The sequence below is a fragment of the Streptomyces sp. NPDC060232 genome (genome assembly GCF_042726555.1).
GTDB lineage: Bacteria > Actinomycetota > Actinomycetes > Streptomycetales > Streptomycetaceae > Streptomyces.
Window position 1 is genome coordinate 87,123 of the sequence record NZ_JBHXAG010000007.1, and the last position, 115,343, is coordinate 202,465.

At 72.3% G+C, this 115,343-nt stretch carries 93 protein-coding genes, 3 tRNA genes and 2 pseudogenes (1 of these 98 only partly in view); 46 read left to right on the plus strand and 52 right to left on the minus strand.

Annotated elements, in window-relative coordinates; genetic code table 11:
* Positions 1-127 precede the first annotated feature (127 nt).
* The 15 genes from ACFWFZ_RS12915 to ACFWFZ_RS12985 form a co-directional block, all read right to left on the minus strand.
* Positions 128-3,928 carry a ribonuclease E/G gene (locus tag ACFWFZ_RS12915; RefSeq protein ID WP_387120876.1) on the minus strand — a complete coding sequence of 1,267 codons (3,801 nt, stop codon included), beginning with the start codon at positions 3,926-3,928 and terminating at the stop codon, positions 128-130.
* Between the two features lie 235 nt (positions 3,929-4,163).
* Positions 4,164-4,943, minus strand: a complete 780-nt coding sequence (locus ACFWFZ_RS12920) for a TIGR03936 family radical SAM-associated protein (protein WP_387120879.1) — start codon at positions 4,941-4,943, stop codon at positions 4,164-4,166.
* A 110-nt stretch (positions 4,944-5,053) separates the two neighbouring features.
* Positions 5,054-6,139, minus strand: coding sequence for a hypothetical protein (locus ACFWFZ_RS12925; protein ID WP_387120882.1), 1,086 nt, complete (start codon positions 6,137-6,139; stop codon positions 5,054-5,056).
* 83 nt (positions 6,140-6,222) lie between these two features.
* On the minus strand, positions 6,223-8,148 hold the full coding sequence (locus tag ACFWFZ_RS12930; RefSeq protein ID WP_387120885.1) for a TIGR03960 family B12-binding radical SAM protein: 1,926 nt from the start codon (positions 8,146-8,148) through the stop codon (positions 6,223-6,225).
* A gap of 72 nt (positions 8,149-8,220) precedes the next feature.
* Positions 8,221-9,741, minus strand: coding sequence for a CHAD domain-containing protein (locus ACFWFZ_RS12935; RefSeq protein ID WP_387120889.1), 1,521 nt, complete (start codon positions 9,739-9,741; stop codon positions 8,221-8,223).
* Between the two features lie 49 nt (positions 9,742-9,790).
* The gene (gene rodA / locus ACFWFZ_RS12940) at positions 9,791-10,990 is read right to left on the minus strand and encodes a rod shape-determining protein RodA (protein WP_387120892.1); all 1,200 of its coding nucleotides are present in this window, start codon (positions 10,988-10,990) and stop codon (positions 9,791-9,793) included.
* Between the two features lie 16 nt (positions 10,991-11,006).
* Complete coding sequence (gene mrdA / locus ACFWFZ_RS12945) at positions 11,007-13,178, minus strand: penicillin-binding protein 2 (protein WP_387120896.1); 2,172 nt, start codon at positions 13,176-13,178, stop codon at positions 11,007-11,009.
* A 13-nt stretch (positions 13,179-13,191) separates the two neighbouring features.
* Positions 13,192-13,899: a rod shape-determining protein MreD gene (gene mreD / locus ACFWFZ_RS12950; protein WP_387120899.1), complete on the minus strand. Its 708-nt coding sequence runs from the start codon at positions 13,897-13,899 to the stop codon at positions 13,192-13,194.
* 13 nt (positions 13,900-13,912) lie between these two features.
* The gene (gene mreC / locus ACFWFZ_RS12955; RefSeq protein WP_387120902.1) at positions 13,913-14,860 is read right to left on the minus strand and encodes a rod shape-determining protein MreC; all 948 of its coding nucleotides are present in this window, start codon (positions 14,858-14,860) and stop codon (positions 13,913-13,915) included.
* Between the two features lie 132 nt (positions 14,861-14,992).
* Positions 14,993-16,012, minus strand: coding sequence for a rod shape-determining protein (locus ACFWFZ_RS12960; protein ID WP_030008578.1), 1,020 nt, complete (start codon positions 16,010-16,012; stop codon positions 14,993-14,995).
* Between the two features lie 295 nt (positions 16,013-16,307).
* Positions 16,308-16,718, minus strand: a complete 411-nt coding sequence (gene ndk / locus ACFWFZ_RS12965; protein WP_030027161.1) for a nucleoside-diphosphate kinase — start codon at positions 16,716-16,718, stop codon at positions 16,308-16,310.
* Between the two features lie 140 nt (positions 16,719-16,858).
* Positions 16,859-17,227, minus strand: a complete 369-nt coding sequence (locus ACFWFZ_RS12970) for a DUF4233 domain-containing protein (RefSeq protein ID WP_387120905.1) — start codon at positions 17,225-17,227, stop codon at positions 16,859-16,861.
* A 2-nt stretch (positions 17,228-17,229) separates the two neighbouring features.
* On the minus strand, positions 17,230-18,768 hold the full coding sequence (locus ACFWFZ_RS12975; RefSeq protein ID WP_387120908.1) for a bifunctional folylpolyglutamate synthase/dihydrofolate synthase: 1,539 nt from the start codon (positions 18,766-18,768) through the stop codon (positions 17,230-17,232).
* Between the two features lie 519 nt (positions 18,769-19,287).
* Positions 19,288-20,436, minus strand: coding sequence for a sensor histidine kinase (locus ACFWFZ_RS12980; protein ID WP_387120911.1), 1,149 nt, complete (start codon positions 20,434-20,436; stop codon positions 19,288-19,290).
* Positions 20,437-20,686: 250 nt separating this feature from the next.
* Complete coding sequence (locus ACFWFZ_RS12985) at positions 20,687-23,308, minus strand: valine--tRNA ligase (protein ID WP_387120914.1); 2,622 nt, start codon at positions 23,306-23,308, stop codon at positions 20,687-20,689.
* A 127-nt stretch (positions 23,309-23,435) separates the two neighbouring features.
* Between ACFWFZ_RS12985 and ACFWFZ_RS12990 the strand changes: the two genes are divergently transcribed.
* Positions 23,436-24,356 carry a hypothetical protein gene (locus tag ACFWFZ_RS12990; protein WP_387120917.1) on the plus strand — a complete coding sequence of 307 codons (921 nt, stop codon included), beginning with the start codon at positions 23,436-23,438 and terminating at the stop codon, positions 24,354-24,356.
* Between the two features lie 52 nt (positions 24,357-24,408).
* Here ACFWFZ_RS12990 and ACFWFZ_RS12995 read toward each other — a convergent pair whose 3' ends face one another.
* From ACFWFZ_RS12995 to ACFWFZ_RS13020, 6 genes are all read right to left on the minus strand, one after another.
* Positions 24,409-24,684, minus strand: coding sequence for a hypothetical protein (locus tag ACFWFZ_RS12995; protein WP_387120920.1), 276 nt, complete (start codon positions 24,682-24,684; stop codon positions 24,409-24,411).
* A 170-nt stretch (positions 24,685-24,854) separates the two neighbouring features.
* A complete protein-coding gene (gene clpX / locus ACFWFZ_RS13000; RefSeq protein ID WP_384538810.1) occupies positions 24,855-26,141 on the minus strand; it encodes an ATP-dependent Clp protease ATP-binding subunit ClpX in 1,287 nt (428 codons plus the stop codon).
* A gap of 153 nt (positions 26,142-26,294) precedes the next feature.
* A complete protein-coding gene (locus tag ACFWFZ_RS13005) occupies positions 26,295-26,972 on the minus strand; it encodes an ATP-dependent Clp protease proteolytic subunit (RefSeq protein WP_030760910.1) in 678 nt (225 codons plus the stop codon).
* Positions 26,973-27,027: 55 nt separating this feature from the next.
* Complete coding sequence (locus ACFWFZ_RS13010) at positions 27,028-27,645, minus strand: ATP-dependent Clp protease proteolytic subunit (RefSeq protein WP_030649990.1); 618 nt, start codon at positions 27,643-27,645, stop codon at positions 27,028-27,030.
* A 354-nt stretch (positions 27,646-27,999) separates the two neighbouring features.
* Positions 28,000-29,394 carry a trigger factor gene (tig, locus tag ACFWFZ_RS13015; RefSeq protein WP_387120925.1) on the minus strand — a complete coding sequence of 465 codons (1,395 nt, stop codon included), beginning with the start codon at positions 29,392-29,394 and terminating at the stop codon, positions 28,000-28,002.
* A gap of 162 nt (positions 29,395-29,556) precedes the next feature.
* Positions 29,557-29,633: transfer RNA gene (locus tag ACFWFZ_RS13020), tRNA-Pro, on the minus strand.
* A gap of 168 nt (positions 29,634-29,801) precedes the next feature.
* Here ACFWFZ_RS13020 and ACFWFZ_RS13025 point away from each other — a divergent pair.
* The 3 genes from ACFWFZ_RS13025 (at position 29,802) to ACFWFZ_RS13035 (ending at position 30,520) form a co-directional block, all read left to right on the plus strand.
* Positions 29,802-29,872, plus strand: a tRNA-Gly gene (locus ACFWFZ_RS13025).
* A gap of 130 nt (positions 29,873-30,002) precedes the next feature.
* Positions 30,003-30,398, plus strand: coding sequence for a DUF6578 domain-containing protein (locus ACFWFZ_RS13030; protein ID WP_387120928.1), 396 nt, complete (start codon positions 30,003-30,005; stop codon positions 30,396-30,398).
* Positions 30,395-30,520: a hypothetical protein gene (locus tag ACFWFZ_RS13035; RefSeq protein WP_387120931.1), complete on the plus strand. Its 126-nt coding sequence runs from the start codon at positions 30,395-30,397 to the stop codon at positions 30,518-30,520. The genes ACFWFZ_RS13030 and ACFWFZ_RS13035 overlap by 4 nt, the downstream gene beginning before the upstream one ends.
* Positions 30,521-30,874: 354 nt before the next feature.
* Here the strand turns inward: ACFWFZ_RS13035 and ACFWFZ_RS13040 are convergent, their stop codons facing one another.
* The 3 genes from ACFWFZ_RS13040 to ACFWFZ_RS13050 all read right to left on the minus strand — a co-directional run bounded on the left by ACFWFZ_RS13040 (position 30,875) and on the right by ACFWFZ_RS13050 (position 33,065).
* Positions 30,875-31,069 (minus strand): membrane protein, encoded by a 195-nt coding sequence (locus ACFWFZ_RS13040; RefSeq protein WP_030008564.1) that lies wholly within the window; start codon positions 31,067-31,069, stop codon positions 30,875-30,877.
* Between the two features lie 155 nt (positions 31,070-31,224).
* Positions 31,225-31,680 (minus strand): HD domain-containing protein, encoded by a 456-nt coding sequence (locus ACFWFZ_RS13045; RefSeq protein WP_387120934.1) that lies wholly within the window; start codon positions 31,678-31,680, stop codon positions 31,225-31,227.
* A complete protein-coding gene (locus ACFWFZ_RS13050; protein ID WP_387120937.1) occupies positions 31,677-33,065 on the minus strand; it encodes a pyridoxal phosphate-dependent decarboxylase family protein in 1,389 nt (462 codons plus the stop codon). The genes ACFWFZ_RS13045 and ACFWFZ_RS13050 overlap by 4 nt, the downstream gene beginning before the upstream one ends.
* Positions 33,066-33,257: 192 nt before the next feature.
* Between ACFWFZ_RS13050 and ACFWFZ_RS13055 the strand changes: the two genes are divergently transcribed.
* Positions 33,258-33,941, plus strand: a complete 684-nt coding sequence (locus ACFWFZ_RS13055) for a DUF4232 domain-containing protein (protein ID WP_387120940.1) — start codon at positions 33,258-33,260, stop codon at positions 33,939-33,941.
* Positions 33,938-34,534 (plus strand): annotated as a pseudogene (locus tag ACFWFZ_RS13060) (AAA family ATPase); the annotation flags it as partial. The gene ACFWFZ_RS13055 and the pseudogene ACFWFZ_RS13060, both read left to right, overlap by 4 nt.
* Before the next feature lie 275 nt (positions 34,535-34,809).
* Here the strand turns inward: ACFWFZ_RS13060 and ACFWFZ_RS13065 are convergent.
* The 3 genes from ACFWFZ_RS13065 to ACFWFZ_RS13075 all read right to left on the minus strand — a co-directional run bounded on the left by ACFWFZ_RS13065 (position 34,810) and on the right by ACFWFZ_RS13075 (position 37,589).
* Entirely contained in the window at positions 34,810-35,952 is a 1,143-nt protein-coding gene (locus tag ACFWFZ_RS13065; protein WP_387120943.1) for a PP2C family protein-serine/threonine phosphatase, read from the minus strand.
* A gap of 276 nt (positions 35,953-36,228) precedes the next feature.
* Positions 36,229-37,035, minus strand: coding sequence for an Fpg/Nei family DNA glycosylase (locus ACFWFZ_RS13070; protein ID WP_387121325.1), 807 nt, complete (start codon positions 37,033-37,035; stop codon positions 36,229-36,231).
* 68 nt (positions 37,036-37,103) lie between these two features.
* Positions 37,104-37,589: a ribose-5-phosphate isomerase gene (locus ACFWFZ_RS13075; protein ID WP_356810053.1), complete on the minus strand. Its 486-nt coding sequence runs from the start codon at positions 37,587-37,589 to the stop codon at positions 37,104-37,106.
* A gap of 218 nt (positions 37,590-37,807) precedes the next feature.
* Between ACFWFZ_RS13075 and ACFWFZ_RS13080 the strand changes: the two genes are divergently transcribed.
* Positions 37,808-39,244, plus strand: coding sequence for an amino acid permease (locus ACFWFZ_RS13080; RefSeq protein WP_387120946.1), 1,437 nt, complete (start codon positions 37,808-37,810; stop codon positions 39,242-39,244).
* A gap of 85 nt (positions 39,245-39,329) precedes the next feature.
* Here the strand turns inward: ACFWFZ_RS13080 and ACFWFZ_RS13085 are convergent, their stop codons facing one another.
* Positions 39,330-39,914 (minus strand): biotin transporter BioY, encoded by a 585-nt coding sequence (locus ACFWFZ_RS13085; RefSeq protein ID WP_030650093.1) that lies wholly within the window; start codon positions 39,912-39,914, stop codon positions 39,330-39,332.
* Between the two features lie 284 nt (positions 39,915-40,198).
* Here ACFWFZ_RS13085 and ACFWFZ_RS13090 point away from each other — a divergent pair, with 284 nt between their 5' ends.
* The 3 genes from ACFWFZ_RS13090 to ACFWFZ_RS13100 all read left to right on the plus strand — a co-directional run bounded on the left by ACFWFZ_RS13090 (position 40,199) and on the right by ACFWFZ_RS13100 (position 44,084).
* A complete protein-coding gene (locus tag ACFWFZ_RS13090) occupies positions 40,199-41,599 on the plus strand; it encodes an amino acid permease (RefSeq protein WP_387120949.1) in 1,401 nt (466 codons plus the stop codon).
* Positions 41,600-41,861: 262 nt separating this feature from the next.
* Entirely contained in the window at positions 41,862-43,268 is a 1,407-nt protein-coding gene (locus ACFWFZ_RS13095; RefSeq protein ID WP_387120952.1) for an amino acid permease, read from the plus strand.
* 159 nt (positions 43,269-43,427) lie between these two features.
* Positions 43,428-44,084, plus strand: coding sequence for a superoxide dismutase (locus ACFWFZ_RS13100; protein ID WP_387120955.1), 657 nt, complete (start codon positions 43,428-43,430; stop codon positions 44,082-44,084).
* Positions 44,085-44,221: 137 nt separating this feature from the next.
* Here ACFWFZ_RS13100 and ACFWFZ_RS13105 read toward each other — a convergent pair whose 3' ends face one another.
* Positions 44,222-44,872 carry a DsbA family protein gene (locus ACFWFZ_RS13105; protein WP_387120958.1) on the minus strand — a complete coding sequence of 217 codons (651 nt, stop codon included), beginning with the start codon at positions 44,870-44,872 and terminating at the stop codon, positions 44,222-44,224.
* Positions 44,873-45,010: 138 nt separating this feature from the next.
* On the opposite strand from ACFWFZ_RS13105, the gene pepN (ACFWFZ_RS13110) reads away from it, so the two are divergent.
* Positions 45,011-47,566 (plus strand): aminopeptidase N, encoded by a 2,556-nt coding sequence (gene pepN, locus ACFWFZ_RS13110; RefSeq protein WP_387120961.1) that lies wholly within the window; start codon positions 45,011-45,013, stop codon positions 47,564-47,566.
* Positions 47,567-47,771: 205 nt separating this feature from the next.
* Positions 47,772-48,734 (plus strand): hypothetical protein, encoded by a 963-nt coding sequence (locus ACFWFZ_RS13115; protein ID WP_387120964.1) that lies wholly within the window; start codon positions 47,772-47,774, stop codon positions 48,732-48,734.
* Here the strand turns inward: ACFWFZ_RS13115 and ACFWFZ_RS13120 are convergent.
* On the minus strand, positions 48,710-49,597 hold the full coding sequence (locus ACFWFZ_RS13120) for a pyridoxamine 5'-phosphate oxidase family protein (RefSeq protein ID WP_387120967.1): 888 nt from the start codon (positions 49,595-49,597) through the stop codon (positions 48,710-48,712). The genes ACFWFZ_RS13115 and ACFWFZ_RS13120 overlap by 25 nt on opposite strands.
* Positions 49,597-50,055 carry a VOC family protein gene (locus tag ACFWFZ_RS13125; RefSeq protein WP_387120969.1) on the minus strand — a complete coding sequence of 153 codons (459 nt, stop codon included), beginning with the start codon at positions 50,053-50,055 and terminating at the stop codon, positions 49,597-49,599. The genes ACFWFZ_RS13120 and ACFWFZ_RS13125 overlap by 1 nt, the downstream gene beginning before the upstream one ends.
* 122 nt (positions 50,056-50,177) lie before the next feature.
* Between ACFWFZ_RS13125 and ACFWFZ_RS13130 the strand changes: the two genes are divergently transcribed.
* From ACFWFZ_RS13130 to ACFWFZ_RS13140, 3 genes are all read left to right on the plus strand, one after another.
* Positions 50,178-50,738, plus strand: coding sequence for a CGNR zinc finger domain-containing protein (locus tag ACFWFZ_RS13130; protein ID WP_387120972.1), 561 nt, complete (start codon positions 50,178-50,180; stop codon positions 50,736-50,738).
* Positions 50,739-51,011: 273 nt separating this feature from the next.
* Positions 51,012-54,335 carry a S8 family serine peptidase gene (locus ACFWFZ_RS13135; RefSeq protein WP_387120975.1) on the plus strand — a complete coding sequence of 1,108 codons (3,324 nt, stop codon included), beginning with the start codon at positions 51,012-51,014 and terminating at the stop codon, positions 54,333-54,335.
* A 313-nt stretch (positions 54,336-54,648) separates the two neighbouring features.
* Complete coding sequence (locus ACFWFZ_RS13140) at positions 54,649-55,677, plus strand: aspartate-semialdehyde dehydrogenase (RefSeq protein ID WP_387120978.1); 1,029 nt, start codon at positions 54,649-54,651, stop codon at positions 55,675-55,677.
* A gap of 58 nt (positions 55,678-55,735) precedes the next feature.
* On the opposite strand, the gene ACFWFZ_RS13145 is transcribed toward ACFWFZ_RS13140, so the two are convergent.
* Positions 55,736-56,236, minus strand: a complete 501-nt coding sequence (locus ACFWFZ_RS13145; RefSeq protein ID WP_387120981.1) for a DUF1203 domain-containing protein — start codon at positions 56,234-56,236, stop codon at positions 55,736-55,738.
* 139 nt (positions 56,237-56,375) lie between these two features.
* On the opposite strand from ACFWFZ_RS13145, the gene pepN (ACFWFZ_RS13150) reads away from it, so the two are divergent.
* Positions 56,376-58,967, plus strand: a complete 2,592-nt coding sequence (pepN, locus tag ACFWFZ_RS13150) for an aminopeptidase N (RefSeq protein WP_387120984.1) — start codon at positions 56,376-56,378, stop codon at positions 58,965-58,967.
* Positions 58,968-59,208: 241 nt separating this feature from the next.
* Here the strand turns inward: pepN (ACFWFZ_RS13150) and ACFWFZ_RS13155 are convergent, their stop codons facing one another.
* Genes ACFWFZ_RS13155 through ACFWFZ_RS13170 form a run of 4 tightly spaced genes read right to left on the minus strand, consistent with a single transcriptional unit; the run spans position 59,209 to position 63,375 of the window.
* Complete coding sequence (locus ACFWFZ_RS13155; protein ID WP_387120987.1) at positions 59,209-60,108, minus strand: LysR family transcriptional regulator; 900 nt, start codon at positions 60,106-60,108, stop codon at positions 59,209-59,211.
* Positions 60,109-60,118: 10 nt separating this feature from the next.
* Positions 60,119-61,048 (minus strand): DMT family transporter, encoded by a 930-nt coding sequence (locus tag ACFWFZ_RS13160; protein WP_387120990.1) that lies wholly within the window; start codon positions 61,046-61,048, stop codon positions 60,119-60,121.
* Positions 61,049-61,088: 40 nt separating this feature from the next.
* Positions 61,089-62,021, minus strand: a complete 933-nt coding sequence (locus ACFWFZ_RS13165; protein ID WP_387120993.1) for an EamA family transporter — start codon at positions 62,019-62,021, stop codon at positions 61,089-61,091.
* Between the two features lie 55 nt (positions 62,022-62,076).
* Complete coding sequence (locus ACFWFZ_RS13170; protein ID WP_387120995.1) at positions 62,077-63,375, minus strand: MFS transporter; 1,299 nt, start codon at positions 63,373-63,375, stop codon at positions 62,077-62,079.
* Between the two features lie 107 nt (positions 63,376-63,482).
* Here ACFWFZ_RS13170 and ACFWFZ_RS13175 point away from each other — a divergent pair, with 107 nt between their 5' ends.
* On the plus strand, positions 63,483-63,974 hold the full coding sequence (locus ACFWFZ_RS13175) for a MarR family winged helix-turn-helix transcriptional regulator (protein ID WP_387120998.1): 492 nt from the start codon (positions 63,483-63,485) through the stop codon (positions 63,972-63,974).
* 110 nt (positions 63,975-64,084) lie between these two features.
* Here the strand turns inward: ACFWFZ_RS13175 and ACFWFZ_RS13180 are convergent, their stop codons facing one another.
* Together ACFWFZ_RS13180 and ACFWFZ_RS13185 are read right to left on the minus strand one after the other, a co-directional pair.
* Positions 64,085-64,327, minus strand: coding sequence for a hypothetical protein (locus tag ACFWFZ_RS13180; protein WP_387121001.1), 243 nt, complete (start codon positions 64,325-64,327; stop codon positions 64,085-64,087).
* Positions 64,328-64,347: 20 nt separating this feature from the next.
* Positions 64,348-66,342, minus strand: a complete 1,995-nt coding sequence (locus tag ACFWFZ_RS13185) for a 4-alpha-glucanotransferase (RefSeq protein WP_387121004.1) — start codon at positions 66,340-66,342, stop codon at positions 64,348-64,350.
* A 230-nt stretch (positions 66,343-66,572) separates the two neighbouring features.
* Between ACFWFZ_RS13185 and ACFWFZ_RS13190 the strand changes: the two genes are divergently transcribed.
* Positions 66,573-69,596, plus strand: coding sequence for a beta-N-acetylglucosaminidase domain-containing protein (locus ACFWFZ_RS13190; RefSeq protein WP_387121007.1), 3,024 nt, complete (start codon positions 66,573-66,575; stop codon positions 69,594-69,596).
* Between the two features lie 149 nt (positions 69,597-69,745).
* Here the strand turns inward: ACFWFZ_RS13190 and ACFWFZ_RS13195 are convergent, their stop codons facing one another.
* On the minus strand, positions 69,746-70,288 hold the full coding sequence (locus tag ACFWFZ_RS13195; protein WP_387121009.1) for an HNH endonuclease: 543 nt from the start codon (positions 70,286-70,288) through the stop codon (positions 69,746-69,748).
* Positions 70,289-70,570: 282 nt separating this feature from the next.
* Between ACFWFZ_RS13195 and ACFWFZ_RS13200 the strand changes: the two genes are divergently transcribed.
* The 12 genes and pseudogenes from ACFWFZ_RS13200 to ACFWFZ_RS13255 all read left to right on the plus strand — a co-directional run bounded on the left by ACFWFZ_RS13200 (position 70,571) and on the right by ACFWFZ_RS13255 (position 86,870).
* On the plus strand, positions 70,571-71,653 hold the full coding sequence (locus ACFWFZ_RS13200; protein ID WP_387121012.1) for a mechanosensitive ion channel family protein: 1,083 nt from the start codon (positions 70,571-70,573) through the stop codon (positions 71,651-71,653).
* 134 nt (positions 71,654-71,787) lie between these two features.
* Positions 71,788-73,026 (plus strand): ROK family transcriptional regulator, encoded by a 1,239-nt coding sequence (locus tag ACFWFZ_RS13205; protein WP_387121015.1) that lies wholly within the window; start codon positions 71,788-71,790, stop codon positions 73,024-73,026.
* Between the two features lie 2 nt (positions 73,027-73,028).
* Positions 73,029-73,217 (plus strand): annotated as a pseudogene (locus tag ACFWFZ_RS13210) (carbohydrate ABC transporter permease); the annotation flags it as partial.
* A gap of 13 nt (positions 73,218-73,230) precedes the next feature.
* Complete coding sequence (locus ACFWFZ_RS13215) at positions 73,231-74,505, plus strand: 6-phospho-beta-glucosidase (RefSeq protein ID WP_387121018.1); 1,275 nt, start codon at positions 73,231-73,233, stop codon at positions 74,503-74,505.
* A complete protein-coding gene (locus ACFWFZ_RS13220) occupies positions 74,496-75,488 on the plus strand; it encodes an N-acetylglucosamine kinase (protein ID WP_387121021.1) in 993 nt (330 codons plus the stop codon). Before ACFWFZ_RS13215 ends, ACFWFZ_RS13220 begins: the two co-directional genes overlap by 10 nt.
* 207 nt (positions 75,489-75,695) lie before the next feature.
* Complete coding sequence (locus tag ACFWFZ_RS13225) at positions 75,696-77,105, plus strand: hypothetical protein (RefSeq protein WP_387121024.1); 1,410 nt, start codon at positions 75,696-75,698, stop codon at positions 77,103-77,105.
* A gap of 143 nt (positions 77,106-77,248) precedes the next feature.
* Positions 77,249-78,199, plus strand: coding sequence for a glutamate ABC transporter substrate-binding protein (locus ACFWFZ_RS13230; RefSeq protein ID WP_387121329.1), 951 nt, complete (start codon positions 77,249-77,251; stop codon positions 78,197-78,199).
* 122 nt (positions 78,200-78,321) lie between these two features.
* The gene (locus ACFWFZ_RS13235; protein WP_387121332.1) at positions 78,322-79,596 is read left to right on the plus strand and encodes a hypothetical protein; all 1,275 of its coding nucleotides are present in this window, start codon (positions 78,322-78,324) and stop codon (positions 79,594-79,596) included.
* Positions 79,593-82,814, plus strand: coding sequence for a tetratricopeptide repeat protein (locus ACFWFZ_RS13240; RefSeq protein ID WP_387121027.1), 3,222 nt, complete (start codon positions 79,593-79,595; stop codon positions 82,812-82,814). Before ACFWFZ_RS13235 ends, ACFWFZ_RS13240 begins: the two co-directional genes overlap by 4 nt.
* Positions 82,815-82,817: 3 nt before the next feature.
* Positions 82,818-84,449 (plus strand): protein phosphatase 2C domain-containing protein, encoded by a 1,632-nt coding sequence (locus ACFWFZ_RS13245; protein WP_387121030.1) that lies wholly within the window; start codon positions 82,818-82,820, stop codon positions 84,447-84,449.
* 33 nt (positions 84,450-84,482) lie between these two features.
* Positions 84,483-85,808: a VWA domain-containing protein gene (locus tag ACFWFZ_RS13250; RefSeq protein WP_387121032.1), complete on the plus strand. Its 1,326-nt coding sequence runs from the start codon at positions 84,483-84,485 to the stop codon at positions 85,806-85,808.
* Positions 85,809-85,853: 45 nt separating this feature from the next.
* Positions 85,854-86,870, plus strand: coding sequence for an FHA domain-containing protein (locus ACFWFZ_RS13255; protein WP_387121034.1), 1,017 nt, complete (start codon positions 85,854-85,856; stop codon positions 86,868-86,870).
* Here the strand turns inward: ACFWFZ_RS13255 and ACFWFZ_RS13260 are convergent, their stop codons facing one another.
* Positions 86,871-87,887, minus strand: coding sequence for a methyltransferase domain-containing protein (locus ACFWFZ_RS13260; protein WP_387121037.1), 1,017 nt, complete (start codon positions 87,885-87,887; stop codon positions 86,871-86,873).
* A gap of 81 nt (positions 87,888-87,968) precedes the next feature.
* On the opposite strand from ACFWFZ_RS13260, the gene ACFWFZ_RS13265 reads away from it, so the two are divergent.
* A complete protein-coding gene (locus ACFWFZ_RS13265; RefSeq protein WP_387121040.1) occupies positions 87,969-88,373 on the plus strand; it encodes a globin in 405 nt (134 codons plus the stop codon).
* 65 nt (positions 88,374-88,438) lie between these two features.
* Here ACFWFZ_RS13265 and ACFWFZ_RS13270 read toward each other — a convergent pair whose 3' ends face one another.
* From ACFWFZ_RS13270 to ACFWFZ_RS13290, 5 genes are all read right to left on the minus strand, one after another.
* On the minus strand, positions 88,439-89,149 hold the full coding sequence (locus ACFWFZ_RS13270; protein WP_387121043.1) for a hypothetical protein: 711 nt from the start codon (positions 89,147-89,149) through the stop codon (positions 88,439-88,441).
* Positions 89,146-89,595 (minus strand): thioesterase family protein, encoded by a 450-nt coding sequence (locus ACFWFZ_RS13275; RefSeq protein WP_030840593.1) that lies wholly within the window; start codon positions 89,593-89,595, stop codon positions 89,146-89,148. Before ACFWFZ_RS13275 ends, ACFWFZ_RS13270 begins: the two co-directional genes overlap by 4 nt.
* A 17-nt stretch (positions 89,596-89,612) precedes the next feature.
* The gene (ettA, locus tag ACFWFZ_RS13280; RefSeq protein WP_075970303.1) at positions 89,613-91,277 is read right to left on the minus strand and encodes an energy-dependent translational throttle protein EttA; all 1,665 of its coding nucleotides are present in this window, start codon (positions 91,275-91,277) and stop codon (positions 89,613-89,615) included.
* A gap of 230 nt (positions 91,278-91,507) precedes the next feature.
* Complete coding sequence (locus ACFWFZ_RS13285) at positions 91,508-92,173, minus strand: HAD family hydrolase (RefSeq protein WP_387121048.1); 666 nt, start codon at positions 92,171-92,173, stop codon at positions 91,508-91,510.
* Positions 92,174-92,207: 34 nt separating this feature from the next.
* Positions 92,208-93,074: a GntR family transcriptional regulator gene (locus ACFWFZ_RS13290; RefSeq protein ID WP_387121051.1), complete on the minus strand. Its 867-nt coding sequence runs from the start codon at positions 93,072-93,074 to the stop codon at positions 92,208-92,210.
* 499 nt (positions 93,075-93,573) lie between these two features.
* Here ACFWFZ_RS13290 and ACFWFZ_RS13295 point away from each other — a divergent pair, with 499 nt between their 5' ends.
* The 13 genes from ACFWFZ_RS13295 to ACFWFZ_RS13355 all read left to right on the plus strand — a co-directional run bounded on the left by ACFWFZ_RS13295 (position 93,574) and on the right by ACFWFZ_RS13355 (position 104,832).
* The gene (locus ACFWFZ_RS13295) at positions 93,574-93,837 is read left to right on the plus strand and encodes a DUF6284 family protein (protein WP_387121054.1); all 264 of its coding nucleotides are present in this window, start codon (positions 93,574-93,576) and stop codon (positions 93,835-93,837) included.
* The gene (locus tag ACFWFZ_RS13300; RefSeq protein WP_387121057.1) at positions 93,837-94,109 is read left to right on the plus strand and encodes a DUF6303 family protein; all 273 of its coding nucleotides are present in this window, start codon (positions 93,837-93,839) and stop codon (positions 94,107-94,109) included. The genes ACFWFZ_RS13295 and ACFWFZ_RS13300 overlap by 1 nt, the downstream gene beginning before the upstream one ends.
* Positions 94,106-95,119 (plus strand): DUF2637 domain-containing protein, encoded by a 1,014-nt coding sequence (locus ACFWFZ_RS13305; protein ID WP_387121060.1) that lies wholly within the window; start codon positions 94,106-94,108, stop codon positions 95,117-95,119. Before ACFWFZ_RS13300 ends, ACFWFZ_RS13305 begins: the two co-directional genes overlap by 4 nt.
* Positions 95,116-95,349, plus strand: a complete 234-nt coding sequence (locus ACFWFZ_RS13310; RefSeq protein ID WP_387121063.1) for a hypothetical protein — start codon at positions 95,116-95,118, stop codon at positions 95,347-95,349. Before ACFWFZ_RS13305 ends, ACFWFZ_RS13310 begins: the two co-directional genes overlap by 4 nt.
* Positions 95,349-95,687, plus strand: a complete 339-nt coding sequence (locus ACFWFZ_RS13315) for an RRQRL motif-containing zinc-binding protein (RefSeq protein ID WP_387121066.1) — start codon at positions 95,349-95,351, stop codon at positions 95,685-95,687. Before ACFWFZ_RS13310 ends, ACFWFZ_RS13315 begins: the two co-directional genes overlap by 1 nt.
* 74 nt (positions 95,688-95,761) lie before the next feature.
* On the plus strand, positions 95,762-97,372 hold the full coding sequence (locus ACFWFZ_RS13320; RefSeq protein WP_387121069.1) for a hypothetical protein: 1,611 nt from the start codon (positions 95,762-95,764) through the stop codon (positions 97,370-97,372).
* Complete coding sequence (locus ACFWFZ_RS13325; protein ID WP_387121072.1) at positions 97,372-99,480, plus strand: hypothetical protein; 2,109 nt, start codon at positions 97,372-97,374, stop codon at positions 99,478-99,480. The genes ACFWFZ_RS13320 and ACFWFZ_RS13325 overlap by 1 nt, the downstream gene beginning before the upstream one ends.
* Before the next feature lie 220 nt (positions 99,481-99,700).
* Positions 99,701-100,198 carry a hypothetical protein gene (locus ACFWFZ_RS13330; protein WP_387121074.1) on the plus strand — a complete coding sequence of 166 codons (498 nt, stop codon included), beginning with the start codon at positions 99,701-99,703 and terminating at the stop codon, positions 100,196-100,198.
* Positions 100,199-100,209: 11 nt separating this feature from the next.
* Positions 100,210-100,380, plus strand: coding sequence for a hypothetical protein (locus tag ACFWFZ_RS13335; RefSeq protein WP_387121077.1), 171 nt, complete (start codon positions 100,210-100,212; stop codon positions 100,378-100,380).
* A gap of 82 nt (positions 100,381-100,462) precedes the next feature.
* Entirely contained in the window at positions 100,463-101,317 is an 855-nt protein-coding gene (locus tag ACFWFZ_RS13340; RefSeq protein WP_387121080.1) for a bifunctional DNA primase/polymerase, read from the plus strand.
* Positions 101,314-102,795, plus strand: a complete 1,482-nt coding sequence (locus ACFWFZ_RS13345) for an ATP-binding protein (RefSeq protein WP_387121083.1) — start codon at positions 101,314-101,316, stop codon at positions 102,793-102,795. The genes ACFWFZ_RS13340 and ACFWFZ_RS13345 overlap by 4 nt, the downstream gene beginning before the upstream one ends.
* Before the next feature lie 484 nt (positions 102,796-103,279).
* Positions 103,280-103,516, plus strand: coding sequence for an AlpA family transcriptional regulator (locus ACFWFZ_RS13350; RefSeq protein ID WP_030760740.1), 237 nt, complete (start codon positions 103,280-103,282; stop codon positions 103,514-103,516).
* Between the two features lie 68 nt (positions 103,517-103,584).
* Complete coding sequence (locus tag ACFWFZ_RS13355) at positions 103,585-104,832, plus strand: tyrosine-type recombinase/integrase (protein ID WP_387121087.1); 1,248 nt, start codon at positions 103,585-103,587, stop codon at positions 104,830-104,832.
* A 207-nt stretch (positions 104,833-105,039) separates the two neighbouring features.
* Here the strand turns inward: ACFWFZ_RS13355 and ACFWFZ_RS13360 are convergent, their stop codons facing one another.
* The 7 genes from ACFWFZ_RS13360 to ACFWFZ_RS13390 all read right to left on the minus strand — a co-directional run bounded on the left by ACFWFZ_RS13360 (position 105,040) and on the right by ACFWFZ_RS13390 (position 113,868).
* Positions 105,040-105,915, minus strand: a complete 876-nt coding sequence (locus ACFWFZ_RS13360; RefSeq protein ID WP_387121090.1) for a hypothetical protein — start codon at positions 105,913-105,915, stop codon at positions 105,040-105,042.
* 48 nt (positions 105,916-105,963) lie between these two features.
* Positions 105,964-106,617, minus strand: coding sequence for a hypothetical protein (locus ACFWFZ_RS13365; protein WP_387121093.1), 654 nt, complete (start codon positions 106,615-106,617; stop codon positions 105,964-105,966).
* Between the two features lie 295 nt (positions 106,618-106,912).
* Complete coding sequence (locus tag ACFWFZ_RS13370) at positions 106,913-108,385, minus strand: bifunctional phosphatase PAP2/diacylglycerol kinase family protein (protein ID WP_387121096.1); 1,473 nt, start codon at positions 108,383-108,385, stop codon at positions 106,913-106,915.
* 145 nt (positions 108,386-108,530) lie between these two features.
* Positions 108,531-109,817: a thioester domain-containing protein gene (locus ACFWFZ_RS13375; protein WP_387121098.1), complete on the minus strand. Its 1,287-nt coding sequence runs from the start codon at positions 109,815-109,817 to the stop codon at positions 108,531-108,533.
* 68 nt (positions 109,818-109,885) lie between these two features.
* The gene (locus ACFWFZ_RS13380) at positions 109,886-110,293 is read right to left on the minus strand and encodes a single-stranded DNA-binding protein (RefSeq protein ID WP_387121101.1); all 408 of its coding nucleotides are present in this window, start codon (positions 110,291-110,293) and stop codon (positions 109,886-109,888) included.
* Between the two features lie 100 nt (positions 110,294-110,393).
* On the minus strand, positions 110,394-112,238 hold the full coding sequence (locus ACFWFZ_RS13385; protein WP_387121104.1) for a GTPase: 1,845 nt from the start codon (positions 112,236-112,238) through the stop codon (positions 110,394-110,396).
* 4 nt (positions 112,239-112,242) lie between these two features.
* A complete protein-coding gene (locus ACFWFZ_RS13390; protein ID WP_387121335.1) occupies positions 112,243-113,868 on the minus strand; it encodes a dynamin family protein in 1,626 nt (541 codons plus the stop codon).
* 332 nt (positions 113,869-114,200) lie between these two features.
* Here ACFWFZ_RS13390 and ACFWFZ_RS13395 point away from each other — a divergent pair.
* Positions 114,201-114,273: transfer RNA gene (locus tag ACFWFZ_RS13395), tRNA-Arg, on the plus strand.
* Positions 114,274-115,241: 968 nt separating this feature from the next.
* Positions 115,242-115,343, plus strand: partial view of a phosphoribosyltransferase family protein gene (locus tag ACFWFZ_RS13400; protein WP_387121107.1) — the start only. It continues 1,182 nt past the right edge of the window; the window shows 102 of its 1,284 coding nt (coding positions 1-102); it begins with the start codon at positions 115,242-115,244; the stop codon falls past the right edge of the window.

A 115,343-nucleotide genomic window follows, 5' to 3' on the forward strand; every position in this document is an offset into this window, starting at 1 on the left:
CGCGGTTAAGGTTTTCGTACAGCCCCCGCCGAGGGTCTGGGTTCGGGGGCGGGTGCGGGTGGGACAACCGGGGCCCCGCCGGGCCGGGGGCCCCGCCGCGCGGCGGGGCCCACGGCCACGTGACGGATCAGGCTTCGGTCGGAGCCGAGACGGACGGGGCGGCCTGCTGCTCCGCCGCCGCGGTCTTCTTCGTCGCCCGCTTCGTCGCGGTCTTCTTGGTCGTGGCCGCCTTCTTGGCCACGGTCTTCTTGGCGGCCGCCGCCTTCTTGGCCGGGGCCTTCTTCGCCGCGGTCGCCTTCTTGACCGGAGCCTTCCTGGCGGCCTTCTTGACCGGAGCGGCCTCCGGCTCCTCCGCCGGGGCGGCCTCCTCGGCCGGAGCGGCAGGCTCGGTCACCGGGGCCTCGACGACCACCACGGCGGCCTCCGCCGCGCCTGCCGGGGAACCGGCGGGTGCGGTGGCCTTACGGGTGGCCCGGCGGCGCGGCCGCGCCGGCGCGGCCTGCGCAAGGGGAGCCTCCTCGGCCGCGGCGGCCGGCTCGGGCTCGACGACGGGCTCCGGCTCCGGGACGACGACCGGCTCGGGGGCCGGGGCCGGGGCCGGCTCCGCTGCCACGACCGGCTCCGGGGCCGACTCGGCAGCGGCCGCCGGCGCGGTGGCCTTACGGGTCGCACGGCGACGGGTACGACCCCTCGGCGCGGCCTCCTCGACCGGGGCGACCGGGGTGGCCTCGACCGACTCCGCGGCCTCCACGGCCTCGGCGACGACCTCGGCGACCGGCTCCAGCACGGTGTCGGCCGGCTCGGTCACAGGCTCGGCGACTACCTCGGCCACGGGGGCCGGGGCCTGCACCGGAGCGGCCTCACGCCGCGGGGCACCCGCCGGAGCGGTCGCCTTGCGCGTGGCACGGCGTCGGCTGCGGCGCCCGCTCAGACCCGCCGCGGCCTCCGCCTCGGCCGCGGAGCCGTAGAGCTCCTCGCCCGCGGCGAACTCCGGCTCGGGCAGCGCCTTCGGCGCCGCGACCTCGGCCGCGACCTCGGCCTCGGTTTCGAAGGCCTCGGCCTCCGGGCTCTCGACGGTCTCGACGGTCTCGACCTCGTGGTCGTGCTGGTCGAACTCGGTGCGGCCGCCACGGCGCTTCGAGCGCTTGCCGTTGCCACCGCCGCCGATCGCGGCCGGCGTCTCCATGTGCACGATGACACCGCGGCCGTTGCAGTGGACGCAGGTCTCGGAGAAGGACTCCAGCAGACCCTGGCCGACCCGCTTGCGGGTCATCTGGACCAGGCCCAGCGAGGTCACCTCGGCGACCTGGTGCTTCGTACGGTCACGGCCCAGACACTCCAGCATGCGCCGCAGGACCAGGTCGCGGTTGGACTCCAGGACCATGTCGATGAAGTCGACGACGACGATGCCGCCGAGGTCGCGCAGCCGCAGCTGGCGCACGATCTCCTCGGCCGCCTCCAGGTTGTTCCTGGTGACGGTCTCCTCAAGGTTGCCGCCCTGACCGGTGAACTTGCCGGTGTTGACGTCGATGACGATCATGGCCTCGGTCTTGTCGATCACAAGCGAGCCGCCCGAGGGCAGCCACACCTTGCGGTCGAGCGCCTTGGCGAGCTGCTCGTCGATCCGGTACGTCGCGAAGACGTCGACCTCGGAGGTCCAGCGCTGGAGCCGGTCGGCCAGGTCCGGGGCCACGTGCGAGACGTAGCCGTGGATGGTCTCCCAGGCGCCGTCGCCGCTGACGATGACCTTCGAGAAGTCCTCGTTGAAGATGTCGCGCACGACGCGGACCGTCATGTCCGGCTCGCCGTACAGCAGGGACGGCGAAGAGGTCGTGATCTGCTTCGACTTCTTCTGGATGTCCTCCCACTGGGCCTGCAGACGCTCGACGTCGCGCCGCAGCTCGTCCTCGCTCGCACCCTCGGCGGCGGTGCGCACGATGACGCCCGCGTCCTCGGGGACGATCTTCTTGAGGATGGTCTTCAGACGCGCGCGCTCGGTGTCGGGCAGCTTGCGGCTGATACCGGTCATCGAGCCCTCGGGCACGTAGACCAGGTAGCGGCCGGGCAGCGAGACCTGGCTGGTCAGGCGGGCGCCCTTGTGGCCGATCGGGTCCTTGGTGACCTGCACCAGGACCGACTGGCCCGACTTGAGGGCGGACTCGATACGGCGCGGCCCGTTGGCCATGCCGAGCGCCTCGAAGTTGACCTCACCGGCATACAGGACGGCGTTGCGGCCCTTGCCGATGTCGATGAACGCGGCCTCCATCGACGGCAGCACGTTCTGGACCTTGCCCAGGTAGACGTTGCCGACGTACGAGGTGGCCTCTTCCTTGTTGACGTAGTGCTCGACGAGCACGTTGTCCTCAAGGACGCCGATCTGGGTGCGCTCGCCGGACTGGCGGACGACCATCACACGCTCGACGGCCTCACGGCGGGCCAGGAACTCCGCCTCGGTGATGATCGGGACGCGGCGGCGGCCCTGCTCGCGGCCCTCGCGGCGGCGCTGCTTCTTCGCCTCCAGGCGGGTCGAGCCCTTGATGGACTGGACCTCGTCGGACGGCTCGGCCTTCTCGCGCGCCGGGCGCGGCTCGCGGACCTTGACGACGGTGCGCACACCGTCCTCCTCACCCGCTTCGGAGACCTCGGCACCGGTGTCGCCGCTACGGCGACGGCGACGGCGGCGACGGCGGCTGGAGGTGGAGCCGAGGGCCTCTTCGCTCTCCTCGTCCTCTTCCTCCTCCGACTCCTGCTCGGCGGCGGCCTCGGGCTCGGTCTCCTCCTCGGCGGACTCGTCGAGGTCGGCGGCCTCCCCGCGACGGCGGCGACGGCCACCGCGGCGGCGGCGGCGCGAGGGGCGCTCGCCCGACTCGTCGCCCTCTTCGAAGTCGGCGGCCTCGGCGGTCTCGTCCTCGAACTCGGCGGCCTCGGCCTCCGGCTCCTCCTCGGCGAGCACCTCGGGCAGCGAGACCGGCGCGGTCTCGGGGGCGCCACGGCCACGGCGACGGCGGCGGCCGGCGGGCTGCGCGGGCTCGACCGGGGCGGCGGCCTCGGTCTCCTCTTCCTCCTCGACCTCCTCGGCCTCGCTCGCGGCGGCGGCCGCGGCGGCCATGGCGGCGGTCTCGGGAGTCTGGAACATCGGCTCGGTGAAGACCGGCGCCTGGAAGACGGCCACGGCGGGACGCACCGCGCGGCGGGCACGCGCCGGAGCGGCGGGCGCCTCGGCGGCCTCGGGCTCGGCGGCGGGCTGCTGCGCGGCGGCGGGAGCGGTCGTGGAACGGGTGGCGCGGCGGCGGCCGCGCTTCGGGGCGTCCACCGCGTCGGCGACGGTCACGGCGCGGGCGGCGGCCTTGGGGGCCTCCTCCGCGGCGGCGGGCTCGGCGACGGTCTCGGCGGCCGGGGTCTCGGCGGCCGGAGCGGCCACGGCGCGGGTGGCACGGCGACGGGCACGCGGAGCCGGAGCAGCCGCAGCCTCCTCGACCACCGCAGCGGCGGCGGCCTCGGCAACAGCCGGAGCCTCCACAAGCGGAACCTCGGCAGCCTCAGCGGCCGGAGCAGCCACGGCACGCGTCGCACGACGACGGGCACGCGGAGCCGGAGCAGCCGCAGCCTCCTCGACCACCGCAGCGGCGGCGGCCTCGGCGGCCCGGGCCTCGGCGGCGGGCTCGACGACGGCCTCGGCGGCCTGGGTCTTCGGAGCGGCCACGGCGCGGGTCGCGCGGCGGCGGGGACGGGCGGGGGCGGCGGCCGGAGCGGCCTCCTCGACGGGGGCGGGCTCCGCCGCCGGGGTCACCTCGGCGGCAGGGGTGCCGCCGGGCGGACCGGCCGGCCGTGAGGCGGCGCGGCGACGCCTGCGCGGAGGCAGGTTGTCGCTGGGGCTGCCGCTGTCGGCGCCGGCGGGGGTGGTGGTGTCGTTTTCGTTGTTGAGCATTGCGGGCGGTTCTCCCGTCACGCTCCCGGGCGCCGCGGCTGACTTCCGGTCCGGCACGACTCCGCGCGTTGACGCGGAGTCGGCCTCCGGGGCGCGTTCGCCACACGGGAGCTGTAGTCCATGGCCGCCGGTTCCGTACGTGTTTGTCCGTACGGCCTGGCGGAAGTCTTCAGGTCTGTACGCGGCCCGACCCAGGTGGCTCCCGAGTGCCAGGGCTGCGCGACGACGACGATCCCTACGCGGCGGGACCTTCCGGCGCCTTCGCGTCGGCGGTCACGGCGACCGTGGGTGGGGCGGCCGTGTCTGCCTCGCGGTCGGGCGCGAGCGGGTCGGTCACCGTGCCGGACTCCTCGTCGAAGAGCCCCTGCGCCAGCCTGGTCACCGCAGAGGGGACCGGCGGCGCCAGGTCGGCCACAGCTCGGAGACCGGACAGGACGTCGTCGGGTCGCACGGCAGGTGTCAAATGCCGAACAACCAGCCGCAGTATCGCACAAGCATTGTCCAGCGGCCTATCAGCCGGCGCGGGAAGCGCTTCGAGGCTGACGACCGCGCCGCGGGTGTCGAAGGTGCGCATGCCGTTCTTGGTCTTGCGCTGCACCTCGACGGTCTCGGTGGCGAGGAACACCTCCACCGCCCGCTCGGCCTCGGCGAGCTCCACACCGTCCAGGCGCAGCTCCCACACGGAGGCGGTCAGCCGGTCCGCGAGGCCGGAGGTGCGGGCCTCGACGGCGTCGATGATGTCGAGCCCGGCGGGCATCGAATCGTCGAGCAGCTTGCGGAGGGTCTCGGGGTCGCGGGACGCCGCGAGACCGATCTCCAGGTACTCGGCCTCGCTGCCGGTCCCGGTCGGGGCGGCGTTCGCGTAGCTGACGCGCGGGTGCGGGGTGAAGCCCGCCGAGTAGGCCATCGGCACCTCGGCGCGGCGCAGGGCCCGCTCGAAGGCGCGCTGGAAGTCTCGGTGGCTGGTGAACCGGAGGCGGCCGCGCTTGGTGTAGCGCAGTCGGATGCGCTGCACCACCGGTGCGGGAGGCGGGCCTTCGGGCTGTCGCTTGCCCAGTGGTTCTTCTCCTTGTGCGGGGCTCCGCGGCTCGCGCTTCGCCCTGAGGTCTGTCGACCCGCTCCGGCTCACCCCTGCCGTCGGGGCCGGGAGATCTCGTCTGCGGGTGCCGCGTCGGCGGCTGTCGTACTACCCAGAGTACGCGCCCGTGACCTCGCCGGTTCCACGGGAGGAGTACCGAAGAGCGCACGGCGCACGGTGGCCCGTGCCTCGCGGACGGCTGCGCGGCCGGTCCGCCAGACCTCGCGCACGGCGTGTCCGACGGGGGTGAGGACATGCCGGTAGACCCGGGAGGCGGGCCACCCGACCAGCACCCAGCCGACCCACTTGAGCCCGCGCCACAGGGCGGCGGCGATCCGCCCGGCCACGTGCCAGGCCCAGAGCAGTACCTGCCCGAGCGGGGTGAGGACGTACCGGTACAGGGCGGCGGCCAGCCACGCCACGCCGAGCCCGACGGGACGCAGCAGGTACCGGTACACGGCGGCCACGAGCCGTACGAGGCCCAGCCCGACCGGACGCAGCAGGTACCGGTACACGGCGACCGCCAGCCATACGAGCCCGTGCCCGACGGGGGTGAGGACGTACCGGTAGGCCGCCGCGGCCAGCCACGCGATCCCGCGGCCGACGGGCGCGAGCACGTACCGCCACAGCGCGACCCACGGCCACACGAACAGCGCCATGCCGAGTGCCCACCCGATCCAGGCCACGCCCTTGGCGAGGGGCGCGAGCAGGTAGCGCATGCCGCCCCGGCCGATCCAGGCCAGCGCCTCCCCGAGCGGACGCAGCACGTAGGTGCCCAGGATCCGCCCGGCCGGCGCGAGCAGGTGGTCGTACGGGCCGCGGCACAGCCACGCCAGTCCCTGGCCGACCGGGGTGAGCACGTACCGCCAGAGCCCGGCCCACGGCCAGACGAAGACCAGCTTGAGCAGGGTGGTCAGCAGCCACCCCAGCGCACGGAGCAGCGGCTGGAGGACATGGACGTACAGCGGCCCGAGGACATGCCGGTGCAGGGCGCGGCCCGCGGCGACCAGCAGTTCCCAGACCACCCGTACGGGCAGTACGACGAGTACGGCGACGATCTTCACGGGAATCCGGATGACGCCCACCAGGCACCCGTCACCGCTGTCCGCGGGAGGCCGTTTGTCCAAGTCCATGCAGGGGAGGACACGGCGGAGGCCCCCACCCGTTGCGGGCGGGGGCCTCTCGTGACCCAAGGGTTACGCGACCGGTCGGCCGGCTACTTCACGACCGACAGCGGCAGGAGCTTCTTGCCGGTCGGGCCGATCTGGATCTCGGTCTGCATCTGCGGGCAGACGCCGCAGTCGAAGCACGGGGTCCAGCGGCAGTCGTCGACCTCGGTCTCGTCGAGGGCGTCCTGCCAGTCCTCCCAGAGCCAGTCCTTGTCGAGGCCGGAGTCCAGGTGGTCCCAGGGCAGGACCTCCTCGTAGGTGCGCTCGCGCGTGGTGTACCAGGCCACGTCGACGCCGTAGGCGGGCAGTGTCTTCTCCGCGGCCTCCATCCAGCGGTCGTAGCTGAAGTGCTCGCGCCAGCCGTCGAAGCGGCCGCCCGACTCGTACACGGCGCGGATGACGTCGCCGATGCGGCGGTCGCCGCGGGAGAGGAGGCCTTCGACGATGCCCGGCTTGCCGTCGTGGTAGCGGAAGCCGATGGAGCGGCCGTACTTCTTGTCACCGCGGATCTTGTCGCGGAGCTTGCCCAGGCGGGCGTCTGTCTCCTCGGCCGACAGCTGCGGCGCCCACTGGAACGGGGTGTGCGGCTTGGGCACGAACCCGCCGATCGACACCGTGCAGCGGATGTCGTTCTGACCGGAGACCTCGCGCCCCTTGGCGATGACGTTGACCGCCATGTCGCCGATCTGGAGCACGTCCTCGTCGGTCTCGGTGGGCAGGCCGCACATGAAGTACAGCTTCACCTGGCGCCAGCCGTTGCCGTAGGCGGTGGCGACGGTGCGGATCAGGTCCTCCTCCGAGACCATCTTGTTGATGACCTTGCGCATGCGCTCGGAGCCGCCCTCGGGGGCGAAGGTCAGGCCGGAGCGGCGACCGTTGCGGGTCAACTCGTTGGCCAGGTCCACGTTGAAGGCGTCCACGCGGGTCGACGGGAGGGACAGGCCCACCTTGTCGTCCGAGTAGCGGTCGGCGAGGCCCTTGGCGATGTCGGCGATCTCCGTGTGGTCCGCCGAGGAGAGGGAGAGCAGACCGACCTCTTCGAAGCCCGTGGCCTTGAGGCCCTTCTCCACCATCTCGCCGATGCCGGTGATGCTTCGCTCCCGCACGGGGCGCGTGATCATGCCGGCCTGGCAGAAACGGCAGCCGCGGGTGCACCCGCGGAAGATCTCCACGGACATGCGCTCGTGGACGGTCTCGGCGAGCGGGACCAGGGGCTGCTTGGGGTACGGCCACTCGTCGAGGTCCATGACGGTGTGCTTGGACACGCGCCACGGCACGCCGGAGCGGTTGGGGACGACGCGGCCGATGCGGCCGTCCGGGAGGTACTCGACGTCGTAGAAGCCCGGGACGTAGACGTTGCCCGTCTTGGCGAGGCGCAGCAGGACCTCTTCGCGCCCGCCCGGCCTGCCCTCGGCCTTCCACGTGCGGATGATCTCGGTCATGTCGAGGACGGCCTGCTCGCCGTCGCCGATGACCGCGCAGTCGATGAACTCCGCGATCGGCTCCGGGTTGAAGGCCGCGTGGCCGCCCGCGAGGACGATCGGGTGGTCGACGGTGCGGTTCCTGGCCTCCAGCGGGATGCCGGCGAGGTCCAGTGCCGTGAGCATGTTGGTGTAGCCCAGCTCCGTAGAGAAGGACAGGCCGAACACGTCGAAGGCGGAGACCGGGCGGTGGCTGTCCACGGTGAACTGCGGCACCTTGTGCTCGCGCATCAGTTCTTCGAGGTCGGGCCACACGCTGTAGGTGCGCTCGGCGAGGACGCCCTCGCGCTCGTTGAGCACCTCGTACAGGATCATGACGCCCTGGTTGGGCAGCCCGACTTCGTATGCGTCCGGGTACATGAGGGCCCAGCGGACGTCGCAGCTCTCCCACGGCTTGACCGTGGAGTTGAGTTCACCGCCGACGTACTGGATGGGCTTCTGCACGTGCGGAAGCAGGGCCTCAAGCTGAGGGAAGACCGACTCGGTCATCACGCGACTTTCGTGAAGCGGGCAGGGGGCAGCTATCTAGCGTACCCCGATGGCTCAGCCGCCCCCACCGCATGATCACTTCAGGGCCGTCCGCAGGGTGGGGGCCGAGGCCTTCGCCCAGACGGCGGGGAGCTCCCGCTCGCCGCGCTCGGCCAGGATCTCCTCGCGGCCGTAGAGCACGCCCCAGGTGAAGGCCGGCTCTCCCGCGTCCGTCGCCTGGGCGGCGAGGGCGCGCAGGGCTTCGCGTGCCACCACGCTGTCCTGGTGGTCGCCGAGCAGGTTCTGGACCTTCTTCATGGCCTTGGCCAGGTGTTTCGCCGGCTTGCCGAGCTCGGCCACGGCCGACTCCGCCGCGTACCGGGCACGCTTGGCCGCCTTGCGGGCCTCGTGCAGGGCCAGGTCCCGCTCCTTGCCGGCGTCGAGCGCGAGTGCGCCGTCGATCCGGGTGGCGAGGCGCGCGTAGTCGCGCAGCACCGCCTTGGTGAGGACCTTGTCCGGGGAGCCGGCGGCGCCGTCGAGCAGCGGGGGCGCGTCCAGCAGGGCGTCGAGGGAGTTCAGCAGGGTGATGTAGCGGTCGCTGTCGAGTGCGTCCAGGGCCCGGCGGCGTGATGCAGAGCGCCGGCTGGTGTTCCAGGTCCGCAGGCGGTCGCGGACCGGGCCGGTGATGAGGGTGCGGGGCAGTTCGGCGAGGTGGGCCTGGAGCCGCTCCGCCAGGACTTCCTGGTCGCGGTCGACGCCGAGTTCGGCGGCCAGCCAGCGCAGCTCCTCGCCGACGGGGTCGGTGGCCTCGCGGTCGAGGACCTTGCGGTAGGTCTTGAAGGCGCTGCGCAGGCGGCGGGTGGCGACGCGCATCTGGTGGACGGAGTCGGGCAGGTCGCGTCGTACGGCCGGGTCCTGGGCGACCATGGCGTCGCGCTGCTTGGTCAGGTACGCGACGACGTGCGCGCCGGCGGTGCCTTCGGGTCCTGCGCCGCGGGGCCGGGCCGGGGGCTCGGCGTCGGTCTCGGCGAGGGCCCGGGCGAGTTTCGAGGGGGCGTCGCTGACCCGGAGGCCGGCCTTGCGGAAGGCCTTCTCGACGGCGTCGAGGAGGTCGGGGTCGACGCCGTCGGCGAGTTCCACCTCGACCTCGGTCCAGCCGGCGGTGGCGTCGCCGCGCTCGGCCACGACCTCGTCGGTGCTCAGTTCCGCGAGGAGTGCCCCGTCGGCGTCGAGGAGGTGGCTGACGTGGCGCGAGGAGACCAGTCGGACGTGGGGTGCGAGTGCGGCGTCGCGGACGCGGGAACGGACGAGGGCGGTGAGGGCGGGCGGGACCGTGTCGCTGAGCGCGGCGCCGACCTCGTCGCGCACTCCCGGGGATACGGGCAGTTTGAGGTGCCAGCCCTCGTCCGCGCCGCCCGTTCTGCGCCGCAGGGTGAGACCGTCGGCGGCGAGCCGCTGGTCGGGGGTGTCGTAGTAGACGGCGTCGAGGTCGACGGTGCCCTGGTCGGTGACGGCCGCGATGGCGGCCGTCCCCGTCAGGTCCGGCACCCCGCGCCGGGCAGATTTGGCCTTGGAGAACTCGAATTTCCGCTCGATCTCGCGCTTTGTGTCCGCCATGTACCGAACCTAGTCCTGAAGGGAGCACGTGTGCAGGATGAGGGGGACATCAGGCTGACAATGGCCGCTGGACCTTGATCGACTGGAGTAGTCCGACCGCTATCCACACGGCGAACATCGACGAGCCTCCGTAGGACACGAACGGCAGTGGCAGGCCGGCCACCGGCATGATGCCGAGGGTCATCCCGATGTTCTCGAAGGACTGGAAGCCGAACCAGGCGATGATGCCGGCGCACACGATCGTCCCGTAGAGCTCGGTGGTCTCCCGGGCGATCACGCAGGCCCGCCAGAGGATGACGCCGAGCAGCAGCAGGATCAGGCCCGCGCCGAGGAAGCCGAGCTCCTCGCCGGCCACGGTGAAGACGAAGTCCGTCTGCTGCTCGGGCACGAACTGGCCGGTGGTCTGCGAACCCTTGAACAGGCCGGAGCCGGTCAGGCCGCCGGAGCCGATGGCGATGCGGGCCTGGTTGGTGTTGTAGCCGACGCCGGCGGGGTCGAGCTCGGGGTTGGCGAAGGCCGCGAAGCGGTTGATCTGGTATTCGTCGAGGACGCCGAGCTGCCATATCAGGACGGCGCCGGCCACGCCGGATCCGAGCAGGCCGAACACCCAGCGGTTGGAGGCTCCGGAGCCGAGCAGCACGCCGAGCACGATGACGACCATGACCATGACGGACCCGAGGTCGGGCATCAGCATGACGATGCCCATCGGGGCGGCGGCCAGGCAGAGCGCCTTGACGACCGTGCGGTGGTCCGGATGGGCGAGGTCGCCCGCGTCCACCCGGGTGGCGAGCAGCATGGCCATGACCAGGATGATCGTGATCTTCACGAACTCGGACGGCTGGAGGGAGAATCCGCCGCCGATCACGATCCACGCGTGGGCGCCGTTGATGGTGGCGCCGAGCGGGGTCAGGACGGCGAGGATCAGCACGAGTGAGAGCCCGTAGAGGACCGGAACGGCTCCGCGCAGGGTGCGGTGGCCGAGCCAGACGGTGCCGATCATCAGTACCAGGCCGATGCCGGTGTTCAGGGCGTGCCGGGCGAGGAAGTAGTACGGGTCGCCCTGGTTCAGGGTGGTCCTGTTGCGGGTCGCCGACCAGACGAGCAGGGCGCCGAGGAAGGACAGGGCGAGGGAGGAGAGCAGGATCGGCCAGTCGAGCCGGCGCAGCACGGAGTCCCGGGCGGTGAGCTTGGCCATGGGGCCGCGCTCGGGCGCGTAGCGGGAGACGGAGAACTTGTTGGCGGTTGGCATGTCGGTATAGGGGTCCTCAGTCGTGCCGTGTCGGGGGTGGCCCGGCGAGTGCCGGCGGTTCCAGGTCCTCCGCAGACGGCGGAACGTACGGCCGGATCTCGGGGGATTCGATGGAGCCGTCGGGGTTGATCCTGGGCAGTTTCGTCTCCGGGGCCGGGAGCAGGGCCCCCTTCGGGTTCGGCTTCCCGTCCATGGTCAGACCGTAGATGGCGTTGTAGAGGTTGCGCACAGCGGGGCCGGAGGCGCCGGAGCCGGTGCCGCCCTGGGAGATCGTCATGACGATCGTGAAGTCCTTGGTGTAGGTCGCAAGCCATGAGGTGGTCTGCTTGCCGTAGACCTGGGCGGTACCGGTCTTCGCGTGCATCGGGATCTTGTCCTGGGGCCAGCCGCCGAAGCGCCAGGCTGCGGTGCCGCCGGGTTCGACGACCGTGCGCAGGCCCCTGTCGAGGTCGGCGACGGTCTGGGCGGTGATGGGGAGCCTGCCGTGGGACTGGGGCTTGAGCATCTCGACGTGCTTGCCGTCGGGGCTGATGACGGCCTTGCCGACGGTGGGGTTGTAGAGGGTGCCGCCGTTGCTGATGGCGGAGTAGGCGGTGGCCATCTGGATGGGGGTGACGAGGACGTCGCCCTGGCCGATGGCGAAGTTGATGCTGTCGTAGGCCTTGAGCTGGTTGCCTTCGAGGCAGCTCTCGTAGGCGATCTGTTCGACGTAGGTGCCGCCGCGCTTGCCCTGCTTGCACCAGGAGTTCTTGTTGGCGGCCCAGAAGCTCTGCTTCCACTGGCGGTCGGGGATGCGGCCCTTGACCTCGTTGGGCAGGTCGATGCCGGTCTCCGAGCCGAGTCCGAACTCGCGGGCGGTCCGGTAGAACCAGTCGTGGGCGTCCTTCTTCGGGCTGAGGCCGCCGTCGCGCTGCCATTCCTTGTGGCCGAGGGCGTAGAAGACGGTGTTGCAGGAGAACTTCAGGGCCTCGCCCAGGGTGATGGGGCCGTGTCCCTTGGACTCGAAGTTCGCGAAGCTCCGGCCGCCGAGGCTGTAGGAGCTGCTGCAGTTGTACTTGTCGTTGAACTTGTAGCCGGCCCGGACGGCGGCGCTCGCGGAGACCACCTTGAAGATGGAGCCTGCGGGGGCCATGCCCTGGATGGCCCGGTTGAGCAGGGGGTAGTTGGAGTTCTTGCTGGTGAGCTTGGCGTAGTCCGCGCCGGAGATGCCGCCGACCCAGGCGTTGGGGTCGTAGTCGGGCTGCGAGGCCATCGCGACGATGCGGCCGGTCTTGGCCTCCATGACGACGACGGCGCCCGAGTCGGCCTCGTACTTGCGGCCGGTGATGTTGTCGGTCTCGTTGCGGACGACTTTCATCGCCTGCTGGAGCTCGTACTCGGCGACGGCCTGGACGCGGGCGTCGATGCTGGTGACGAGGGTGGAGCCGGCGATTCCGGGGTCGGACCTGGTCTGGCCCATGACCCGGCCGAGGTTGTCGACCTCGTAGGAGGTGACCTGGGCCTTGCCGCGCAGCTGCCGGTCGTAGGTGCGTTCGAGGCCGGAGCGGCCGACCTGGTCGGAGCGCAGGTGCGGGGAGTCGGTGTCCTTGGCCTTCTGGATCTCGTCGTCGGTGACGGGTGAGAGGTAGCCGAGCACCTGTGAGGTGCGGGCCCCGCCGGGGGCCGGGTAGCGGCGGACGGCGGTGGGCTCCGCGGTGATGCCGGGGAACTCCTCCGGGCGTTCGCGCAGCTGGAGTGCCTGTTGGGTGGTGGCTTCGAGGGTGACGGGGATCGGCTGGTACGGGGAGCCGTTCCAGCAGGGTTTGGGGGTCTGGGAGTCGCAGAGCCGGACCTTGTCCATGACCTGCTTGGGGGTCATGTCCAGGACGTCTGCGAGGCGGGTCATGACACCTTTGCCCTTGTCCTTCATCTTCATCAGCGCGGTGCGGCTGGCGGAGACGACCAGGCGGGTCTCGTTGTCGGCGAGGGGGACGCCGCGGGCGTCGAGGATGGAGCCGCGCACGGCGGGCTGGACGACCCGCTGGACGTGGTTGCTCTTCGCCTCGTGGTAGTACTCCGCGCCGTTGCGGATCTGGAGGAACCAGAGCCGGCCGCCGAGGGTGATGAGCATCGAGAAGACGAGGACCTGCATGATGACGAGCCTGATCTGCACCCGGGAGGTGCGGCCGGTCTCCGGGACGTTGGTCACGTCTGCTCCTCCCTCACAGCTTCTTGACGCTCTTCACACCCTTGGCCGGCTTGACGCCCTTTATGCGGACGGCCTTGTTGGCGCGGACCCGCGCGGTCTTCAGGCGCAGGCCGCCGCGCTGGCTGCCGATACGCAGGCCGGTGCCGCCGGTCAGCCAGCCGGCGGAGACGTCGGCGGCCTTGTTGGCGGGGCCGCCGCCGGCCTCGACTGCCATCGGGTCGTTCTCGGCCTTCCGGGCGAGCGCCATGATCCACGGCACGGTGAACGGCGCGAGCAGCAGGTCGTAGAGGGTGGCGGTGAACACCAGCCCGGTCAGACCCACGTGGCGGGCGGCGGTGTCGCCGACCAGGGCGCCCACGCTCGCGTAGAGCAGGGTGGAGCCGATCGCGGCGGCGACGACGGTGAGCATCGGGCCCCAGGCGGAGCGGAACCGCCCGCCGTCGGGGCGGACCAGTCCGGCGACGTAGCCGATGACGCACAGGACGAGCGCGTACCGCCCGGCCGCGTGGTCGGCGGGCGGTGCCAGGTCGGCGAGGAGCCCGGCGCCGAAGCCGATGAGCGCCCCGCTGACGTGCCCGTACACGAGTGCGAGGGAGACGACGGTGAGGAGGAGCAGGTCGGGTACGGCGCCGGGCAGTTGGAGCCGGCCCAGGACGGTGACCTGGATGACGAGGGCGACCACGACGAGCGTGGCCGAGAGCAGGATCCGGTTGAAGCGCATGCGGGGTCGGCTCCTAGTCGTCGGCCGGCTGGGCCGCCAGGCTGGCGGTCCCGGACGGAGTGACCGTGACGGTGACCGTCGGGGTGGGCTTGGGGGCCTCGGGCTTGGGTGGCAGGACGGCGTCGCGCGGGTCCTCGCGCGGCGGCATCACGACGACGCCCACGATGTCGAGTCGTGAGAAGCCCACGAACGGACGCACCCAAACGGTGCGGGTCAGGTCGCCGCGGGAGGGGTCGACCTTGACGACCTCGCCGATCGGGACGCCGGGCACGAAGGGCTTGTTGCCGCGCGAGCCGAAGGTGACGAGCCGGTCGCCGGGGCTGACCTTGGCCTTGCCGTTGAGCATCTGGACGGACAGGGCGCGGTCGCCCTGGCCGGTGGCGAAGCCGAGTTCGCCGGTCTTCTCCAGGCGCGTGCCGACGGTGAAGTCGGGGTCGTTGGCGAGGACGACGGTGGAGGTGTCGGGGCCGACGGTGGTGACCCGGCCGACGAGTCCGTCGCCGTTGAGGACGGTCATGTCGCGCTCGATGCCGTCCTTGCTGCCGGCGTCGATGGTGACGGTCCAGGAGAAGCCCTGGGCCGCTCCTATGGCGATGACCTCGGCGCCCTTGATGCCGTACTGTCCGGCGCCGGCCCGCTTGAGCATCTCGTCGAGCTCGTGGATGCGGCTGCGCGTCAGGTCCTCGCTGCCCAGCTTGGCCTTGAGGGCCGCGTTCTCGCGTTCCAGCGTGGCGATGCGGTTGTGTCGCTCCCCGGAGTCCCGTACGGCCCCTATGGCGTTGGCGACCGGATCGACCGCGGTCGCCACACCCTCCTCGACCGGCCCGAAGACCGCTGCGGCGGCCTGCCGGGCACCGTCGACCGGTGACTCCTCGCCGGCCCTGATGTCCACCGTGATCAACGCGAACGCGATGGCGATCAGAAGCACCAGGAGCAGCCGGCTTTCTCGTGTGTCCCTCACGTGCGGCGGCCGTGCCTTCCTCGTCGGAATTCTCTTTTGCCTGTATATCAACGATCCGCCGCACGGGCCCGGTAGCACCCGTACGGCGGATCCTTGTGCTCCGCTTACCCCCTCCGGCAGGGAGGGGTGTGGTCAGCGACGGGGCTGGGCGTCCAGGACCTGCTGGAGTGCCTCGAACTCCTCGACGCACTTGCCGGAGCCGAGCGCGACGGAGTCGAGGGGGTCCTCGGCGATGTGGATCGGCATGCCGGTCTCACGGCGCAGCCGCTCGTCGAGGCCGCGGAGCAGGGCGCCGCCGCCGGTGAGGACGATGCCTCGGTCCATGATGTCGCCCGAGAGCTCCGGCGGGCACTTGTCGAGCGTCGTCTTGACCGCGTCGACGATGGAGTTGACCGGCTCCTCGATGGCCTTGCGGACCTCGGCGGCCGAGATGACGACCGTCTTGGGCAGGCCCGAGACCAGGTCCCGGCCGCGGATCTCGGTGTGCTCGTCCTTGTCGAGGTCGTACGCCGAGCCGATGGTGATCTTGATCTGCTCGGCCGTCCGCTCACCGAGGAGGAGCGAGTACTCCTTCTTGATGTGCTGGATGATCGCGTTGTCGAGCTCGTCGCCGGCCACCCGGATGGACTGTGCCGTGACGATTCCGCCGAGGGAGATGACGGCGACCTCAGTGGTGCCGCCGCCGATGTCCACGACCATGTTGCCGGTGGCCTCGTGGACGGGCAGGCCCGAGCCGATGGCGGCGGCCATGGGCTCTTCGATGATGTGCACCTGGCGGGCGCCGGCCTGCGTGGACGCCTCGATGACCGCGCGGCGCTCCACTCCCGTGATGCCGGAGGGAACGCAGACCACGACGCGCGGGCGAGCCAGGTAGCGACGCTTGTGGATCTTGAGGATGAAGTACCGGAGCATACGCTCGGTGATCTCGAAGTCGGCGATCACGCCGTCCTTGAGGGGCCTCACGGCGACGATGTTGCCGGGCGTGCGCCCGATCATCTTCTTCGCCTCGGAGCCGACCGCCAGGATGCCACCGGTGTTCGTGTTGATGGCGACCACGGACGGCTCGTTCAGGACGATCCCCCGGCCCCTCACGTACACCAGCGTGTTGGCGGTCCCGAGGTCGATCGCCATGTCACGGCCGATGAACGACATGTTGTTCCCCTTGTTCCCCATGAGGAGCGTCTGGCCTTCCAGTTGAAAGCGGCTGCTGTCAGGTCGGCGAGGTGGGTGTGTGGGTGGAGGCCCCATCGTAGTGCCGGGGTACGGACACCGCGCGACGGGACTCCGGCAATCCCGCCGGAACGGATACCCGCCCCCTCAGTGGTGACGACGTGTCCTGCCCAGGCGTTCCCGCTCGGGCACGGAATTACCTGGGGGCGACCGAAATTACTTCGGTCGCCCCAGGTCATGAGCGCTATTCGGCTGATGTCTCGTCAGGAGGGAGTGATCAGAGCGCGGGGAAGAAGAGCTTCAGCTCCCGCTCGGCCGACTCCTCGGAGTCCGAGGCGTGGATCAGATTTTCCCGGGTGACGGTGCCGAAGTCGCCCCGGATGGAGCCGGGCGCCGCGGCGATCGGGTCGGTGGGTCCGGCCAGCTGGCGGACGCCCTCGATCACGCGTTCCCCTTCGACGACCAGGGCCACGACCGGGCCGCTGGACATGAAGCCCATCAGCGGCTCGTAGAACGGCTTGCCCTTGTGCTCGCCGTAGTGCGCCTCCAGGGTCTCCTGGTCGAGCGTGCGCAGCTCCAGGGCGGGGATGGTCCAGCCGGCCTTCCGCTCGATGCGGCCGATGATCTCGCCGACCAGGCCACGACGGACGGCGTCGGGCTTGAGCAGGACGAGGGTGCGCTGGGTCATGGTGCGGCTCCTTGCGGCATACGGGTGCGGTGGGACGAATCTACAGGGCCGTCCGGGGCGGTCCGGCCGTCCGGGGGCGGGATCGCCGGGACCGGGGGCCGGGACCGGGGTGGCCCGGGCCGGGATGGCCAGAGGATCCGTCAGGCGGGGTCGGACGCCGCGGGCGCCGCCGACGCCTCCTGCGCGGCCGCCCAGCGCTCCTTGATCGAGTCGATCCTCCGGCCGTAGTGGACGGAGCACCACCACAGGCCCGCGAAGACCGCGCCGAGGAAGAACATCGTCGGGACGACGAACCCGCTCGCGACGAGCCCGATCTGCAGGGCCCAGCCCAGCTGGACCGCCCCGGGCCGCGACAGCATGCCGCACAGCAGCACCGACAGCAGCATCGCGACCCCGCACACCGTCCAGACCGCGGCCTGGGTCAGGTCCGGGTCCTTCATGGCGACCAGTCCCGCGAAGCCGATCACGAAGAACTCGCCGATCAGCGTGCTCGCACACAGCGTGCGCATCCTCAGCCCCTCTTCAGCAGCAGGCGGGCCTCGCCCACCGTGATCACGGAACCGGTCACCAGGACCCCGGCCCCTCCGTACTCGGCCTCTTCCTCGGCCAGGGTGATCGCCGCCTCCAGGGCGTCGTCCAGCCGCGGCTCCACCTGCACCCGGTCCACGCCGAAGACCTCGACGGCGACGGCCGCCAGCTCGTCCGCGTCCATCGACCGGTGGCTGGAGTTCTGCGTGACCACGACCTCCGCGAAGATCGGCTCGAAGGCCTCCAGCACCCCGCGTACGTCCTTGTCCCCGCTCGCGGCGACGACGCCGACGAGCCGGCTGAAGCCGAACGCCTCGGTGACCGCCTCCGCGGTGACCGCCGCGCCCGCCGGGTTGTGCGCCGCGTCCAGGATCACCGTCGGGCTGCGCCGCACGACCTCCATGCGGCCCGGCGAGGTCACCGACGCGAAGGCCTTCCGCACGGTGTCCACGTCCAGCACCCGGGCGTGCGGCCCGCCGACCCCGAAGAAGGCCTCGACCGCGGCGAGCGCCACCGCCGCGTTGTGCGCCATGTGGGCGCCGTACAGCGGCAGGAAGATGCCGTCGTACTCGCCGCCCACTCCGCGCAGCGTCAGCTGCTGCCCGCCGACCGCGACCTCGCGCGAGACGACGCCGAACTCCATGCCCTCGCGGGCCACCGTCGCGTCCACCTCGACGGCCTTCTTCAGCAGCACCTGTGCCGCGTCCACCGGCTGCTGCGCCAGGATCACGGTCGCGTCCTGCTTGATGATGCCGCCCTTCTCCGCGGCGATCTCACCGGGCGTGGAGCCGAGCCGGTCGGTGTGGTCCAGGCTGATCGGGGTGACCACGGCGACCGAGCCGTCGATCACGTTGGTCGCGTCCCAGCTGCCGCCCATGCCGACCTCGACCACGGCCACGTCCACCGGGGCGTCCGCGAAGGCCGCGTAGGCCATCCCGGTGAGCACCTCGAAGAAGGACAGCCGGAACTCCTCGGAGGCGTCGACCATCTCCACGTACGGCTTCACGTCGTGGTAGGTCTCCACGAACCGCTCGGCGGCGATCGGCGCCCCGTCGAGGCTGATCCGCTCGGTGATCGACTGCACGTGCGGGCTCGTGTAGCGGCCGGTGCGCAGCTCGAAGGCGTTCAGCAGGGCCTCGATCATGCGGGCCGTGCTGGTCTTGCCGTTGGTCCCGGTGACGTGGATGGAGGGGTACGCGCGCTGCGGCTCGCCCAGTACGTCCATCAGTGCCGCGATCCGCGACACCGAGGGCTCCAGCTTGGTCTCGCCCCAGCGGGTGGAGAGCTCCTGCTCCACCTCCAGCAGTGCCTTGGCGACCTCCGGGTCGGCGGGCCGGGCGGGCACCGGGTCCCCCTGGGGCGGCCCGGCCTGGGCGCGCAGGGTGCGGCTGCCGGCCTCGATCACCGCCAGGTCGGGGTCGCGGTCGGACTCTTCCGCCACGATCTGGTCGAACTCGTCGAAGGCACCGGCGAGGTCTTCGTCGTCGTGGCGGTCGTGGCTCTCGGGCTGCTGGTCACTCACAGGGCCAGTCTACGGACGGCCACCGGGAGGACTTCCGGCCCGGGCGATTCGTGACCTTCGGCGCCGGAAGCGACCCGATCGCTATTCAGGCTTTGCGAGCAGCAGACAGGGGAGCAAATGCCGCAGGCCAGCACCAACAGGACAGCTCCCAGCCGCGACACAGGGATCGATCAGGGACCGCCGGCCCTCGTCTGCGCGCGGGGGCACGGGATCGTCCTCGTTGAGCCGTCCGTGGCCGCCGTCACGGCGGGCACCACCGCAGGGAGCACGGGCTGCTCATCGCCGAGCGCACCGCCGAGCACGCCAAGCAGGCGACCGGCTCGGCCTGGCCGGTGCCGGACCCGCCGGAGCCGGAGTCTCCTGAAGATTTTGCTCCGGCTGCCCGATTCGCGCCGGATTGCCGGCAAACGCCAATCGGGTTGAACCGGTGCATGCCAGACGCCGCAACGCCGCGGGGGAACTCCAGACAGGACCTAGGGTCTGTATCGAGTTGCCCCGCGGGGCAACTCGATACAGACCCTAGCCGCGCGGGAGGGTGGCGACGACCTCGTACGCCGCGTCCGTGCGGGTCGCCGTCAGGGTGCCGCCGAGACTGCGGACGCGCTCGGACATGCTCGCCGTGCCCGAGCCCGCCGAGACGGGGGCCCGGCCCGGCGTCCGGGCCGGCAGGGCGTTGCTGACGGCGATCCGCAGCCGCGGGCCGTCCACCGCGATCGACACGTCGATGGTCTCCCCGTGCGCGTGCTTGGCGGCGTTGGTCAGGCACTCCTGCACCACCCGGTAGACCGCCGCCTGCCTCAGCGGCGACAGCCCGTGCACGCCCTCGTCCATGGACAGCCGCACGGGCGAGCCGGCCCGTCCGCTCTCCTGCGCCAGCGCCGCCAGCCCGTCCACTCCCGGGGTCGAGGCCCGTTCGCCCCGCTGCACGATGATCTCGTTGAGCACCAGGTGGGCCCGGCGCGCGGTGTCGGCCAGCTCTTCGAAGTCCTTGGCGTGCGCCGTCTCGCGCGCCCGTACCGACAGCACCTCGGAGCGCACCGTCAGCAGGGTCAGCTCCCGTCCGACGAAGTCGTGCACGTCGCGGGCGACGGAGGTGCGTTCCTGCTGGACCGCCTGGAACACGGCGGACTCGGCCCGCCGGGCGGCGAGCTCCCGCACCAGGTCGTGCCGGTAGGCGGCGATCCCGACCGCCGAGGCGAGCGCGCCGATGGGCACGACGATGCCGAGGAAGCCGCTGAGTCTCTGCCCCGCGGGCTCGGGCCAGCCCGGCACCCAGAACATGACCAGCGCGAAGGCGAGGTACCCGAGCGTCGCCAGGATCCCCGCCAGGCGTCCGCGGAAGCGGCCGACCGAGTAGAGCGCGAACTGGATCAAGGTCAGCTCGTGCAGCCACCCGATGAAGAGCAGCGCGGTCAGGTACGAGAGCCAGGGCAGCCGGCGGCGCACCAGTAGCGTCGCGCAGCCCAGGGCCAGTGCCGCGGCCGCGGCGGCTCCGCTCAGCGAGTTGTCGGCGGCGGCCAGACCCGGCAGGTCGAGGGCCATCAGCCCGAGGCAGCCCAGCGCGGTGAGCACGTCGACCGCCCGCGGTGAACCGGCCCACGTGTCGGCCAGCCGACGGCCGGCGGCCACGCATCGGTGGAACACCGGGGCGACGGGCTCGACATGCATGCCCTCCATCATCCGTGGTCGGCGCCGCGGATGAGATCCAGCCGCCCGGGGAACGCAGTGATGTAGGGCACTTCGGACAGCCCGGAGGGCCCTGCGTCCCTGTCGGCCGGTGCGGAAACTCCCGCACCGGACAGGGGCATTCGCCTGGGCCTGCATCGCGGCGGGCTTCGCCCGCACGGTGTGGCCGACCGCAGACGAAGGCCCCCGCGCCGGCGGACCGGGGCGGGGGCCTTCAGCGTCGTACGAGGGACTACGCGGCGGGCAGCGTCTCCAGCTGGGCCTGGATCCGGGCGATGTCCGCGTCGGCCTTGGCCAGCCGGCCCTTGATCTTGTCCACGACGTTGTCGGGGGCCTTGGCCAGGAAGGCCTCGTTCCCCAGCTTCGCCTCGGCCTGCGCCTTCTCCTTCTCGGCCGCACCGAGGTCCTTGGTCAGGCGCTTGCGCTCGGCCTCGACGTCGATGGTGCCGGACAGGTCGAGCGCGACAGTGGCGCCGGCGACCGGGAGGGTCGCGGTGGCGCTGAAGGAGTCGCCCTCGGGCTGGAGCCGCAGCACCTGGCGGATGGCGGCCTCGTGGGCGGCCAGCGCGGTGCCGGTCAGGTCCAGGCGGGCCGGGACCTTCTGCTTGTCGTCGAGGCCCTGCTCCTTGCGGAAGCGGCGGACCTCCTTGGTCAGCGTCTGGATGCTGCCGATCTCCGCCTCGGCGGCGTCGTCGCGGAAGCCGCTGTCCTTCGGCCAGTCGGCGATGACCAGCGACTCGCGCCCGGTGAGGGTGGTCCACAGGGTCTCGGTGACGAACGGGACCACAGGGTGCAGCAGGCGCAGCATGACGTCGAGGACCTCGCCGAGGACCCGGGCAGAGACCTTGGCCTGCTCGCCGCCGGCGAAGAAGGTCGTCTTCGACAGCTCGACGTACCAGTCGAAGACCTCGTCCCACGCGAAGTGGTAGAGCGCCTCGCTGAGCTTCGAGAACTGGAAGTCCTCGTAGTAGGCGTCGACCTGCGCGATCGTCTTGTTCAGGCGGGAGAGGATCCAGCGGTCGGTGGCGGACAGCTGCTCGGCCGGCGGCAGCTCGCCCTCGATCGTGGCGCCGTTCATCAGGGCGAAGCGCGTGGCGTTCCAGATCTTGTTGGCGAACTTGCTGGACGCCTGGACCCAGTCCTCGCCGATCGGGACGTCGGTGCCGGGGTTGGCGCCCTTGGCCAGGGTGAAGCGGACGGCGTCGGAGCCGTACTTGTCCATCCAGTCCAGCGGGTCGACGACGTTGCCGAAGGACTTCGACATCTTCTTGCCGCGCTCGTCGCGGACCAGGCCGGTGAGCGCGATCGTCTTGAACGGGACCTCGCCGTCCATGGCGTACAGGCCGAACATCATCATCCGGGCGACCCAGAAGAAGATGATGTCGTGGCCGGTGACCAGGACGTCGGTGGAGTAGAACTTCTCCAGGTCCGGGGTCTTCTCCGGCCAGCCGAGCGTGGAGAACGGCCACAGGCCGGAGGAGAACCAGGTGTCGAGGACGTCGGTGTCCTGCGTCCAGCCCTCGCCGGTCGGCGCCTCGTCGTCGGGGCCGAGGCAGACGACCTCGCCGTCCGGGCCGTACCAGACCGGGATGCGGTGGCCCCACCACAGCTGGCGCGAGATGCACCAGTCGTTGAGGTTGTCGACCCAGTCGAAGTAGCGCTTCTCCATCTCGACCGGGTGGATCGCGACGCGGCCGTCGCGGACCGCGTCACCGGCGGCCTTGGCGAGGGTCTCGACCTTGACCCACCACTGCAGCGACAGGCGCGGCTCGACGGTGGTGCTGCAGCGCGAGCAGTGACCGACGGAGTGCAGGTACGGGCGCTTCTCCGCGACGATGCGGCCCTGCTGGCGCAGTGCGCCGACGACCGCGGAACGGGCCTCGTAGCGGTCCAGGCCGAGGAAGGGGCCGTGGACGGTGATGACACCGTGCTCGTCCATGATCGTCAGGTTGGGCAGGTTGTGGCGCTGCCCGATGGCGAAGTCGTTCGGGTCGTGCGCCGGGGTCACCTTGACGCAGCCGGTGCCGAACTCCGGGTCGACGTGGGTGTCCGCGACGACGGGGATCGAGCGGTCGGTCAGCGGGAGCTTGACGAGCTTGCCGACCAGGTGCTTGTAGCGCTCGTCGTCGGGGTGGACGGCGACGGCGGTGTCGCCGAGCATCGTCTCGGCGCGGGTGGTGGCGACGACGAGGGTGTCCTCGCCCTCCCCGTACCGGATGGAGACGAGCTCGCCCGCGTCCTCCTGGTACTCCACCTCGATGTCGGAGATGGCCGTCAGGCAGCGGGGGCACCAGTTGATGATGCGCTCGGCGCGGTAGATCAGGCCGTCGTCGAAGAGCTTCTTGAAGATGGTCTGGACGGCCTTGGACAGGCCCTCGTCCATGGTGAAGCGCTCGCGGGACCAGTCGACGCCGTCGCCGAGCCGGCGCATCTGGCCGAGGATCTTGCCGCCGTACTCTTCCTTCCACTGCCAGACGCGCTCGACGAACGCCTCACGGCCCAGGTCGTGGCGGGATTTACCCTCCTCGGCGAGCTGCTGCTCGACCTTGTTCTGGGTGGCGATGCCGGCGTGGTCCATGCCGGGCAGCCACAGCGACTCGTAGCCCTGCATGCGCTTGCGGCGGGTCAGGGCGTCCATGAGCGTGTGCTGGAAGGCGTGGCCCAGGTGGAGGGAACCGGTGACGTTCGGCGGCGGGATGACGATGGTGTACGGGGGCTTCTCACTCGCGGGATCGGCCGTGAAGTACCCACGCTCTACCCAGCGCTCGTAGAGCTTCCCCTCTACGTCGGCCGGCGTGTAGGCGGTCGGCAGTTCGGAGTCGGGGCTGCTGGGTGTCTGCGTGTTCTCGGTCACGGGGCCCAGTTTAGGGCCGTAACAGTCCAGTCATGAAACCGGTTGTGGAGGGGCCCGGCGCCCTGGCGGGCTTCGGCTTGGGACAGGATGTGAGGAACGCATAAGCAACCTCAGAGGGGGACGCGGGATGAGCTACAACCAGCCGGGACCTTACGGACAGCAGCCTCAGCAGCCCGGACCGTACGGACAACAGCCTCCGCCGCCGGGCCCGTACGGCCAGCCCGCGCAGCCGGGCCCGTACGGCCAGCCCGCGTCCCCGCAGCCGGGCTACGGCTACCCGCAGCAGCCGGGCGTCCCGCCGCAGGGCTACCCCCAGCAGCCGCCGACCCCGGCCTACGGCTACCCCCAGCAGGCCCCGTACGGCGGCCAGCCCCCGAAGAAGTCCAAGGCGGGCGTGATCATCGGCGTGGTCGTGGCCGTGGCGGTCATCGTGGGCGGCGGCTGGTACCTCCTGGGCGGCGGCAGCGCCGTCTCGGACGACACCAAGGGCTACAAGCTGGCCGCCCCGGACGCGGTCGATGACTTCAAGAAGGACGCGAAGTACAAGGAGGACGACTTCACCGACGAGGACAAGAAGGAAGCCGAGGCGGCGGGCATCAAGAACCCGACCCAGGTGGGCATGGACTACCTGGCCGGCGACCCGAAGAACCCGCTGACGGCGAAGGGCCTCAAGTTCTCCGGCCTCTACGGCGAGATCGCCGACCCGGAGAAGTCGGTGGACGGCTACTTCGCCAAGGCCAGGATGGACGCCGCCAAGGACGGCAAGTCCGACGTGCAGCTGATCGGCAGCCCGAAGACGATGTCCCCGCCCAACTTCAAGGGCGCCGTCATGAAGTGCCAGGACATCAAGTTCACGTCGAAGGACACGTCCACCAAGGGGCCCAAGGAGGCCACGCTGCCCTTCTGCGTCTGGGGCGACTACAGCACCATCGCCATGGTCAGCGCCTCCGACGTGGCGTCGATCCTGGCGAACAAGCCGGGTTACACCCAGGAGCAGGCCGCGGAGCTCGCCGCGAAGCTCTACAACACCGCCCGCGTCAAGGCGTGACCCGGGGCAGCGGTCGGCGCAGGGCAGAATCCGTGCGCCGACCTGGCCGCTCTCAGGCGAGCTGGTAGCACGCCGTGGAAGCGTCGTTGACCTTCACTCCGAGGTTCACCAGACTCACATAGCAGCCATGCCGGTTCATCCCCGACATGTCCCATGCAGCGGCGTGATCGCATGCGGCCTGCACCTGCGTACCCACGTTGTATCCCAGATTCCGCAGGTAGACCTGGCAGTCAGCCGAAGAGGCCGATGCCGGTGAAGCTGCAACAACGGGCAAGGTGGCAGCAACGAATACCGCTGCGAGAGCGCCGAGCGTACGCTTCTTCTTCATTCTTTATCCCTCCGCAGAAACTTCCCCCTGCGAAGGGGATCAAGAAAACCACAACCGCTCCAGGCCTCATCGAACCTTTGGCCGATTGTCGCGCGCATGAGTCCTGAATGCGGAGAAGGGGCGCCCCCGGTGGGGGCGCCCCTTTCGCGTACCGGTCTACTGCCCTGCGGCTAGGCCGACTTCTCGTGCGGGCCCTGGTCCTTCGGGACGATCCGCGGGACCAGTGTCGGGTTGACGTTGGAGCGGACCACGTCGGCGGTGATGACGACCCGGGCCACGTCCTTGCGGGACGGGACCTCGTACATCACCGACATCAGGACCTCTTCCATGATGGCGCGCAGGCCGCGCGCGCCCGTCTGGCGGAGGATCGCCTGGTCCGCGATGGCCTCCAGCGCGCCGCGCTCGAAGTCCAGCTCCACACCGTCGAGTTCGAACAGCCGCTGGTACTGCTTGACCAGCGCGTTGCGCGGCTCGATGAGGATCTGGAGCAGGGCCTCACGGTCCAGGTTGTGCACGGAGGTCAGGACGGGAAGACGGCCGATGAACTCGGGGATCATCCCGAACTTCACCAGGTCCTCCGGCATGACCTCCTGGAACTGGTCGCTGGCCTCGATCTCGCGCTTCGAGCGGATCGTCGCCCCGAAGCCGATGCCCTTGGCGCCCGCGCGCGACTCGATGATCTTCTCCAGGCCGGCGAAGGCGCCGCCCACGATGAAGAGCACGTTCGTCGTGTCGATCTGGATGAACTCCTGGTGCGGGTGCTTGCGGCCGCCCTGCGGCGGCACGGACGCCGTCGTCCCTTCCAGGATCTTCAGGAGGGCCTGCTGCACGCCCTCGCCGCTCACGTCGCGCGTGATCGACGGGTTTTCGCTCTTGCGGGCGACCTTGTCGATCTCGTCGATGTAGATGATCCCGGTCTCGGCCTTCTTGACGTCGTAGTCGGCGGCCTGGATCAGCTTCAGCAGGATGTTCTCGACGTCCTCGCCGACATACCCGGCCTCCGTCAGCGCCGTCGCGTCGGCGATGGCGAACGGGACGTTCAGCATGCGGGCCAGCGTCTGCGCGAGGAGCGTCTTGCCGGAGCCCGTGGGGCCCAGCAGCAGGATGTTGGACTTCGCGAGCTCGATCGCGTCCTCGCGGCCCTGCGCGCCGCCGTTCTCGCCGGCCTGGACGCGCTTGTAGTGGTTGTAGACCGCTACCGAGAGCGCCTTCTTCGCCGGCTCCTGGCCGACGACGTAGCTCTCCAGGAACTCGTAGATCTCACGGGGCTTGGGGAGTTCCTCCCACCGGACCTCGGAGGTCTCCGCGAGCTCCTCTTCGATGATCTCGTTGCAGAGGTCGATGCACTCGTCGCAGATGTACACACCGGGTCCTGCGATGAGCTTCTTCACCTGCTTCTGGCTCTTTCCGCAGAACGAGCACTTGAGCAGATCGCCGCCGTCACCGATGCGTGCCACGAGGTGCTTCCCCTTCGCCTGGGAGACGCCTGGTTCAGCGCTCCTGGTGCCTCATATCCGACGGTACCTTGCCGGGGGCCCCGTGCGGGGCCCCCTTGACGTGGTTCACATCGCCGAATCCGGTGGTGTGCCCGCGCCAACTGGCGGCAAGGGTCAGAGCTTGGTGCTCTTGCGGGTGGAGATGATCTGGTCGATCAGGCCGTACGCGAGGGCGTCCTCGGCCGTGAGGATCTTGTCGCGCTCGATGTCGTCGCGGATCTTCTCGATCGGCGTCGTCGAGTGCTTGGCCAGCATGGTCTCCAGCTGGTCGCGCATGCGCAGGATCTCGTTGGCCGCGATCTCCAGGTCCGAGAGCTGCTCACGGCCGGTGCCGCCGGAGGGCTGGTGGATCAGCACGCGGGCGTTCGGAAGGGCCATGCGCTTGCCGGGGGTGCCGGCGGCGAGCAGGACGGCGGCGGCGGAGGCTGCCTGGCCCATGCAGACCGTCTGGATGTCCGGCTTCACGAACTGCATCGTGTCGTAGATCGCCGTCAGCGCGGTGAAGGAGCCGCCGGGGCTGTTGATGTAGATCGAGATGTCGCGGTCCGGGTCCATGGACTCCAGGCACAGCAGCTGCGCCATGACGTCGTTGGCCGAGGCGTCGTCGATCTGCACGCCGAGGAAGATCACGCGCTCCTCGAAGAGCTTCGCGTACGGGTCGTACTCGCGCACGCCCTGCGAGGTGCGCTCGACGAAGCGCGGGATGACGTAGCGGTTGTCCACCTGCGGGCCGGAGTAGAGGCCGCTCGCGGAGCTCGCGGAGAAGTTGTTCTGCATCTGGGTGTTCACCATCCTGGTGGCGTTCTGCGGGCTGTCGGCTGCGGGGTACTGACGGTGGCTGCCGGGATCAGGCCCCGGTGCCGCCGCCACCCGGAACGTTGGACGCGGCCGAGATGATCTCGTCGATGAGGCCGTACTCCTTGGCCTCCTCGGAGGTGAACCAGCGGTCGCGGTCACCGTCGCGGATGATCGCCTCGACGGTCTGGCCCGAGTGGAACGCGGTGATCTCGGCCATCCGCTGCTTGGTGCGCAGCAGGTACTGGGCCTGGATCTTGATGTCCGACGCGGTGCCGCCGATACCGGCGGAGCCCTGGTGCATCAGGATGTCGGTGTTCGGCAGGGCGAAGCGCTTGCCCTTGGCGCCACCGGTGAGCAGGAACTGCCCCATCGAGGCCGCCATGCCCATACCGATGGTCACGACGTCGTTGGGGATGTACTGCATGGTGTCGTAGACGGCCATGCCGGCCGTCACCGAGCCACCGGGGCTGTTGATGTAGAGGTAGATGTCCTTCTCCGGCTCGGCGGCCAGGAGCAGGAGCTGCGCGGTGATCTTGTTAGCGATGTCGTCGTCGACCTGCTGGCCGAGGAAGATGATTCGCTCGCCGAGCAGCCGGTTGTAGACATGGTCGCCGAGGCCGCCACCGATGGACGGCTCACCCGCGGCGTAAGGCTTCAGATTCGTCACGTATCCACCTGCTCGTCTCCGACGGCCATGTGCCGTCTCAGCGTCTCGTTCTGGGGCACGGTCCAGCCGGAGCGGACGGGTCCGCCGGCGCCCGGGTACTCACGTGCCCTCGTATTCATGGACCCTAACGCGCAGGTCGGACAACGCCATCCCGCTTCCCGAACTGTTCGCTCGGAGCGCAAGGTCCTCAGGCCTTGCGGGGACCGCGCCGCGGCCATGCGGAAGGGCCCGGACGCGGCTGCGTCCGGGCCCTTCGGGGCACTGCTCGGCGGGCTCGGCCAGGGGTGTCACCCGGGCTCGGCCAGAGGTGTCACCCGGCCTGGCCCGGGGTGTTACCCGGTCTCGCCCGAGGTGTTACTTGGCCTCGTCGGCCTTGACCTCGTCGTCGCCGTCGACGGCGGCCTCGACGGTCTCGGCGGCCGTCTCGACCTCGTCCTCGTCGTCGGAGAGGTCGACGACCTCACCGTTGGTGTCGACGACCTTGGCGGCCTCGACGACGACCGCGAGGGCCTTGCCGCGCGCGACCTCGCCGACCAGCATCGGGACCTGGCCACCCTCGACGACCGCCTGGGCGAACTGGTCGGGGGACATGCCGGAGGACTGGGCACGGCGCATGAGGTGCTCGGTGAGCTCCTCCTGGTTGACGCCCAGCTTCTCCTTGTTGACCAGGGCGTCCAGGACGAACTGGGTCTTGATGCCCTTGATCGCCTGTTCCTTGGTCTCGGCGTCGAACTCCTCGACCGTCTTGCCCTGGAACTCCAGGTACTTCGCCAGGTCCAGGCCCATCTGGCCGAGCTGGTGGTGCTCCAGGTTGTGCTTGCGGGTGTTGACCTCGTCCTCGAGCAGCTTCTCGGGGATCGGCACCTCGACGAGCTCCAGCAGCTTCTCCAGGACGCGCTCCTGGGCCTGCGTGGCCTGGTCGTACTGCTTCATGTTCTCGAGGCGCTTGCGGCTGTCCGCCTTGAGCTCCTCAAGGGTGTCGAACTCGCTGGCCATCTGGGCGAACTCGTCGTCCAGCTCCGGGAGCTCCTTGGCGGAGACCTTGGTGACCTTGACGGAGACCTCGGCGTCCTTGCCCTCGGCGGAGCCGCCCTTCAGCTGCGAGGTGAAGGTGGCCTCGCCGCCGGCCTCCAGGCCCGTGACGGCCTCGTCGATGCCTTCGAGCAGCTCGCCCGAGCCGATGGTGTAGGAGACGTCGGAGGCGACGCCGTCGGGCAGCACCTCGCCGTCGACCTTGGCCTCCAGGTCGATGGTGACGACGTCACCCTCGGCGGCGGCGCGCTCGACGTCCTTGGTGGACGCGAAGCGGCCCCGCAGCTGCTCGACCGACTTCTCGACGTCCTCGTCGGAGACCTCGATGGCGTCGACCTCGACCTCGATGCCGGAGTAGTCCGGGATCTCGATCTCGGGGCGCACGTCGACCTCGGCGGTGAAGGCCAGCAGCTCGCCGTCCTTCAGCTCGGTGATGTCGACCTCGGGCTGGCCCAGCGGGTTCAGGTCGGCCTCGTTGACGGCCTCGGTGTAGAACTTCGGGAGGGCGTCGTTGACGGCCTCCTCCAGCACCGCACCGCGGCCGAAGCGCTGGTCGATGACGCGGGCCGGGATCTTGCCCTTGCGGAAGCCCTTCACCGTGACCTGCTGGTTGATCTTCTTGTACGCCGCGTCGAGGCTGTCCTTGAGCTCCTCGAAGGGCACCTCAACAGTGAGCCGAACCCGCGTCGGGTTCAGGGTCTCAACGGCGCTCTTCACGGTTCGGTCTCCTTGTGGCTGACTGCTGGGGGATCTGCCGTCTCGCTGGAATCAGCGGCCCGGCGGACTTCGGCCCGGTACATCAGACACACGGGCACGCAGCTTGCATAGTAGCCGCAAGCGGCAATCAGCCCACAACGCGATCTTGCGGTGGGCCGCCAGTGGTCGGGGTGGCCGGATTCGAACCGACGACCTTCCGCTCCCAAAGCGGACGCGCTACCAAGCTGCGCCACACCCCGTCGGTGCGACACGTAGGGTACATGCCCGGAGACCCTCTGATGCGCGGTGTTTCCCGAGCCGTTTCGGACAGAGGGCGGCGCGGGCACGGAATGTGGTGTGCGCGCGGCCGGAACGACCCGCTAGGATGCTGTCCGTGCCACGGTCCCCGGACCTGCGGCGCACGCAACGCGGGCGTAGCTCAATGGTAGAGCCCTAGTCTTCCAAACTAGCTACGCGGGTTCGATTCCCGTCGCCCGCTCTGAGTACTGAAGGGCCAGGTCAGAGGACGTTTCCTCCGCCTGGCCCTTGGTCGTTCCCGGGGCCTGCGGATGTGGGGGCGCTGCGAAAAGGCCTGGTGGGCGGGGGTTGGGGTTGCGGACAATGGCGGTATGACGCTGACGGTTTGGGTCGACGACTGGCAGATGCAGTGCTGCGGGGAGGACTTCGCGCCGGGGGACGTCGTGTCGTGGCAGTTGCTCAGGGCCGACCCGGAGGACTACGCCGACATCGTCGGCCGCGGCCGTGCGGCCGACATCGACTTCTGCGAGGAGCACCACGGCCAGGAGGAGGGGCGTGGCCCCACCGCGCTGGAGGTGCTGACGATCACCGAGGTGCACTGCCGGTACGAGGTACCCGCGGGGAGCGCGGGCCGTGTGTCGCGCCCCGTCCCTGGGTCGGCGGTGCTGGTTCCGGTCGAGAGGGCCGACGGGTGGGCGGCGGAGCGGGCGGGGGTCCGCTTCGCCGGGTATCTGGTGACCTGTCGGCGCGGCGGGGACCGGCCGTGAGGCGCGGCGGGGCGGGGCCGGCGAAGACGCCGGCGGCCGTCACCGCGGAGTGCCTGGAGGGTGCGGACGCGGCGCGGGACGGGGCGGCGTTCCGGCTGGGCTACGCGGAAGCGTTCGCGTAGCCGCCGCACGGCGGGACCGCCGAGGACCTCGCACCGCCTTCCGGGGATTGCGCTGCCGGACGGCGCGGCGGCTGTGGCCGCCTCTCGGGCGCGGGGCTGACCGAGGATCGGCCGGGCTCGTCCCCGGACCTCTGCGACGTCGTGCTGCCGGAGGGTCCGGAGGGTGCCGTGGGACGCGTGCCCGCCGCTCCTAGGGTCTGTATCGAGTTGCCCCGCGGAGCAAGGAGCGGCGTTCGGTGCGTGCCTCGGCGTGCGGGACGAATGTCCTCGTAGCGGAGCTACTAGGGCATGTGGCTCGTGCGCCGAGGGTGCGTGCCGGGCGTCGCGACGCCGCGGGGCCACTCGATACAGACCCTAGAGCTTGATGTTCGCGATCATCGTTGCCAGGGAGTTGAGGAAACGGTTCACGTCGTCCGCGATCGAGCTGGACGCCAGGAAGAAGCCGAAGAGGGCCGCGACGATGGCGGGACCCGTCTTGATGTGGTTGCCGCGGATCAGCACCACCAGGATGACCGCCAACAGAACCACCACTGACAGCGAAATGGCCACTACTGATCACACCTTCGGTCGTCCCCTGGTAGGCCGGGGGCGCACGGCCGAGAATGCCCCCACATGGACCATCCTCCCACCAACCGGCCACGGTCATACGCCCCGTGACGAAAGGCCATGGTTCCGTTTTCACCAACCGCCGCGGACGAGGGGGTTCAGGGGGCCGCGAGGCCCAGGAGGGAACGGACATACGCGTACTTGGCGGACAGTCGGTCGCGGGTGGGGGCGTCCAGTACGGCGAGGCGTGCGGGGTCGGCGTTGTGCGCGAGGTCGGCTTCCTTGACCAGCAGGGCGCCCGGCGTGGCCAGGATGCGGGCCGCGTAACTCTCGACCGGCTCGCCGGGGCGCTTGGTGACGGCGAGGACCATGTCCTTTACGGACTGCGGGAGAGCGGCGGAATCCAGCCACGTGAGGCTGAGCGCCTCGTCCTCGATCGCGTCGTGCAGCCAGGCCGCGGCCTGCTGTTCGGGGGTTCCGCCGCGGACGCGCACGCCCTCGGCTACGGCCGCGAGGTGCTCGGCATACGGCCTGCCGGCCTTGTCGGTCTGGCCCTCGTGCGCGCCGCGCGCCAGGGCCTCGACCTCCATGAGCGTCAGGGGACTGCTCGTCATGCGATCTCCCTCGCTGCCGCACGCAGGGCCCGGGCGGCCCTGTCGACGTCTGCCTGTGTCGTACGCCAGTTGGAGAACGCGGCGCGCAGCCCGGCGGTTCCCTCGTGGACGGTCGGGGTGACGAACACCTCGGCGGCCGCCGCTTCGCGCAGGGCGGTCAGACGGGCCGGATCGGGGTTGTCGGCGAGGGTGAAGCAGACGACGTTGAGGCGGACGGGGGCCAGGAGGGTGAAGGCGGGGTCCTCCGCCAGGGCCGCGCCGAGGGCGCGGGCGCAGGCGATGTCGCGTTCGACGATCTCCCGGTGCCCCTGGCGGCCGTAGGCGCGCAGCGTGAACCAGGCGGCGAGGGCGCGCAGCCGGTGGGAGTTCTCCGGGGTGAGGTGGACGAGGTCGGGGTGCTCGCCGAGGGGGCCGAGGTAGGCGGCGGAGTTCTGGAACACGCGGGCCTGCAGGTCGCGGCGGCGGGTGAACTGGACGGCGCTGTCGTAAGGGACGTTGAGCCATTTGTGGAGGTCGACGCAGAGGGAGTCCGAGGCGTCGAGGCCTGCGGCGAGGTGCGCGTGGTCCGGGGAGAGCGCGGCGAATGCGCCGAAGGCGGCGTCGGTGTGCAGCCAGAAGTCGTGGCGCGGGCGGAGGGCGGCGATGGCGGTGAGGTCGTCGAAGTCGACGGTGTTGACGGTGCCCGCGTTGGCGACGACGACGGCCGGTCCGGGGGTGTCGGCCAGCGCCCGGTCCAGGGCGGCTGGGTCCACGGCCTCGCGGCCGGGCAGGGTCGGGACGCGTACGAGGGAGTTGCGGCCGAGGCCGAGGACGGAGAGGGCCTTGGCGATGGAGGAGTGCGGGGCTCCGGAGAGGACGCGGACCGGGCCGAGGGCGCCGGCGCCGTCGTCGGCCGGAGACACGCCGAGGCGTTCGCCGAGCCATTCGCGGGCGATGGCGAGACCGGTGGTGTTGGACATGGTGGCGCCGCTGACGAACGTACCGGTGTGGGCGTCGCAGAGGCCGAAGAGCTCGCGCAGCCAGCCCACGGTCTCGCGTTCGAGGTCCTGGCCGGCGCCGTCCATGGAGGAGTTGGAGTTCTGGTCGTGGGCGGCGGTGAGCCAGTCCCCGGCGAGCGCGGCGGGGGTGGCGCCGCCGGTGACGAAGCCGAAGTAGCGGGGGCCGGCGGAGGCCGAGAGCCGCGGCTCCCAGCGGGCGCGGAACGCCGCCAGGGCGGTCTCCGTGCCGCAGCCCTGCTCCGGGAGCGGTTCGGGGCCGGCCGGCTTCGGGATGTCCGGTACGACGGCGCGCTCGTCGAGGGTGGCGAGTGCGTCGGCGGCGGCGCGGCGGGTGGCGTCGAGCAGGTCGGGGAGCCGTGCGAGGTCTGCGGCGAGCGTGCGGTCCATGAGGGCACGGTAGGGCCGGCGCGGGCCCGCGCGGACGAGCCAATCCGGGGCGAGTGGCCCGCCCGTACCCCGCCTGTCCCCCGCCAGTCCCCGCCGGACCCCCACCCGTCCCCATCCGTCCCCGCGGGACCCCCGCCCGTCGCCCACCCGTCGCCCACGCGGCGCCCGCCGGGGACGTCGTACGCTCGACGGATGATCCCGAAGCGGCAGGGGCGGCAGGTGCGGTGGGGGCGGGGCGTTGTCGGGGGCGTGCTGGCCCTGGGGATGCTCGCCGGGGCCGCGGGCTGCGGTACGCCGCCCGCACCCGGGCCGGCCTTCGGCCCGCACGGCCGCTCCACGCAGCCGGGTACGGAGCCGGACGCGACGACGCGCGGGACGGGAGCGGCGCCGAACCGGACCGTACCCGCACCCGCACCCGAGCCGACGTCCGGACGGTCGTGCCCCGAGGGCGGGGTCCGGCTGGTCGAGACCGGCGGGGACGCGGCGATGGGGCTGCGGGTGGAGGGCTTCCAGCTGGTCAACTGCGGTACGGAGGCGTACGTGCTGGAGGGCTACCCGGGGGTCTCGCTGCGGGACGGCCGCAACGATCCGCTGGAGGTCGCGGTGGTGCACGGCGCGGCGGGGATCACCACGGGGGTGCCGGACATCGACGCGGCGCCGCAGCGGCTGACGCTGGCGCCGGGGCAGGCGGCAGCGTGGTCGGTGGTGTGGCGCAACCTCGTCACCGACTCGACGGTACCGGCCACGACGGTGCCTGCCATGGAGATCGAACCCCGGCCCGGAGCGCCCCGGCTGTGGCTGCGGCTCGCCCGGCCGCTCGACCTCGGGAACACGGGGAAGCTGGGGATCGGCCCCTGGACGGCGGTCACCGGGTGATCGTCTGGCTCAACGGGCCGTTCGGCGGCGGCAAGACGCAGACGGCGTACGAGTTGTGCCGCCGGCTGCCGGGAAGCGTCGTGTGCGATCCGGAGCACGTCGGCTTCGGGCTCCACCGGATGCTGCCGCCCGCCCTCCGCGGTGACTTCCAGGACCTGGCGGCGTGGCGCCAGGGCGTGTTCGAGGTACTGGACCTCGCCGCCCGGCGGCATCCGGGGGTGCTGCTGGTGCCGATGACCGTCACGGAGCCGGCCTACTTCGCGGAGACCGTGGGGCGGCTGCGAGAACGGGGCCACGACGTACGGCACTTCGCGCTGCTGGCGGAGCGGGCGACGGTACTGCGGCGGCTGCGCGAGCGGGGGCTCGGCCGGGGGCTGAAGCGGGAGAGCTTCGCGGTGTCCCGTCTCGACGGGTGCCTGGAGGCACTGCGCGCGCCGGAGTTCGCGCAGCACCTGGCCACCGACCGGCTGACGGTGTCCCAGGTGGCGGGCCGGGTGGCCGCCTCGGCCGGGCTGGACCTCGCTGCGGACACGGACGGCCCGCTCCGGGGCCGGATCCGCCGCGCGCTGGTCGGCGTACGGCACATCCGCTTCGGTAGCCAGTGCCGTGGCCGGCACGGTCTGCCGGGGCGCGGCGTCCGGTGCGGTACGCCGCAAGGTGGAGGGCTGCGGCTCGTACCGGACGTACGTGCGTGGTCCGACACCGCGGCGAGGTGCCGTGCCGGGCGCCGCGACCCGGTGAACCTCTGCGGTCACGCGCTGGCTGGGGAGCATCACGCCGTGGCGCCGCGGGCCGTGAGAGCCGTCATGCAACCCGCAGCCGCGGGGCGGGGCACCCCCGGCCCCCTGGCAGCGGGGCGCCCGGCCGATCAGGGAGAGCGGCGGATGAGCAGCAGGGCGCGGTCGTCGTTGACGTCCTTGGCGACCTTCTCGATCAGGTGCCAGGCCGCGCCCTCCCAGCCGGCGGAGACGTAGCGGTCGGCTTCGCCGGTGAGGCGGTCGATGCCCTCGCTGATCTCCCGGTCGGCCGTCTCGACGAGACCGTCGGTGAAGAGCATCAGGACGTCGCCGCGGCGGAGGTTGCCACGGGCGGGGGTGAACTCGGCGCCGTCGTAGACCCCGAGCAGCGGGCCCTCGCCGGACTTCTCCTGCCAGCGGCCGGTACCGGCGCACAGTTGGAGGGCGGGGAGGTGGCCGGCCGAGAGGAGTTCGTAGTCGCCGCTCTCCAGGTCCAGGACGAGGTGGATGGAGGTGGCGAAGCCCTCGTCCCAGCCCTGGCGCAGCAGGTAGCCGTTGGCGGCGGGCAGGAAGCCGTGCGGTGGCAGCGCGCCGAGCAGTCCCCCGAAGGCGCCGGAGAGCAGCAGGGCCCGGGAGCCCGCCTCCATGCCCTTGCCGGAAACGTCGGTCAGGACGATCTCCAGGGTCCGGCCGCCGTTGGTGCGGGCGGCGACGACGAAGTCACCGGAGAAGGACTGGCCGCCTGCGGGGCGCAGGGCCATCTCGCGGTGCCAGCCGCGTGGCAGGGCGGGCAGCTTGCTCTGGACGCGGATGCGTTCGCGGAGGTCGAAGAGCATGGTGCCGCCGCGTCTCCAGGGCACGCCGACGCGGCTGCGGAACTGTGCGATGAGCAGTCCGAACAACCCGCAGGCCGCGACGACCAGCACGGTGCCGGGGGTGACGCGGGCCGGACCCTGGGCGTAAGGGCCGAGGACGAGGGCCTCGACGACCAGCGCGGCCGCGGAGGCGGCGTACAGGGCGAGGAGGCTGGCGGGGCGCAGCAGGAGGCCGCCGGCGACGATCGGCAGGACGAGTGCGGACGGCGAGAACCAGACCGGCAGCATCAGCGTGCCGCAGGCTATGGCGGGAACGGTGAGCAGCAGCCCGATGAAGGCGAGCCAGTCGGAGGCGTCTCCGCGGAAGTAGTCGACGGCGGATTTGCGCAGGACGGTGCGGCCCCGGTGCGACCGCATGCGCATCCGGGCCAGAAGGGTCTCCACATGTGCTCGGGCCATTGCTTCGGGACCCTATCCATCCTGGCTGTGAATGCGCAGGGGTACCCCCGGACCCGGCACTCGCGGGCGTCCGAAAACGCTTCGAGTGCGACGGAATGGCCGGGTGACGAGGGGGTGTCCGGCAAGCGTCCCCCGGCCCGCGTCGCTGCGGTCACAGCACTTGGAGTCTGATGAAGATCTTGAAAACACGCTCGGCTTGCACCGGTTCAACCCGATTGACATTTACCGGCAGTCTGGTGTGAATCGGGCGGCCGGAGCAAGATCTTCAGGAGACTCCTAGCGGGCCTGGCAGGTGGGGCACCAGAAGAGGTTGCGGGCGGCGAGACCGGCGGTGCGGATCTCGCCGCCGCAGATGTGGCAGGGCATGTTCGCCCTCCGGTAGACGTACACCTCGCCGCCGTGGTCGTCCACCCGTGGCGGCCGGCCCATCGCTTCGGGGAGGTGTTCGTCACGGACGGTGTCGATGCGGTTGTGGCGCACGCCCTGGCGCATCAGGACCACCAGGTCGGCCCACATGGCGTCCCACTCGGCGCGGGTGAGGTCCTTGCCCAGGCGGTACGGGTCGATGCCGTGCCGGAAGAGGACCTCGGCGCGGTAGACGTTGCCGACGCCCGCGACGATCTTCTGGTCCATGAGGAGAGCGGCGACGGTGGTGCGGGAGCGGGAGATACGGGCCCACGCGCGGTCGGGGTCGTCGGTCGCGCGCAGCGGGTCCGGGCCGAGACGTTCGTGTATCGCCTTCTTCTCGTCCTCGCCGATCAGCGCGCAGGCCGTGGGTCCGCGCAGGTCGGCGTAGTGCTCGGCGTTCTGCAGTCGCAGCCGGACCGTGTCGGTCGCCGGCGGGGCGGGGGCGGGGCCGAAGCCGAGCTTGCCGAAGAGTCCGAGGTGGATGTGGATCCAGGCGTCGCCCAGTTCGAGGAAGAGGTGCTTGCCATGCGCCTCCGCGCTCTCCATCGCGCGCCCGTCGAGCAGGGCCGCGCTCTCGGCGAAACGGCCCTGGGGGCTGCTCACGCTGACCGGGCGGGCGGCGAACCGTTCGGTGTGGTCCTGGGCGAGGCGGTGGATCGTATGCCCCTCGGGCACGGCGAACTCCTGGGAAATGAAAACGGCCATGCCACCCCCGGGAGGGAGCGGCACGGCCGGAAGCGGGATCAGCCCTGCGGGTGGTGGGCCGGGATCGGGGGGAGCTCGCCGGTCTGCTCGTAGGCGGAGAGCATGTCGATGCGGCGGGTGTGGCGCTCCTCGTCGGAGTACGGGGTCGCCAGGAAGGCCTCGATGAAGCTGACGGCCTCGTCCTGCGTGTGCATGCGGCCGCCGACGGAGATGACGTTGGCGTTGTTGTGCTCACGGCCGAGCTGGGCGGTCTGGACGCTCCAGGCCAGGATGGCGCGGACGCCCTTGACCTTGTTCGCGGCGATCTGCTCCCCGTTGCCGGAGCCGCCGATCACGATGCCGAGGCTGCCCTCGTCCGCGGCGGTCCTCTCCGCGGCGCGGAGGCAGAAGGGCGGGTAGTCGTCCACGGCGTCGTAGATGTGGGGGCCACAGTCGACGGGCTCGTGGCCGTTGTTCTTGAGCCAGTCCACGAGGTGGTTCTTGAGCTCAAAGCCGGCATGGTCGGATCCGAGGTACACGCGCATGTGACGAGTGTGGCACGGGGAGCCCCGACGATCCGCGGCGGGTGTCGCGTAAGTCACTTCTAAAGCTCAAGTAAACCCAAAGGACGCAGATGGGACAGGGTGTGACGTCGGTCCTGGACGTCCGCTCCGGCGCCCCGTCCCGGATTGAGGTCTTCCGTCCGCGTTCATCTCAGGTTTGAATGCCGGGGCTCGCAACCCGAGAACCTAAGGATCCGTCCATGAGCTCCACGACGACCCTTCAGAAGGAAGGCAACCCCACCGGCAACCCCGGTGAAGGTGTGCCCTCCGACGGTCTGAAGGCCGGTCTCAAGAACCGCCACCTGTCCATGATCGCCATTGGCGGCGTCATCGGCGCCGGTCTCTTCGTCGGCTCCGGTGGCGGCATAGCCAAGGCCGGCCCCGCCATCCTGATCTCCTACGCGCTGGTCGGCGCGATGGTCGTCTTCGTGATGCGGATGCTGGGCGAGATGGCGGCCGCCAGCCCGAACTCGGGCTCGTTCTCCGCCTACGCCGACCGGGCGCTCGGCCGCTGGGCCGGCTTCTCCATCGGCTGGCTCTACTGGTTCTTCTGGGTCGTCGTCCTCGCCGTGGAGGCCACCGCCGGTGCCGCCATCCTGGAGAACTGGATCCCGGCCGTCCCGCAGTGGGCCTGGGCGCTGATCGTGATGGCGGTGCTGACCGCCACCAACCTCGGCTCGGTCGCCTCCTACGGTGAGTTCGAGTTCTGGTTCGCGGGCATCAAGGTCGTCGCCATCGGCGCCTTCGTGGTCATCGGCATGCTGGCGGTCTTCGGCGTCCTGCCGGGCTCCGACAACCCGGGTGCGGGCTTCGCGCACCTGACCGACGCCGGCGGCTTCTTCCCCAACGGCTACGGCGCCGTCCTCACCGGTGTGCTGATGGTCGTCTTCTCCTTCATGGGCAGCGAGATCGTCACCCTCGCCGCCGGTGAGTCGGAGAACCCCCGCAAGGCCGTCACGCAGGCCACCAACTCCGTCATCTGGCGCATCGGCGTCTTCTACCTCGGCTCGATCTTCGTCGTGCTGACGCTGCTCCCCTGGAACGACGAGTCGATCACCGAGAAGGGCTCGTACGTCGCCGCCCTCGACTCGATCGGCATCGCGAACGCCGGCACGATCATGGAGGTCATCGTCCTGACCGCCGTGCTGTCCTGCCTGAACTCGGGCCTCTACACCGCCTCCCGCATGGCCTTCTCGCTCGGTGAGCGCGGCGACGCCCCCAAGGCGTTCGCCAAGGTCAACAAGAACGGTGTGCCGGTCGCCGCGATCCTCGGCTCCACGGTCTTCGGCTTCGTCGCCGTCTACTTCAACTACGCGTTCAAGGACACGGTCTTCAACTTCCTCCTCAACTCCTCCGGCGCCATCGCGCTCTTCGTCTGGCTGGTGATCTGCTTCACCCAGCTGAGGATGCGCGGGATCCTGGTCCGCGAGGCCCCGGAGAAGCTGACCGTGAAGATGTGGCTCTTCCCGTGGCTCACCTGGGCCACCGCCGCACTGATCATGTTCGTGATCGGCTACATGTTCGTGGACGACGCCAACCGCGAGGTGGTCAGCCTGTCCACCCTCGTCGCCGGCCTGGTCGTGGCCGTCGGTGTGGTCCTGGACTTCCGCCGCAAGCGGGCCGCCGTCCAGGGCTGACGGGCCGGGGCAGTCCTGTACGTACGCCGGAGCCCGGCCCGCCTCGTCAGGCGGGCCGGGCTCCGGCCGATACGGGGGGCGGGCGTCAGCCGCGGCGGCCCACCAGCTTCCAGGCGGCCGGCAGGGCGCCCATCGCGAGGGCCGCCTTGAGGGCGTCGCCGATCAGGAACGGGGTCAGGCCCGCCGCGACGGCCGCGCTCAGGGACATCCCGGTGGCGGCCATCAGGTACGGCACGCCCACCGCGTAGATCACCGCGGAGCCGAGCACCATCGTGCCCGCCGTACGCAGGACCGAGCGGTCGGCGCCGCGCCGCGCGAGGGCGCCGACGACGGTGGCGGCGAGCAGCATGCCGAGCACGTACCCGAAGGAGGCGCCGCCCGCGCCGGAGGTGCCGCCCGCGAACCACGGGACGCCCGCCATGCCGACGAGGGCGTACAGGGCCAGCGACAGGAAGCCGCGGCGGGCGCCGAAGGCGGTGCCGACGAGCAGCGCGGCGAAGGTCTGGCCCGTGACGGGGACCGGGGAACCGGGGACGGGCACCGCGATCTGCGCGGCGATCCCGGTCAGGGCGGCGCCGCCGACGACGAGCGCGATGTCGCGCACGCGGCTCGCGGGCAGCAGGTCGGCGAGGACGGCGCCGGGCCGGAGGGAGACGGAAGCAGTGCTCATGAGGGGGCTCCGCGAGGTGGTGGGGTGGGGACGATCACCGACGTTAGTGCGCGGCCTGCGGCCGCCCCACCGCCGCCCGGAACAAAGCCCCGCTCCCGCCGTTGGTGGGGTCTGCACAAAGCCCGCTCCCCCGACCGGGCCGACGTGATCCTCGTCACGAGCAACATCCGACAACACGTCCGTTTTGCACGGACGGCCGCCGCTCAGCAAGACTGTTGGATCCCGCCAAGCCAAAGGCGGAGTCCCCACCACCGCTGGGCCGAACGAGAGTACGAGCACTCCTCATGCGTGAGCGCCTGCCAGAAGCACCTCCCACGACGGGCGACCTGCCCGCGGAACCCCTCAGCCACAGCCTCAAGCAGCGCCACCTGACCATGCTGGGGCTCGGCGGCGTGATCGGCGCCGGCCTCTTCGTCGGCTCCGGCGCCGGCATCGGCATCGCCGGTCCCGCGATCATCTGCTCCTACCTCCTCGCCGGCGTCCTCGCGATGCTGGTGATGCGCGCGCTCGGCGAGATGTCGGCCGCGATGCCCGCCTCGGGCTCCTTCTCCGTCTACGCGGAGCGGGCGCTCGGCCGCTGGGCCGGCTTCTCGGCGGGCTGGCTGTACTGGTTCCTGCTGGTCGTGGTGCTGGCGGTGGAGGCCACCGGCGCCGCGAAGATCGCGAACGGCTGGCTGCCCGCGGTCGACCAGTGGATCTGGGTGCTGCTGTTCATGGTGGTCTTCACCGTGAGCAACCTGGCCGCGGTGAAGAACTTCGGCGAGTTCGAGTTCTGGTTCGCCGCCCTCAAGGTCGGCGCGATCGTGCTCTTCCTGATCCTCGGCACCCTCGCGATCCTCGGCGTGCTCCCGGACACGGATCCCGTCGGCATGGCCAACCTCACCGGCCAGGGCGGCTTCTTCCCCGAGGGCTTCGGCGGCGTGGTCGCCGGCATGCTCGCCGTCATCTTCGCCTTCGGCGGCCTGGAGGTCGTCACCATCGCGGCCGCCGAGTCCGACGACCCGGCCCGGTCGGTGTCCCGCGCGGTGCGCAGCGCCGTGTGGCGCATCCTCTTCTTCTACGTGGGCTCGATGGTGGTCGTCGTGACCCTGCTGCCGTGGGACTCGCTGGCGCCGGGGCAGAGCCCCTACGTCGCCGTCCTCGACTCCATCGGCATCCCGGCGGCCGGCCAGATCATGAACATCGTGGTGTTCGTGGCCCTGCTGTCGGCGCTCAACGCGAACCTGTACGGGTCCTCGCGCATGGTGTTCTCGCTGGCCGAGCGCGGCGAGGCGCCGAAGGGGCTGCTGAAGGTCTCGGGCGGCGGGGTGCCGCGCCGGGCGGTGTTCGCGTCGGTGGCCTTCGGCTTCGTCTCGGTGGTGCTCAACCTGCTGTGGCCGGACACGATCTTCCTCTACATGCTCAACGCTGTCGGGGCCGTCCTGCTGTTCGTGTGGGCGCTGATCGCCGTCTCGCAGCTGAGGCTGCGCCGCCGGATCGAGCGGGACATGCCCGAGCGGCTGATCCTGCCGATGTGGCTGTTCCCGTACGCCACCTGGGCTGCGCTGGCCGGGATGGCGACGGTCCTGGTCCTGATGCTGTTCGACGACTCCGCGCGGCCGCAGCTGCTGTGGTCGACGGGCGCGGCCCTGCTGGTCCTCGCCGTGGCGGGCGTCCGCGAGCTGCGGGAGCGGCGGGCCGCCTGACCCCGTATCACGTTCCGGGAGCACCCAGGACCCCCGTGCCGCGGCACGGGGGTCCTGCCTTTGCGGGTCCTGCCTTTGCGGGGTCCTGCCGTTGTGGGGTCCTGCCGTCGCAGGCCCCACGCCTCCCGGGTCGTACGGACATGATCACGATCCGTGAAGCGGCTGTCCGAATATCGGACGCAGCACGTCCGGTGATCGGACGCTCGGCAGACTGGGGCCGCTCCACCCCGCTCCACCCCCGCACCTGACAGGCATGCACCCCATGAGCCACACCAGCACCGTCGCACCTCCCGGGCCTGCGCGGACCGACTCCGGATCCCCGCTCGGCAACGGACTCAAGCAGCGCCACCTCTCGATGATCGCCCTCGGCGGTGTCATCGGCGCCGGACTCTTCGTCGGCTCCGGAGCCGGCATCGCGGCCGCGGGCCCCTCGATCGTGCTCGCCTACGCCGCGTCCGGACTGCTCGTGATGTTCGTGATGCGGATGCTCGGCGAGATGTCCGCCGCCAACCCCGCCTCCGGCTCCTTCTCGGTGCACGCCGAGCGGGCGATCGGCCCGTGGGCCGGGTTCACCGCCGGCTGGATGTTCTGGACGCTGCTGTGCGTGGGCGTGGCCATCGAGGCGATCGGCGCGGCGCACATCATGACGGGCTGGTTCCCGGGCACCCCGTCCTGGATGTGGGTGCTGGTGTTCATGGCGCTGTTCTGCGGCTCCAACCTGGCCGCCGTCTCGAACTTCGGCGAGTTCGAGTTCTGGTTCTCCGCCCTCAAGATCGGCGCCATCGGCCTCTTCCTGGGGCTGGGCGTACTGGCCGTCCTCGGCCTGCTGCCCGGCACCGGCGCCCCCGGCACCACCAACCTGCTCCACAACGGCGGCTTCCTGCCGGGCGGCGTGGACGGCCTGCTGGTCGGACTGCTGGCCTCGGTCGTCGCGTACGGCGGACTGGAGACGGTCACCATCGCGGCCGCCGAGTCGGAGGACCCGGTCAAGGGTGTGGCCAAGGCCGTGCGGACCACCATGTGGCGCATCGCCGTCGTCTACGTCGGCTCCATGCTGGTCATCGTCACCCTGCTGCCGTGGAACGACCCGAAGGTCAGCGAGCAGGGTCCGTACGCGGCCACCCTGGACCACCTGGGCATCCCGGCGGCCGGCGAGATCATGAACGTGGTCATCCTGATCGCCCTGCTGTCCGCGATGAACGCCAACATCTACGGCTCCTCGCGCATGGCCTACTCCCTCGTCTCCCGCGGGCAGGGCCCGAAGGCACTGGGCAAGGTCACCGGCCGGGTGCCGCGCCGCGCGGTGCTCGCCTCCTCCGGCTTCGGCTTCGTCACCGTGCTGCTGTCGTACTGGTACCCGGACACCCTGTTCGCCTGGCTGCTGAACATGGTCGGCGGGGTCATCCTGATCGTCTGGGGCTTCATCGCCGTCTCGCAGTTCGTGCTGCGCCGCCGGCTGGAGCGCGAGGCGCCCGAGAGGCTGGTCGTGCGGATGTGGGGCTTCCCGTACCTGACCTGGGTGGCGCTGGCCGGGGTGGCCGCGGTCCTGGTACTGATGGCGCTGGGCGAGGACACCCGGGTCCAGGTGGTCTTCACCGGCGGGCTCACCGTCGCCCTCGCCGTGACCGGCTACGTGATGCAGCGCCGGGCGGCCGCCGCCGCCCGCTGAACTCCCCTCGACCACAGGTGGGCCCCGTGCGAAGGCACGGGGCCCACCTGCGTTTCACAGAGGTGACCCTTACGTGTGAGACGGAATAGATACTGTTAGCGTGCAGTTGCGCATTAATTGCAATAAGCGATTGGCACGCCGAGGGGACCGGAAACACGCATGGCCATCTACACGCTTCCTGAGCTTCCGTACGACTACGCGGCGCTGGAGCCGGTGATCAACCCGCAGATCATCGAGCTGCACCACGACAAGCACCACGCGGCCTACGTCACGGGCGCCAACAACACGCTGGAGCAGCTGGCGGAGGCGCGCGACAAGGAGAACTGGGGCGCCCTCAACGGCCTTGAGAAGAACCTCGCGTTCCACCTCTCCGGCCACATCCTGCACAGCATCTACTGGCACAACATGGCGAGCCCGAAGACCGGCGAGGGCGGCGGCGAGCCCACAGCGGCCGACGGCCTGGGCGACCTGGCCGACGCGATCACCGAGTCCTTCGGCTCCTTCGCGAAGTTCAAGAAGCAGCTGACCTTCGCCTCCTCCGCCACCCAGGGCTCCGGCTGGGGCGTGCTCGCGTACGAGCCCGTCAGCGGCCGCCTGCTCGTCGAGCAGGTCTACGACCACCAGGGCAACGTCGGCGTGGCCAGCACGCCGATCCTGGTCTTCGACGCCTGGGAGCACGCCTTCTACCTGCAGTACAAGAACCAGAAGGTGGACTTCATCGAGGCGATGTGGAACGTCGTCAACTGGCAGGACGTCTCCAGGCGCTACGCCGACGCCAAGGCGAACACCCCGCTGCTGATCCCCGTCAAGGGCTGACCGCACCCCAGAACCCGTCCGCCTCGTGATCGTCTTCTCAGCCTTCACCGGCGGGCGTGTCCAGCGGAAGACCCCCGTGAGGACGTGACTCACGGGGGTCTTCTGTGTGTGCGGTGCGGGGCGGGGCGGCCTGACGGCTACTCGAAGGAGGGGCCCTTGGTGCGGGTCCGCTTGATCTCGTAGAAGCCGGGGGTGGAGGCGACGAGCAGGGTGCCGTCCCACAGCCGGGCCGCGGCCTCACCGCGCGGGGTCGGGGTGACGACCGGGCCGAAGAAGGCGACGTCGTCCTCGCCGTCGGCGCCCGGAACGGAGATCACCGGGGTGCCGACCTCCTGGCCGACCCGGTCGATGCCGCTGTTGTGGGAGGCGCGCAGCACCTCGTCGTACTCGTCGGAGTCGGCGTACGCGAGCAGCTCGGCCGGCAGGCCGACCTCGGCCAGCGCCTCGGCTATGACCTCGCGGGTCGGGCCCTTGTCCTCGTTGTGGATGCGGGTGCCGAGCGCGGTGTACAGCTTGCCGGTGACCTCGTCGCCGTGCTTCTGCTGGGCCGCTGTGACCACGCGCACGGGGGCCCAGCCCTTGGGGCCGAGCAGCTCGCGGTAGACCTCGGGCAGCTCGTCGAGCTTGTTCTCGTTGAGGACGGCGAGGCTCATCACGTGCCAGCGCACCTCGACGTCGCGGACCTTCTCGACCTCCAGCATCCAACGGGACGTCATCCAGGCCCAAGGGCAGAGCGGGTCGAACCAGAAGTCGACCGGGGTCTTCTCCCGCACCTGGGTCTCGGTCATGTCTCTCCTCGGGGTCGTCTCAGGCGGAAAAGGCGTCAGCGGCGCACGTCCTGCCGTGGCCAACCAGCACGCCGTCGCACGCATTCCCCTCGTGCGAGGATTCGACCCAAGGACGCGATCACGCACGAAGGAGTGCAGGTGCCCGGAGAGAATCTGTCCCGCGAGGAGGCCCGCGAGCGGGCCGAGCTGCTGTCCGTCGACGCCTACGAGGTCGTCCTCGACATCCGGTCGGCGGTGGACGAGGCCGAGCCGGCGGAGGGCCCCCGGACCTTCCGCTCGGTGACGACGATCCGCTTCCGGGCCGCGGTCCCGGGCGCTGCCACCTTCGCGGACCTGATCGCCCCTTCGGTCAACTCCGTGACCCTGAACGGGCGGGCGCTGGACGTGGCCGCCGCCTTCGACGGGTCCCGGATCGCCCTGGACGGCCTGGCCTCCGAGAACGTCCTGGTGGTGGACGCGAACTGCGCGTACAGCCGGACGGGCGAGGGCCTGCACCGCTTCGTGGACCCGGAGGACGGCGAGGTCTACCTCTACACGCAGTACGAGCCGGCCGACGCCCGGCGGGTGTACGCGAACTTCGAGCAGCCGGACCTGAAGGCGCCCTACCGCTTCGAGGTGACCGCGCCCGAGGGCTGGCAGGTGTGGAGCAACGGCGCCGAGGAGTCCCGCGAGGGGCAGACCCGCCGCTTCGCCGAGACCGCGCCGATCTCCACGTACATCACCTGTGTGGTGGCGGGCCCCTACCACTACGTGACGGACACCTACACCCGCGGGGACCTGACCATCCCACTGGGCGCGATGTGCCGCAAGGGGCTGGCGAAGCACTTCGACGCGGACGACATCTTCCTCGTCACCAAGCAGGGCTTCGACCTCTTCCACGAGATCTTCGACTACCCCTACCCGTTCGGGAAGTACGACCAGGCCTTCGTGCCGGAGTACAACCTGGGCGCCATGGAGAACCCGGGGATGGTGACCTTCCGGGAGGAGTACATCTTCCGCGGCAAGGTCACGCAGGCCTCGTACGAGCGGCGCGCGAACGTCATCCTGCACGAGATGGCGCACATGTGGTTCGGCGACCTGGTCACCATGAAGTGGTGGGACGACCTGTGGCTGAAGGAGTCCTTCGCGGACTTCATGGGCTCCTTCGGGCTCGTCGAGGCCACCCGCTTCGACCAGGCGTGGGTGACCTTCGCCAACAGCCGCAAGTCGTGGGCCTACCGCGCCGACCAGCTGCCGTCCACCCACCCGATCACGGCCGACATCCGCGACCTGGAGGACGCCAAGCTGAACTTCGACGGCATCACCTACGCCAAGGGCGCGGCGGTGCTCAAGCAGCTGGTCGCCTACGTCGGACGGGAGGCGTTCCTGGAGGGCGCACGCCGCTACTTCAAGGCGAACGCGTACGGGAACACCACCCTGGACGACTTGCTGTCGGTGCTCGGCGAGGTGTCCGGGCGGGACATGACCGAGTGGTCGCGGGCCTGGCTCCAGACGGCGGGCGTGAACGCGCTGACCCCGGTGGTGACCTACGACCCCGCGGGCCGGATCGCCGAGCTCGCGGTCGTCCAGGAGGGCGAGGAGCTGCGGCCGCACCGGGTCGGCGTCGGCCTGTACCGGCTGCAGCCGGACGGCGCGCTGGTCCGCTACGCGCGGGCCGAGGCGGACGTCGCCGGCGCCCGGTCGGTGATCGGGGAGCTGGCCGGGCGGGACCGGCCCGACCTGGTCCTGGTCAACGACGAGGACCTCACCTACTGCAAGATCCGCTTCGACGAGGGTTCGCTGGCGACGCTGCGCACGCACCTGGGCGGCCTGACGGATCCGCTGGCGCGGGCGCTGAGCTGGTCGGCGCTGTGGAACCTGACGCGGGACGGCCTGATGCCGGCGCGCGACTTCGTCTCGCTGGTGCTGGCGCACGCGGGCCGGGAGACGGACGTCGGCGTCCTGCAGATGCTGCACGCGCAGACGCAGACGGCGGTCACGCACTACGCGGCTCCGGAGCGGCGCGAGCAGAGCGGCCGGGACCTGGCGGCGGGCGCACTGCACCAGCTGCGGGCGGCCGAGCCGGGGTCGGAGCACCAGCTGACCTGGGCGCGCTTCTTCGCGGCGAGCGCGGCGACGGAGGGCGACTTCCAGCTGCTGCTGGGGCTGTTGGAGGGGTCGGCGCGGATCGACGGGCTGGAGGTGGACCAGGAGCTGCGCTGGGACTTCCTGCTGCCGCTGGCCGCGCACGGGGCGGTGGACGGGGGCGTCCTGGCCGCCGAACTGGCCCGCGACGACACGGCGTCGGGCAGGCGGCACCAGGTGCGGTGCCTCGCGGCGCGTCCCTCGCAGGCGGTGAAGGACCAGGCGTGGGCGGCGGTCGTGGAGTCGGACGCGCTGTCCAACGCGCTGGTGGAGGCGACGATCGCGGGCATGCAGCAGCCCTCGCAGCGGGACCTGCTGGCGGCCCACGCGGGGCGCTACTTCGAGGTGATCGAGCGGGTGTGGACGGACCGGTCGATCCAGATCGCCATGGACGTCGTGAAGGGGCTCTACCCCTCGCTCCAGGGCGACGAGGCCACCCTGGACGCCACGGACGCCTGGCTGGCCGGGCATGAGGACGCCGCCCCCGCGCTGCGCCGCCTGGTCCTGGAGTCCCGCGACGACCTGGCCCGGGCCCTGCGCGCCCAGGCCTGCGACGCGGCGGCCGGCTGACCGAACCGGGCTCTGCCCCGGCCTGGTCCTCGGACGCCGGAGTCCGAGGCACGGGGTCCGGGGCGGAGCCCCCCCGGTGCGGGGCCTGCGGCGCCGCAGGCTATCGGCAGTCGAACGCTCGTACTTTAGCCCCAGCTTGTCCGTATTTCTCGACAGGCGCGTAACAGGGGTTAGCAGGGCCATGGCCTCAGGGAATCACCGCGTCATGAACCACAACGCACCCCTCCCCCTCGCCCACCTCACCGGCAACCGTCCCCGCGTGCTGACCCTCGCGCAGCTGCGCGAGCACGGCGTGAGCGCCTCCGAGGCCGCCGAGCGGCCGTGGCGGCAGATCCTGCCCGGCGTGTTCCTGCTCCACTCCGGGCCGGCGACCAGCGAGGAGCGGCTGCACGCCGCGCTGCTGTACGCGGGACGGCGCGGCGGGGGCGAGGCCATGATCACCGGGTCGGCGGCGCTGGCCCTGTACCGCTTCGCCTCCGCGCCGCCACTGCTCGCCCTGTCGCACATCGACGTGCTGGTGCCGGGCACCCGGCGGCTGCGGTCCACCGGCGACGTGCGGATCATCCGCGCACGCACCGCGCCCCGGCCCCAGGAGGTCACGGGGCTGCCCGTGGCGCCCGTCGCGCGGGCCGTGGGCGACGCCGTCGCGCAGCTCTCCGACGCCGGCACCGTCCGCCGGCTGCTGAGCGAGGCCGTCCGCAGCGGGCACTGCGAACCGGCGGCGATCGTACGGGAGCTGACGGTGGCCCGGCTGCTGGGTCGGCCGCACGTGGTGGACGCCGTCGAGTCCCTCCTCGCGGAGGGCCGGGCCATGGCCGAGGACCGGCTGTACCACCTCGTACGCGGCTACGAGCTGCCCGCCCCCGTCTGGAACGTGGACCTGCGGATCCCCGGCGGCCCGCACCTCGGCGGGGTCGACGCGTACTGGCCGGAGCACTCCGTGGCGCTGGAGATCGACACCCGCGCCCCGCGCCAGGGGGAGGACGAGGAGTGGTCCGAGTGCGTGCGCAAGCGGGAGACCCTGGAGCGGCTCGGGGTGACCGTCGTCCACATCACCCCGCGCAAGCTGCGCGACTGGCCCGAGCAGCAGGCCGCGGTCATCCGGACCGCCCTGACGGCGGCCGACGGCCGCGAGCCCGCCGCCTACCTGGTGGTGCTCCCCAGGTGAGGCGAGTACTCCGGGGTACTCCACAGCAGCCGCCCCGGATGCACACCCTCCACCACCGACTCCACCCGGAAGCGGGTGCGGCGGCCGCCGTCGGCCGCGAACTCCGTCCGGGCCCGGCCGCTGAGCTGGAGGACGGACCCGCTCTCCCAGTCCGGGAAGAGCAGTCCGGCCCGCGGGTCGGCCGTCAGGTTCCCCAGGGTCAGGAACATCGCGTTCCCGGCGTAGTCCGGCCAGGCCAGCTCGACCGGGGAGAGCACCTCCACGAATCCCGGCAGGCCGCCGCGGTGACTGGCGTCGGCCCCGTCCGCCTCCGCCGTGGTGGCGACGAAGAAGGTGTCGGCGCGCCGGACGGCACGCACCTGGCCGGGGGTCAGCGCGTCCCCGCGGCCCACGACGCCGACCCCCTCCGCGACCCGTTCCAGCGGCCGGCGCTTCTGCAGGTACTTGGGGCAGTTGGCGAAGACCTGCTCGGCCTCGACGGCGAAGCCCCGCGGTGTCGGCGCGAGGGTTCCGTTCAGCCGCATCCGGCGCCGGGTGCGCGGGTCCAGCGCGATGGTCCCGACCCGCGCCCCGTCCGTGGCCAGCGCCTCCGCAAGGGGGTCTCCGGCCGGCACCCCTCCCGCCACGGCGATCCGGTGCGGGCCGGTGGCCCGTACGAAGCCGGGCGGGCCGGTGAGCAAGGAGGCCCACATCCGGCCGGCGCCGTCGGCGGCCCCGACGACCAGGTGCGGCTGGAGTTCCAGGAAGGCCGCGGCGACGTCGCGGATGCCCGTACCGATCGAGCGGCCGACGTGCTCGGCCGGCCCGCGCACGCCCACCCGCTCCTGCACCGCCAGCGACCCCCAGTGGTAGATGCCGCCCATTAGAAGAACCCGCAGGTCGGCGCCCCCGCGATGGGGGCGGGCTCATCCTCGGCGCCGGTCGGTACGGAGATCTCCAGGCGGGTGCCGTCGGGGTCGTGGAAGAAGATCCCGCCGGATGCCGCGCCCTCGCCGTGTGCGACGACGCCCTCGTAGGCGAACGCGACGCCCAGGCCGCGCAGCCGCTCCTCGTACGCGCGCACCTCCTCGACAGCGCCGGCCGAGAACGCCAGGTGGTGCAGTCCTGCCGCGGCGGGGGCGTAGGCGCCGTCCGCCTGCTGCCAGAGCGCGAGGACGAGCTCGCCGTCCTGGCCGAGGAGGGCGAAGCGACGGCCTTCCTCCTTGCCCTCGGCGAGCACCTGGAAGTCGAGGGCGTCCCGGTAGAAGGCGAGCGAGCCCTCCAGGTCGGTGACGTTCAGGCCGACGTGCCCGGTGCGGAGCTTGCTGATGACGGTGGTCATGACGGGTCCTTCCCCAGAGGCCGTTCAACGGGTTCTAACCTTCTAAACACAAATTAAGGGTTAGAGCGGTCGACGTCAACCGCTCACGTACTCTTGAGGGGTTAGCGAGCGAGGAGACGGACATGACGACGGCGGACGCACGGCCCCTGACCGGGGAGCCGATCGCCCTCGACCTGCTGAACACCCGCTGGACGCGGGAGGGGGAGCCCGTCGACCTCTTCGCCGGGGCCTTCGGACTGAGCCGCGTCGAAGGACTCGCGGTCTGGCTGGAGTCCGCCGGTCTGGCCGACCGCTTCCGGGCCGACGCCTCGACCCTCGTCCATCTGCTGACCGCGCGTGAGGCGCTGGCCCGCGCGGTGGCGGACCCGGCCGACGAGGGTGCTCGCGCCCTGGTCGACGCCGTACTGGAGCACGGCCGCATCCGCGCCACCCTGACCGCGGAAGGGCCGGGCGAGCGCGCCGAGTTCGACGACCCCACCTGGGGGCCGGCCTGGACGGCCGCCCGGAACTACCTGGAACTGCTGAGCTCCGCGCCCGAGCGGATCCGCAAGTGCGCCTCCGAGACCTGCGTCCTGCACTTCCACGACACCTCGCGCAACGGCACGCGGCGCTGGTGCTCGATGTCCGCCTGCGGAAACCGGGCGAAGGCCTCGCGCCACTACGCGCGCACGCGCGAGCGCTGACCGCTCGGAATCTGTCACACCCGTACCGGCGAACGCCCCGGCTCCGGAACCGACTTGAGGCCGTCAAGTCGATAAATCAACTCCTCGGCCCCGATGGTTCGCACCAGTGCGCCCGGATACGGCCCCACTGGCGGACGTCACGCGGTGGCGGGTCTCCGCCACCGCAGGTCTCGGTCGATGACATCCCTCCCCAAAGACCTGTCGCTTGAGGAAAGCTGACCGGTCATCCGGCACCGAAATCCGGACCGTATCTTTCACTTACCAGGGATGCTGATGACCCTCGAATCCCCCAGTTCCATACCCGGGGCCAGACGCGTCGCGCGCGTCGCGGCCGCGGCCGGCCTGGTCGCCGCCCTCGCGGCGACCGGCGCCGCGCCTGTGTTCGCGGCGACCGGCGCGGACACCCCGGGCACCTCGCCCGCGGTCAAGTCCGCCGACCAGAAGCTCGGTTCGGCCGACGTCGAACTCCTGCAGGAGGCCAAGGCCAAGGGTGACGCGAACGTCACGGTCATGGTCGCGACCACACCCGGCCAGACCAAGCAGGTCGCCGACCAGCTCGACGCCGTACAGGGCGCCTCGGTCGGCCGGACGTACGACAACCTCGGTTACGTGCGCGCCACCCTGCCGACCGGCCAGGCGGAGGCCGCGCTGAAGGCGGCTGCCAAGCTGTCCTCGGTGCACGGCATCGACCTGCGTCACGAGATCCAGCTGCCGGACCCGCGCCCCGACGCCGGCCGGGAGGCCGGCACGGTCAAGAAGACCGCGGCCGAGACGTACGCCGCGCCGGGCAAGGACACCCCGGCGAAGAACCCGTACAACCCGTCCTTCGAGACCGGCGCGGTCGACTTCGTCGCGGACAACCCGCAGGCCGACGGCCGCGGCGTGACCATCGGCATCATGGACTCGGGTGTCGACCTCGGCCACCCGGCCCTGCAGAAGACCACCACCGGCGAGCGCAAGATCGTCGACTGGGTGACCGCCACCGACCCGATCACCGACAACGACGGCACCTGGCGTGCGCAGATCACCCCGGTCACCTCAGCGGGCGGCGCCTTCACCGCGGGCGGCCAGAGCTGGAAGGCACCCGAGGGCAGCTTCCAGTGGAGCCGGTTCAGCGAGTCGATCACCGCCAACGGTGACATGAAGGGCGACGTCAACCGCGACGGGGACACCACCGACCGGTTCGGCATGCTCTACGACGCCGCCGCCGGCACCGTCCGCGTCGACACCGACCAGGACGGCGACTTCACGAACAACGAGCCGATGAAGCCGTACAAGGACGGCTACCAGATCGGCTACTTCGGCACGGACAACCCGGCGACCGAGGTCGCCGAGCGGATTCCGTTCGTGATCGAGATCCGCAAGGACGTCCCGATGGACCCGCTGGGCGGGGACTGGGTCGGCAAGAAGGCCGACTTCGTCAACATCGGCATCATCGAGTCCGAGCACGGCACGCACGTCGCCGGCATCACCGCCGCAAACAGCCTCTTCGGCGGCAAGATGAACGGCGAGGCGCCCGGCGCGAAGCTCGTCTCCTCACGCGCCTGCTCCTGGTCCGGCGGCTGCACCAACGTCGCGCTGACCGAGGGCATGATCGACCTCGTCGTCAACCGCGGTGTGGACATCGTCAACATGTCCATCGGCGGCCTGCCGGCGCTGAACGACGGCAACAACGCGCGCGCCGAGCTCTACCGCAACCTCGTCGACACCTACGGTGTCCAGCTGGTCATCTCGGCCGGCAACTCCGGCCCGGGTGTGAACACCATCGGCGACCCGGCCCTCGCGGACAAGGTCATCTCCGTGGGCGCCTCGGTCTCCAAGGAGACGTGGGCCGCCAACTACGGCTCCGGCGTGAGCACGAAGTACAACATGTTCCCCTTCTCCTCGCGCGGTCCGCGTGAGGACGGCGGCTTCACGCCGACCATCAGCGCCCCCGGCGCGGCCGTCAACACCATCCAGACCTGGCTGCCCGGCGCGCCGGTGAAGGAGGCGGGCTACACCCTGCCGGCCGGTTACGGCATGCTCCAGGGCACCTCGATGGCCTCGCCGCAGGCCGCGGGCGCCAGCGCGCTGCTGATCTCGGCCGCGAAGCAGCAGGGCATCAAGCTGACCCCGGCCTCCCTGCGGGTCGCGCTCACCAGCTCCGCGAAGAAGATCGACAACGTCCCGGCGCACGCGCAGGGTTCGGGTCTGATCGACGTGAACGGCGCGTGGGAGTCCATCCAGCGCGACGCCAAGGCCAACGAGTTCACCGTCAAGGCGCCGGTCGACACCGCGATCGACCAGTTCCTGAAGACCCCGGGCTTCGGCACCGGCCTGTACGACCGCGAGGGCGGCCTCAAGGTCGGCCAGAAGAAGGTCTACAACGTCGTCGTCACCCGCACCACGGGCGTCAAGTACGGCACCCGGCACGACCTGAGCTGGCGCAACAACGACGGCACCTTCAAGGTCGTCGGCGGCTACGACTACGTCACCCTGCCGCTGAACAAGCCCGTCACCATCAAGGTCGAGGCCAAGGCCAAGACGGCCGGCGTCCACAGCGGCATCCTGCAGCTGGACGACGAGACCACCGAGGGCATCGACAAGCAGATCCTGACGACCGTCGTGGCTTCCGCCCCCCTGGCCGCGCCGGCGTTCTCCCTGTCGCAGTCCTCCACCGTGCAGCGCAACTCGCACACGTCGTACTTCGTGACCGTGCCGCCGGGCGCCAAGAGCCTGGAGGTCGCCCTGGGCGGTCTCGCGGCGGGTGCCCAGACGCGCTTCATCGCGATCCACCCGTACGGCGTGCCGGTGGACCCGACGTCCACCGTCAACTGCTACCCGAACTACGACAACCCGGCGAACACCTGCCGCCCCGACGTGCGCTCGTACCCCGAGCCGACGCCGGGCGTCTGGGAGATCGAGGTCGAGGCCCGTCGTACCTCGCCGGTCCTGGACAACCCGTTCAAGCTGGACGTCTCCGTGCTCGGCGCGGCCTTCGACCCCGCGGTCAAGGTCCTGCCCGAGGTGAAGCAGGGCACCCCGGCCGCGGTCCAGTGGAGCGTCAAGAACGCCGGCGCGGCCATCACCGGCGGCAAGCTCAAGGGCGGCCCGCTCGGTTCCGCGAAGGTCGCCAAGCCGACCCTCGCGAACGGTGAGACCCACACCACCGAGATCGCGGTGCCCGCGGGCACCTCGCGCCTCGACGTCGCCATCGGCAAGGTGTCCGACACCGCCGCCGACCTGGACCTGGAGGTCTACAAGGACGGCGTCAAGGTGGGCTCCGCCGCCGACGGCGACTCCGAGGAGGCCGTGAGCCTGGTCAACCCGGCCGCGGGCACCTACACCGTCAAGGTGATCGGCTACGCGATCCCGTCCGGTTCGACCACGTACGACTACCGCGACGTGTTCTTCTCGGCCGCCCTGGGCTCCGTCCAGGTCGACGAGGCCGCCGCGGTGAACCTCGCCACCGGCGCCACCGCGCAGGTCTCGGCGAACGTCCTGGTCACCGGCGCGGCCCCCGAGGGCCGTCAGTTCTTCGGCCAGGTCGAGCTGCTCAACGCCCGCGGCACCGCCGCCGGCACCGGCAGCGTCCAGATCGAGAAGGTCCTCCCGTAGCACCTTCCGCAGGGAAACCCGAGGGGGCGGCGCTCTGACGAGCACCGCCCCCTCGGGCCGTTCCCCGGAGTGGCTTTTCGGCCTTCGGTCGATCATGTCCGGATAGCGGACGCGACAGACCGGATGTTAACCGGCCCCGACCAGGCAAAACGGTCGCCCGGAGGCCGTGAAACAAGGCCACTACGCACGCGTCACAGGTGTTCACATTCAGAACACCGTCCGGTCCTCGGACAATGGATTGGACAAGGCTCGTGGGGTCGAACGCATGATGGCCTCACGCGCGCCCGCGACACATGGATCAAGAGGAGTCAACGTGAGGGTCGGAATCGTCGGAGCCACCGGTCAGGTCGGCGCAGTCATGCGCAGCATCCTCGCCGAGCGCAAGTTCCCGGTGGACGAGCTGCGCCTGTTCGCCTCGTCCCGGTCCGCCGGCTCGACGATCGAGTGGGAGGGCCGCGAGATCACCATCGAGGACGCCTCCACGGCCGACTACTCCGGCCTGGACATCGTGCTCTTCTCGGCGGGCGGTGCCACCTCCAAGGCCCTGGCCGAGAAGGTCGCCTCGCAGGGCGCCGTCGTCATCGACAACTCCTCCGCCTGGCGCAAGGACCCCGAGGTCCCCCTCGTCGTCTCCGAGGTCAACCCGCACGCGATCAGGAACCGGCCCAAGGGCATCATCGCGAACCCGAACTGCACCACCATGGCGGCCATGCCGGTGCTGCGCCCGCTGCACGACGAGGCCGGCCTGTCCGCGCTGATCGCCACCACCTACCAGGCCGTCTCCGGCTCGGGCCTGGCCGGTGTCGCCGAGCTCGACGGCCAGGTCAAGGCCGTCTCCGAGGGCGCGACCGGGCTGGTCCACGACGGCGGCGCCGTCGACTTCCCCGAGCCGGGCGTCTACAAGCGCCCGATCGCCTTCAACGTGCTCCCGCTCGCGGGCTCGATCGTCGACGACGGCTCCTTCGAGACCGACGAGGAGCAGAAGCTCCGCAACGAGTCCCGCAAGATCCTGGAGCTCCCGGAGCTCAAGGTGTCGGGCACCTGCGTGCGCGTGCCGGTCTTCTCCGGCCACTCCCTCCAGATCAACGCCCGCTTCGACCGCCCGATCAGCGTCGAGCGCGCCTACGAGCTGCTGAAGGACGCCGCGGGCGTGGAGCTGTCCGAGATCCCGACCCCCCTCCAGGCCGCCGGCAAGGACGCCTCGTACGTGGGTCGCATCCGCGTGGACGAGACGGTGGAGAACGGCCTCGCGCTGTTCGTGTCGAACGACAACCTCCGCAAGGGCGCCGCGCTGAACGCGGTCCAGATCGCGGAGCTCGTGGCCGACGAGCTGCGCGGCTGACCCCGCCGCAGGCACGAGGGGAGGGCGGGCGCCGCACGGCGCCCGCCCTCCCTCCGTGTCAGGGCCGGCGCACCTCGAACTGGAAGCAGCCGAACTCGGCGAAACGCAGGTGTACGAGGGCCACCCCGGGATCGGCGAAGGCCTCGGCCAGGGCCCCGTCGATCACCCCGTCGGGATCCTCCCCGAGGTCCAGGACCCGCCCGCCGAGGATGTGCCCGCGGGCGTCGTAGCGTCGGGCGGTGCGCTGCACCCCGGCCCGGGCGAACGGGTACCCGCCGCCCTCCGCGGGCCCCCCGCACGCCTCGGCGTGGACGAAGACGGGCCCCTGCTCGTCGTAGGCGCCCGGATCGGCTCCGGTCCACGCCGCCCAGCGGCGCAGCGGCGCGTACGAGACGAGCGCGATCCGCTCCCCCGCCGTACTGGTGCGCAGGCAGCACCGCAGCGGTGCCCCGCCCTCCCCGTCGGTGTACGGGACGGGGCCCCGTCCCGCGTCGTCGCGCACGCGGAGCTCCTCAAGCACCGCCTCCTCGATGGGCCTCGCCCGGTATCTGCTGGTCATGCCCATCAGCGTGCCGGGGCGGGGCTTGCCTGTCCGGCAGGTTTGCGACCTCGCGTTCGCCCGTGGATTACTCCGGGGCGGTGACCCGTCCCCCGTGGAAGGATGTCGGGGCAACGTCACCATCAAAGGAGATGACCGCGTGCCAGGCACGATTCTCACCCGTGAAGAGGCTCAGCAGCGTGCGAAGCTGCTCACCGTCGACTCGTACGAGATCGAACTCGATCTCAGCGGTGCGCAGGAGGGCGGGACCTACCCGTCCGTGACCACCGTGCGCTTCCAGTCGGCCGAGGCCGGGGCGGAGACCTTCATCGACCTGGTCGCCCCCGCGGTGCACGAGGTCGTCCTCAACGGCAAGTCGCTCGACGTCGCGGCCGTCTTCCGCGACTCGCGGATCGCCCTGGCGCACCTCGCGGCCGGAGCCAACGAGCTGCGGGTCGTCGCGGACTGCGCGTACACCAACACCGGTGAGGGCCTCCACCGCTTCGTCGACCCCGTCGACCAGCAGGCCTATCTCTACACCCAGTTCGAGGTGCCGGATGCGCGGCGGGTCTTCGCCAGCTTCGAGCAGCCCGACCTGAAGGCCACGTTCCAGTTCACCGTGACGGCCCCCGAGGGCTGGACGGTCATCTCGAACTCGCCGACACCCGAGGCCGCGGACGTCAAGGACAACGTCTGGCGCTTCGAGCCGACCCCGCGCATCTCCTCGTACATCACGGCTCTCATCGTCGGCCCGTACCACGCGGTGCACAGCTCCTACGAGGGCCCGAACGGGCAGAGCGTGCCGCTCGGCATCTACTGCCGGCCCTCGCTCGCCGAGTTCCTCGACGCGGACGCGATCTTCGACGTGACCCGGCAGGGCTTCGACTGGTTCCAGGAGAAGTTCGCCTACGACTACCCCTTCGCCAAGTACGACCAGCTCTTCGTACCGGAGTTCAACGCGGGCGCGATGGAGAACGCGGGCGCGGTCACCATCCGCGACCAGTACGTCTTCCGCTCGAAGGTGACGGACGCGGCGTACGAGGTGCGCGCGGAGACCATCCTCCACGAGCTCGCCCACATGTGGTTCGGCGACCTCGTCACCATGGAGTGGTGGAACGACCTGTGGCTGAACGAGTCGTTCGCCACCTACACGTCCATCGCGTGCCAGGCGTACGCGGAGGGCTCGAAGTGGCCGCACGCGTGGACCACCTTCGCCAACTCCATGAAGACGTGGGCGTACCGGCAGGACCAGCTGCCGTCCACGCACCCGATCATGGCGGACATCCGCGACCTCGACGACGTCATGGTCAACTTCGACGGCATCACGTACGCCAAGGGCGCCTCGGTGCTCAAGCAGCTCGTCGCCTACGTCGGCATGGACGCCTTCTTCAAGGGCGTGCAGGCGTACTTCAAGGCGCACGCCTTCGGCAACACGCGCCTGTCGGACCTGCTGGGCGCCCTGGAGGAGACCTCCGGCCGCGACCTGGCCGCCTGGTCGAAGGCGTGGCTGGAGACGGCCGGCATCAACGTCCTGCGCCCCGAGGTCACCACCGACGCGAACGGCGTGATCACCGCCTTCGGCATCCGCCAGGAAGCGCCCGCGCTGCCCGCGGGCGCCAAGGGCGAGTCCACCCTGCGCCCGCACCGCATCGCGGTGGGCCTGTACGAGCTCCAGGACGGCGCCCTCGTGCGCACCGACCGGATCGAGCTGGACATCGACGGCGCGCTGACCACGGTGCCGGAGCTGGTCGGCCGCACCCGTCCGGCGGTCTTCCTGCTGAACGACGACGACCTCTCCTACGCGAAGGTCCGCCTGGACGAGGAGTCCCTGGCCGTCGTCACCGCGCACATCGGCGACTTCACCCAGTCCCTGCCGCGCGCCCTGTGCTGGGCCTCGGCCTGGGACATGACCCGCGACGGGGAGCTCGCCACCCGCGACTACCTCTCGCTGGTGCTCTCGGGCATCGGCAAGGAGTCCGACATCGGCGTCGTGCAGTCGCTGCACCGGCAGGTGAAGCTGGCCATCGACCTGTACGCGGACCCGGCGTGGCGCGAGGAGGGCCTGGCGGCCTGGACCGCGGCCACCCTGGAGCACCTGCGCGCGGCGGAGCCGGCCGGCGACCACCAGCTGGCGTGGGCACGGGCCTTCGCGGCGACCGCCCGCACCGAGGAGCAGCTGGCCTACCTGTCGGCGCTGCTGGACGGCTCGGCCGTCGTCGAGGGCCTGGCCGTCGACACCGAGCTGCGGTGGGCGTTCCTGGAGCGGCTCGCCGCGACGGGCGTCGCCGACGAGCCGGCCATCGCGGCGGAGCTGGAGCGGGACGCGACGGCGGCGGGCGAGCGGCACGCGGCGACGGCGCGGGCGGCCCGCCCGACGGCTGAGGCCAAGGCCGCGGCCTGGGCCTCGGTGGTGGAGTCCGGCGACCTGCCGAACGCGGTGCAGGAGGCGGTGATCGGCGGCTTCGTCCAGACCGACCAGCGCGAGCTGCTGGCCCCGTACACCGCGAAGTACTTCGCGGCGGTCAAGGAGGTCTGGGAGACCCGCAGCCACGAGATCGCCCAGCAGATCGCGGTGGGCCTGTACCCGGCCCTCCAGGTCTCGCGGGAGACCCTGGACGCGACGGACGCCTGGCTGGCCTCGGCCGAGCCGAGCGCCGCGCTGCGGCGGCTGGTCTCGGAGTCCCGCGCGGGTGTGGAACGCGCGCTGAAGGCCCAGGCCGCCGACGCCGCTGCCGCTGCCGCTCGGGTCTGAGGGCCTCCGGGCTCTGCCCGCACCCGCGGGGGCGACGGCCTTCCCCGCGGGTGCGGCGCCTCGATCGCCGGCGGGGCTCGATGTACCGGGCTCCGCCCGGACCCGGTCCTCAAACGCCGGACGGGCTGGAAAGTCCAGCCTCGCCGGCGTTTGAGGCGCGGGGTCCGGGGCGGCGCCCCGGGAAACGGCGAAAGGGCGGGGCGGGGAGACGGCTCCGCGCAGCGGCGTCCCCCAGCCCCCGTCAGGGCCTGGCGGCGACGGTCCGCAGGGCCGTGAGGACGTGCGCCACCGCGGGAGCGGACTCGGCGCCGCGGCGGACCGCCGCGATCACGTGCCGCGTCGGCCGGTCCCGCGAGAGCACCCGTACGGCCACGCCCGATGCCCGGCTCGACACCATCCGCGGGACCAGGGCGACGCCCATCCCCGCCTCGACCATGGCCAGGATGGCCGTCCAGCCCGACGCCGAGTGGGCCTGTTCGGGGACAAAGCCCGCTGCCTCGCACGCGCCCCGGGCGATCTCCGACCACGGGCCGCTGCCGCCGTAGATCCACGGGTCCCCGGACAGGTCGGCCAGCCGCAGGTCCTCCGCGTCGCGCAGGGGGTGCCCCGGCGGGAGGGCCACGTCCAGCGGGTCCTCCATCAGCGTGACGCGGGTGAAGCGCCCGTCCCGCGCGCTCGGGGCGTGGGCGGCCAGGGACAGCGCCAGGTCGACGCCCCCGGCCGACAGCAGTTCGTACGCTTCCGCGGCCTCGGTCTCCCGGACCCGGACCTCCACCCCCGGGTGGGCCGTGCGCAGCTGCGCCACCGCCGGGACCACCAGCGCGGGCACGGCGGTGGAGAACGCGCCGACGCGCACCTCCCCCGCGTCGCCGGACAGGTATCCCGCCAGTTCCGCGTCGGCCCGCTCCAGCTGCGCGAACACCGCCTCCGCGTGCCGCAGTACGAGGTGGGCGGCGTCGGTGAGGCGGACCCTGCGGCCCTGGGCCTCCAGCAGCGCCACCCCCAGCTGCCGGGCGAGGTTCGTCAGCTGCTGCGAGACGGCCGAGGGTGTCATGTGCAGCGCCTCGGCCGCCCGGGTCACGGTCCCCTGTTCGGCGAGGGTCCGCAGGATCCGCAGCTTCTTGATGTCCCACTCGGTCATGGGCCCGAACCTACCGGCGGGCACTTCCCAGCCCGACTCCGCCGAGGATCAGCGCCATGCAGAGCAGCTGCGCCGGTCCGGTCGGCTCGCCCAGCAGCAGCAGGCCGAGGCCCGCGACGCACACCGGCTGGAGGTAGTAGACGACTCCCGCGCGGGCCGCGCCGATCGTGGAGACGGCCTTGTTCCAGGCGAAGAAGGCGACGGCCGAGGAGAACACCCCGACGTACAGCAGCGGTCCGACCGTGCCGGCCCTCACCACGAAGCCGCCTTGGAGGTGGAGGGAGAGGGCGTAGGCCGGGGCCAGCATCAGCGCGCCGAGTACGAAGGTGGTGATCAGGAAGGCGAGTCCGCCGAGTTCGGCGGGCTTGCGCTTGAGCAGGGCGCTGTACGTGGCGAAGGAGAGGGCGGCGGCGAACATCCACAGGTCGCCGGCGCCGAAGGCGAAGCCGATCGAGCCGTCCCCGACGAGCACCAGCACGCCGAAGGCGGCGAGGAGCAGGCCGATGGTGCGGCGGGCGCCCAGGCGTTCCCCGCCGAGGCGGGCGTACAGCGCCATGATGACGGGCGAGGCGGCCATGATCATGCCCATGTTGGAGGCGGAGGTGGTCAGTCCTGCCTGGTGCACGAGCGTGTTGTAGAGGGCGACGCCGAACAGCGAGGCGAGGGCGATGAAGCCCAGGTGGCGCCGGATCAGGGCCCGCTGCTGCCAGGCCTGGCGGGCGGCGAGGGGGGCGACGGCGAGCAGGGCGATGATCCAGCGCCAGAAGACCGCCTGGACGGGCGGGACGGTCTCGGCCATGCCCCGGGTGGCGACGAAGCTGCCGGACCAGACGACCGTCGCGAGCAGGGCGAGCAGCACGCCGAACCCGGCGGCACCCTTCTTGCCGGTGCTGCCGGGCTCGGCGTGCGAAACGGCGCGGGCGCGGTCCGTGACGGCCACTGTGTGTCTTCCCCTCGGGGTCGGTCCGATGTCGAGGGACCTACCGTCGCACCCGCTGATCGGTCAGGTCCATCGAAATGTCTCGATCATTCTTTTCAGAAGAACTGAAAGGTTGTGGGGTGCGGGCGGCCGCCAGCTGTCCGGCGACGGTGGCTCCGAAGGCGATCGCCATGCCGACGAGCTGTACCGGGGTGAGCGCCTGGCCGAGGGCCGCCCAGCCGATGGCGGCCGCGGTGAGCGGGGAGAGCGGTCCGAGGAGGGTGACCGACGTCGCGCCGAGCTGCCCGATGCCGCGGAACCAGAGCCAGTAGGCGATGCCGGTGTTGATCAGCATCATGTAGCCGTAGCCGAGGAGGGCCTTGCCGTCGAGGGCGGGCGGTGCGCCCTCGACGAGGGCGGCCACCGGGATGATGACGAGGCCGCCGGCGGTGAGCTGCCAGCCGGTCATGGCCAGCGGTCCGACGCCCTCGGGCCGGCCCCAGCGCTTGGTCATCACGGTGCCCGCGGCCATGGAGGCGGAGGAGACCACACCCGCGACGACACCGACCAGGTCGAGTGCCGCCTCGGCCCTGAGGACGACCATGCTCACGCCGAACGCCCCCACGACGGCGGCCAGCACGGTACGCAGACTCGCGCGCTCCCCGAGGACGAGGGCGGCCAGCCCCACGACGAACAGGGGGCCGGCGGAGCCGAGTACGGCCGCGACCCCGCCGGGCAGCCGGTAGGCCGAGAGGAACAGGAGCGGGAAGAAGGCGCCGATGTTGAGGGTCCCGAGGACGGCGGACTTCCACCACCACGCGCCCTTGGGCAGGGTACGGGCGAGTGCGGTCAGCAGCAGTCCCGCGGGCAGGGCCCGCATGACGCCGGTGAACAGCGGCCGGTCGGGCGGCAGCAGTTCGGAGGCGACCGCGTAGGTCGATCCCCAGGAGACGGGGGCGAGGGCGGTCAGCGCGACGGTGGCGAGACGCTTCATGGCGGATGGCTCCTCGTGCGGCTGAGGAAGGGGGACGCGGGACCGGGCGGATGGTTCAGGCGGCGGTGGTGGCCGGCCGGCGGGCGGCGGCCGGGGCCGGGGGCTCGGCGTGCACGGCCTCGGCCGGCAGGTGCCGCTCCAGCCGCAGCAGCGCCAGGGCGGCGCCGAGCGCGGCGGCGGTGAGGACGGCCCAGGGCAGGCGGCCGTCCACGGCGAGCAGCGCGGTGAAGAGGGAGGGGGCGAGGGCGGTGGCCAGCGAGTGGGACAGCTGGTAGGTGGCCAGGTAGCGACCGCGGACCGGCTCGGGGGCGGCGGAGACCGAGAGGGCGCCGCCGGAGGGGCTGTGCACCAGCTCGCCGAGGGTGTAGACGACGACGATGACGAGCAGGGCGCCCAGGGTGGCGCTCTGGCCGGGGCGCAGTGTGCCGAGGACGATCTGGCCGGCGAAGGCGGCGGCGAAGAGCAGGGCGCCGAGGGCGGCCGAGCGGGTGCGGCGGGCGCCGGAGCGGCGGACCCGGCCGGCGACGAGTACGCCGATCCCGGCGCACAGGGCGGTGTTGAGGGTGAAGGCCGCTCCGGTGAGGGAGTCGGGGGCCGCCAGCCAGGTGGAGAGGTAGAGCGGGAAGAGGACGGAGAGGGCGGCGTAGCCCAGTGCGGTGAGGAAGTTGGCGGCGGTCAGCCCCAGGAAGGGGCGGTCGCGCAGGACCATCCGGTAGCCGGCGGCCGACCGCCCGGCGGAGGGGGCGGCCGGCCCGGCCGGGGCCGGGCGGACCCGGCTGACGAGCAGTCCGGCGAGGGCGAAGGCCAGGGAGTTGGCCCAGGCGGTGTAGGTGAACCCGCCCGTGCCCCACAGTGCGAGCACTCCGGAGACGAGGAGGGCGCCCGCGCCCATCCCGGCGTTCTGCAGGGCCCGGGTGGACGCCTGGAGCCGGTCGCGGGCGGCGCCGCGCGCCACCTCCCCGATCAGGGACTGCTGTACGACGGAGAAGGAGCGGTCGGCGAGCGCGGTGACGAGGGCGACGGCCGCGAAGGCCGGCAGGGAGCCCGCGAAGGGGTAGAGGGCGAAGCCGAGTGCCCGGATCCCGTAGAGCACCAGGTTGACCCGCTGGGCACCGAACCGGTCGACGGCCGAGCCGGCCAGGGGCATGAAGGCCAGCCCGGCCACCCCGGTGGCCGTCATGACCAGGCCGACGAGGGTGAAGGAGAGGCCGGTGACGTGGTGGAAGAAGACGAGCGAGAAGGGGACGTACATGCCGATCCCGATCGCGCTGATGCCGATGCCGAGGAGCAGCGACCGCTCCCCCGCGACCTTCGCCTCCCCGGCTTCGGACGCCTTGCCCCTGAACACTGCCATGACGGCCTCTCCCCCGATTCGGTTGCTGACGAGTAGCTTACCGCTAAGCTACTTATCGTCAAGCAACTTTCTTGCGGACGATCCACGGGGAGCGGAATACTGCGCTCATGAGTGAGGACAAGGACGCGGTCGACGCGATCACCGCCCAGTGGTTCGCCGTGCGCCCCGAGCTGGAGACGGCCCCCATGGCCGTCTTCGGGCGCATCTACCGGATCGCCAAGGCGATGGGCGACGCGATGGAGGAGTGCTACCAGCGCTTCGGCATCTCGCGCGGGGAGTTCGACGTCGTCGGCACGCTGCGCCGTTCGGGCGCCCCGTACACGCTCTCGCCCCGCCAGCTCTCGGCCACGCTCATGCTCACCACGGGCGGCATGACCGGGCGGCTGGACAAGCTGGAGAAGGCCGGGCTGCTCTGCCGCAGGCCCGATCCGCACGACCGGCGGGGGCTCCAGGTGACGATCACCGACCGCGGCCTCGCGCTCGTCGACGAGGCGGTCACCGCCGGCCTGGAGGTTCAGCGCGCCGCGCTCACCGGGCTGACCGACGAGGAGGTCGCGCAGCTCACCGGCCTGCTCCGCAAACTGCTGGCCGGCGTCTGAGGACATGACGAGGCGCCGGGGGTCGACGCACGGCCGATACGGATCGGCGGTGCGGACCCCCGGCGCCCGGGAAGGTCACGCGGCTCCGGCCCCCCAGGGGCCGGGCCGGGTCAGGCCTGCTTCTTCTGCGGCTTGCCCGACTTGTCGAGGGCCATCACGAGGCCCACGATGACCAGGAAAATCACGATCGGCAGGGCCACGTACAGGCCGAGCGTCTCGCCGATGCTCAGGCCCGGACCCGGGTCGTCGCCGTCGTCGCGGGTCAGCGCGAGGGCCGGAGACGTCATCAGCAGCATCATCAGCGTCGTTCCGGCCGTGACGGCGCCGGCGCGCAGAGCGTTCTTCTTGTCCACGGTGCAAACGTAGCGAACACCTAAACGCGGCGCGCGCCCGGGGGTGCCGTACGGGGACCAGCCCCCTCACGGACCGCGCTGAGCAGCGCGTTCGCCCGGGGCGAGGCCGTCAGCTCCTCCAGCGTGAGGGGCCTGCCCGAGGCATCGGCGACCGGCAGCCGCCAGTTGGGGTACTGGTCCCAGGTGCCCGGCAGGTTCTGCGGCCGCCGGTCGCCCACCGCGTCCGGCAGCCAGACGCCCACCAGGCGCGCGGGGGTGCGCAGCAGGAAGCCGTACAGGGCCTGTACGGCGGCCTCCTCGCCCTTGGTGTCCAGGCCCAGCCGGTCCAGCAGCTCCAGCCACTCGGCGGTGTCGGCGGCGTCCTCGGCCCGTTCCCCTTCGGCAGGACGGGTCAGCAGGCCCAGGCGGTCACGCAGTTCCACATGGGCACCGGCGAGCTTGGCCGCCGTGGGCGGCAGGTCGTGGGTGGTGACGGTGGCCAGGCAGTCCGCCCTCCAGGCCCGGGGGGCGAGCGGGCCGCCGTCGCCCGCCCAGTCCCGCTCGAACCACAGCACCGACGTGCCGAGCACCCCGCGCCGGGCCAGCGCCCGGCGCACGTACGGCTCCACCGTCCCCAGGTCCTCGCCGACGACCGGGGCACCGGCCCGGTGCGCCTCCAGCACCAGCACCGCCAGCATGGCCTCGCCGTCGTAGCCGACGTACGTGCCCTCGGCGGGCGGGGTCCCCTCCGGGATCCACCAGAGCCGGAAGAGGCCCATGACGTGGTCGATGCGCAGGGCGCCTGCGTAGCGGAACACCCCGCGCAGCAGGGCCCGCAAGGGCTCGTAGCGCAGGCGGGCGAGCACGTCCGGGCGCCACGGCGGCAGACCCCAGTCCTGGCCCCGCGCGTTGAAGGCGTCCGGCGGGGCACCGACGCTCATGCGGGGGGCGTAGAGGCCCGGCTCGAAGGCGTCCGAACCGCCCGGGTGCACTCCGACGGCCAGGTCGTGCACGATGCCGACGGTCATGCCGGCCTCGCGGGCGGCCCGCTGGACCGCGACGAGCTGGCCGTCCGTCAGCCAGACCGCCCAGCGGTGGAAGTCGGCGCTCGCCCCGGGGCCGCCGCCGGCGCGCGAGGCCTGCCGGCCCGCGTGGAGGTCCAGCATGGCGCCTCCCTCCTCGCAGAACGCGCGGTAGTCCGCTTCCCGTTCGGCGGTCCGCGGGACGGCGTACAGCAGTTCGAGCGCCTGTCGCTTGAGGTCCCAGACGGCGTCCCGGTCGATCAGCGCGCCCTTCTCCAGCACCTCGTGACGCAGCGCCGCGCCGCGGGAGGCCAGCTCGGCGAGGGCATCCCGCTCGGGGCAGTCGGCGTACTCGGGGACGTCCTCGATCCGCAGGTGGACGGGGTCGGGGAAGCGGCGCGAGGACGGCCGGTACGGGGAGGGGTCGGTCGGCGTCCCCGGCAGCGCCGCGTGCAGCGGGTTGACCTGGATGAAGTCCGTGCCGTGGGTGCGGGCGGCCCAGCGGGCGAGTTCGGCGAGGTCCCCGAGGTCGCCCATGCCCCAGGAGCGCTCGGAGAGCAGCGAGTAGAGCTGGACGAGCAGCCCGTGGGCGCGTTCGGGTGCGGCCGGGGCCCGTTCGGGGGCCACGACCAAAGTGGCCTCGGCGGTCCGCCCGTCCGGGGCCTCGGCCGTGATCCGGTGGATCCCGAGGGGAAGTCCGCCGCCCCAGGGGAGTTCCTCGCCGGACCCCTCCGCCACCACCGCGACCCGGCTGCCCGGCGGGAGCCCGGCGGGCAGCGGCGCGACGGGCTCCCCCTGCCAGAGCACCACCGTCGGCGGCAGCAGCCGGGCGGCCGCCGCCCTGGCGCCCTCCTCGGCGCCCACCCGGATGCTCTCGGCGCCGTCCGTGACGACACCGAGCCGGCCGAGGACGGTTCTGACGGTGGCCTCGGGGATCCGGACGGTGACGTCCGCTGCGGGCTGGTAGGCGGTGGCGATGCCGTGCAGGGCGGCGAGCCGGGCCAGGTCGTCCATGGACGGGCGCTCCTTCGTGCGTGCGGGCAGGCGGGGGTGAGGGTGGGTCAGAAGCGTGGAGCACAAAGCGGGACGCCGCCGGGGAACACCGCAGCCATACCCACTCGGAGGGATCGCATTCCTGCCACATCCGGGGCAGATCACCCACCCGCATTGACACTCCAGCCGCACGGGTGGTGGGCTCGGGCTCATTCGTACGAGTGGGGGACGTCTCGCGACGAGGAGGCTCTGTGCAGCTCAGGGGCAGGAAACGGTCGACGGCCGCGGCCATCGCGGTCATCGGGTCGCTGCTCGGCGGCGCCGTGGCCTCCGCGCCGCCGGGGTTCCTCGCGGGTCCCGCCGTTCCGGACGCACCGACCACTTCGCCGGGCGCGGCGGGCGCCGCCGGTGCCGCGGGCGTGGGTGCCAACGGCGCCGTCGGTCCCGCGCTCGACCCCGGCGGCGACACCCCCCGGGCCGCGTCCGAGGGGCCCGCCGTGTGGCCCCGGCCGCAGTCGATGGCCGCCGATCAGGCACGTGAGCTGGCGCTGGGCACGGAGGCCGTGCTGGTGGCCCCGGCCGACGCCGACCCGTACGCCGTCCAGGTGGTGCGCGACGCGCTGCGCAGGGCGGGCGTGAAGACCCTGCACGAGCCGGAGCCCGGGGCTCCGCTGCCCGAGCGGGGCACCCTCGTACGGCTCCAGGACGCGGGCGCGCAGGAGGCGCTGCTGGCGCTGGGCGCGACCGCGGCCACGGACCTGCCCCACGGCGGCTACCGGCTGGCCGTGGGGCGGCCCGGCGGTCGGGACACGGTCGCACTGGCCGGCGTGGGCGGGGAAGGGCTCTTCCACGCGGCGCAGACACTGCGCCAGCTGCTCGGCGCGGGCCGCGGGAAGGTGCCCGGCGTCCTGGTGCGGGACTGGCCGGCCGCGCCGGTGCGCGGGATCACCGAGGGGTTCTACGGACAGCCGTGGACCCAGCAGCAGCGCCTGGCCCAGCTGGACTTCATGGGCCGCACCAAGCAGAACCGGCTGCTGATCGCGCCCGGCGACGACCCGTACCGCACGACGGGCTGGCGCGAGGACTACCCGCGGGAGCGGCAGGAGGAGTTCCGCGCGCTGGCCGAGCGGGCCCGCGCCAACCGGGTCGTCCTGGCCTGGGCGGTCACCCCGGGGCAGTCCATGTGCCTGTCGTCGGCGGCCGACCGGGCTGCGCTCGGGCGCAAGGTGGACGCGATGTGGGACCTGGGCTTCCGCGCCTTCCAGGTGCAGTTCCAGGACGTCAGCTACACCGAGTGGGGCTGCCGCGCGGACCGGGAGCGGTACGGGAAGGGCCCGCAGGCCGCCGCGAAGGCGCACGCGGAGGTCGCCAACGAGCTGGCCGCGCACCTGGCCGCCCGGTACCCGGGGGCGCCCGCGCTGTCGCTGCTGCCGACCGAGTACTACCAGGAGGGCGCCACCGCCTACCGGACTGCCCTGGCCCGTGCGCTGGACACGCGGGTGGAGGTGGCCTGGACGGGCGTCGGCGTGGTGCCGCGCACGATCACGGGCAGGGAACTGGCCGGGGCGCGCTCCGCCCTGGGGCAGCAGCCCCTGATCACCATGGACAACTACCCGGTGAACGACTGGGACCCGGGCCGCATCTTCCTCGGCCCGTACGCGGGCCGCGAACCGGCGGTGGCGGGCGGCTCGGCGGCGCTGCTGGCCAACGCGATGCAGCAGCCCGTCCTGTCGCGCATCCCGCTCTTCACGGCGGCCGACTTCGCCTGGAACCCGCGCGGATACCGGGCCGGGGAGTCCTGGCAGGCGGCGGTGCGCGATCTGTCGGGATCCGACCCGCGGGAGCGCGAGGCGGTGGCGGCGCTGGCCGGGAACACCGTGTCGTCCGGCCTCAAGCAGGAGGAGTCGGCGTATCTGAAGCCGCTGGTCGAGCAGTTCTGGAAGGCCCGGGCCGCGGGTGATCCGGCGGCCGGGACCGAGCTGCGCAAGGCGTTCACCGTGATGCGCGAGACCCCCGCCCGGCTGACCGCGCTGTCGGACGAGGCGGGCCCCTGGATGGAGCTGCTCTCGCGCTACGGAGCGGCCGGCGAACTGGCCGTGGACGTCCTGCGGGCCCAGGCCCGCGGCGACGGGGCGGCCGCCTGGCAGGCCTCCCGGGCCCTCGCCGAGGCGCGCCGGGCGCTGGCCGAGCCGGGACCGGCCCAGGTGGACAAGGCCGTCCTGGAGCCGTTCCTGAAGAAGGCGGCGGAGGAGGCGGACGCCTGGACCGGTGTCGCCCGCACGACGGGCACGGTGGCGAAGGACGCGCAGTCCTGGACGGTCCGGCTGGATGCCGCGCGCCCCGTGTCGGCGGTCACGGTGATGACGGACCCGCTGCCGGCGGGTACGCGGGGCGCCGTGGTGGAGGTCCACGTACCGGGCGAGGGCTGGCGGAAGGTCGCCGACGCCGCGGCGTCGGGCTGGACCCAGGTCGACACGGCGGGGGTGCGCGCCGACGCGGTGCGCCTGGCCTGGGCCGGGGACGCGCCCGCGGTGCACCAGGTGGTCCCGTGGCTCGGGGACGGTCCCCGCACCCGCTTCGAGCTGGCGGACGGGGGCCGGGCCGACGCCGAGATCGGCGGCGCGCCGCAGCGGGTCACGGCGCAGCTGTCGGCCGTGGGCCCCGGCGAGGTCCGCGGGCCGCTGACGGCGCAGCCTCCGGCGGGCATAGAGGTCCGCCTGCCGCAGACCGCGGTGGTCCCGCGCGGAGGCCGGGCCTCGATCCCGCTGGAGGTCGTCGTCGCCGCGAACACCCCGCCGGGCGACTACCGGGTCCCGGTGGCCTTCGACGGGGAGACCCGCACCCTGACGGTGCGGGCGGTGCCCCGGACGGGGGGGCCGGATCTGCTGCGGACCGCGCGGGCGAGCTCCTCGGCGAACGAGACGGCGTCCTTCCCGGCCTCCGCGGCCGTGGACGGCTCGCCGTCCACCCGCTGGTCGTCGCCGGCCGTGGACGGCGCCTGGTGGCAGGCGGAGCTGCGCGCTCCGGTCCGGGTCGGGCGGCTGGAGCTGCACTGGCAGGACGCGTACCCCTCGGCCTACCGGGTGGAGACCTCAGCCGACGGGGTGACCTGGCGGACGGCCGCGGCCGTGACGAAGTCCCGCGGCGGCCATGAGTCGCTCCGGCTGGACGCGTCGGCGGCGGACACCCGCTTCCTGAGGGTGACGTGCGAGCGCCGCGCGACGCGCTACGGCTGCTCGCTGTGGTCGGCGGAGGCCTACGCGGTCACGCCGTAGCCCGGCCTGGACCGGCCTCGCCGGCGTTTGCGGCGCGGGGCCCGGGGCAGCACCGCGGAAAGCCGGGCCGCGGGCCTGACGACGGCCTGCGGTCCGGCCGCCGTCGCTCCCGCCGCCCGGCGGATCCGCCAAGCCCCCGGCAGGGTCCGTCAGGAGGCCGCCACGCCGATCCCGATCCGTTCCAGCGCGTCGTCGGCCCCGTAGGGCTGGAGGTACGGCATCCACCGGGGGTCCCGGTGTCCGGTGCCGATGATGCGCCAGGCCAGACCCGAGGGAGGGGCCGGCTGGTGACGCAGGCGCCAGCCCAGTTCCAGCAGGTGCCGGTCGGCTTTGACGTGGTTGCAGCGCCGGCACGCCGCGACGACGTTGTCCCAGACGTGCTGTCCGCCCCGGCTGCGCGGAATGACGTGGTCGACGCTGGTGGCGACCGCGCCGCAGTACATGCAGCGGCCGCCGTCCCGCGCGAACAGGGCGCGCCGGGTGAGTGGAACGGGCCCCCGGTAGGGGACCCGCACGAAGCGCTTGAGCCGTACCACGCTGGGCGCGGGGACGGCCCTTGTCGCGCTGTGCAGATAGGCGCCGGATTCCTCCAGGGAGACCGCTTTGTTCTCCAGGACGAGGACGAGCGCGCGGCGGAGCGGTACGACGCCGAGGGGCTCGTACGACGCGTTGAGGACCAGGACGTGCGGCACGGACTGCCTCCTTGTACGCCGGCGGCGCGTGGCTCGCGCCGGGACGATCTGCTCTCCAGTCTCTCCTTACGGCTGGTCGAAGCGCCACCACTCGCCCGTAACGGGTCCGAGGTGTTTTCAACCACACTCAGTCATCCCCAGGTGAGTCTGGTCTCTCCCTCGAACACGGCACCAAGGTGGAGGGATTGCCCCGTTAGTGTGGATGGTCTGCCCCGCATGTCCGCCGCGGTCTCGTCCGCGGGGCCCCCGGCGGGCAGACCGCTACATCTGGAGGTTCCTGTCGTGCCCTGGCCCGCCGCTCTGCTGCCGCTGGCAGCCGATGTCCCGGACGCGCCCGCTTCGGTCAAGGAGGCGCAGGAGAGCGTCACCGAGGCCGCGAGCTTCATCGAGCAGAACTGGGCCACCTGGCTGAGCATCGGCCTGCGCATCCTGCTCATCGTGGTGATAGCCGCAGTGATCCGCTCGGCGGTCCGCAAGGCGCTGACCAAGCTCATAAACCGGATGAACACCAGCGCCGAGGCGGTCGAGGGCACCGCGCTCGGCGGGCTGCTGGTCAACGCCGAGCGGCGGCGCCAGCGGTCGGAGGCGATCGGTTCCGTACTGCGGTCGGTGGCGTCCTTCCTGATCCTGGGCACGGCCGCGCTGATGGTCCTGGCCGCCCTGAAGATCGACCTGGCCCCGCTGCTGGCGAGTGCCGGTGTGGCCGGTGTCGCCATCGGTTTCGGTGCCCGCAACCTGGTGACGGACTTCCTCTCCGGCGTCTTCATGATCATGGAGGACCAGTACGGCGTGGGCGACAAGATCGACGCCGGGGTGGCCTCGGGCGAGGTCATCGAGGTCGGCCTGCGCGTGACGAAGCTGCGCGGGGACAACGGCGAGATCTGGTACGTGCGCAACGGCGAGATCAAGCGGATCGGCAACCTCAGCCAGGGCTGGGCGACCGCGGGTGTGGCCGTGCAGGTCAAGCCCTCGGAGAAGCTGACGCGGATCCGCGAGGTGGTCCAGCAGGTCGCCGACGCGATGGCGAAGGAGTCCCCCTGGGACGAGCGCCTGTGGGGTCCGGTGGAGGTCCTCGGCCTGGACGAGGTGCTGCTCGCCTCGATGACGGTGAAGGTGTCCGCGAAGACGATGCCGGGCCAGCAGTTCGCGGTGGAGCGGGAGCTGCGCTGGCGGATCAAGGAGGCCTTCGACGCCGCGGGCATCCAGATCATCGGCGGCCTGCCGGCCGGGGACGAGGAGGACGAGGCACCGGCGGACCCGACGGCCTCCGTCGCCGCGCCGTCCGCCCTGGCCAACCCCGTCTCCCCGCAGTCCCTGGCCACCGCCCCGATCCCGCCGCCGTCCGGCCCGCGGATCACCAAGTAGCGCCGCGTCGGCGCTCCCGCTGCCCCGCAGGCCGGTCCTCACGGACCAGGCCGGCGGGGCAGCGCCATTGACACGGCTCGAACGACGACAGGAAACTTACCTAACAGATCATCCCGGTGAGGGAGAGCCGCCGCATGCCCGCCGCCACGCCCGGAACGCCCAGCCTGTTGCGCGCCATGAACGACCGGGCCGCACTCGACCTCCTGCTGACGCACGGCCCGCTGTCACGGACCGGCATAGGGCACCTGACCGGGCTGTCCAAGCCCACCGCCTCCCAGCTGCTGGCCCGGCTGGAGGCCGCCGGACTCGTCGTGGCCACCGGCACCGACGGCGGCCGCCCCGGCCCCAGCGCCCAGCTGTACGCGATCAACCCGCGGGCCGCGTACGTCGGCGGCATCGACGTCACCCCGGCGCGCGTCCTGGCGGCCGTCGCCGACCTGACCGGCGTCGTGGCCGCCTCCCACGAGGTCCCCTACACGGAGGGCGCGGACGCCGTCGTCCAGGTGGCCGAGGCCCTCGGCGGGGCCGTCGAAGCCGCCGGGCTTCACCTCTGCGACCTGCACCGGGTGGTCATCGGCACGCCCGGCGCCTTCGACCCGCGGACGGGCCGGCTGCGCTATGCCGGCCACCTCCCCGGCTGGCACTCCCCCACCCTCCTCGACGACCTGGCGGCGGCCCTGCCGATGCCCGTCGAGTACGAGAACGACGTCAACCTCGCCGCCGTGGCCGAGCAGCGCCTCGGCGCCGCCCGCGGGCACGGGGACTTCGTCCTGCTGTGGAACGAGGAGGGGCTCGGCGCCGCGCTGGTGTTCGGCGGCCGGCTGCACCGCGGCTGGACCGGCGGCGCGGGCGAGGTGGGCTTCCTGCCGGTGCCGGGCCGCCCCCTGGTACGGCAGGTCACCCGGGCGAACTCCGGCGGCTACCAGGAGCTGGCCGGCGTGGAGCAACTGCCCCGGCTCGCCGCGCACCTGGGCGTCGAGGTCGCCCCGGCTCCGTACCCGCCGCAGACCCCCGGTGCCGCGCCCGGGCCGCACGGCCCGGAGGTCGCCGCCGCCGTCGCGCTGCTCGCGGATGCCGCCGCCGCGCCCGAGGGGGCGCGCCTGCGCTTCCTCCAGGAGTACGCCACCGCCCTGGCCACCGGGCTCGCCTCGCTGGTCGCCGTACTGGACCCGGAGATCGTGGTCCTGGCCGGAGCCGCGATCAGCGCGGGCGGCGAGCCGCTGCGCGAGATGCTGGAGGCCGAGCTCGCCGAACTGGCCCCCTCCCGCCCCCGCCTGGTCCCCGGCGAGGTCCTGGAACGGCCCGTCCTGCACGGCGCCCTGGAGAGCGCGCTGGCCGCCACCCGCGACGAGGTCTTCGACACCTCCCGCTGACTCCGCGGATCTGCGCCTGCGACAACCCCGCAGCCTGGCCCCCAAGTCACGGACCGGACTCCTTCAAGGGAGCGCACCACACCCACTGGAACCTGACCATGGCCGCGACCGTGCTGGTCACGGCCCCGGTGACCGTCCTCGTCTTCTTCGCCCCGAAGGCGTTCGTCGAGGAAGTCGCCCTGACCGCGTGAAAGGCTGACGACGTTGAAACTCGCAGTGGTGGGCGGCGGTTCCACCTACACCCCCGAACTGATCGACGGCTTCGCACGGCTGCGCGACACCCTGCCGGTGAGCGAGCTGGTGCTGATCGACCCGGCCACCGAGCGGCTGGAGCTGATCGGCGCCCTGGCCCGCCGGATCTTCGCCCGGCAGGACCACGGCGGCAAGGTCACGACCACCACCGACCTCGACGCGGGCGTCGCCGGGGCCGACGCGGTCCTCCTCCAACTGCGCGTCGGCGGGCAGGCCGCCCGGCTCCAGGACGAGACCTGGCCCCTGGAGTGCGGCTGCGTCGGGCAGGAGACCACCGGCGCGGGCGGGCTCGCCAAGGCCCTGCGCACCGTCCCGGTGGTCCTCGACATCGCCGAGCGGGTCCGGCGGGTCAGCCCCGACGCCTGGATCATCGACTTCACCAACCCGGTCGGGATCGTCACCCGGGCCCTCCTGCGGGCCGGGCACAAGGCCGTCGGACTGTGCAACGTCGCCATCGGCCTCCAGCGCAAGTTCGCGGCCCTGCTGGACCTCGCCCCCTCCGACGTCCACCTGGACCACGTGGGCCTCAACCACCTCACCTGGGAGCTGGGCGTGCGCAAGGGCGGCCCGGACGGCGAGGACATGCTGGCCGGGCTGCTCGCCGCGCACGGGGAGGCCGTCGCGTCCGACCTGCGGCTGCCGCGGGCCGTACTGGACCGGCTCGGCGTCGTCCCCTCGTACTACCTGCGCTACTTCTACTCCCACGACGAGGTCGTACGGGAGCTGGGCACCAAGCCCTCGCGGGCCGCCGAGGTCGCCGCGATGGAGCGCGAACTCCTCCGCCTGTACGCGGATCCGGCCCTCGACGAGAAGCCGGCGCTGCTGGCCAGGCGGGGCGGAGCCTTCTACTCGGAGGCGGCGGTGGACCTGGCGGCCGCGCTGCTGGGCGGCGGCGGCACGGACGTGCAGGTGGTCAACACGTACAACAACGGCACGCTGCCCTTCCTCCCCGACGACGCCGTCGTCGAGGTCCAGGCGCGCGTCCGCGCCACCGGCGGCGCCGGCCCCGTACCGCTGCCGGTACCGCGCCTGGACCCGCTGTTCACCGGGCTGATCGCGCACGTGAGCGCGTACGAGGACCTCGCGCTGGACGCGGCCCTGCGCGGCGGCCGCGAGCGCGTGTCCAAGGCGCTGCTCGCGCACCCGCTGGTCGGCCAGTACGACCTGGCCGAAGGGCTGACCGACCGGCTCCTCGCGCACAACAAGGAGCACCTGCCATGGGCGTGACCCTTCCCGCCGCGGTCCTGGCGATCGACGCGGGCAACAGCAAGACGGACGTCGCGCTCCTCGGCGCCGACGGCTCCGTGCTGGCCACCGGGCAGGCCGGGGGCTTCCAGCCGCCGCGGACCGGGGTGCCCGCGGCCGTGGACGTACTGGCCGAGGCACTGGCCCGCGCGGGGGTGCGCCCCGGCGCCGGGGGCGGGCCCGTCGCGGCGCATGTGTCGGCCTGCCTCGCGAACGCCGACTTCCCGGTGGAGGAGCGGCGGCTGGCGCGGGAGATCGAGCGGCGCGGCTGGGGGCGCACCACCGCGGTGCACAACGACACCTTCGCGCTGCTGCGCGCCGGACTGCCCACGGGCGCCGGGCCGCGCGGTGTGGCGGTGGTGTGCGGGGCGGGCATCAACTGCGTCGGGATGACCCCGGACGGGCGGACCGCGCGGTTCCCCGCGGTCGGGCGGATCTCCGGCGACTGGGGCGGCGGGGGCGGACTGGCCGAGGAGGCCCTGTGGTTCGCCGCCCGCGCGGAGGACGGGCGGGGCGCGGCGACGGAGCTGGCCCGGGCGCTGCCCGCACGCCTCGGCCACGGCTCGATGGCCTCGCTGATCGAGGCCATGCACCTGGGGGACGTACCGGCCGTGCGGCGGCACGAACTGACGCCGGTGCTGTTCGAGGTGGCCGACGCCGGGGATGCGGTGGCGCTCTCGCTGGTGCACCGGCAGGCGGACGAGGTCGTGGCGATGGCCGTGGTGGCGCTGGGCCGCCTGGGCCTGCTGGACGAGGAGGTGCCGGTGGTGCTGGGCGGCGGGGTGCTGGCGGCCCGGCACCCGCGGCTCGACGAGCGGATCGCGGCGGGCCTCGCCGAACGGGCCCCGCACGCCCGCGTCACCGTGGTCACGGCGCCCCCGGTGCTGGGCGCCGGACTGCTGGGCCTGGACGCGGTCGGGGCTCCGGCGGAGGCCCACGGGAAACTCCGTGCCCATTTCGGGTGAACCCGCCCCGGAAGGCGCCCGGTCTGCAACCGTTACGGCCGTAGGGACGTATTGACGGTAGGGGTGACGAGAGGCACCCGCGGGGGCGGATCGCCCCGGATCCAGCACCGGGTGCTGTGGTCCACCGGCACTACGGCCATACTGCTGCTGCGCAGGGGGATCCTCCGGCGCCGGCTGGGGGACGACAGGACCGAGGGGGAGGTCACGGTGGCGATCACATCACGCGCGCCCGCGCCCGGAGGTGGTGCCCCCGTGCCGCCCGCCGGCGCGTCGGCGTCGCCGCCCGCCGGGCCACCGGGGCGTAGCACCGCATGGTCCGAGGGAGTGCAGCGGCTGCGCGAGGCGGCCACGACCGAGCCGGGCCGGCTGCGGATCATCGGCGCGGCACTGGCCGCCCTGATCATGCTGTTCGGCACGGTCAGCGTGTGGGAGATCTCCGGCCGGGCCGCCGCAGCCGACGACGTGGTGGGCCGCAGCCAGCCGCTGAGCGCGGACGCGGCCAGCATCTACCGCTCCCTCGCCGACGCCGACACCACCTCCTCCAGCGGTTTCCTCCTCGGCGCACAGGAGCCGCGCGAGGTCCGCGAGCGCTACGAGAAGGACATCGCCAACGCCTCCCGCCTGCTGGTGAGCGCCGCCGCCAACACCGGCGGCAGCAAGGAGTCCCGCGAGCAGATCACCCTGCTGAGCGAACAGCTGCCGCGCTACACCGGCCTGATCGAGCAGGCCCGCGCCACCAACCGGCAGGGCCTGCCGCTGGGCGGCGCCTACCTCCGCTACGCCAACGAGCAGATGACCACGCAGCTGCTGCCCGCCGCCCAGCGGCTCTACGAGGCGGAAACCCGGCGGCTGCACACCGACGACGACGACGCCCGGGCCTGGCCGCTGGGCTCGCTGGGCCTCGGCCTGCTCGCCGTGGCCGCCCTGGTGTGGGCGCAGCGGCGCAACTACCGCCACACGAACCGGGTCTTCAACCACGGACTGGTGGCGGCGACCGCCGCCTCCGTGGTGGTGCTGCTGTGGCTGTCCGTCGGCCACACGGTGGCGCGTTCTTCGCTGAGTGAAGCCCGCACGGACGGGCAGGAGTCGATGAAGGTGCTCAACGACGCGCGGATCGCCTCCCTGCAGGCCCGGGCGAGTGAGAACCTGACACTGATCGCGCGGGGCGCCGTACTGGCCGAGGACAACAAGTCCGACAAGTACGACGTGGACTTCACGAACAACATGAAGCAGCTGGACGCGGGGCTCGCGACCGCGCTGCGGCTGGCCGACGACGAAGACGGCCGGACGCCCGTGAGCCGCGCCGCGGACGGCGTGGAGCAGTGGAAGCAGCGGCACGCGGCGGCCCGGGAGGCGGACTTGAAGGGCGACTACGAAGCCGCACTGCCCCAGGTCGTCGGGGACGGGCAGCACAAGGAGAGCAGCGGCGCCGCCTTCGACACGGTGGACGCCTCCCTGGAACTGGCCGTCGCCCACGAGCAGCAGGAGTTCACCCGCGCGGCCCAGGACGGGATCGGCGCGCTGGGCGGCCTGGTGACGGGTTCGGCGGTACTGGTGGTCATCGGCGCGGCGGCGGCCCTGCTCGGTATCGGGCGCAGGCTTTCGGAGTACAGGTGAGAGCGATGCGGATACGGGCGCGGCGGGCCTCCGAGGGCCATGAGGAGTACGAGGAGCACGAGGGCCGCAGGCGTGCCCCCGGCGCGCGGTCCGGGGTCCGCCGGGCCGCGGGCCGGCTGCGCGGCTGGGGCGGCGTCAGCGCGATGGCCGTCGCCTGCGCCGTGACGGCCGCGGCGGTGCTGCTGCCGCTGGCCCACGCGACCACGGAGACCGCACCCGGTGTCCCCCGCCGCCCCGCCTCGGCGGTGGCGGCCCCGGCGGCGCCCTGGGTCCTCTCCGACACCTGCCAGGACCCCGAGGCCAGCCTGCGCCCGTCCGACGTGGACGGGGCCGCCATCGCGCGGATCAAGGCAGCGGGCAAGCTCGTCGCGGGCGTGGACCAGAACAGCTTCCGCTGGGGGTACCGCAACCAGACCGCGGAAGGCGGCCGCCTCGACGGCTTCGACATCGACCTGGTCAAGGCCATCGCCAAGGACATCCTGGGCGACGAGAACGCGGTCATCTACCGGGCCATCCCGACCAGCCAGCGCATCCCCGCCCTCCAGGAGGGCCGCGTCGACATCGTCGTGCGGACCATGACCATCAACTGCCAGCGGCTTGAGGACGTCGCCTTCTCGACGGCCTACTTCGAGGCCGGACAGCAGGTGCTGGCCCCGAAGGGCTCGCCGATCACCGGCTACGACGACTCGCTGAAGGACAGGCGGATCTGCGTCGCGGCCGGTTCCACGGCGGAGAGCGCGCTCAAGGCCCAGTCGTACGGCTCCCGGCCGGTCACCGTCGCCAACCAGCTGGACTGCCTGGTGCGGCTCCAGCTGCACGAGGTCGACGGCATCATCACGGACAACGCCCTCGCCGCCGGCCAGGCCGCGCAGGACCCCTCGGTGCGGCTGGTCGGCTCGCCCTTCACCCGCGAGTTCTACGGGGTCGCGATGAACAAGGACGCCTCCGACCTGGTCCGCCGGGTCAACAAGGTGCTGGAGAACTACCGCGCGGGCGGCAATGACAGCCCGTGGATGAGGGCGTACCTCAAGCACCTGCAGCCCGTGCTGCCCGGCGTGAGCGCACCGCCCGCGCCCAAGTACCGGGACGGCTGAGGCCGGTGGCGACTCCGGGCACGGGACCGGGCACGGGACCGGACGCGGAGGGGAGCGGGGAAGCGAACAGGGAGGCGGCGGCGGAAGCGGAGGCACGGTCGGTGGAGACGGGTTCGGCAGTGATGGACCGGGACGGCGTCGACCGTGCCCTGGCCCGGCTGGGCGCGGAGCACGAGGCCGTCGAGACCTCGCTGCTCGCCCTCCAGGACCACGCGGGGCGCCGGCTGCTGGAAGGCGCCGAGCTGACCGGGCTCACCAAGGAGCGGTGGGCGGCGGCCGACGCGGACATCACCCGCCTGTGGACGTACTTCGACGCCTACAGCGGCGCGCTGACCGCCGCCCGGGAGGTCCGTGAGCGGCGCCGCTGGCCCCACCGCCAGGACCTGGTCGAGCTGACCGAGCGGCTGCGCGGGCCCGGTGTCCTGATCGCCGGGGCCGCCTCGGAGGGCGCCGCGCTGGCCGAACGGCTCTCCCTCGCCGAGCTCGTGACCCGGATGAACGACCTCTACGCGCGTTCCCTGGACGTGGTGGTCGCGGCCGACGCCGTGTGGTCGGCGCTGCCCGCCCGCATCGACCTGCTCTCCGCCGAACTGCACCGGACCCGTTCGCTGGCCCACTCCGTGGGCGTGCGGCCGGGCGAGCACCCCTCGGGCGACGACCTGGAGTACATCACCGCCGAGCTCACGGAGCTGCGCACCCAGGTGATCGCGGACCCGCTGGCCTTCTGGCGTCCCGCCGCGGGGAGTTCCGCGCCCGGCGGCGGCCGGCCGGACACCGACCGCTACGACCGGGCCGCGCTCGCACTGGAGGACGTACGCCGGGAGGTCGAGGCGGTACTGGCCGTGCGGCAGGACGCCGAGCAGCGGCTGATCAGCCTGCGCGACGTGCTCTCGCGGGCCGACCGGACCCTGGCGGAGGCGCGGACGGCGCGCGGCGAGGTGCTGGCGAAGATCGCCGCGTCCGAGGTGCCCGTGGTCAGCGGCCCCCCGACGGTGCTGCAGGAGCAGCTCGCGGCGGCGGCCGAGCACCGGCGCCAGGCCCGCTGGCACCGGCTCTCGCCGCTGCTGGAGTCCCTGGAGGAGCGGGCGGAGGAGGAACTGCGCAGGGCCCGTGAATCGTTGACCGCGGTGACGGCGCCGCTGGCCGTGCGGGCCGAGCTGCGCGGGCGTCTGGACGCCTACAAGGCGAAGGTGGCCCGGCACGGCCTGGCGGAGGACCCCCTGCTGGTCGAGCGGTACGACGCGGCCCGGCGGATGCTGTGGAGCGCGCCCTGCGATCTGCGGGCCGCCGAACAGGCCGTCCTGCGCTACCAGCAGGCGGCCGCCGAGTCGCTGGTGCCGCGGCACCGGCCCGAGCAGACGATCCGGCCCGAGGGGCCGGGGACGGAGGACGCATGAGCATGATCGGAGCAGCGTGCGTTCGCCCCGGCTGCCCGGGGTCGTACGAGGACATGGGCGGCGGCGAGCTGTACTGCGACACCTGCGGCCTGGCCCCGGTCGGCTCGATCGCGGCGGGCGCGGAGGAGCTGGTGTCGCCGCCGACGGGAATGACGAGCGCGGCCCGCGGCGCGCTGGGATCCGGTGGGTCCCGGGGGTCGCAGGGGTCGCAGGGGTCCCACGGCTCGGCGCGCTCCTCGGCTTCGGCGCGCTCCTCCCGGTCCTCCTCGTCCCGCCGTTCGGTGTCGGGGCGGCTCTCGCGGTCGCTCACGGGGCAGGCCTCCACCCGTTCGGTGTCGGTGCGCAGTTCGGGTTCGGCCGCCTCCTCGTCGGGGCGCAGCAGGCTGGGCGCCGGCCTGGTCAACGTGCCGGAGGTGCCGCGTCCGGATCCTTCGGCGGCGGTTCTGGAGAATCCGGAGGTGCCGGAGCGCAAGCGGTTCTGCTCGCGTTCGGACTGCGGCGCCCCGGTGGGCCGGGCCCGCGGGGACCGGCCGGGCCGGACGGAGGGCTTCTGCACCAAGTGCGGGCACCCGTACTCCTTCGTGCCCAAGCTGCGCGCCGGTGAAGTGGTGCGCGGGCAGTACGAGGTGGCGGGCTGCCTCGCGCACGGCGGTCTGGGCTGGGTGTACCTGGCGGTGGACCGGGCGGTCGCGGACCGGTGGGTGGTCCTCAAGGGCCTGCTGGACACCGGGGACCAGGACGCGATGGAGGCCGCGATCTCGGAGCGGCGCTTCCTCGCGGAGATCGAGCACTCCAACATCGTGCGGATCTACAACTTCGTGGAGCACCTGGACCAGCGGACCGGTTCGCTGGACGGGTACATCGTCATGGAGTACGTCGGCGGCAAGTCGCTGAAGGAGATCGCGAACGAGCGGCGCCGGCCGGACGGTCGGCGTGACCCGCTGCCGGTGGAACAGGCGTGCGCGTACGGCATCGAGGCGCTGGAGGCGCTGGGCCACCTGCACAGCCGGAACCTGCTGTACTGCGACTTCAAGGTCGACAACGCGATCCAGCAGCAGGACCAGCTGAAGCTGATCGACATGGGTGCGGTGCGGCGGATGGACGACGAGGAGTCGGCCATATACGGCACGGTGGGCTACCAGGCCCCGGAGGTCGCGGAGACGGGGCCGTCGGTGGCCTCGGACCTCTACACGGTGGCGCGGACGCTGGCGGTCCTGACGTTCGACTTCCAGGGCTACACCAACGTGTTCGTGAATGCGCTGCCGGATCCGGAGCACATCGAGGTGTTCCGGCGGTACGAGTCCTTCTACCGGCTGCTGGTACGGGCGACCGACCCGGACCCGGGGCGGCGGTTCGCCTCCGCGCAGGAGATGGCCGACCAGCTGACGGGTGTGCTGCGGGAGGTGGTCGCCCTGCAGACGGGCCGGCCGCGCCCGCAGCTGTCCACCCTCTTCGGCCCGGAACTGCGGGTCCCGGACACCGTGTTGTTCACCGGCACGGACACCGCGGACACGGTCGTCTCGCGCCTGGGCCACCGCCCGGTCGCCGCCCGGCCGTTCGCCTCCCGGCGGGGTGGCGGACTCCTGGGCCTCCTCGGCCGCGGCCCGGGCCCGGGCGAAGCCGGGCTTCCCGCCCCGGCCGGGGCGGGGGCCGGGGCCGGGGTTGCGGCCGGGGCCGGGGCCGGGGTTGCGGCCGGGGCCGGGGTTGCGGCCGGGGCCGGGGCCGGGGTTGCGGCCGGGGCCGGGGCCGGGGTTGCGGCCGGGGCCGCCCGGCAGGGCCACACCCCGCCTGGCGGCGTCAGCCTGCCCGGCCCGGCCACAGGCGGCGCCGCCGCCCCGACGGGACCCGTTGGGCTCGCACACGGTCCCCTCGCCGGCCCGCCCGGCGGGTCCGGCGGGTCCGGCGGGTCCGGCGGGTCCGGCGGCACGCCGGGTGTGTGGCACCACACGTCCGGCGGAAGCACCCCGCCCGGCGGCGCAGCCGCGCCGGCGGGCCCCGGTGCGCCCCGGCACGTTCCCCTTGCGGGCCTCCCCGGCGGCGGCACGCCGGGATCCGCCGCGCCGGGCGGCACGCCGGGCACCTGGCATCCCGCGACAACCCCGCCCGCACCGGGCGCAGGCACCCCGCCGGGCGGCGCGACCGCGCTCGGCGGAGGCGGCCTGCCCGGTGGGGCCGGGATCGGGACCACCGCCACGCATGTGGCGGGGGCTTCCGTGCCCAGGGCCCGGCACGCTCCCGCGGCCGGGGCGGGCCCCATGGCATCACCGCCCGCCCCCGCCCCCGCGGGAGCGACCGTCACGGCCCTCGACGCCTGTGACACCGCGCTGGCGCTGCCCGTACCGCTCGTGGACGCCGCCGACCCCAACGCCGGTTTCCTGACCGGTCTGCTGGCCTCCGCGCCCGCGGACCTGATCGGCGCGCTGGCCTCCGCGCCCGCCGACTCGGCCGAGTTGCGGCTGCGGGAGCTGCGCGCCCGGCTGGAGCTGGGCGAACTGTCCGCGGCCGGGGACGTCCTGGCCGAGCTGGAGGCCCGCCACCCCGACGACTGGCGTGTGGTGTGGGCCCGCGGCATCGCCTCGCTGGCCACCGGTGACGACGCGACGGCGGCGCTGTCCTTCGACGCGATCTACGACGCCTTCCCGGGTGAGCCCGCGCCGAAGCTCGCCCTCGGGCTGTGCGCGGAGGTGCTGGGCCAGTTGGACAACGCCGCCGAGTACTACCGCCTGGTCTGGATCACCGATCCGGGATTCGTCAGCGCGGCCTTCGGCCTGGCGCGGGTCCAACTGGCCGCCGGTGACCGGGACGGAGCCGTGCGCACGCTGGAATCCGTACCGGAGGCGTCCATCCACTACACCGCCGCGCGGGTGGCGGCCGTACGCGCACGTCTGCGCGACCGGTCACCGGACGAGCCGCTGCTGGCCGATCTTTCGGCGGCCGCCGACCAGGTGGAGGCCCTGCGGAGGTTCGGGCTCGACCCGGAACGGCGGGAGTCGCTGGCGACCGAGGTTCTGGGCTCGGCCCTGGACTGGGTACTGTCGGGTGGCCGGGGTGCCGACCCCGGCCGCACCTCGCTGCTCGGCTGTCAACTGGACGAGCGGGGCCTGCGCTTCGGACTGGAGCGCTCGTACCGCGTCCTCGCACGGCTGGCACGGCGTGGCGAGGAGAGGATCGAACTGGTGGAGCGGGCCAACCGTTTCCGTCCCCGGACGTGGGTGTGATTGATGTCGATGCATCGGCTGTCGGGCTGCCCCAGCTGCGCGGAACCCCTGGAAGAGGGGGACCGTTTCTGCGGCCTCTGCGGCTACGCCCTGACCTCCTCTCCCCCGGCCGCGTCCACGGACCACCCGACCATTCCCATCCCCCCTGCGCCACCGGCACCACCGGCACCACCGGCACCCACCGCACCGCCCGCGCCGGTCCCGGCCGCCCCTGCGGGCGGGTACGGGATGCCGGCGCCGGCCGGATCGCACGGCTCCCCCGGCGCCGGCGAACCCGCCCCCGGCTGGGGCAGTGTGGCCGCCGCCGCGCCGACCCTGGTGGGGGACCCGGCCGACTGGGCCACCGCCCCGGCCCAGCACCGGCCGGAACATGAACCGGAACAGCGACGGGAGCCGGAGCGTCGGCCGAGCCCGGCCGGATCCCCGTACCCGGGCCCGGGCCATGACAACCCGTACGGCAGCGGCAAGGGGCCGACGGACGGCCCCGAGACCCGCCACGACCGTCCCGGCGGCGACCCTTCCGGCGGCCACCCCGGCGCACCCGCCGAAACCACGCCCTGGGGCACGGCCGAGGCCGCCTCCGAGGCCGCTGCCGAGACCCCGCACGAGGCCTCGCACGAGAACCCGTACGGCAGCGGTTACGACGGCCCGCCCCCGTCCGGGGCGGCGCCGGGCGGCGGGAAGACCTGCGTGGCCTGCCGGGCCGGGCACGTCGACACCGACGGGTACTGCGAGCACTGCGGGCACGCGCAGCCCCGCGAGCGCGACCACCTGGAGGAGGAGCTCGGCAGCGTCGCCGCCGTCAGCGACCGGGGACTTCGCCACCACCGCAACGAGGACTCGTTCGCCGTGTCGGCCACCGCCCTGCCCGACGGCTCCGCCGCCACCGTGGCCGTCGTGTGCGACGGCGTCTCCTCCGCGAGCCGCCCCGACGAGGCCTCGGCCGCCGCGGCCGCCGCCGCGAACGAGGCGCTGCTGGACGCGCTCCCCCGCGGCGCGCACCCCCAGGAGGCCATGCACGAGGCGATCCTGGCCGCCGCCGCCGCGGTCAACGCCCTGGCCCCGGAGGTCCCCGGCGCGCAGAACGCGCCCGCCTGCACCCTGGTCGGCGCCGTCGTCAGCGGCGGCCTGCTGACCATCGGCTGGGTCGGCGACAGCCGCGCCTACTGGGTGCCCGACGACCGCGCCGCGCTGCCCCGCCGCCTCACCGAGGACGACTCGTGGGCCGCCCAGATGGTCGCCGCCGGCCTGATGGGCGAGGCCGAGGCCTACGCCGACGTCCGCGCGCACGCCATCACCGGCTGGCTGGGGGCCGACGCGTACGACCTCGAACCGCACACCGCGATCTTCAAGCCGGACCACCCGGGCGTGGTGGTGGTATGCACCGACGGGCTGTGGAACTACGCGGAGTCCGCGCGGGAGATGGCGCAGGTGCTGCCCGCCGACGCGGCGGTGCGTCCGCTGCACAGCGCACAGGTGCTCGTGGGGCACGCCCTCGACGGCGGCGGCCACGACAACATCACCGTGGCGGTCGTGCCGTTCGCCACGCAGACCGAACGGGAACCGGGAGCGGCACCGGAGCCCGGACCGGCAGGAGCACCGGAACCGGAAGTGGAAGCGCGACCGCAGGTCTGACCCGCCTGCCCGAGCCCTCTAGGAGTCCAGCCGATGGCGAATTTCGCCAAGCCGAGCGCCCCGCGCTTCAGCGTGGACGTGTACCAGAACGAGTTCCTACCCGAAGGCGGGCGGGACGTCCACGCCATCGTCACCGTCACCGCCACGGGCGGCGGCAGCGTCACCCGCGGGACGCCCGCCGACGGCACGGCCGCCGTCGTGATCATGGTCGACTGCTCGGGTTCCATGGAGTACCCGCCGGAGAAGATGCGCGGCGCCCGCGAGGCCACCGCGGCGGCGATCGACACCCTGCGCGACGGCACCGCCTTCGCGGTGATCGCCGGCACGCACGTCGCCAAGGAGGTCTATCCCGGCCAGGGCCGCCTCGCCGTCGCCGACCCCGCCACCCGCGCCCAGGCCAAGGAGGCGCTGCGCGGCCTCGGCGCCGGCGGCGGCACCGCCATCGGCACCTGGCTGCGCCTGGCCGACGGCCTGCTGCGCGGCTCCACCGCCGCCATCCGGCACGGCATCCTGCTGACCGACGGACGCAACGAGCACGAGGAGCCGGCCGTCCTGCGCGCCACCCTCGACGCCTGCGCGGGCCGCTTCACCTGCGACGCCCGAGGTGTGGGCACCGACTGGGAGGTGAAGGAGGTCACCGGCATCGCGAGCGCCCTGCTCGGCTCCGCCGACATCGTGGCCGACCCGGCCCACCTCACCGAGGACTTCACGCTGATGATGGAGAACGTCATGGGCAAGGAGGTCGCGGACGTCTCGCTGCGCCTGTGGACCCCGGTCGGCGTGGAGATCCAGTACGTCAAACAGGTCGCTCCCACCGTCCAGGACCTGACGGCCCGCCGCACCGACACGGGCCCGCGCGCCGGTGACTATCCGACCGGGTCGTGGGGTGACGAGTCCCGCGAGTACCACGTGTGCGTACGCGTCCCCGGAGCAGCCGTCGGCCAGGAGATGCTCGCCTCCCGCGTCACGCTCGTCCGGCCGGCGACGGGCGGCGAGCCCGAGGCCGTCCTGGCCCAGGGCCTGGTGCGCGCGGTGTGGACGAACGACCTGGCCGCTTCGACCGCCATCAACCCGCAGGTCGCCCACTACACGGGGCAGGCGGAGCTGGCGCAGGCTATCCAGCAGGGCCTCGAAGCCCGCAAAATGGGCGATGTCGATGGTGCTACGGCCAAACTCGGACGGGCCGTACAACTGGCGAGCGTCTCCGGCAACGCCGACACGGCGCGGCTGCTGTCGAAGGTGGTGGATGTGGTGGACGCGGTGGCAGGTACTGTGCGGCTGAAAGCGAAGGTTGCCGACGCCGACGAGATGACTCTCGAAACACGTTCGACGCAGACCGTCCGAGTGAAGAAGTTCTGAGAGCCTCCCGCGGTGCCGCGGGGAGAAGAAGGGGGAAGAGCCGCCATGCCGACCTGCCCGAACGGGCACCAGTCCGCCTCCGACGACTGGTGCGAGGTCTGCGGCCACCGCATGGGTACCCCAGAGGGACCCCCCGCGGTGCCTTCCTACGGCTACGGCTTCCCCCCGACCGCCGGTGAACCGACCGCCCAGGCCGAGCTGTGCCCGCAGTGCCGGACCCCGCGCGAGGCCATGGCCCCGTTCTGCGAGGAGTGCCGGTACAACTACCTGACGCGCTCCGCGACCTCGTACGCGTCGCCGACCACGGACCCGGGGCCGCCGGCGCCCGGCGCCGGTACCGGTGCGGGTGCCCCTGCCGGGCCCCGTCCCGGCAGCCCGCCCCCGCCGCCCGTGCCCGCGCCGGGGACGTACGCGCAGGACCACTTCGAGTACCAGGGCTCTCGGCCGTCCCGGGTCAACCGGCCGGCCGAGCCGCTCCAGCGCGAGGACGACTGGATGCTGTCGCCTCCGGCGCACGAGCCGCCGCCGGCCTACCAGCAGGCTCCGCAACCCCAGTACCAGCAGCAGCCCCCGCCGCCGCACCAGCGGCAGGAGTACCAGCAGGAGTACCAGCAGCAGCCCCAGACGCCGCCGTACCAGCCCCTCCCGCCGCAGGGCGGGTCCTGGACCGCGACGATCGGCCCGGACCGCTCGTACTTCATGGCGATGATGCAGCGCAGCGGCCCCGAGGCGACCGGGCTCAACCTGCCCGCGTACTCCCCGGAGCAGCACCTTCCGCTGTCCGGCGGCCAGATCACCATCGGCCGCCGCCGCGCCTCCACGGGCGAGTCCCCGGACATCGACCTGTCGGTGCCCCCGGAGGACCCGGGCGTCTCCCACCAGCACGCGGTGCTGGTGCAGCAGCCCGACATGAGCTGGGCGGTGGTGGACCAGAACTCCACCAACGGCACCACCATCAACGGCGGCGAGGACCCGATCCAGCCCTACGTCCCGGTCCCGCTCGCCGACGGCGACCGCGTCCACGTGGGCGCCTGGACCACGATCACCATCCGCCGCGGCTGATCACAGCTGCCCCAGGGGCCATACGTAGGGCCCCTGGGGGTCGTCCAGCCACGACCACTGGCCCTCCGGACCGACGGAGACCCCGAAGCGTTCGCGGCCCGGGCGGCCCTCGCTGCGCCACAGGTCCAGGGCCTCGCGGGGGTGCAGTACCCCGGCGGTCAGCACGAGCATGAACTGGAAGCGCTCGTTCTCAACCAGCTCGTACGGGAGCCCGCGCACCATGGCCATCCGGTCGGGCGGCGGTACGGCCGAGGCCCCGCGCACCGGGACGAAGTACGCCGCGGTGTGCAGGAAGCGGCCCTCCGCGAAATCGGCGTCCCGCACCGTGAGGGCGATCAGCCCGGTCGACAGCGGAGCGAGGATCCGCGCTCCCGGCCGGCACTGGCCGAGCCAGGCGTGCGGGACCAGCGGGAGGGTGCAGGTCACCAGGATCCGGTCGAACGGGGCCCTGGCGGGGCAGCCGCGGGCGCCGTCCCCGGTGACCACGGTCGGGTGGTAGCCGAGGTGGGCCAGGTGGGCCCGGGCGGACTCGGTGATCTCCTCGTCCAGGTCCACGGTGGTGACGTGCTCGTCGCCGAGGCGGTGGCTGAGCAGGGCCGCGTTGTAGCCGGTGCCCGCGCCGATCTCCAGGACGTCGTCGCCGTCGCGCACGTCGAGGGCGGCCAGCATCTTCGCCATCAGGGAGGGCTGGCTGCTGGAGGAGACCAGCCTGCCGTCGCGCAGCCGGGTCGCGAGCGGGGCGTCGGCGTACACGCCGCGCAGCCAGCGGGCCCGCTGCGCCGGGTCGGGGTCCTCGGCCCAGAGCCGTTCTTGGCCGGCGCCGCGGTCGGTCCAGAAATAGGGGACGAAGACGTGCCGGGGCACGGCCGCGAAGGCCGCCCGCCAGCGCGGGTCGTCCAGTACGCCGGCCGCGGTCAGCTCCCGCACCTGGGCGGCGTGCGCGGTCTCCCGCAGGTCCCGCGTCTCGGTCCCTGCGCCGTCTGCACCCTGTGCGCCGTGTGCGGTGTGTGCGCCCATGCCTCCACTGTCCTGCGCCCGGCCGTCAGGTGCGACGCGAAGGGCCCCCGGGCGGTGCCGGGCGTCTGAGACGATGGTCGGGTGAATGAGATTCCGCGGGGCAGCCTTCAGGAGCAGACCTTCTACGAGCAGGTGGGCGGCGAGGACACCTTCCGTCGCCTCGTGCGGCGCTTCTACCAAGGCGTCGCGGAGGACCCGCTGCTGCGCCCGATGTACCCGGAGGAGGACCTCGGTCCCGCCGAGGAGCGGTTCGCGCTGTTCCTGATGCAGTACTGGGGCGGTCCGACCACCTACAGCCAGCACCGCGGCCACCCGCGCCTGCGGATGCGGCACGCGCCGTTCCAGGTGGACTCGGCGGCCCACGACGCCTGGCTGAAGCACATGCGGGTGGCGCTGGACGAGCTCGGTCTGGCCCCGGAGCACGAGGCACAGCTGTGGAAGTACCTGACGTACGCCGCCGCGTCGATGATCAACACGGCAGGCTAGCGGGGACACCCCTGGAACGAACCCGCGGGCCGGCCGGCGCACGGGGCCCGCGGGGCGCACACGGGTCAGACCGGGCTGACCTGGAAGGCGCCGAGACCGCCGGTGGCGCCGGGGCGGCGGGTGGCCACGGAACCGTACGGAGTGCGCAGCCGCAGCCAGCTCCCGGCGGCGAGCAGCGCCACCGGGTCGGGGGCGGCGCCGGGCGCGGGGGCGGACACGGCGGCCCGTACCGGCCGCAGGAAGCCCAGGGACTGAGCGGCGTGCGCGACGCGCAGCGGAAGCTCGGTGTCGCCCAGGGAGCGGGACCAGATCTCGCGGCCGATGCGGTCGCGCTCGGAGCGGGTCCGGTGCTGCGCGGGCAGGGCCGCGTCGCGGGCCCGGAACTCGGCGACGGACGCCGCCAGGACCTGCGTGATCGCCTCGGGGCCGGGCAGCCCCGGCAGCTGCCGCCAGCCGCCGCGGGGCGGGAGTACCCCGGTCCACGGCGGGCCGGTGACCGGCCCGGGCACGGTGGCCTGGGCCGAGGCCTCGTCCACGGACTCCAGGAGCTCCCCGGCGGAGACGGTCACGTCCAGCGGCGTCGCCGCGGGGACGGCGAGCCGCACGGTGCGGACGGCCAGGACCTCGAAGGAGGGGGGCCGTCCGAAAACGCCGAGCGCGCCGCCGCCCGCCTGGAGGCGGACGGCGGCGGCCCGGTCGTAGTGCACCAGCCGGCCGAGGAAGGCGGCGAGGTCCGCCGCCTCCCCGGAGTCGGCGAAGCGCAGCTGCTCGATCATGCCGCGACGGCCTCGGAACGCGGCTCGTCGAGGTACTCCTCCAGGAAGTGCCTCTCCTCGGCCGTGATGCGGCGCGGCCGCCCCGCGGCGAGGTTGTAGGGCACGACCACGGTCTCCGCGCGCACGTAGACCGTCTCGGGCCTGTCCTCGGTGGCCTCGTCCTTGACCTCGTAGCGGATGGTCAGGGAAGCGGCGCCTATGCGGGTCACCCACGACTCGATGAGGACCGGCTCGTGGCGGTGCACGAGGGGCAGCTTGTAGTCGATCTCGTGGCGGGCCACGACGGATCCGCCCGTGAAGGACTCGCTGCCCTCGCCCGGCGCGAGGCGGAACATGAAGTCGATCCGCGCCTCCTCCAGATAGCGGAGGAAGACGACGTTGTTGACGTGCCCGAAGGCGTCCATGTCCGCCCAGCGCAGGGGGCAGCGGTATTGGTGTCTGGCCATGGCCGTGACCTCAGCCCTCAGCCTCGGGTGAGCTTCTTGTAGGTGGCACGGTGCGGACGGGTCGCGTCCGGGCCGAGCCGCTCGATCTTGTTCTTCTCGTAGGACTCGAAGTTGCCCTCGAACCAGAACCACTTCGAGTCACCCTCGTAGGCGAGGATGTGGGTGGCGACCCGGTCCAGGAACCAGCGGTCGTGGGAGACGACCACGGCCGCACCGGGGAACTCCAGCAGCGCGTTCTCCAGCGAGCCCAGGGTCTCGACGTCGAGGTCGTTGGTGGGCTCGTCGAGGAGCAGCAGGTTGCCGCCCTGCTTGAGGGTCAGCGCGAGGTTCAGGCGGTTGCGCTCACCGCCGGAGAGCACACCGGCCGGCTTCTGCTGGTCCGGGCCCTTGAAGCCGAAGGCGCTGACGTACGCGCGGGACGGCATCTCGACGTTGCCGACGTTGATGTAGTCCAGCTCGTCCGACACGACGGCCCAGAGCGTCTTCTTGGGGTCGATGTTGGCGCGGCCCTGGTCGACGTACGAGATCTTGACGGTCTCGCCGACCTTGATCTCGCCGGAGTCCGGCTTCTCCAGGCCCTGGATCATCTTGAAGAGCGTGGTCTTGCCGGCGCCGTTCGGGCCGATGATGCCGACGATGCCGTTGCGCGGCAGCGTGAAGGACAGGTCGTCGATGAGGACCTTGTCACCGAACGCCTTGGAGAGGTTGTTGACCTCGACCACGATCGAGCCCAGACGCGGGCCCGGCGGGATCTGGATCTCCTCGAAGTCCAGCTTGCGCATCTTGTCGGCCTCGGCCGCCATCTCCTCGTAGCGGGCGAGGCGGGCCTTGGACTTGGCCTGGCGGCCCTTGGCGTTGGAGCGGACCCACTCCAGCTCTTCCTTGAGGCGCTTGGCGCGCTTCTCGTCCTTCTTGCCCTCGACCTTGAGGCGCTCGGCCTTCTTCTCCAGGTAGGTGGAGTAGTTGCCCTCGTAGGGGTGCGCGCGGCCGCGGTCGAGTTCGAGGATCCACTCGGCGACGTTGTCGAGGAAGTAGCGGTCGTGGGTGACGGCCACGACGGCGCCCTTGTACTGGGCCAGGTGCTGCTCCAGCCAGTTCACGGACTCGGCGTCGAGGTGGTTGGTGGGCTCGTCGAGGAGCAGCAGGTCGGGGGCCTCCAGCAGCAGCTTGCAGAGGGCCACGCGGCGCTTCTCACCACCGGAGAGGTTGGTGACGGGCCAGTCGCCGGGCGGGCAGCCCAGGGCGTCCATGGCCTGCTCCAGCTGGGCGTCGAGGTCCCACGCGTTGGCGTGGTCCAGGTCGTCCTGGAGCTTGCCCATCTCCTCCATCAGCTCGTCGGTGTAGTTCGTCGCCATTTCCTCGGCGATCGCGTTGAACCGGTTGAGCTTCTGCTTGATCGGGCCGACGCCGTCCTCGACGTTCTCCAGGACGGTCTTGGACTCGTCGAGCTTCGGCTCCTGCATGAGGATGCCGACGGTATAGCCCGGGGAGAGGAAGGCGTCGCCGTTGGACGGCTGCTCGATGCCCGCCATGATCTTCAGAACGGTGGACTTACCGGCACCGTTCGGGCCGACCACACCGATCTTCGCGCCGGGCAGGAAGTTCAGGAAGACGTCGTCAAGGATCACCTTGTCGCCGTGTGCCTTGCGCGTCTTGCGCATGGTGTAGATGAACTCAGCCAAGAGAAACCGTCCGGCAGATCGATGGTGGGCAGATACACCCCATCTTGCCAGGCGTCCATACCCCGGGGGAAACGCGTATGGTCCGGGGGCTCTGACCTGGGGTCCAGCGTCATGGCCCTCGCACGGTCCTGGTCGTCATTGGTCGCCCTGGGCCGTCATTGGGTCACCTCTGACGGCCCAGGGACGGCCCAGCATCGGACCCGACGGCCCGCCTTTGTGCAGGTGGGGGGTCACACCCACCACCGTACGGCGCCCGCCGAAACGAGCGCGTCGGCAACGGCATCCATGCCGACCACCACCACGTCGGCCCCCGCCTCGGCAAGCGTGGACAGCTTCCGGGGCTTGTTCGCGAAGCCGATACTCCGCACGCCTGCGGCCCGGGCCGCCTCGACGTCGGTGGTCGAGTCTCCGATGAGCACCAGGGCGGCAGGCTCGATGCCCAGGGTCACGGCGGCGGCGCGCAACGGGTACGGGTCCGGCTTCATGCGATCCGGCCGAAGGACGGGGCGCCCGATCACAGCATCAACGGTTCCGTCGATGCCGTGGATCATCAGGTACTCACGCACGCACTCGGCGGAGTTGTTGCTCACCACAGCCACCCGCCGGTTCGATTCCTTGGCCGCTGCGAGCGCCTGCACGGCGCCCGCCACGGGCGGCCCGGCGACCTTGACCGCAGCGACTTCGGCGGCGGTCAGCGCTGCCTCCACATCGGACAGCAGAGCCGCGCCGCCCTCCTGCGAAATCCGATGGATCTCCATCGGGTCATCGGTGGCCCGGGCACGATCCGCCAGTCCCGGAGCACGGCTCGCAACGATCTCCGCCAGGTCCAAGGCGACCTGCGGAGCGGGTAGCCCACGAAAGACGTCACAGATGGGCCCGTCGAAGTCGAAGAGCACCCCCGCTGACGCCCGAACGACATCGGCCAGAGCGTCAGAGGAGCTGGGCATCTGCGTCCCTCGCAATCGTCTCCCAGATGCTGTCGAACCACATGCGCGCCTGCTCGACCTGCTGCGCACCGCTGGACGAGTCACCGTCGTTCATCGAGTGGTGGAACAGGATCGTGTCCTTGCCCACCAGGTCGAAGATCTCGATGGTCTCGCCCTGCGCGACGACCTTGTTCGGCCGGATCGGGTAGTACCCGAAGAACGCGTCCTCGCCGTTGATCACGTAGAGCTTGAAGAACTGCGTGCCGCTGTGCACGCGGACGCTGACGCTGCTCTCCTGGACCAGACCGAGGTGACTCAGCTCGCTTATGGCGTCGGAGATGCTGCGGGTGTAGCCGACCATGATGCCGTGCATCCGGCTGCGCAGCCGGGCGTCGTCCGCGCAGTCCTCGCGCCGGACCGGGGCCGCCTGCGGCACGTCCATGTCGGGCACCAGGATCCGGATGCGGATGCTGGTCGGCGTGAGCCGTCCGACGCGGATCTTGTCCAGCGGCTCTTGAAGCGCGCCGTGCAGGGTCTCGCTGGAGAATCCCGCGAAGTCAATCGTGACGTTCTTGCTCGCGAAAGCCTGCTCGACGTAGGGCCGCAGTCCCGCCGGCCGCTCGGTGCGGCTGCGGACGAACACGCCGCTCCCCTTGCGGGACACGACGAGCCCTTCGTCTTCCAGGTCACGTAGCGCCCGCTGAATCGTGGCCCGGGCGAAGCCAAAGTGATCCGTCAGCATCTTGTGCGACGGCAGCTTCTCTCCGGGGCCGAGCTTCCTCGTTCGGATCGCCGCTCCGAGACTGCGCGCCACCTGCTCGTACGGCGGCCGGTCGTCGTCCGGGTCCAGGGGTTCAAGCGCAAAGGTCATGGCTCGATGCTACGGCCCACCTGACTATTTGAGCAGCTTGGATAGCCAGATATTGACGTGGCTAGCCAAGCTGGTTACGTTGTCCCTATGCCGACCGGGCTAGCCAAGTAAGTCAGGCTGGGACGGGTGAGCTGTGCCCTCGCGGCGCAGGTCAGAGCATCGAGGCCCGCGAAAGCGGGGCGAGGGTGGTGGGCAGCCGCGCGAATTCGGCGTGGTCCTTGGCAGCCCATACGGCAGGCGGTCTCTGCCTACAACGGGGCCCTAGCGAGCTGTTCCTTGATCCGGCAGCCGCGTCCCCGAATCGAGACCACCCCCAATCCCGCGGCCTTGCCGCGGCCGGTTGCCTCCTCCGCCCGTCCGGCGCTTCTGGGCCGTACGGGCGGGGTCGAGGGGAGCCGGCGTGCTTCCTGCTTCACCCAACGCATGCAGTGCAGCCCCCGGCGTTCCCGCGCCGAGGGCTGCTGTCGAGTCCCGTTCCTCCACAGAAGGAGCAAGACCCATGAAGTCCATCGCTGCACTTCACGACGTTGTTACCCCGTGGTCCGACGGCCTGGAGCCGTCGGCCGCGGAGCTGGACGCGATCGAAGCCGAGATGCCTGTGGTCCTGGCTGAGGTCGAGTTGCTGGACGCGCTGATCGTTCTGCTGGACCGGCCGGCGTCGGAGTTCGACGCCCGCCGGATCCGGCGGGCGCACCGGCGGGTGCTGGCGGCCCGTCGGGACGCGGCGAACAAGAGCTGCCCCGTTCCGCCGGCGGTGGCGTGATGGCTCGCGCTCACCTGTCCCACCGCAATGGCGGGTGGCGCCTGTTCGTGGCGCTGCCCGTCGGGCGGCACTGGCCGACCCACTACTTCACGGGCCCGGCCGTGCCGACCGTTCAGGAGCGCTCACAGGCGCTCACTGAACTCAACTACGCGCTCACCGACGGGGGTGAGTGGTCCTGGACCGAGGACAGCGAGCAGGTCGACGACCCGGCCTCGCCGGTCATTCTGATCGCCGTCGCACCCGTCGTTTCGATCCTGGGGGGTGCGTCGTGAGCGATGCTCATCTGCGCTCATCGGAACGTGCGTTGGCGTTCGGGACGTGGCTGATCGTGAGTGGGGCGATGCTCTACTCGATCCTGACGGTCACGCCGCTCATGGCCGCCCACACCCCGGACGCGTGGGACTGGACGGCGCCGATTCTGCCGCTTGTCGTGGACGCGGCGGTGCTCATCGTGGTCCGTCTCGACTCGGTCCTGGCCCGCCTCGGCGGGCACGGCGGGCCGTGGCCGGTGGCCCTGCGCTGGATGACCGGCGCCATGACGCTCCTGCTGAACATCGGCGCATCCGCGCTGGTGGGAGACATGGTGGGGGTCGCGGTCCACGCGGTCGCCCCCCTGCTGCTGATCGTCACCGCCGAGGCTGGCCTGGCCTACCGCCGCGCCCTGACCGCCGCCGTCCTCGCCGCCGAGGAACGCAAGCAAGCCCAGCGCGACACGGCAGCACGAGCGGCCGCGGAGCGCGAGGAAAACCGGCTGCGGGCGGAACGTGAACGCCGTGACCACGAAGCTGCGCAGGCGCGTGAGCAGCGTGAGCACGAGGCGAAACTGGCCCGGGAAGCCGACGAGCGCCGGGCCCGGATCCTCCGGGAAGAGGCCGACCGCGCGGAGGCTGCGCGGCGGGCCGAGCAGGCCGCGCGGGACGAGCGTGAGCGCCATGAGCACGAGCGTGAGCAAGCCGCGAAGGCTCGTGAGCAAGCGGCCCGCCAGGCCGCCGCCCAGCGTGCGGCCGACGAGCGTCGCCGCGCCGAGCAGGAACGGCAGGCGGCGGCGGAGCGGGCGGAGCGTGAGCGCGCCGAGCTGCTGTCCGCGGGCCCGGCCGTGGAGAAGCTCGGCGAGGTGCGGGCCCGGCAGGTTGTGCAGGCCGCGTACGCGGCGGGTCTGCCGCAGCGGCAGGCCGTCGAACTCACCGGCTGGTCCGTCGGGTGGATCGCTGCCCGCTACCAGGAACTGCGTGACCTCACCGCCCCCACTCCGCGCCCGGCCCTGGAAGGAGCCACCCCGTGAAGCTCTCCCCGAACACCGCCCCCGGCGAGCCGGACGACCTGCTGATCCGGATGCACAACCAGGTCGGCGCGGCCGTCGACGTGATCGGCACCCGGGCCTATCAGGGTTCGGGCTGGCGCTGCCACGGCTGCGGCGACCACTCCGACATGCTTGACGGTTTCCTCTTCACCCGCCGCAAGGCGAACGACCACGCCACGGCCTGCCGGGCCTCGCTCCACCGCCTCCACTGATGGCCACCCTGCCCGTCTACCCCTGGCGCCTCGCCCCCGACGGTCTCGCCACCCGCCGACAGCTGCGCGCCCTCGGCCTCCGGCCCGGCGGACAGGACGTCGCCGCGCAGCTGGAGCGGCCCCGCCGACGGCGCGGGCCGCTGGTCGCCTACCTCTACCGGATCGACCGGGCCCGCCCGGTCCGGCCCATGACCGCCCGCCGGGCCGCCGCACTCGCGAAGGCCAACGCGGCCCGCCGCTGGTGCCCCACCTGCCGCTGTGATGCCGGGTACGTGATCCCGGCCTCGCTCGGCGTGTGCACCCCGTGCGCGTACCCGAACGAACAGCGCGTCGCCTGATCAGCACGAGAGCCCGGCCGCTTCCTTCCACAGTCCCGGCCGGGCTCTCTCTCCCGTGAAGGAGCACGTTCAGCATGACCGAGACCATCACCGAACCGCAGGCTCCCTCCGAAGAAGCCACCCCCACCCCGACGCCCGCCGACACCGGCAGCCCGAAGGCCGGGAAGGAGGTGGAGCACACCCCGGGCGGCTTCCCCGTGGTGCCGCTGTCCCTGTCGGGGACGAACACCGCGGCCAGCCTGTTCGCCACGGCCGCGCTCGCCGGCGGGCCGGTCGCCGCGGCGATCGCGATGACCGGCGCCGCCGTCCTCGGCACCGCCGCCGCCCACCACCGCAACAAGAACAGCAGCAAGAAGACCCCGGCCAAGACCTCCCCCACGGCCACCAAGAACACCAGCGGTGGCCGCATCCCCGTGCAGCCTCGCACCACAACCCGAACGGGCGGCGGGGGTGGCTCCCGAAGGTCCGCAGGCGGCCGTACCAGCAGCCCCCGAGCGGACAGCCCGAGCGGCCCTGCCCGGTCCGGCGGTTCGGTCGGCAAGCACAACAAGCCAGGTAAGCCGTCGGTCCGGCAGCGCGCCGCACACGCGGCGGGTGGCCTGGCCGGTGGCCGGGCGGGTCAGGTGCAGGCGCTGCGCCAGCAGGCCCGTACCCAGTCCCCGACCAAGGCCGCGGCGCGTACGGCGGCGGTGCAGGCGCGCCGGCAGGTCGCCGACACCCGCCGCGCCGCCAAGGCCGCCGAGCGTACGGCCACCGCCGCCGGGGCGAAGACCCGTGGGCCTGCTGCACGCACCCTGGCCAAGGGCATGGGCAAGGCCGCGGCTGTCCGGGACAAGGCCGCCACCGCCACCCGCGGCGCGCGGGACCGGGCCGCTGGCCGCGCCGTCGCCAACGGCCGGGCGGGCGTCCGTGAGGCCGCGCACCGGGCACGGGTCGCGCAGCTCAAAGCCCCTGCGCAGAAGGCGGCGCGTAAGGCGCTGCTGCGTTCCGCAGTCCGTTTCCAGGCCCGCCGGGTCCTCGCCGCGGCCCTGGGCGGGGCGCTCGGCCTGCTGGGGATGGTGACCACGCCGCTGGGCCGGAAGCTCAGTTGGGCGTGGCTGCAGCACCCCGGCCGCCGCCTCTACCGCTTCCTCCTCGGCCGCGCCCGCGCCGAGCGCGAGGACCGGGACGCCGGCATCCGCAACGGGCTTGAGGACGCCGAACGGGCCGCCGAGGAGCAGGCGGACGCCGAACTGGAGCAGGACATCGAAGGCGATCAGCTCGGCGAGCGTGCCGAGCGGCCGGACGCCATGACCCCCGCATCACCCACTGGTGAAGGAGCACAGCTGATGGACAGCAGCACGTCTGGGTTCAGGTTCGAGGAACTGGCCGCCGAGATGGAGCAGGCCGCGCAGGCCTACGAGCCCGAGAACGCCATGGAGATCCTCGCCATGGTCGAAGGCCTGCCCGAGGCCCTGGCCTCGATCGCGAACATCATGCGGATCCTCGCCGAGCGCTCCGACTCCGAGTTCCCGCTGGAGAAGGAGGTCGCGGACGGGTTCGCCGACATCTACGGCGCCCTCAACTCCGCCACCGCCGTCGCCGAGGACCTGGGGCCGGTATTCCGGCAGGCCCACGAGGCCGACATCGCCCGCCACGAAGACCCCCGCAACGGCCCCGACGCCGAGAAGGGATGGAACGTCTGATGGCTGCCAAGACCAAAGCCAAGGCTGTCGAGCACCGGGGGCTCGCGCTGGACTGGGCCGCCGGCCACGGGCCCATCACCGGTGCCCTGTCCGCAACCACGGGCGCGTACGCGGTGGCCACGGTCGGCACCCTCGCCCACATGCCTCCCGGGTGGGCCCTCGCGATCGGCGCCGTGGGCGCGATCGGGCACACCGCGTCGGGGCTGCGGCAGAAGCTGGCCGGGCGCACCGTCACCTCCCGCGCGGCGTCCTGGCTCCTCGGATCCGGCTGGACCACCTGGGCGCTTGCCACCGGCCCGCTGGAGTGGACCAAGCTCGGCGCCCTCGCCGTCTTCGGCGTCGGCATGGGCGCCGCCGCCCGCTCGGTCGGCTTCTACGAGGAAGCCCGTGAGCTGGAGGCCATCGCCGCCGCCGAGCGTCAGGTCGCCCGCGAACTCTCGGCCGAACGCCGGGCGATCGCCGCGGAGTGGGTCGACCGGGTTCAGCGGGTGTGCGGGCTCACGCTGCGGATCCTGGCGGTGGAGGTCTGGCCGACGAACACCGGCTTCACCATCGACGCCGAACTCCCGCCCGGCGGGGCCACGTGGCACAAGGTCGCCCAGTACAACGCCGCCCTCTCCGCGGATGCCCGGCTGCCGAACGGCTGCACCGCCGCCGCATCCGCCGGCATCAACCAGGGCCGGGTCCTGATCGACGTCACGACCGTCAACGTCCTCGCCGAGGACATCGCCTACCCGACCGACTACGGCCCCCTGTCGGTCCACACCGGCCTACCGCTGGGCGTGCGGACCGACGGCCGCCCGGCGGACGCGTTCCTGCGCGAGCAGTGCGCGATCGCGGTCGGCCCCACCGGATCGGGCAAGACCAACTTCGTCCACACCTTCATCGGGGCCGTGGCCCGCGCCGAGGACATGCTCGGGTGGGTCATCGACCTCAACGCCGGATCCGCTGGCCTGCCCTGGGTCCGCCCCGCCATGCAGCCGACCGACAGCGGGCAGGCCGTCCGGCCCGGCATCGACTGGCTCGCCTCCACCCCGGAGGAAGCCCACCGGATGCTCGATGCGGCGATCGCGATCGCCAAACGCCGCAAGGTCGCCTACCAGCAGCTCATGGCCGACGCCGACACCGACCTGCTCCCCATCAGCCCGCGCATCCCGCAGATCGAGCTGATCATCGACGAGGGCGCCGAGATCCTCGCCAGCAACGACAGGGCCATGAAGGCACTCGCGGCGAAGATCCTCGAAGTCATCCGGATCTCCCGCGCCATGGGCCTGCGCACCTTCCTCACCGCGCTCGGCGCCACCGGGACCGTCCTCGGCAACCTGATGATCCGCCGCGAAGCCAAGGTCCGTATCGCCCTGACCGGTGGCGAGAAGGAGGGCATGGACCTGGCCAAGCTCTTCCCCGGCCGCCGCGGCCTCAGCATCGAGCAAGCCCCCTACAAGGGCTCCGGCTTCCTCGGCACCCCCGAGGCCCCGGCCGCCCTGTTCAAGTCCTGGCGGATCAAGCCCGCCCAGATCCGCGACATCGTCCTGGCCACCTCCGACCGACACCCCCGCCTGGACGACGTCTCCGCCAAAGCCGCCGGGCCCGACTACGCCCGCCGCTGGGACGCGGGCCGCACCGCCTGGATCAACGACCACACCCCCGACGACACCGGCACCACGCACGACACGGCAGCGACGTCGACGCCGGCGGGTGGGCTGAACCTGAGTGCCCACCGGCAGACCGCCGTGGCCACGTCGGACGAGGAGCGGCTGGCCGAGGCCTTCCGCGCGCAGATCGACGCCCAGTTCGCCACCGCCCCCGACCCGGAAACGGAACCCACCCCGGCGCCGAAGGCAGCCCCGGGCGGGCTGAACCTGTCCGCGCTGCGCGGGGAGCAGGACAACGCCGCCCGCCAGGCCGCCCTCGCCGTCCTGGAGGCGGCCGGGCCCGAGGGCACCGGGGCATCAGCGATCGCCCGAGCCCTCGCCGACGCACACGGAACGAACCGGCAGACGATCAGCGGGTGGCTCCAGGAGTGGGCGGATGAGGGACTAGCCGTGCGGGTCGGGACGGGCACCAAGACCCGCTACGTCCACCACACCCACACCCCCGACGCATGACCCCTTGTCGCTTCGGCCCCCGCCCGCAAGGGCCCTTCCCGGACCTCTGGAGGGCCGGAAACGGGCTTTGACCTCGGGGGCGACAAGCGACAAGACAAGCGACAAGACAAGGCACGCGACAAGCGGGACGACAAGCCACACGACAAGCACGCGACAAGCCGCACGGGCACCACACCTCAACGTTTAGGTGTGGTGCCCGTCCCGTTGAAGGGACCGCGTTGTGCACACCGAACCCCACCAGCCGCTCACCCCCGCCACCCGCTACGGCAACCCCATCCACCGACCCCGCCCGGTCCAGCCGCACACCATCCTGCTGCCCCAGGACATCCCGCCCGGCGTGGACTGGGTGACCCTCCCCAACGGGGTCCACACCCTCGCCTACACCCACCCCCACCCGGGACCGACTCCCGAACCGGAACCGGTCCGGGAATCGATTCCTCGGTGGGCCAAGACCACCGCGCTTCTCGCCCCGACCCTGGGCGGCGGGATCGCCGCGGCCGGGTTGGGAATCTCCTACGCCGCACCCGGAGTCCTCGCCATGGCCGAAGCCCTCTGGGCCACCGTCGCCCTCATCGCCGCCGGCGCCCTCGCCCCGCTCCTCCTCCGCACCCCCCGCGGCCGGGTTGGGCGGGGTGCGGGGCCGGTGCAGCACATCACCCAGAACATCACCGCGACCGGAGTCTTCGGCCGCGCCACCGGCACCCTCAACAACCGCTGAAAGGCCTGCCCGTGAACCAGCCCCTGCCCGAGCGCATCGCCGACGCGGCCGCGCTCCTCACCGGCACCCGCACCGTCCGCTGCCCGCACCCCGAATGCCGCGTGTCCGTCCGCTACCGCCACGTCACCCCCGACGAGGCCAAGCGGCTGACCGACCTGGCCACCGACCACACCCGCCACTGAACACACGAGGGCGGCCCCGTCTCGGCAAAGTCCGGGCCGCCCTCATCCACAACCCGTCAACAGATCTGTGGAGGACTCCAGCATGACTCAACCCACCCCCTCCGCGCAGCTACGCGCGGCCCTCGACCTCGCCGAGCGGGGCATCCCCGTGCTGCCGTTACGAGAGAGCAAGGGCCCCATGGGCAACTGCCGCGCCTGCCGCAAGAACGCCTGCGGCGGCCGGCCGAACATGAAGACCCCCGGCCCCTGCGCGTGCGCGGCGCCGTGCCACGCATGGGCCGCCGCCACCACCGACCCGGCCGTCCTCACGTCGATCGCCTGGGCCCCGGCCTGGCGGCAGGCCGCGGCCGTCGCGTACCACCCCGGCGGTACCGGCCTCACCGTGGTCGACCTCGACAACGTCGAGGCGGTCGCATGGGCCTGGCAGAACCTCCCCAGCACGCGGACCGTGTCGAGCACCCGCGGGGAGCACTGGATCTATCTGGGCACCATGACCTCGCGCAATGCCGTACGGCCGGGCGTCGACATCAAGTCCCTGATGTCCTACGCCCGCTGGCTCGGCCCCGGCAGCGGCACCATGGCCCCGCTCCCCGACGCCGTACGCGCGCTCGCCGTGAAGGAGCCCACCCCGGTCCGGCGGACATCGAGCCCCGCTAGTGGTTCGGCGCCGGCCGGTGGCGGGCAATGCCCGCACCGCTCGCCCGCCTACCTGGAACGCGGCATCGCCATGGCGGAGCAGCGGATCGAGGACGCCCCGGACGGCATCCACAGGACCGTGTACCGGATGTTCCTCGCGGTGCTGTCCGCGCACGGCCGGTGCGGCTGCCTCACCGAGACGCACATCGGCCGCCTGTTCACCGCCGCGCAGACCAGGGGCGAGTCTTTGCGGCACTGCGAGGACGCCTGGACCAACGCCCGCACCCAGCTGGGGATGTGACCGTGACCGACGAGGACAAGACCCCGGCACGGCAGATCATCACCGACTACGCCCAAGACCACTTCCGGTACTTCCGCACCACCGAAGGCACCGTCTACGCGCAGAAGAACGGCCACCCCGTCGCCCGGCCCATCCGCTCCCAGGGCACCACCGGCAGCCACCGGCAGGAACTCATGGTCGGCCTCTACAACGACGGCAAAGGCTCCTTCAACGGCTCCGCCCTCAAGGAGGCATTGGACTTGATCGAAGCACTCGCCCTCAGCCAGGACGTACAAGCCACCCACATCCGCGTAGCCCCCGGGCTCGACGGAGCAACGTGGCTGGACCTGGGCCGCGACGACGGCCAGTCCGTCCGCATCCACCCCAACGGCTGGGACATCCTCACCCCCGACCCGCGGGAAGTGTGCTGGCGGCGCACCCAGCTCACCGGCGAACTCCCCCTCCCCGAGAAGGACACCGACGGCAAGGGCATCGACGCACTGCTGCGCCTGTGCAACTTCGCAGGCGCCGAGAGCGAGTGCCTCGCCATCGCGTGGCTCATCGGCTGCCTGGAGCCGTCCGTACCCGTCCCCGCCCCGTTCCTCACCGGCCCCCAGGGCGCCGGCAAGTCCACCGGCGGCCGGATGCTCGTGCGGATCATCGAAGGCATGAAGGGCGACCTGCGCCGGGCACCGAAGGACGAGGAAAACCTGATCACGGCCGTCGCCGCCGGATGGGTCACCGCCCTGGACAACCTCTCCCACCTGGCGCCGGACCTGTCGGACCTGATGTGCTGCATCGTCACCGGCGCCGAGAGCGTCAAACGCGCGCTGTTCAGCGACGGAGACGTCTACCTCTCCCGCTACCGCCGCCCGCTCCTGCTGACCGGCATCGACGTCGGAGTGATCCGCCCCGACCTCGCCGAACGCCTCCTTCCCCTCCGCCTGGAGCGGCCCCGCGTACGCAGGACCGAAGCGGAGCTGTGGGCGGAGTACGAGAGCAAGCTGCCGATCATCCTCGGCTCACTGCTGGACCTGACCGTCAAGGTCCGCGCCACGCAGGCCGACATCCCCACAGACCTGCGGATGGCAGACTTCGCCCACCTCTGCGCCCAGCTCGACGCGGCCACCGGCCTCGCGTCCCTGACCGCGTACCGGGCGACCCTGGACGACCTCAACGACGACGTGATCGAGGGCGACCTCCTCGCCCAGACCGTCCTCAAGCACGCCGCCGGCCTCACCCCCGGCGAGGAAGTGCGGATGACCTCAGCCGAGTGGCTGCACGCCCTCACCCAGCTCTACACCGGAGACGACTTCCGGCCCCTGCCCAAAGGCTGGCCCACCACCGGCAAAGTCCTCTCCGACCGCCTCAAGCGACTCCAGCCCACCCTCGCCGCCCGCGGCGTCCTCGTCGACTGGGGCCGCACCAAAGCCGCCCGCTACATCGAAATGACCCGCCCGGCCGCCCAGCCGTCGCAGCAGCAGGTGGAAGCGTTCTAACCCGCGCCCCGGGCTCGCTCCCGCACGAGCAAGAAGAGCACCCGGCGCCCGGCGGCGCGTGCACCCGGCGCCCGGCGGCGCGTGCTCCTCTTGCTGTTCCGGCGGCTCGCCGCCGCTGCAAGGGTCGTGCCGCGCAGCGGCCCCGCTCTTCACGCTCGAAGGCGCACCGCACCACAACAGACACGCCCCCCCTTTTTCCTAAGAAGGGAAGGCCTGCGTCACCCGCGTCACCCCCAGCCACAAAACCGCCAGCGACCTGCGAATACGCGGGTGACGCAGACGGCCCACGGCTGCGTCATCCCGCGTCACCTGCGTCACCGCCCCGCGTCACCCGATGACACAGGTGACGCAGACCGGTGACGCACACCCACCCCTTACGTCACCCAAAACCACAGGTCAGAGCACTGAATGACGTAAGTGACGCGGTGACGCAGAAATCAGAACCTCGGACAGATACGGGCCCACCCAACCCGCCGGAGGAGCAATGCCCGCCCAGAGCGACCCCCGCGCCATCCTGCGCGCCGGCCTCCCCGACCGATACCTGAATCCCGACGACATCGCCGAACTCTTCGACGTGCCGGTGGAGACCGTCTACCAGTGGCGCAAGAAGCGCACCGGTCCGCCTGGATTCCGCGTCGGCAAACACCTCCGCTACGACCCCGCTGACGTCTACGCCTGGATCGCCGAGCAGAAGCGCGCGGACCTCAGCCAAGCCGCCTAACCACCATCCGATCACGAGGGCGGGCCCAACAGGGCCCGCCCTCAGCGCTTCCCCAGAAAGGCCCTCACGTGGCAGGCCACATCCAAGACCGCTGGTACAAGACCGAGACCGGGCCCGACGGCAAGACCCGGCGGGTCAAGACCGACCGCTACGGCACGGGCATGCGCTACCGCGCCCGGTACGTCGGGCCCGACGGCACCGAGCAGTCACAGAGTTTCCCAGATCGGGAGAAGGGCCGGGCCGAGAAGTGGCTCACCCGGATCAAGGCCGACATGGACTCAGGGCAGTTCTTCGACCCGAAGGCCGGACGGATCACCTTCCGCGAGTACGCCGAGAAGTGGCTCGGCGGCCTGACGACCGACATCGTCAGTCAGGAGGCGGTGAAGAGGCGGATTCGCCTACACGCCGTCCCCCATCTGGGCACACGCCCCATGGGGTCGTTCAAGCCCGAGCACGTACGCGCCTGGCTAAGCAACCTCACGACATCGCTCCCCAACGCGACCTACCGGCGCGCCATCTACGACTCCGTGTCCTCTCTGTTCAACGCGGCCAAGGACGACGGTGTCATTCGGTCGAACCCTTGCCACGCCCAGTCGGTTAAGGCGCCGGAGCCTGCCCCACGGCTGGTCCAGCCGTGGTCTGAGAAGCGTGTGTTGACTGTCCGGGCCGGTCTGCCCGACCGCTTCGCCGCAACGGTGGACGTCGGCGGTGGCTGTGGCCTGCGGCAGGGTGAGATTTTCGGTCTGGATCGAGAGAACATCGACGCCGCGACGGGGTGGCTCTACGTCCGGCAGCAGGTCAAGCGCGTTGGCGGGAAGCTCGTGTTCGCGCCGCCGAAGCGAGGCAAGCTCCGCGACGTGCCGTTGAGCCCCGTGACTGCTGCGGCCCTCAGTGCCCACATGGAGCGCTTCCCGCCGGTCGAGGTGAAGTTGCCTTGGAAGACTCCGGACGGGCCGCTGGTGGCCCGCCAACTCGTCTTCACGAGCGCTGTGGGGCATGCCATCTGGCGCAGCTACTTCGATGACCACGTGTGGAAGGCCGCCCTCGCGTCCGCCGGCGTCATCCCGCCTCGGGAGCGGGGCAAGCGGTACGCTGCGGCGCCGGACGACGGGATGCATGCCCTGCGGCACTTCTACGCGTCGGTGCTCCTGGACAGCGGTGAGAGCATCAAGGCACTGAGTGTGTACCTCGGCCACTCGGACCCCGGCTTCACCCTCCGGATCTACACGCACCTGATGCCGAGCAGCGAGCAGCGGACGCGCTCAGCTGTTTCGGCGGTCTTCGGCGGCCCTCGGAGCGCCCCCGAGGCGGCCTGACGGCCCACAGACGGCCCACAGCCCAACAACGGCCCCTGGTCGGCGGTTCCTCCGCAGGTCAGGGGCCCTACAGCAGCCCCAGTTCGCCAGAAACACCCCATCTTGCCAGGCGTCCATACCCCGGGGGAAACGCGTATGGTCCGGGCCCTTGTCAGCCAGGGCTCGGTAGGAGCCGTTCCGCGGCTCCGCCGCCTGCGGCGCCCGCGGTCAGCCCGAGCGGAAGGCGACCCGGACCGTCGAATTCGCCGGGAGGACGACAACGCTGCCGTCGGACAGTGACCAGTTCTCCGGGATCAGGAACATCCGGCCCTTCTGCTCGGCCAGGAGGCGCAGGCCCTCGTAGCGGAAGCGGAAGCGCTGGCCGGTGCCGGCTGTGGCGGGCAGGATGGTTTCGCGAACCTGGCTGTGAGGGATGTAGAGGCGTTCCGTGGTGTCGATCGTCACCGTGGGGCGCAGCCGCAGGTGGGCGGCCAGATATTCGGCGTCGTCGAAACCGTGGCTCTTCGCGTACTCGTGGGCCGCCCAGAACGAGGCCAGGGCGACGAGCGCCAGCACGAGCGCGACCGCCGCCTTCTCCCGCGCCACGGGGTAGTCGGCGGCGGCGAGTTTGAAGGACAGCACGCGGCTGTACAGGAGCACTACGAGGCCTGCGCTCAGCAGGAGCGGCGTCTGCATGGCGCCGGCGCCCCACACGCCGAAGCCGCCCAGCATGCCGAGCAGGAACAGACCGCCGCCGCACGCCGCGAGGGCCGCGGGGAACAACCGGATCGCGAAGGGAGGCGGGGTGTCTCTTTTCCCCACGGCTACGGCCGCGTAGTAGATCAGGGTTCCCACCAGCGCGACGAGGAGCGCGGTCGCGACCGGCAGGTAGAGGGCTGAGGCGCTGCGCAGCGCGTAGTCCTGGGTCGAGAAGCCGAGGGTGGCGGAGTCGACGCCGAAGTAGTTGTAGAAGGCGCTGGTGTACGAGACACCGAAATAGAGCAGCAGAGCTCCGATGAAGGTGGTCGGAGCGGCGATGGTGGCGAGGGTGTTGACCCAGTCACGCCGGGGTGGGGGCGACTCTCCGGCGTCGTCGTCGGCCATGCGGTCCCGGTCCCTTCTCCTGCCGTGACTCGGATGGACTCGCCGAGCTCATTGCTCCGTCCTGTCGGACGGCGTCCCGTCGGGGGTGGGGGTCGGTTGACCGGGATCCGGCGGACTGGTGTCCGGCTCGGGCTCGGGCGACGGCGAGATATAGGCCGACATGACGTCGGTGTCGGTGTCGGTCTCGCCGCCGTCGTCGCTGAGGGTCACACAGATGTGGCGCGGGCTGGAGGTGGCCTCTACGGACGCGAAGGAGAACTCGACCTCCTCCGTGCCTTCGGGCGCCAAGCTGACCCGGCGGCTCGGGGGGTCGGCGGGTCTGCTCGTTTCACCGGGGGTGCAATCGACCGCGCTGACCGTCCCCTCGTACGCGACCGCCGACGGATTGGTCACCATTTTGATGTATGCAGGCCAGTATCCGTCGAAGTTGTCGGACAACCGGCCGGCCCGGTTGAAGCCGCCTTCCTCCTGCTCCCGTCTCCGCCGTTCTTCCCTTTCCTCATCCGTCTCGGCGGTCGCGGTCCCGTCCGAGGGCTCCGAGGGCCGGCCCGAGCTGACGTCGGTGTCGGGCCGGACCGACGGGGACGGTGATGGGTCGGCCCCGGAGGAGCAGGCGGCCAGGATTCCGGCGGACCACAGCATCGCAATGGTGCGCAGCGCCCCCCGCGGTCCGCGGCCGCGGTGTTCTTTGCCGTTCGGCACTGGGCCTCCCGATCCGGCGTCGTCCTGGCCGCCGTCAGGAAAGGGCGGGTGCAGGAGCGATGCTCTCGACAGCCTTCGGGTGAGAATATTCCGGCGCATTACGGAACAGAACCGCTGTGTGGGTACATTTCGCCCCTATGCCCGCACGCTCAGTACTGGGGTAGCCCCGGTCGGCCGCGCTCGCGACGGACTCCTGGACGGCTCTCCTCGCCCCGCAGACCGCCCGCCCCTGACGGCCGTCCCGCGCGGGTCGGGCGGGGGCGGCGCTGCGTGCCGGTGCCGGTGCCGGTGCCAGTCAGAGGGGGCGGTAGACCGTGAGGGCGTCCGGGAGGGCGTCGAGGACGAGTTCGCTCGGGGCTTTGGCGTATTCGCCGTCGTAGGCGAGGGGGGTGCCCGGTGGGACGGAACCGATGCGCAGGCTGCGCAGGCGGGTGGCGGCGTGGACCGGGGACCGGCTCAGCGGGCCGGCGAAGGCGGCGGCCAGCAGTCGGGGGCCGGGCCGCCCGCCGCCGTAGACGAGGCGGAGGTCGAGCAGGCCCTCGCCGAGGCTGTCGCGGCGGCCGGGGGCGGGGCCGGTGCCGTGGTAGGTGCCGTTCCCGGCGAAGAGAAGCCATACGCTCCGGCTCCGCCCGGCCAGGCTCAGCCGTACGGGCCGCTCGGCGCGCAGGACCTTCCAGGCCGCCAGCAGCGCCGCCGGGCCGCCGCCGATGCGCGGGCCCCAGCGCAGCCGGTGGCGCAGCAGCTCCGGGTAGGCGCCGATGCTGAAGTTGTTCAGGAAGTAGCCGGGCTCTCCGTCGGGGCCCGGGGAGAAGCGGCCCACGCCGATGCGGACGGCTTCCCCGTGCTCCAGGGCCTCGCAGGTGCCCTCCGGGCCGATGAGGCCGAGGTCGAGCGCGAAGTGGTTGAGGGTGCCGCCGGGGAACACGGCCAGGGGCACGTCGGCCCGCAGCGCGGCGGTGGCCGCCGCGTTGATGGTGCCGTCGCCTCCGCACACCCCGAGGACGGTGGCGCGCGAGGCCGCCTCCGCCAGGGCGGGAAGCAGCTCCGCGCCCTCGCACTCGATCACCTCGGCCTCCGGGAGCCGGGTCCGCAGTAGGTCGGGCACAGTCGCGGCCGTGCCCGACCCGGTGTTGACCACCACCGTCAGCCCGGACCCGTCGGGCAGCGCCGGCACCCCGATGGCCTTCCGTTCGTCGCCCGGCACGGCCCGGGCCTCCCGCACGTCGCGCGCGAGCCGGCGTACGACGAAGGCGGCGGCCACGCCCAGCGCCGCGCCCGCCGCCACGTCCGAGGGGTAGTGGACACCGGTGTAGACGCGTGAGAAGGCCACAGCCGCGGCGACCGGCGCCAGGACGGCGCCCCAGCCCGGGGAGGCCAGGGCCACCCCGGCGGCGAAGGCGAACGCGGACGCCGAGTGCCCGGACGGGAAGGAGGTGGTCTGCGGCTGCACGGCCAGCTGCCGCACCGCGGGCACGCCCTCCAGCAGCGGCCGCGGACGGCGTACGGACCACTTGCCGACGGTGTTGATGGTCGAGGAGGCCAGCGCCAGTGAGGCCGCCCCGTGCAGGGCCGCCTTGCGTGCCCCGGCCGATCCGAAGACGGCGATGGCCGCGGCGGCCCCGCCCCACAGCACCCCGTGGTTCGCGGCCCGCCCGAGGCGCGGCAGCACGCGGTCGGCGCCGGGCCAGTGCCTGCGGGCCACGGCGTCGAACAGCCGGCGGTCCCACCGTGCCAGGGCGCCGGTCCAGGTCAGTTCTTGATCAACCATTTCCTGCCTCTACCCCGGATCCCGTACCGGAACCGTCACGGCGCTCCACCCCGGCCGCCCCTTGCGCGCCGGCCTCGTCCACCTTCCCGGTTGCCCCTTCTTCTCCTCCTGCTCCCCTTCTCCTCCTCCTACTCCTCCTCGCCTCCTACTCCTCCTCGTCGAGCGGGCGCTTGCGCAGCAGCAGGACGACCAGGCCGCCCAGTACGACCAGGCCCACCGCCAGGGAGGCGATGACGGGCGTGGCGGCCGAGCTGCCGCTGATCGCCAGCCGCTCCTCGTCGGGGGAGGCCATGGGGAGGGACGCCGACTGCGCGCCCAGCGCGACCGCGGCCGAACCCGACCCCGGGCCCGGGTCCGAGGCCGGGGTCGCTCCGGCCTCGGGCGGCGGGGGCGGCGGCCAGGCCGCCCGCGCCGTGGCAGCGGTCACCGACTCGCTGGAGCCGGCCACGATCTGCGCCTGGGCGGGGACGCCGCTGGTGAAGACCCGCCCGACCGGCACCCGGGTCGCCCCCTGGACGGTGACCGAGGCCGTCCCGTCGGGGGTGCCCGCCGGGACCTCGAAGTAGAGCCGGCTGCCGTTGACCGCCGTGGCCAGCGGCTGCCCCTGGGCGTCCACCACCCGCACTCCCATGGCCACGGCCTCAGCGTCCGGTACGACCGACACGCTCCGCGCCCCGGTACGCACGGTCACCGGGCCGAGCCGGGTGCCCACCGGTCCCGTCACGTCGCCGGGTTCCAGCCGCAGGGAGGCGGGCGGCTCCGGCATCTGTCCCGCCGCCCGCTGGAGGTAGTCGGCCAGCTTCTCGGCGGACGGGTCCGCCGCCTCGACCCGCACGCCGTCCGCGAGCCGCCAGATCGCCACCTGCGTCCCGGCCGCCGCGCTCTCCGCGGTGAGCGCGGCGGCTCCGGCCGCCTCGGCGAGCCCGGCCAGGTCGTTCAGCTGAGGGTAGGAGTGCTCCAGCACCCAGCGGATCCGGCCGGCCTGCCCGTTGCCCGCCAGCGGACTGCCGCTCCAGCCGCTCTCGGTGTACCGGGCCTGCGGCTGGGCGTTGCCCGCCACCCCCACCCCGTAGGTCTGGAGCATGCCGCCGCCGTCGACCCGCATCTCGTACAGACCGGCGGGAATCTGCCGCACCGATCCGTCGCCGGCGTGGAGGACCGCCTGCCCGTACGTCTTCAGCCCGTCCAGCACGGCGCTCGCGCCCTCCGGTGCGCGGGGTGCCATCGGGCCGGAGTCGGCTGCGGCCCGGGCGCCGGGCGCGGCGGCGAGGGCCGCGGCCAGCAGGGCGGCCGCGAGCGGCCGGCGCGCGGAGCCCCGTACCGCGGCGGCTGGTTCGAGCGGCGCGGGTACGGGAACGGGTGCTGGATCAGGATCGGGAGCAGAAGCGGGAGCAGAAGCAGGAGCGGAGGGTGCGGGAACGGCAATCGACACAGTCTTCCCCTTCGGGCCAAAGACCCAGGTGCCCGTGAGTACCGGGGAATCCTAACCGCCTCGAACACTCAGACCACCGCCGCCTTCTGAGTGTCCATCAGCGGATGATCGGTTCTCACCACCCGCCGGAACGCCGCCGTGCCGCGGTTCAGGTCGTGCCCGATGGCGGTCGCGTCGATCTCCGCGCCGAACCACCGGTTGCCCTCCCCGTCGGGCGGGTCCTCCCGCACCCGCAGCCGCCCGTGCACCACCAGCGGTTCGCCGACCGACACGGAACCTGCGAGGTTCACCGCGAGCGTGCGCCGCGCCCACACCGTGTAGAAGCTGGTGGCCCCGTCCGTCCAGGCCTCCTTGCGCCGGTCGAAGTACCGGGGCGTCACCGCGAACCGGAACCGCGCCGACGGACCGTTGACCGTCTCCTTGTAGTCGACCTGCGTCGCCACATACCCCACCAGCGTCACCTGGGTGTCGTACATCCCGGCCGCCCTCCCCCGTCGTCCCGGCCCGCACGGACCATCCGTACGGGCTACGAGCCATACTCCGCCCGGCGGCCGGTCCCCCGCTCCGGCCTGTGGACTACTGGCGGGTTGTGGACAACCGGCTCCCCCCTGCGGCGACCGTGGCGTACTGCTCCCGCACCTCCCGGTAGCGCAGCAGCTCCGCCGCCACCGGTTCGAGCACCCGGGCCCGTCCGCACCCGGCCGCCGCCTGCCGCAGCCTGCGCTCCGCGTCCTGCCCGTACCGGCGTGCCGGGCCCCGGGCCGCGATCGAGCAGGCCCATTCCACGAGCGGCCCGCCGATGATGCCCGCCACCATCAGCAGCACCGGCGGCATCAGCTCCGGCTCCAGGACCCCGACGATCTGCCCGACGAGCCACAGTCCGCCGAAGACCTGGAGCAGCGTCATGGCCGCCTGGCCCAGCACCGCCGCCGGCCACCACGCGGGCCGCGGCGGCTTGGCGTTCGGCACGGCGACCGCGCCCCCGACGGTCACCGCGATCTCGTCCAGCGCCTCGGGAAGCCCGTCGGCGCCGCGCACCGCCGCCTCGCGGACGGCCTGCGCCCACGGTTCGGGCAGGCCCGCGACCGCTTCGTCGGCGACGACGCGTACCGCCTGCTCCACCCGCTGACGTGCGGTCACCTCCTCCTCGACCGGCGCCTGCGCGACCGTCTGGCCGCGACCGCCGATCGCCGCCAGGGCCGCCAGCCCCGCCAGGGTGCGCGGCGCGCGCCGGTTCTCGTACCAGCGCCACAGCCGCAGCCACGGGGTCCCGCACGCCTTGCCCGCGTTGCGCCGCCAGGCCCGTTCCGCGGCGAGCCCGGCCGCGCTGGCCCCGACGGCCTCGGCGAGCCGGTCCTCGAACTCGGCGCGTGCCGTCTCCCCGATCTCGGGGCCGGGGCGCCCGTCGGCGACGTACAGCGGCCGCAGCCGGACGGCCGCGCGGTCCACGTCCGCCGAGATCCGCCGGGTCGCGGCGCCCTTCTCCTGCGTGAACTGTCCGAGGAGTTCGCGCAGCTCCCCGACGCCCTCGCCGGTCAGGGCGGACAGCCCGAGGACCGTGGCGCCGGGCTCACCGTGTTCGCCGAGCGCGATGCCGTCCTCGTCGAGGAGCCGGCGCAGGTCGTCCAGCACGAGGTCGGCGGCCTCGCCGGGCAGCCGGTCCACCTGGTTGAGCACGACGAAGGTGACCTCGGCGTGCCCGGCGAGCGGCCGCAGGTACCGCTCGTGCAGCACCGCGTCGGCGTACTTCTCCGGGTCCACGACCCACACCACGGCGTCGACGAGCGCCAGTACGCGGTCCACGTGGTCGCGGTGCGCGCCGACCGCCGAGTCGAGGTCCGGCAGATCGACGAGGACCATCCCGCGCAGCATCTCGGCCTCGGACGTCTCGCGGGGCCGGCGCCGCAGCCGCCCCGGGATCTCCAGCCGGTCCAGGAGCCCGGCGGCCCCGTCCGACCAGCTGCACGCGATGGGCGCGGCGGTGGTCGGGCGGCGCAGCCCGGTCTCGGAGATCTGCACCCCGGCGAGTGAATTGAAGAGCGTGGACTTGCCGCTTCCGGTCGCTCCGGCGATCGCGACGACCGTGTGCTGGGGCGAGAGCCCGCGGCGTGCGGCGGCCTCGTCCAGCACCCGTCCGGCCTCGGCGAGGGTCTTGCCGTCGAGCCGGGTCCGGGACAGCCCGACCAGCTGGCGCAGCGCGTCGAGGCGCTGGCGCAGGGCTCGGGCCTCGGGGCTGAGCGGGGGCGCGGACGACTTGCCGCCGTCGCTGCCGGCGCCGGAGACGGCCCGTACGAGCGCCTCGTCGCCCTCTTCGCCCGCCTCCGCGGCGTCCTCCTCGCCCGCGTCGGCGGGGCGGGGGCGGGAGCGCGCGATGAGCCCGTCGTCCCATCGGTCGTCGGTGCGGTCGGTCAGGGCGGTCACGGCGTCACCTCTCCTTCTGCAGTACGGACAGCGCGGCGATCAGTTCTGCCTGCGGTTCGGGGGTCACTTCGAGGGCTTCCAACGGGGCGAGGCGGCGGTCGCGTTCGCCGCGCAGCACCTCGTCGAGGTGGTCGCCGACCAGCTCCCCGCCCTTGTCGCGCAGTCGCAGGGCGGCCTGGGCGCCGATCCGCTCGGCGAGCTTCTCCCCGGCGGGCCGGGCTCGTCTGCCGCCGAGCAGCGCGGCGACGAGCAGGGCCGCGACGCCGTCGGCGTCGGGGGCGGGCTGCTTGTCGAGCCCGGCCACCTCCTCCTCGGCCAGTTCCTCCAGCACGCGGCGCCAGCGGCGTACGGCCATGCCGATACGTTCCGCCGCCTCCTTGTCGGGCGCGGGCACGACCAGGGCGCCGGAGGCCGGTTCGCGCCGCCACGCTTCGGCGATGCGCTCGTCGGCGGCGGCGACCGCGCACTGGAGCAGCGCGGCGAGGGATTCGGCGAGCGAGTCCAGCAGTTCGTCGGCGCTGGTGTCGAGGGGGTAGCCGCGCCAACGGGTCAGTGCGTCGCCGGCCAGGACGGCTCCGTGGTCGAGGCGGCTGCGGACCCTCTTGCCCTCGCGCCGGTACGCGTCCTCGACGGCGGAGGTCAGCCGTACGGCGGCGGCGTGCTGGGCGGCGACGGCGGAGGCGAGTTCGGGCATCCGGCGGCGCAGGGAGTCCAGAGCGCCGAGGGCCGTGCGCCCGACGGCGTACTGCCGGGCGGCGGGGTCCTGGGCGTGGTGGGCGAGCCAGGCGAACAGCGGGGCGACCGCACTGGCCGGGAGCAGCCCGCCGCCGCCGGCCGACTCGGGAAGCTCGGGGACGGTGAAACGCGGTACCTCGCCCAGCCCGGCCTTGGTGAGGAGGGCGCCGTACTGGCGGGAGACCTCGGCGAGCACCTGGTGCGGCACCCGGTCCAGGACGATGACGAGGGTGGCCTTGTACTGCTTGGCGGTGCGCAGCAGGTGCCAGGGGACGGCGTCCGCGTACCGCGAGGCGGTGGTGACCATCACCCATACGTCGGCGGCGCAGATGAGTTCGGCGGCGAGTGTCCGGTTCTCGACCACGAGGGAGTCGATGTCCGGGGCGTCGAGGATGGCGAGTCCGCGCGGCAGGGTGGAGGCGGTCTCGATCCGCATCTCGCGGGTCTCGTGGCCGCCCTGGGCGCCGGTGCGGCCGCGGCCGCGGCTCCGGGAGGCGGATGCGGGGGGCGTGTCGTCGTCCTCGTGCGGCACCCAGACCCGCATCAGGTCGGGCAGTACGCGCATCCCGGCGAACCAGTGGTGGTCGTCGGGGTGGCAGACGAGCACGGGTGTGCGGGTGGTCGGGCGCAGCACGCCGGCTTCGCTGACCTGGCGTCCGACGAGGGAGTTGACGAGGGTGGACTTACCGGCCCCGGTGGACCCGCCGACCACGGCGAGCAGGGGCGCCTCGGGCGCCTTCAGGCGCGGTACGAGGTAGTCGTCGAGCTGCGCGAGCAGCTCGGCTCTGGTCTGGCGGGCCCGTGGGGCGCCGGGCAGGGGCAACGGCAGACGTACGGACGCGACCCGGTCGCGCAGGGCGGACAGGGCATCGAGCAGCTGAGGCCGAACATCCAAGGTCACCACATGCGAAGAATGCCCAATTTAGGACCATTTTTGAAGCTTATACGCCCCCTGCGCGCCGAGCGCGACTCCAGTGGGACATTCTGGGCACGACGGACGAGTGGGGCGCAGGCATAACGAGTGCACAACACCCAGGGCGCCGCGGCGCAAAAGCGATGCGAGAATCGCACCTGCCTGCGATTATCGGGACCGCTTCACCGAACCTCCACATCGTGGCCCGCGAGTGAAGCAACCGGGACAAGGCGGCCGGAGCCCTATCCTTGACCCGGTACGGACCGAAGTCCCATCCCCACCAGGGCTTCCAGGCCCACCACGGCCACCTTCCGGCCCCCGTAGCTCAGTGGATAGAGCAGGTGCCTTCTAAGCACTTGGCCGCAGGTTCGAGTCCTGCCGGGGGCACATATTCTCCACCACCGAAGCCCTCCCTCCGCGGAGGGCTTTCGCGCAGGTGGCAGCCGTTCGGCAGGTCCGGCCGAGGCGCCACCCGGGGCCCGTGCGGGTGCGGTTCGGGCGCGGGCGACGGCCTTGCTCCAGACGCGCCGAAGGCCCTTTCTCCGCGGCGAGACGCACGGGTGGGACGGAGCGAAATCGGTGGACCGTTCACCCGAAGAGGCACCGCCCGGCGAGCGGGTTGCTCAGCGGGCCGAACACCGGGCCGGGCAGGGCTCCGCCGTCCCGCGGTGGCTGTCGACCGTCCACTGCTGCCCTTCTCCTCCCTGCCGTCCTTCCTGATCGCCGTGCCGACCGGGTGACTTCTGGACCCTGCCCACCGGTTTCCAGACCTTCTTCCTGGTCCGGCACCGGCTCGGGGAGGCGGGCATGCCGCGCCGGTACGCCGACCACCCGACGGCTGACGGCTGACGGCTGACGGCTGACGGCTGACGGCTGACGGCTGACGGCTGACGGCTGACGGCTGACGGCTGACGGCTCCTCAACACGTCTCCGCCGTCGGCTCCTTCGTCCTCGGCCTGCCCACGCCGCCCTTCCTCCGCAACGTCTGCCGGCCCCGCCGGTACGGGGCACCGGACCGCGGCGCTCTGCGTGTCCTTCGTCATGGCGAGCCTGGTCGCCTCCTCCCCCTGGCGCCGGTACCGGCGCCAGGGGGACCGAGATCCGGGAGGCCGCGCACGGCGCCCGGCGCGCGTCGCCGGCCCCGCCCCGGCCGCGTCCTCGTACGCCGGGGGCCGCGGCCGCTCCGCCCCGCTCCCGTACGAGGGCTGCGTACCGCTCACGCGGCGCGAGGGCCCGAGGCCCCGGTGGACGCAGCCACGGGGGCGGGCCGACTTGCGGGAAGCCGCGGTGTGGGGTTGCGTCGGAGGGAGAGGGGGCGTGGATTTCCGTCTCCCCTCAAGCTGGGGGTGAACCCCGTGTACTTCACCGACCGCGCGGACGCCGGCGAGCGGCTCGCCGAAGCCGTCCGCCATCTGGAGGGGGAGCGTCCCGTCGTCCTGGGCCTGCCCCGGGGCGGC

Excerpts from the sequence above, each read along its gene's own strand:
- ACFWFZ_RS12915 (WP_387120876.1), bottom strand. The coding sequence starts at position 3,928 with ATGCTCAACAACGAAAACGACACCACCACCCCCGCCGGCGCCGACAGC.
- ACFWFZ_RS12925 (WP_387120882.1), bottom strand. The coding sequence starts at position 6,139 with ATGGACTTGGACAAACGGCCTCCCGCGGACAGCGGTGACGGGTGCCTG.
- ACFWFZ_RS12935 (WP_387120889.1), bottom strand. The coding sequence starts at position 9,741 with ATGGCGGACACAAAGCGCGAGATCGAGCGGAAATTCGAGTTCTCCAAG.
- rodA (WP_387120892.1), bottom strand. The coding sequence starts at position 10,990 with ATGCCAACCGCCAACAAGTTCTCCGTCTCCCGCTACGCGCCCGAGCGC.
- mreD (WP_387120899.1), bottom strand. The coding sequence starts at position 13,899 with ATGCGCTTCAACCGGATCCTGCTCTCGGCCACGCTCGTCGTGGTCGCC.
- ACFWFZ_RS12960 (WP_030008578.1), bottom strand. The coding sequence starts at position 16,012 with ATGTCGTTCATCGGCCGTGACATGGCGATCGACCTCGGGACCGCCAAC.
- ndk (WP_030027161.1), bottom strand. The coding sequence starts at position 16,718 with ATGACCCAGCGCACCCTCGTCCTGCTCAAGCCCGACGCCGTCCGTCGT.
- ACFWFZ_RS12970 (WP_387120905.1), bottom strand. The coding sequence starts at position 17,227 with ATGCGCACGCTGTGTGCGAGCACGCTGATCGGCGAGTTCTTCGTGATC.
- ACFWFZ_RS12980 (WP_387120911.1), bottom strand. The coding sequence starts at position 20,436 with ATGCATGTCGAGCCCGTCGCCCCGGTGTTCCACCGATGCGTGGCCGCC.
- ACFWFZ_RS12990 (WP_387120917.1), top strand. The coding sequence starts at position 23,436 with ATGAGCTACAACCAGCCGGGACCTTACGGACAGCAGCCTCAGCAGCCC.
- ACFWFZ_RS12995 (WP_387120920.1), bottom strand. The coding sequence starts at position 24,684 with ATGAAGAAGAAGCGTACGCTCGGCGCTCTCGCAGCGGTATTCGTTGCT.
- ACFWFZ_RS13005 (WP_030760910.1), bottom strand. The coding sequence starts at position 26,972 with ATGGTGAACACCCAGATGCAGAACAACTTCTCCGCGAGCTCCGCGAGC.
- ACFWFZ_RS13030 (WP_387120928.1), top strand. The coding sequence starts at position 30,003 with ATGACGCTGACGGTTTGGGTCGACGACTGGCAGATGCAGTGCTGCGGG.
- ACFWFZ_RS13045 (WP_387120934.1), bottom strand. The coding sequence starts at position 31,680 with ATGACGAGCAGTCCCCTGACGCTCATGGAGGTCGAGGCCCTGGCGCGC.
- ACFWFZ_RS13050 (WP_387120937.1), bottom strand. The coding sequence starts at position 33,065 with ATGGACCGCACGCTCGCCGCAGACCTCGCACGGCTCCCCGACCTGCTC.
- ACFWFZ_RS13055 (WP_387120940.1), top strand. The coding sequence starts at position 33,258 with ATGATCCCGAAGCGGCAGGGGCGGCAGGTGCGGTGGGGGCGGGGCGTT.
- ACFWFZ_RS13065 (WP_387120943.1), bottom strand. The coding sequence starts at position 35,952 with ATGGCCCGAGCACATGTGGAGACCCTTCTGGCCCGGATGCGCATGCGG.
- ACFWFZ_RS13075 (WP_356810053.1), bottom strand. The coding sequence starts at position 37,589 with ATGCGCGTGTACCTCGGATCCGACCATGCCGGCTTTGAGCTCAAGAAC.
- ACFWFZ_RS13080 (WP_387120946.1), top strand. The coding sequence starts at position 37,808 with ATGAGCTCCACGACGACCCTTCAGAAGGAAGGCAACCCCACCGGCAAC.
- ACFWFZ_RS13085 (WP_030650093.1), bottom strand. The coding sequence starts at position 39,914 with ATGAGCACTGCTTCCGTCTCCCTCCGGCCCGGCGCCGTCCTCGCCGAC.
- ACFWFZ_RS13090 (WP_387120949.1), top strand. The coding sequence starts at position 40,199 with ATGCGTGAGCGCCTGCCAGAAGCACCTCCCACGACGGGCGACCTGCCC.
- ACFWFZ_RS13095 (WP_387120952.1), top strand. The coding sequence starts at position 41,862 with ATGAGCCACACCAGCACCGTCGCACCTCCCGGGCCTGCGCGGACCGAC.
- ACFWFZ_RS13100 (WP_387120955.1), top strand. The coding sequence starts at position 43,428 with ATGGCCATCTACACGCTTCCTGAGCTTCCGTACGACTACGCGGCGCTG.
- ACFWFZ_RS13105 (WP_387120958.1), bottom strand. The coding sequence starts at position 44,872 with ATGACCGAGACCCAGGTGCGGGAGAAGACCCCGGTCGACTTCTGGTTC.
- ACFWFZ_RS13115 (WP_387120964.1), top strand. The coding sequence starts at position 47,772 with ATGAACCACAACGCACCCCTCCCCCTCGCCCACCTCACCGGCAACCGT.
- ACFWFZ_RS13120 (WP_387120967.1), bottom strand. The coding sequence starts at position 49,597 with ATGGGCGGCATCTACCACTGGGGGTCGCTGGCGGTGCAGGAGCGGGTG.
- ACFWFZ_RS13125 (WP_387120969.1), bottom strand. The coding sequence starts at position 50,055 with ATGACCACCGTCATCAGCAAGCTCCGCACCGGGCACGTCGGCCTGAAC.
- ACFWFZ_RS13130 (WP_387120972.1), top strand. The coding sequence starts at position 50,178 with ATGACGACGGCGGACGCACGGCCCCTGACCGGGGAGCCGATCGCCCTC.
- ACFWFZ_RS13135 (WP_387120975.1), top strand. The coding sequence starts at position 51,012 with ATGACCCTCGAATCCCCCAGTTCCATACCCGGGGCCAGACGCGTCGCG.
- ACFWFZ_RS13145 (WP_387120981.1), bottom strand. The coding sequence starts at position 56,236 with ATGACCAGCAGATACCGGGCGAGGCCCATCGAGGAGGCGGTGCTTGAG.
- ACFWFZ_RS13155 (WP_387120987.1), bottom strand. The coding sequence starts at position 60,108 with ATGACCGAGTGGGACATCAAGAAGCTGCGGATCCTGCGGACCCTCGCC.
- ACFWFZ_RS13165 (WP_387120993.1), bottom strand. The coding sequence starts at position 62,021 with ATGAAGCGTCTCGCCACCGTCGCGCTGACCGCCCTCGCCCCCGTCTCC.
- ACFWFZ_RS13170 (WP_387120995.1), bottom strand. The coding sequence starts at position 63,375 with ATGGCAGTGTTCAGGGGCAAGGCGTCCGAAGCCGGGGAGGCGAAGGTC.
- ACFWFZ_RS13175 (WP_387120998.1), top strand. The coding sequence starts at position 63,483 with ATGAGTGAGGACAAGGACGCGGTCGACGCGATCACCGCCCAGTGGTTC.
- ACFWFZ_RS13185 (WP_387121004.1), bottom strand. The coding sequence starts at position 66,342 with ATGGACGACCTGGCCCGGCTCGCCGCCCTGCACGGCATCGCCACCGCC.
- ACFWFZ_RS13205 (WP_387121015.1), top strand. The coding sequence starts at position 71,788 with ATGCCCGCCGCCACGCCCGGAACGCCCAGCCTGTTGCGCGCCATGAAC.
- ACFWFZ_RS13220 (WP_387121021.1), top strand. The coding sequence starts at position 74,496 with ATGGGCGTGACCCTTCCCGCCGCGGTCCTGGCGATCGACGCGGGCAAC.
- ACFWFZ_RS13230 (WP_387121329.1), top strand. The coding sequence starts at position 77,249 with ATGGCCGTCGCCTGCGCCGTGACGGCCGCGGCGGTGCTGCTGCCGCTG.
- ACFWFZ_RS13235 (WP_387121332.1), top strand. The coding sequence starts at position 78,322 with ATGGACCGGGACGGCGTCGACCGTGCCCTGGCCCGGCTGGGCGCGGAG.
- ACFWFZ_RS13240 (WP_387121027.1), top strand. The coding sequence starts at position 79,593 with ATGAGCATGATCGGAGCAGCGTGCGTTCGCCCCGGCTGCCCGGGGTCG.
- ACFWFZ_RS13245 (WP_387121030.1), top strand. The coding sequence starts at position 82,818 with ATGTCGATGCATCGGCTGTCGGGCTGCCCCAGCTGCGCGGAACCCCTG.
- ACFWFZ_RS13250 (WP_387121032.1), top strand. The coding sequence starts at position 84,483 with ATGGCGAATTTCGCCAAGCCGAGCGCCCCGCGCTTCAGCGTGGACGTG.
- ACFWFZ_RS13255 (WP_387121034.1), top strand. The coding sequence starts at position 85,854 with ATGCCGACCTGCCCGAACGGGCACCAGTCCGCCTCCGACGACTGGTGC.
- ACFWFZ_RS13260 (WP_387121037.1), bottom strand. The coding sequence starts at position 87,887 with ATGGGCGCACACACCGCACACGGCGCACAGGGTGCAGACGGCGCAGGG.
- ACFWFZ_RS13270 (WP_387121043.1), bottom strand. The coding sequence starts at position 89,149 with ATGATCGAGCAGCTGCGCTTCGCCGACTCCGGGGAGGCGGCGGACCTC.
- ACFWFZ_RS13275 (WP_030840593.1), bottom strand. The coding sequence starts at position 89,595 with ATGGCCAGACACCAATACCGCTGCCCCCTGCGCTGGGCGGACATGGAC.
- ACFWFZ_RS13290 (WP_387121051.1), bottom strand. The coding sequence starts at position 93,074 with ATGACCTTTGCGCTTGAACCCCTGGACCCGGACGACGACCGGCCGCCG.
- ACFWFZ_RS13295 (WP_387121054.1), top strand. The coding sequence starts at position 93,574 with ATGAAGTCCATCGCTGCACTTCACGACGTTGTTACCCCGTGGTCCGAC.
- ACFWFZ_RS13300 (WP_387121057.1), top strand. The coding sequence starts at position 93,837 with ATGGCTCGCGCTCACCTGTCCCACCGCAATGGCGGGTGGCGCCTGTTC.
- ACFWFZ_RS13315 (WP_387121066.1), top strand. The coding sequence starts at position 95,349 with ATGGCCACCCTGCCCGTCTACCCCTGGCGCCTCGCCCCCGACGGTCTC.
- ACFWFZ_RS13320 (WP_387121069.1), top strand. The coding sequence starts at position 95,762 with ATGACCGAGACCATCACCGAACCGCAGGCTCCCTCCGAAGAAGCCACC.
- ACFWFZ_RS13325 (WP_387121072.1), top strand. The coding sequence starts at position 97,372 with ATGGCTGCCAAGACCAAAGCCAAGGCTGTCGAGCACCGGGGGCTCGCG.
- ACFWFZ_RS13340 (WP_387121080.1), top strand. The coding sequence starts at position 100,463 with ATGACTCAACCCACCCCCTCCGCGCAGCTACGCGCGGCCCTCGACCTC.
- ACFWFZ_RS13350 (WP_030760740.1), top strand. The coding sequence starts at position 103,280 with ATGCCCGCCCAGAGCGACCCCCGCGCCATCCTGCGCGCCGGCCTCCCC.
- ACFWFZ_RS13360 (WP_387121090.1), bottom strand. The coding sequence starts at position 105,915 with ATGGCCGACGACGACGCCGGAGAGTCGCCCCCACCCCGGCGTGACTGG.
- ACFWFZ_RS13370 (WP_387121096.1), bottom strand. The coding sequence starts at position 108,385 with ATGGTTGATCAAGAACTGACCTGGACCGGCGCCCTGGCACGGTGGGAC.
- ACFWFZ_RS13380 (WP_387121101.1), bottom strand. The coding sequence starts at position 110,293 with ATGTACGACACCCAGGTGACGCTGGTGGGGTATGTGGCGACGCAGGTC.